The organism is Streptomyces sp. enrichment culture (assembly GCF_964273145.1).
In the GTDB taxonomy this organism is placed as follows: domain Bacteria; phylum Actinomycetota; class Actinomycetes; order Streptomycetales; family Streptomycetaceae; genus Streptomyces.
Genome location: NZ_OZ186873.1, coordinates 4,644,986 through 4,759,085 on the forward strand (window position 1 = coordinate 4,644,986; position 114,100 = coordinate 4,759,085).

104 protein-coding genes, 5 tRNA genes, 1 pseudogene and 1 riboswitch (2 of these 111 cut by a window edge) are annotated in these 114,100 nt (G+C 72.7%); of the genes and pseudogenes, 79 read left to right on the forward strand and 31 right to left on the reverse strand.

The features are described 5' to 3' along the window. From ACSU6Z_RS21050 to ACSU6Z_RS21060, 3 genes are all read left to right on the forward strand, one after another. Positions 1-397 carry the end of a polysaccharide lyase 8 family protein gene (locus ACSU6Z_RS21050; protein ID WP_437047778.1) on the forward strand. The gene continues 1,997 nt to the left of window position 1, outside the view, so the window shows 397 of its 2,394 coding nt (coding positions 1,998-2,394); its start codon lies off the left edge, out of view; its stop codon occupies positions 395-397. Between the two features lie 154 nt (positions 398-551). Next, positions 552-2,135 carry an acyl-CoA carboxylase subunit beta gene (locus ACSU6Z_RS21055; protein WP_437047780.1) on the forward strand — a complete coding sequence of 528 codons (1,584 nt, stop codon included), beginning with the start codon at positions 552-554 and terminating at the stop codon, positions 2,133-2,135. An 18-nt stretch (positions 2,136-2,153) separates the two neighbouring features. Next, a complete protein-coding gene (locus ACSU6Z_RS21060; protein ID WP_437047781.1) occupies positions 2,154-2,351 on the forward strand; it encodes an acyl-CoA carboxylase subunit epsilon in 198 nt (65 codons plus the stop codon). 178 nt (positions 2,352-2,529) lie between these two features. Here ACSU6Z_RS21060 and ACSU6Z_RS21065 read toward each other — a convergent pair whose 3' ends face one another. The 8 genes from ACSU6Z_RS21065 to ACSU6Z_RS21100 all read right to left on the reverse strand — a co-directional run bounded on the left by ACSU6Z_RS21065 (position 2,530) and on the right by ACSU6Z_RS21100 (position 13,060). Beyond that, positions 2,530-3,111: a GTP-binding protein gene (locus ACSU6Z_RS21065; protein ID WP_055515381.1), complete on the reverse strand. Its 582-nt coding sequence runs from the start codon at positions 3,109-3,111 to the stop codon at positions 2,530-2,532. Continuing rightward, the gene (locus ACSU6Z_RS21070) at positions 3,092-3,664 is read right to left on the reverse strand and encodes a DUF742 domain-containing protein (RefSeq protein WP_437047783.1); all 573 of its coding nucleotides are present in this window, start codon (positions 3,662-3,664) and stop codon (positions 3,092-3,094) included. The genes ACSU6Z_RS21065 and ACSU6Z_RS21070 overlap by 20 nt, the downstream gene beginning before the upstream one ends. A 94-nt stretch (positions 3,665-3,758) precedes the next feature. Further along, positions 3,759-4,172: a roadblock/LC7 domain-containing protein gene (locus tag ACSU6Z_RS21075; RefSeq protein WP_004983065.1), complete on the reverse strand. Its 414-nt coding sequence runs from the start codon at positions 4,170-4,172 to the stop codon at positions 3,759-3,761. 10 nt (positions 4,173-4,182) lie between these two features. Continuing rightward, the gene (locus tag ACSU6Z_RS21080; RefSeq protein WP_437047785.1) at positions 4,183-7,524 is read right to left on the reverse strand and encodes a nitrate- and nitrite sensing domain-containing protein; all 3,342 of its coding nucleotides are present in this window, start codon (positions 7,522-7,524) and stop codon (positions 4,183-4,185) included. 394 nt (positions 7,525-7,918) lie between these two features. Beyond that, a complete protein-coding gene (locus ACSU6Z_RS21085) occupies positions 7,919-8,494 on the reverse strand; it encodes a GTP-binding protein (protein WP_437047786.1) in 576 nt (191 codons plus the stop codon). After that, positions 8,475-8,873: a DUF742 domain-containing protein gene (locus tag ACSU6Z_RS21090; protein WP_437047788.1), complete on the reverse strand. Its 399-nt coding sequence runs from the start codon at positions 8,871-8,873 to the stop codon at positions 8,475-8,477. The genes ACSU6Z_RS21085 and ACSU6Z_RS21090 overlap by 20 nt, the downstream gene beginning before the upstream one ends. 110 nt (positions 8,874-8,983) lie before the next feature. Continuing rightward, entirely contained in the window at positions 8,984-9,397 is a 414-nt protein-coding gene (locus ACSU6Z_RS21095) for a roadblock/LC7 domain-containing protein (protein WP_358781032.1), read from the reverse strand. A gap of 9 nt (positions 9,398-9,406) precedes the next feature. After that, positions 9,407-13,060 (reverse strand): nitrate- and nitrite sensing domain-containing protein, encoded by a 3,654-nt coding sequence (locus tag ACSU6Z_RS21100; RefSeq protein WP_437047789.1) that lies wholly within the window; start codon positions 13,058-13,060, stop codon positions 9,407-9,409. A gap of 606 nt (positions 13,061-13,666) precedes the next feature. Here ACSU6Z_RS21100 and ACSU6Z_RS21105 point away from each other — a divergent pair. The 10 genes from ACSU6Z_RS21105 (at position 13,667) to ACSU6Z_RS21150 (ending at position 18,582) form a co-directional block, all read left to right on the forward strand. Further along, on the forward strand, positions 13,667-13,855 hold the full coding sequence (locus ACSU6Z_RS21105; protein ID WP_437047791.1) for a hypothetical protein: 189 nt from the start codon (positions 13,667-13,669) through the stop codon (positions 13,853-13,855). 225 nt (positions 13,856-14,080) lie between these two features. Beyond that, a complete protein-coding gene (locus tag ACSU6Z_RS21110; protein ID WP_437047793.1) occupies positions 14,081-14,866 on the forward strand; it encodes a fumarylacetoacetate hydrolase family protein in 786 nt (261 codons plus the stop codon). Then, positions 14,859-16,343 (forward strand): glutamate--tRNA ligase, encoded by a 1,485-nt coding sequence (gene gltX, locus ACSU6Z_RS21115; RefSeq protein ID WP_437047794.1) that lies wholly within the window; start codon positions 14,859-14,861, stop codon positions 16,341-16,343. The genes ACSU6Z_RS21110 and gltX overlap by 8 nt, the downstream gene beginning before the upstream one ends. A gap of 185 nt (positions 16,344-16,528) precedes the next feature. Beyond that, the gene (locus tag ACSU6Z_RS21120; RefSeq protein WP_437047795.1) at positions 16,529-17,212 is read left to right on the forward strand and encodes a DUF4241 domain-containing protein; all 684 of its coding nucleotides are present in this window, start codon (positions 16,529-16,531) and stop codon (positions 17,210-17,212) included. A gap of 69 nt (positions 17,213-17,281) precedes the next feature. Then, the gene (locus ACSU6Z_RS21125; protein WP_437047797.1) at positions 17,282-18,013 is read left to right on the forward strand and encodes an HAD family hydrolase; all 732 of its coding nucleotides are present in this window, start codon (positions 17,282-17,284) and stop codon (positions 18,011-18,013) included. A gap of 90 nt (positions 18,014-18,103) precedes the next feature. After that, positions 18,104-18,175: transfer RNA gene (locus ACSU6Z_RS21130), tRNA-Gln, on the forward strand. A 39-nt stretch (positions 18,176-18,214) separates the two neighbouring features. Beyond that, positions 18,215-18,287, forward strand: a tRNA-Glu gene (locus ACSU6Z_RS21135). Between the two features lie 29 nt (positions 18,288-18,316). Next, positions 18,317-18,389 (forward strand) — tRNA-Glu (locus ACSU6Z_RS21140). Between the two features lie 20 nt (positions 18,390-18,409). After that, positions 18,410-18,481 (forward strand) — tRNA-Gln (locus tag ACSU6Z_RS21145). 28 nt (positions 18,482-18,509) lie between these two features. Beyond that, positions 18,510-18,582: transfer RNA gene (locus ACSU6Z_RS21150), tRNA-Glu, on the forward strand. 168 nt (positions 18,583-18,750) lie between these two features. Here ACSU6Z_RS21150 and ndgR read toward each other — a convergent pair. Next, positions 18,751-19,467, reverse strand: coding sequence for an IclR family transcriptional regulator NdgR (gene ndgR / locus ACSU6Z_RS21155; protein WP_437015956.1), 717 nt, complete (start codon positions 19,465-19,467; stop codon positions 18,751-18,753). A 196-nt stretch (positions 19,468-19,663) separates the two neighbouring features. Here ndgR and leuC point away from each other — a divergent pair, with 196 nt between their 5' ends. The 4 genes from leuC (at position 19,664) to ACSU6Z_RS21175 (ending at position 22,965) form a co-directional block, all read left to right on the forward strand. Next, entirely contained in the window at positions 19,664-21,094 is a 1,431-nt protein-coding gene (gene leuC / locus ACSU6Z_RS21160) for a 3-isopropylmalate dehydratase large subunit (protein ID WP_437047799.1), read from the forward strand. Between the two features lie 6 nt (positions 21,095-21,100). After that, positions 21,101-21,694 (forward strand): 3-isopropylmalate dehydratase small subunit, encoded by a 594-nt coding sequence (leuD, locus tag ACSU6Z_RS21165; protein WP_437047801.1) that lies wholly within the window; start codon positions 21,101-21,103, stop codon positions 21,692-21,694. A gap of 265 nt (positions 21,695-21,959) precedes the next feature. Then, on the forward strand, positions 21,960-22,190 hold the full coding sequence (locus tag ACSU6Z_RS21170) for a hypothetical protein (protein ID WP_437047803.1): 231 nt from the start codon (positions 21,960-21,962) through the stop codon (positions 22,188-22,190). A 136-nt stretch (positions 22,191-22,326) separates the two neighbouring features. Beyond that, positions 22,327-22,965: an HU family DNA-binding protein gene (locus ACSU6Z_RS21175; RefSeq protein ID WP_437047805.1), complete on the forward strand. Its 639-nt coding sequence runs from the start codon at positions 22,327-22,329 to the stop codon at positions 22,963-22,965. Between the two features lie 90 nt (positions 22,966-23,055). On the opposite strand, the gene ACSU6Z_RS21180 is transcribed toward ACSU6Z_RS21175, so the two are convergent. Both ACSU6Z_RS21180 and cofC read right to left on the reverse strand, forming a co-directional pair. Further along, positions 23,056-23,259 (reverse strand): hypothetical protein, encoded by a 204-nt coding sequence (locus ACSU6Z_RS21180; RefSeq protein ID WP_028425256.1) that lies wholly within the window; start codon positions 23,257-23,259, stop codon positions 23,056-23,058. Between the two features lie 9 nt (positions 23,260-23,268). Beyond that, positions 23,269-23,919, reverse strand: a complete 651-nt coding sequence (gene cofC / locus ACSU6Z_RS21185) for a 2-phospho-L-lactate guanylyltransferase (protein ID WP_437047806.1) — start codon at positions 23,917-23,919, stop codon at positions 23,269-23,271. 153 nt (positions 23,920-24,072) lie between these two features. Between cofC and ACSU6Z_RS21190 the strand changes: the two genes are divergently transcribed. The 3 genes from ACSU6Z_RS21190 to ACSU6Z_RS21200 all read left to right on the forward strand — a co-directional run bounded on the left by ACSU6Z_RS21190 (position 24,073) and on the right by ACSU6Z_RS21200 (position 27,081). Then, positions 24,073-24,846, forward strand: coding sequence for a lysophospholipid acyltransferase family protein (locus ACSU6Z_RS21190; RefSeq protein ID WP_437047808.1), 774 nt, complete (start codon positions 24,073-24,075; stop codon positions 24,844-24,846). Then, entirely contained in the window at positions 24,843-25,853 is a 1,011-nt protein-coding gene (locus ACSU6Z_RS21195) for an NAD(P)H-dependent glycerol-3-phosphate dehydrogenase (protein ID WP_437047810.1), read from the forward strand. The genes ACSU6Z_RS21190 and ACSU6Z_RS21195 overlap by 4 nt, the downstream gene beginning before the upstream one ends. Before the next feature lie 70 nt (positions 25,854-25,923). Then, positions 25,924-27,081 (forward strand): D-alanine--D-alanine ligase family protein, encoded by a 1,158-nt coding sequence (locus ACSU6Z_RS21200; protein WP_437047811.1) that lies wholly within the window; start codon positions 25,924-25,926, stop codon positions 27,079-27,081. A 24-nt stretch (positions 27,082-27,105) separates the two neighbouring features. On the opposite strand, the gene ACSU6Z_RS21205 is transcribed toward ACSU6Z_RS21200, so the two are convergent. Beyond that, positions 27,106-27,597, reverse strand: coding sequence for a DUF3515 domain-containing protein (locus ACSU6Z_RS21205; RefSeq protein WP_437047812.1), 492 nt, complete (start codon positions 27,595-27,597; stop codon positions 27,106-27,108). 20 nt (positions 27,598-27,617) lie between these two features. Then, on the reverse strand, positions 27,618-27,851 hold the full coding sequence (locus ACSU6Z_RS21210) for an Lrp/AsnC family transcriptional regulator (RefSeq protein WP_403294595.1): 234 nt from the start codon (positions 27,849-27,851) through the stop codon (positions 27,618-27,620). Between the two features lie 242 nt (positions 27,852-28,093). On the opposite strand from ACSU6Z_RS21210, the gene ACSU6Z_RS21215 reads away from it, so the two are divergent. Next, a complete protein-coding gene (locus ACSU6Z_RS21215; protein WP_437047814.1) occupies positions 28,094-29,062 on the forward strand; it encodes a thiamine-phosphate kinase in 969 nt (322 codons plus the stop codon). Further along, positions 29,059-29,871, forward strand: coding sequence for a bifunctional hydroxymethylpyrimidine kinase/phosphomethylpyrimidine kinase (gene thiD, locus ACSU6Z_RS21220; RefSeq protein ID WP_437047816.1), 813 nt, complete (start codon positions 29,059-29,061; stop codon positions 29,869-29,871). The genes ACSU6Z_RS21215 and thiD overlap by 4 nt, the downstream gene beginning before the upstream one ends. Here the strand turns inward: thiD and ACSU6Z_RS21225 are convergent. Both ACSU6Z_RS21225 and rpmB read right to left on the reverse strand, forming a co-directional pair. Beyond that, positions 29,840-30,325: a hypothetical protein gene (locus ACSU6Z_RS21225; protein ID WP_437047817.1), complete on the reverse strand. Its 486-nt coding sequence runs from the start codon at positions 30,323-30,325 to the stop codon at positions 29,840-29,842. The genes thiD and ACSU6Z_RS21225 overlap by 32 nt on opposite strands. A 146-nt stretch (positions 30,326-30,471) precedes the next feature. Continuing rightward, positions 30,472-30,657 carry a 50S ribosomal protein L28 gene (gene rpmB, locus ACSU6Z_RS21230; RefSeq protein ID WP_003993230.1) on the reverse strand — a complete coding sequence of 62 codons (186 nt, stop codon included), beginning with the start codon at positions 30,655-30,657 and terminating at the stop codon, positions 30,472-30,474. Between the two features lie 269 nt (positions 30,658-30,926). Between rpmB and ACSU6Z_RS21235 the strand changes: the two genes are divergently transcribed. The 9 genes from ACSU6Z_RS21235 (at position 30,927) to mutM (ending at position 40,391) form a co-directional block, all read left to right on the forward strand. Beyond that, on the forward strand, positions 30,927-32,708 hold the full coding sequence (locus tag ACSU6Z_RS21235) for a DAK2 domain-containing protein (protein ID WP_437047819.1): 1,782 nt from the start codon (positions 30,927-30,929) through the stop codon (positions 32,706-32,708). A gap of 157 nt (positions 32,709-32,865) precedes the next feature. Next, positions 32,866-35,106, forward strand: a complete 2,241-nt coding sequence (gene recG / locus ACSU6Z_RS21240) for an ATP-dependent DNA helicase RecG (protein ID WP_437047820.1) — start codon at positions 32,866-32,868, stop codon at positions 35,104-35,106. A gap of 75 nt (positions 35,107-35,181) precedes the next feature. Further along, positions 35,182-35,769, forward strand: a complete 588-nt coding sequence (rsmD, locus tag ACSU6Z_RS21245) for a 16S rRNA (guanine(966)-N(2))-methyltransferase RsmD (RefSeq protein WP_437047822.1) — start codon at positions 35,182-35,184, stop codon at positions 35,767-35,769. Between the two features lie 26 nt (positions 35,770-35,795). Beyond that, positions 35,796-36,275, forward strand: coding sequence for a pantetheine-phosphate adenylyltransferase (coaD, locus tag ACSU6Z_RS21250; protein WP_437023013.1), 480 nt, complete (start codon positions 35,796-35,798; stop codon positions 36,273-36,275). Between the two features lie 175 nt (positions 36,276-36,450). Next, on the forward strand, positions 36,451-37,557 hold the full coding sequence (locus tag ACSU6Z_RS21255; protein ID WP_437047823.1) for an ATP synthase F0 subunit B: 1,107 nt from the start codon (positions 36,451-36,453) through the stop codon (positions 37,555-37,557). 129 nt (positions 37,558-37,686) lie between these two features. After that, a complete protein-coding gene (locus tag ACSU6Z_RS21260; protein ID WP_437015922.1) occupies positions 37,687-38,331 on the forward strand; it encodes a YceD family protein in 645 nt (214 codons plus the stop codon). Between the two features lie 2 nt (positions 38,332-38,333). After that, positions 38,334-38,507: a 50S ribosomal protein L32 gene (rpmF, locus tag ACSU6Z_RS21265; RefSeq protein WP_007493396.1), complete on the forward strand. Its 174-nt coding sequence runs from the start codon at positions 38,334-38,336 to the stop codon at positions 38,505-38,507. A gap of 7 nt (positions 38,508-38,514) precedes the next feature. Then, positions 38,515-39,360 carry a ribonuclease III gene (gene rnc, locus ACSU6Z_RS21270; protein ID WP_437047825.1) on the forward strand — a complete coding sequence of 282 codons (846 nt, stop codon included), beginning with the start codon at positions 38,515-38,517 and terminating at the stop codon, positions 39,358-39,360. Positions 39,361-39,530: 170 nt separating this feature from the next. Then, the gene (gene mutM / locus ACSU6Z_RS21275; protein WP_437047826.1) at positions 39,531-40,391 is read left to right on the forward strand and encodes a bifunctional DNA-formamidopyrimidine glycosylase/DNA-(apurinic or apyrimidinic site) lyase; all 861 of its coding nucleotides are present in this window, start codon (positions 39,531-39,533) and stop codon (positions 40,389-40,391) included. A 100-nt stretch (positions 40,392-40,491) separates the two neighbouring features. On the opposite strand, the gene ACSU6Z_RS21280 is transcribed toward mutM, so the two are convergent. Continuing rightward, on the reverse strand, positions 40,492-41,724 hold the full coding sequence (locus ACSU6Z_RS21280) for a CAP domain-containing protein (RefSeq protein ID WP_437047828.1): 1,233 nt from the start codon (positions 41,722-41,724) through the stop codon (positions 40,492-40,494). A 173-nt stretch (positions 41,725-41,897) separates the two neighbouring features. Between ACSU6Z_RS21280 and ACSU6Z_RS21285 the strand changes: the two genes are divergently transcribed. The 9 genes and pseudogenes from ACSU6Z_RS21285 to ACSU6Z_RS21325 all read left to right on the forward strand — a co-directional run bounded on the left by ACSU6Z_RS21285 (position 41,898) and on the right by ACSU6Z_RS21325 (position 51,362). Next, positions 41,898-42,179, forward strand: coding sequence for an acylphosphatase (locus ACSU6Z_RS21285; protein ID WP_437047830.1), 282 nt, complete (start codon positions 41,898-41,900; stop codon positions 42,177-42,179). A 377-nt stretch (positions 42,180-42,556) separates the two neighbouring features. After that, complete coding sequence (locus tag ACSU6Z_RS21290) at positions 42,557-42,760, forward strand: hypothetical protein (protein WP_003993245.1); 204 nt, start codon at positions 42,557-42,559, stop codon at positions 42,758-42,760. Between the two features lie 232 nt (positions 42,761-42,992). After that, entirely contained in the window at positions 42,993-46,562 is a 3,570-nt protein-coding gene (gene smc, locus ACSU6Z_RS21295) for a chromosome segregation protein SMC (protein ID WP_437047832.1), read from the forward strand. A 250-nt stretch (positions 46,563-46,812) separates the two neighbouring features. Then, on the forward strand, positions 46,813-48,231 hold the full coding sequence (locus ACSU6Z_RS21300) for a sugar porter family MFS transporter (RefSeq protein ID WP_437047834.1): 1,419 nt from the start codon (positions 46,813-46,815) through the stop codon (positions 48,229-48,231). A gap of 310 nt (positions 48,232-48,541) precedes the next feature. Then, a pseudogene (locus ACSU6Z_RS21305) lies at positions 48,542-49,032 on the forward strand (Tn3 family transposase); the annotation flags it as partial. 84 nt (positions 49,033-49,116) lie between these two features. Continuing rightward, positions 49,117-49,518 carry a DUF6153 family protein gene (locus ACSU6Z_RS21310; RefSeq protein ID WP_437047835.1) on the forward strand — a complete coding sequence of 134 codons (402 nt, stop codon included), beginning with the start codon at positions 49,117-49,119 and terminating at the stop codon, positions 49,516-49,518. A gap of 122 nt (positions 49,519-49,640) precedes the next feature. After that, positions 49,641-50,264 carry a DUF305 domain-containing protein gene (locus tag ACSU6Z_RS21315; RefSeq protein WP_437047837.1) on the forward strand — a complete coding sequence of 208 codons (624 nt, stop codon included), beginning with the start codon at positions 49,641-49,643 and terminating at the stop codon, positions 50,262-50,264. Positions 50,265-50,590: 326 nt separating this feature from the next. After that, on the forward strand, positions 50,591-50,788 hold the full coding sequence (locus ACSU6Z_RS21320) for a hypothetical protein (RefSeq protein WP_437047838.1): 198 nt from the start codon (positions 50,591-50,593) through the stop codon (positions 50,786-50,788). Between the two features lie 70 nt (positions 50,789-50,858). Then, positions 50,859-51,362 carry a DUF4396 domain-containing protein gene (locus tag ACSU6Z_RS21325; protein ID WP_437047839.1) on the forward strand — a complete coding sequence of 168 codons (504 nt, stop codon included), beginning with the start codon at positions 50,859-50,861 and terminating at the stop codon, positions 51,360-51,362. A gap of 536 nt (positions 51,363-51,898) precedes the next feature. Here ACSU6Z_RS21325 and ACSU6Z_RS21330 read toward each other — a convergent pair. Continuing rightward, entirely contained in the window at positions 51,899-53,368 is a 1,470-nt protein-coding gene (locus tag ACSU6Z_RS21330; RefSeq protein WP_437047841.1) for a cytosine permease, read from the reverse strand. 494 nt (positions 53,369-53,862) lie between these two features. Here ACSU6Z_RS21330 and ftsY point away from each other — a divergent pair, with 494 nt between their 5' ends. Next, positions 53,863-55,080: a signal recognition particle-docking protein FtsY gene (gene ftsY / locus ACSU6Z_RS21335; RefSeq protein ID WP_437047843.1), complete on the forward strand. Its 1,218-nt coding sequence runs from the start codon at positions 53,863-53,865 to the stop codon at positions 55,078-55,080. Positions 55,081-55,447: 367 nt separating this feature from the next. On the opposite strand, the gene ACSU6Z_RS21340 is transcribed toward ftsY, so the two are convergent. Beyond that, positions 55,448-56,113, reverse strand: coding sequence for a bifunctional DNA primase/polymerase (locus tag ACSU6Z_RS21340; protein ID WP_437047844.1), 666 nt, complete (start codon positions 56,111-56,113; stop codon positions 55,448-55,450). A 443-nt stretch (positions 56,114-56,556) separates the two neighbouring features. Between ACSU6Z_RS21340 and nsdA the strand changes: the two genes are divergently transcribed. The 6 genes from nsdA (at position 56,557) to ftsH (ending at position 66,292) form a co-directional block, all read left to right on the forward strand. Then, entirely contained in the window at positions 56,557-58,068 is a 1,512-nt protein-coding gene (nsdA, locus tag ACSU6Z_RS21345; protein WP_437047846.1) for a transcriptional repressor NsdA, read from the forward strand. Between the two features lie 331 nt (positions 58,069-58,399). Then, entirely contained in the window at positions 58,400-59,743 is a 1,344-nt protein-coding gene (locus ACSU6Z_RS21350; protein ID WP_437047847.1) for an ammonium transporter, read from the forward strand. Beyond that, positions 59,740-60,078, forward strand: coding sequence for a P-II family nitrogen regulator (locus ACSU6Z_RS21355; RefSeq protein WP_015036464.1), 339 nt, complete (start codon positions 59,740-59,742; stop codon positions 60,076-60,078). The genes ACSU6Z_RS21350 and ACSU6Z_RS21355 overlap by 4 nt, the downstream gene beginning before the upstream one ends. A 26-nt stretch (positions 60,079-60,104) precedes the next feature. After that, complete coding sequence (locus tag ACSU6Z_RS21360; RefSeq protein WP_437047848.1) at positions 60,105-62,585, forward strand: [protein-PII] uridylyltransferase; 2,481 nt, start codon at positions 60,105-60,107, stop codon at positions 62,583-62,585. 94 nt (positions 62,586-62,679) lie between these two features. After that, positions 62,680-64,236 carry a signal recognition particle protein gene (gene ffh, locus ACSU6Z_RS21365; protein WP_437047849.1) on the forward strand — a complete coding sequence of 519 codons (1,557 nt, stop codon included), beginning with the start codon at positions 62,680-62,682 and terminating at the stop codon, positions 64,234-64,236. Positions 64,237-64,348: 112 nt separating this feature from the next. Beyond that, positions 64,349-66,292, forward strand: a complete 1,944-nt coding sequence (ftsH, locus tag ACSU6Z_RS21370) for an ATP-dependent zinc metalloprotease FtsH (RefSeq protein WP_437047851.1) — start codon at positions 64,349-64,351, stop codon at positions 66,290-66,292. A 27-nt stretch (positions 66,293-66,319) separates the two neighbouring features. Here the strand turns inward: ftsH and ACSU6Z_RS21375 are convergent, their stop codons facing one another. Beyond that, positions 66,320-67,195: an SAM-dependent methyltransferase gene (locus ACSU6Z_RS21375; RefSeq protein WP_437047853.1), complete on the reverse strand. Its 876-nt coding sequence runs from the start codon at positions 67,193-67,195 to the stop codon at positions 66,320-66,322. Between the two features lie 887 nt (positions 67,196-68,082). Here ACSU6Z_RS21375 and ACSU6Z_RS21380 point away from each other — a divergent pair. The 17 genes from ACSU6Z_RS21380 to ACSU6Z_RS21460 all read left to right on the forward strand — a co-directional run bounded on the left by ACSU6Z_RS21380 (position 68,083) and on the right by ACSU6Z_RS21460 (position 81,023). After that, positions 68,083-68,679, forward strand: coding sequence for a hypothetical protein (locus ACSU6Z_RS21380; RefSeq protein WP_358781004.1), 597 nt, complete (start codon positions 68,083-68,085; stop codon positions 68,677-68,679). 219 nt (positions 68,680-68,898) lie between these two features. Continuing rightward, the gene (gene rpsP, locus ACSU6Z_RS21385; protein ID WP_437047855.1) at positions 68,899-69,327 is read left to right on the forward strand and encodes a 30S ribosomal protein S16; all 429 of its coding nucleotides are present in this window, start codon (positions 68,899-68,901) and stop codon (positions 69,325-69,327) included. A gap of 2 nt (positions 69,328-69,329) precedes the next feature. Further along, the gene (locus ACSU6Z_RS21390; protein WP_437047856.1) at positions 69,330-69,569 is read left to right on the forward strand and encodes an RNA-binding protein; all 240 of its coding nucleotides are present in this window, start codon (positions 69,330-69,332) and stop codon (positions 69,567-69,569) included. An 81-nt stretch (positions 69,570-69,650) separates the two neighbouring features. After that, complete coding sequence (gene rimM / locus ACSU6Z_RS21395) at positions 69,651-70,196, forward strand: ribosome maturation factor RimM (protein WP_437047858.1); 546 nt, start codon at positions 69,651-69,653, stop codon at positions 70,194-70,196. Further along, a complete protein-coding gene (gene trmD, locus ACSU6Z_RS21400) occupies positions 70,193-71,026 on the forward strand; it encodes a tRNA (guanosine(37)-N1)-methyltransferase TrmD (protein WP_437047860.1) in 834 nt (277 codons plus the stop codon). Before rimM ends, trmD begins: the two co-directional genes overlap by 4 nt. A gap of 134 nt (positions 71,027-71,160) precedes the next feature. Further along, a complete protein-coding gene (rplS, locus tag ACSU6Z_RS21405; RefSeq protein ID WP_437047862.1) occupies positions 71,161-71,511 on the forward strand; it encodes a 50S ribosomal protein L19 in 351 nt (116 codons plus the stop codon). 45 nt (positions 71,512-71,556) lie between these two features. Next, positions 71,557-72,282 carry a signal peptidase I gene (lepB, locus tag ACSU6Z_RS21410; protein ID WP_437047863.1) on the forward strand — a complete coding sequence of 242 codons (726 nt, stop codon included), beginning with the start codon at positions 71,557-71,559 and terminating at the stop codon, positions 72,280-72,282. Further along, positions 72,275-73,369 carry a signal peptidase I gene (lepB, locus tag ACSU6Z_RS21415; protein ID WP_437047865.1) on the forward strand — a complete coding sequence of 365 codons (1,095 nt, stop codon included), beginning with the start codon at positions 72,275-72,277 and terminating at the stop codon, positions 73,367-73,369. The genes lepB (ACSU6Z_RS21410) and lepB (ACSU6Z_RS21415) overlap by 8 nt, the downstream gene beginning before the upstream one ends. Beyond that, on the forward strand, positions 73,302-74,234 hold the full coding sequence (gene lepB / locus ACSU6Z_RS21420) for a signal peptidase I (protein ID WP_437047867.1): 933 nt from the start codon (positions 73,302-73,304) through the stop codon (positions 74,232-74,234). The genes lepB (ACSU6Z_RS21415) and lepB (ACSU6Z_RS21420) overlap by 68 nt, the downstream gene beginning before the upstream one ends. Positions 74,235-74,338: 104 nt before the next feature. Continuing rightward, the gene (gene lepB / locus ACSU6Z_RS21425; protein ID WP_437047869.1) at positions 74,339-75,115 is read left to right on the forward strand and encodes a signal peptidase I; all 777 of its coding nucleotides are present in this window, start codon (positions 74,339-74,341) and stop codon (positions 75,113-75,115) included. Then, entirely contained in the window at positions 75,105-75,629 is a 525-nt protein-coding gene (locus ACSU6Z_RS21430; RefSeq protein ID WP_437047870.1) for an NUDIX hydrolase, read from the forward strand. Before lepB (ACSU6Z_RS21425) ends, ACSU6Z_RS21430 begins: the two co-directional genes overlap by 11 nt. A 56-nt stretch (positions 75,630-75,685) precedes the next feature. Beyond that, a complete protein-coding gene (locus ACSU6Z_RS21435) occupies positions 75,686-75,994 on the forward strand; it encodes a DUF2469 domain-containing protein (protein WP_018544766.1) in 309 nt (102 codons plus the stop codon). 118 nt (positions 75,995-76,112) lie between these two features. Then, positions 76,113-76,475, forward strand: a complete 363-nt coding sequence (locus ACSU6Z_RS21440) for a YraN family protein (RefSeq protein WP_437047871.1) — start codon at positions 76,113-76,115, stop codon at positions 76,473-76,475. Then, on the forward strand, positions 76,475-78,088 hold the full coding sequence (locus ACSU6Z_RS21445; RefSeq protein WP_437047872.1) for a YifB family Mg chelatase-like AAA ATPase: 1,614 nt from the start codon (positions 76,475-76,477) through the stop codon (positions 78,086-78,088). The genes ACSU6Z_RS21440 and ACSU6Z_RS21445 overlap by 1 nt, the downstream gene beginning before the upstream one ends. After that, positions 78,085-79,245 carry a DNA-processing protein DprA gene (gene dprA / locus ACSU6Z_RS21450; protein ID WP_437047874.1) on the forward strand — a complete coding sequence of 387 codons (1,161 nt, stop codon included), beginning with the start codon at positions 78,085-78,087 and terminating at the stop codon, positions 79,243-79,245. The genes ACSU6Z_RS21445 and dprA overlap by 4 nt, the downstream gene beginning before the upstream one ends. Positions 79,246-79,517: 272 nt before the next feature. Next, the gene (gene whiG / locus ACSU6Z_RS21455; RefSeq protein WP_437047876.1) at positions 79,518-80,360 is read left to right on the forward strand and encodes an RNA polymerase sigma factor WhiG; all 843 of its coding nucleotides are present in this window, start codon (positions 79,518-79,520) and stop codon (positions 80,358-80,360) included. A gap of 105 nt (positions 80,361-80,465) precedes the next feature. After that, positions 80,466-81,023: a TetR/AcrR family transcriptional regulator gene (locus ACSU6Z_RS21460; RefSeq protein WP_437023008.1), complete on the forward strand. Its 558-nt coding sequence runs from the start codon at positions 80,466-80,468 to the stop codon at positions 81,021-81,023. 362 nt (positions 81,024-81,385) lie between these two features. Here the strand turns inward: ACSU6Z_RS21460 and ACSU6Z_RS21465 are convergent, their stop codons facing one another. After that, positions 81,386-81,982, reverse strand: a complete 597-nt coding sequence (locus tag ACSU6Z_RS21465; protein WP_437047878.1) for a murein hydrolase activator EnvC family protein — start codon at positions 81,980-81,982, stop codon at positions 81,386-81,388. A gap of 282 nt (positions 81,983-82,264) precedes the next feature. Between ACSU6Z_RS21465 and rpsB the strand changes: the two genes are divergently transcribed. The 5 genes from rpsB to ACSU6Z_RS21490 all read left to right on the forward strand — a co-directional run bounded on the left by rpsB (position 82,265) and on the right by ACSU6Z_RS21490 (position 87,082). Next, positions 82,265-83,128 (forward strand): 30S ribosomal protein S2, encoded by an 864-nt coding sequence (gene rpsB / locus ACSU6Z_RS21470; protein WP_358781019.1) that lies wholly within the window; start codon positions 82,265-82,267, stop codon positions 83,126-83,128. Between the two features lie 193 nt (positions 83,129-83,321). Continuing rightward, positions 83,322-84,158, forward strand: a complete 837-nt coding sequence (gene tsf / locus ACSU6Z_RS21475; RefSeq protein ID WP_437015856.1) for a translation elongation factor Ts — start codon at positions 83,322-83,324, stop codon at positions 84,156-84,158. 196 nt (positions 84,159-84,354) lie between these two features. Then, a complete protein-coding gene (gene pyrH / locus ACSU6Z_RS21480; protein ID WP_437047879.1) occupies positions 84,355-85,113 on the forward strand; it encodes a UMP kinase in 759 nt (252 codons plus the stop codon). A gap of 194 nt (positions 85,114-85,307) precedes the next feature. Further along, positions 85,308-85,865, forward strand: coding sequence for a ribosome recycling factor (gene frr, locus ACSU6Z_RS21485; RefSeq protein WP_044388432.1), 558 nt, complete (start codon positions 85,308-85,310; stop codon positions 85,863-85,865). Beyond that, entirely contained in the window at positions 85,865-87,082 is a 1,218-nt protein-coding gene (locus tag ACSU6Z_RS21490) for a phosphatidate cytidylyltransferase (RefSeq protein WP_437047881.1), read from the forward strand. The genes frr and ACSU6Z_RS21490 overlap by 1 nt, the downstream gene beginning before the upstream one ends. Positions 87,083-87,336: 254 nt before the next feature. On the opposite strand, the gene ACSU6Z_RS21495 is transcribed toward ACSU6Z_RS21490, so the two are convergent. From ACSU6Z_RS21495 to ACSU6Z_RS21510, 4 genes are read right to left on the reverse strand one after another with little or no spacing between them, the layout of a single operon-like run. Beyond that, a complete protein-coding gene (locus ACSU6Z_RS21495) occupies positions 87,337-88,095 on the reverse strand; it encodes an iron ABC transporter ATP-binding protein (protein ID WP_437047883.1) in 759 nt (252 codons plus the stop codon). Next, positions 88,092-89,126: an iron chelate uptake ABC transporter family permease subunit gene (locus ACSU6Z_RS21500; protein WP_437047885.1), complete on the reverse strand. Its 1,035-nt coding sequence runs from the start codon at positions 89,124-89,126 to the stop codon at positions 88,092-88,094. Before ACSU6Z_RS21500 ends, ACSU6Z_RS21495 begins: the two co-directional genes overlap by 4 nt. Next, positions 89,119-90,093, reverse strand: coding sequence for an ABC transporter permease (locus ACSU6Z_RS21505; RefSeq protein ID WP_437047887.1), 975 nt, complete (start codon positions 90,091-90,093; stop codon positions 89,119-89,121). The genes ACSU6Z_RS21500 and ACSU6Z_RS21505 overlap by 8 nt, the downstream gene beginning before the upstream one ends. Before the next feature lie 39 nt (positions 90,094-90,132). Continuing rightward, positions 90,133-91,137, reverse strand: a complete 1,005-nt coding sequence (locus tag ACSU6Z_RS21510; RefSeq protein WP_437047888.1) for a siderophore ABC transporter substrate-binding protein — start codon at positions 91,135-91,137, stop codon at positions 90,133-90,135. Positions 91,138-91,571: 434 nt separating this feature from the next. Between ACSU6Z_RS21510 and rlmN the strand changes: the two genes are divergently transcribed. The 5 genes from rlmN to ACSU6Z_RS21535 all read left to right on the forward strand — a co-directional run bounded on the left by rlmN (position 91,572) and on the right by ACSU6Z_RS21535 (position 97,487). Continuing rightward, positions 91,572-92,678, forward strand: coding sequence for a 23S rRNA (adenine(2503)-C(2))-methyltransferase RlmN (gene rlmN / locus ACSU6Z_RS21515; RefSeq protein ID WP_437047890.1), 1,107 nt, complete (start codon positions 91,572-91,574; stop codon positions 92,676-92,678). A gap of 24 nt (positions 92,679-92,702) precedes the next feature. Further along, positions 92,703-92,808, forward strand: a riboswitch (TPP riboswitch). A 79-nt stretch (positions 92,809-92,887) separates the two neighbouring features. Further along, on the forward strand, positions 92,888-93,967 hold the full coding sequence (locus ACSU6Z_RS21520) for a thiamine ABC transporter substrate-binding protein (protein ID WP_437047891.1): 1,080 nt from the start codon (positions 92,888-92,890) through the stop codon (positions 93,965-93,967). Further along, entirely contained in the window at positions 93,943-95,616 is a 1,674-nt protein-coding gene (locus ACSU6Z_RS21525; protein ID WP_437047892.1) for an ABC transporter permease, read from the forward strand. The genes ACSU6Z_RS21520 and ACSU6Z_RS21525 overlap by 25 nt, the downstream gene beginning before the upstream one ends. Further along, positions 95,613-96,635, forward strand: a complete 1,023-nt coding sequence (locus tag ACSU6Z_RS21530; RefSeq protein ID WP_437047894.1) for an ABC transporter ATP-binding protein — start codon at positions 95,613-95,615, stop codon at positions 96,633-96,635. The genes ACSU6Z_RS21525 and ACSU6Z_RS21530 overlap by 4 nt, the downstream gene beginning before the upstream one ends. A gap of 24 nt (positions 96,636-96,659) precedes the next feature. Next, complete coding sequence (locus ACSU6Z_RS21535; protein ID WP_437047896.1) at positions 96,660-97,487, forward strand: maleylpyruvate isomerase family mycothiol-dependent enzyme; 828 nt, start codon at positions 96,660-96,662, stop codon at positions 97,485-97,487. Between the two features lie 52 nt (positions 97,488-97,539). On the opposite strand, the gene ACSU6Z_RS21540 is transcribed toward ACSU6Z_RS21535, so the two are convergent. The 6 genes from ACSU6Z_RS21540 to ACSU6Z_RS21565 all read right to left on the reverse strand — a co-directional run bounded on the left by ACSU6Z_RS21540 (position 97,540) and on the right by ACSU6Z_RS21565 (position 103,566). After that, positions 97,540-98,277, reverse strand: coding sequence for an LAETG motif-containing sortase-dependent surface protein (locus ACSU6Z_RS21540; RefSeq protein ID WP_437047898.1), 738 nt, complete (start codon positions 98,275-98,277; stop codon positions 97,540-97,542). Positions 98,278-98,609: 332 nt separating this feature from the next. Next, positions 98,610-99,026, reverse strand: coding sequence for a VOC family protein (locus tag ACSU6Z_RS21545; RefSeq protein ID WP_437047900.1), 417 nt, complete (start codon positions 99,024-99,026; stop codon positions 98,610-98,612). Between the two features lie 131 nt (positions 99,027-99,157). Continuing rightward, positions 99,158-100,693, reverse strand: a complete 1,536-nt coding sequence (locus ACSU6Z_RS21550; protein ID WP_437047901.1) for a hypothetical protein — start codon at positions 100,691-100,693, stop codon at positions 99,158-99,160. Beyond that, the gene (locus ACSU6Z_RS21555) at positions 100,675-101,424 is read right to left on the reverse strand and encodes an ABC transporter ATP-binding protein (RefSeq protein ID WP_437047903.1); all 750 of its coding nucleotides are present in this window, start codon (positions 101,422-101,424) and stop codon (positions 100,675-100,677) included. The genes ACSU6Z_RS21550 and ACSU6Z_RS21555 overlap by 19 nt, the downstream gene beginning before the upstream one ends. Positions 101,425-101,638: 214 nt before the next feature. Beyond that, positions 101,639-103,012 (reverse strand): aspartate aminotransferase family protein, encoded by a 1,374-nt coding sequence (locus ACSU6Z_RS21560; protein WP_437047905.1) that lies wholly within the window; start codon positions 103,010-103,012, stop codon positions 101,639-101,641. A 2-nt stretch (positions 103,013-103,014) separates the two neighbouring features. Next, the gene (locus ACSU6Z_RS21565) at positions 103,015-103,566 is read right to left on the reverse strand and encodes an Lrp/AsnC family transcriptional regulator (protein WP_437047907.1); all 552 of its coding nucleotides are present in this window, start codon (positions 103,564-103,566) and stop codon (positions 103,015-103,017) included. Positions 103,567-103,732: 166 nt separating this feature from the next. On the opposite strand from ACSU6Z_RS21565, the gene ACSU6Z_RS21570 reads away from it, so the two are divergent. The 4 genes from ACSU6Z_RS21570 to ACSU6Z_RS21585 all read left to right on the forward strand — a co-directional run bounded on the left by ACSU6Z_RS21570 (position 103,733) and on the right by ACSU6Z_RS21585 (position 108,122). Next, complete coding sequence (locus ACSU6Z_RS21570) at positions 103,733-105,181, forward strand: gamma-aminobutyraldehyde dehydrogenase (protein ID WP_437047908.1); 1,449 nt, start codon at positions 103,733-103,735, stop codon at positions 105,179-105,181. A gap of 351 nt (positions 105,182-105,532) precedes the next feature. Next, positions 105,533-106,501, forward strand: coding sequence for a hypothetical protein (locus ACSU6Z_RS21575; RefSeq protein WP_437047910.1), 969 nt, complete (start codon positions 105,533-105,535; stop codon positions 106,499-106,501). A gap of 39 nt (positions 106,502-106,540) precedes the next feature. Continuing rightward, the gene (locus ACSU6Z_RS21580; RefSeq protein WP_437047912.1) at positions 106,541-107,239 is read left to right on the forward strand and encodes a hypothetical protein; all 699 of its coding nucleotides are present in this window, start codon (positions 106,541-106,543) and stop codon (positions 107,237-107,239) included. Further along, positions 107,199-108,122 (forward strand): inositol monophosphatase family protein, encoded by a 924-nt coding sequence (locus tag ACSU6Z_RS21585; RefSeq protein WP_437047914.1) that lies wholly within the window; start codon positions 107,199-107,201, stop codon positions 108,120-108,122. The genes ACSU6Z_RS21580 and ACSU6Z_RS21585 overlap by 41 nt, the downstream gene beginning before the upstream one ends. A 94-nt stretch (positions 108,123-108,216) precedes the next feature. On the opposite strand, the gene ACSU6Z_RS21590 is transcribed toward ACSU6Z_RS21585, so the two are convergent. After that, complete coding sequence (locus tag ACSU6Z_RS21590) at positions 108,217-109,533, reverse strand: SLC13 family permease (protein ID WP_437047915.1); 1,317 nt, start codon at positions 109,531-109,533, stop codon at positions 108,217-108,219. A 135-nt stretch (positions 109,534-109,668) separates the two neighbouring features. Here ACSU6Z_RS21590 and ACSU6Z_RS21595 point away from each other — a divergent pair, with 135 nt between their 5' ends. Beyond that, positions 109,669-114,100, forward strand: the 5' portion of a protein-coding gene (locus ACSU6Z_RS21595) for a TIR domain-containing protein (protein WP_437047917.1). It continues 1,499 nt past the right edge of the window; the window shows 4,432 of its 5,931 coding nt (coding positions 1-4,432); its start codon is at positions 109,669-109,671; its stop codon lies off the right edge, out of view.

Below are 114,100 nucleotides of genomic sequence, written 5' to 3' on the forward strand. Positions count from 1 at the left end.
CCTCCTGCCCGGCGCCGGCCGCCGCCGGACCGCCCGCCGCGCCGCCGCCGCGCACCGGCTGTCCGTGCTCGCCAACGACACCGCGTGCCAGGCCGTCGCCGTTCCCTCCCTCGGGGTGACGGCCGCGAACTTCTGGCAGGCTGGCACGGCGGGCCCGCTCACCGCCACGGCGGGCGCGAGCGTGCTGGTCCGCCACCGGGGCCGCACCGCCGCCCTGCGCGTGAGCGAGCCACCGCGCACCGGCCGGCCGCTGGAGATCGTCTGGGACCGTCCCGTGCGCGGGGTGGCGCGGGCCGACGAGACGGTCGAGATCCTCGGCACCGGCCGCCGATTGCGCCTGCGCGTCACTCCGGGGGAGGAATGCGCCACCCACGGATGTGAGGTGACTCTCGGCTGACCGCTTTGTACGGCCCCTACAAGCGGTGGGGCCCCTGAGCAGTCGAAACGGCTGCATGTCGGCGGGGTTCTGTTCAGGGGTACCAGGAAAACCCGTCGGAGACTGTACGGAGTCGACGGCTCGCTTTTCTCGGTCCGCTTCGTATGGTCGCTACATGACCGTTTTGGATGATGCGCCGAGCGAACCGAAGGACGCGCGCGGGCGAGTGGCCGAACTGCACGAGATTCGTGCGCGGGCACTGGCCGGCCCCAGCGAGCGGGCGACGCAGGCGCAGCACGCCAAGGGCAAGCTGACCGCACGCGAGCGCATCGAGCTGCTCCTGGACCCGGGCTCCTTCAACGAGGTCGAGCAGCTGCGCCGCCACCGGGCCACCGGGTTCGGCCTGGAGGCGAAGAAGCCGTACACCGACGGCGTGATCACCGGGTGGGGCACGGTGGAGGGCCGGACGGTCTTCGTCTACGCCCACGACTTCCGCATCTTCGGCGGCGCGCTGGGCGAGGCCCACGCCACGAAGATCCACAAGATCATGGACATGGCCATCGCGGCCGGTGCCCCGCTGGTGTCGCTGAACGACGGCGCCGGCGCCCGCATCCAGGAGGGCGTGGCCGCCCTCGCCGGGTACGGCGGCATCTTCCAGCGCAACACCAAGGCGTCCGGTGTCATCCCGCAGATCAGCGTGATGCTCGGCCCGTGCGCGGGCGGCGCGGCCTACAGCCCCGCCCTGACCGACTTCGTCTTCATGGTCCGCGAGACCTCGCAGATGTTCATCACCGGCCCGGACGTCGTCAAGGCCGTCACCGGCGAGGAGATCACCCAGAACGGGCTCGGCGGCGCGGACGTGCACGCCGAGACGAGCGGCGTGGCCCACTTCGCCTACGACGACGAGGAGACCTGCATCGCCGAGGTGCGCTACCTCCTCTCCCTGCTGCCGCAGAACAACCGGGAGAACCCGCCGCGGGTGGAGTGCGCCGACCCGGTCGACCGCCGTTCGGACGCCCTGCTCGACCTGGTCCCGGCCGACGGCAACCGGCCCTACGACATGGCCAAGGTGATCGAGGAGATCGTCGACGACGGCGAGTACCTGGAGGTCCACGAGCGCTGGGCGCGCAACATCATCTGCGCCCTGGCCCGCCTGGACGGCCAGGTGGTCGGCATCGTCGCCAACCAGCCCCAGGTGCTGGCCGGCGTCCTGGACATCGAGGCCAGCGAGAAGGCCGCCCGCTTCGTGCAGATGTGCGACGCGTTCAACATCCCCATCGTCACCTTCCTCGACGTCCCGGGCTTCCTGCCCGGTGTCGACCAGGAGCACGGCGGCATCATCCGCCACGGCGCGAAGCTGCTGTACGCCTACTGCAACGCGACCGTGCCGCGCATCTCCCTGATCCTCAGGAAGGCGTACGGCGGCGCCTACATCGTCATGGACTCCCAGTCCATCGGCGCCGACCTCACCTACGCCTGGCCGACCAACGAGATCGCCGTGATGGGCGCCGAGGGCGCCGCCAACGTCATCTTCCGCCGGCAGATCGCCGAGGCCGACGACCCCGAGGCCATGCGCCAGAAGATGGTCAAGGAGTACAAGGCCGAGCTGATGCACCCGTACTACGCGGCCGAACGCGGCCTGGTGGACGACGTCATCGACCCCGCCGGGACCCGCGAGGTGCTCGTCAGGTCCCTGGCCATGCTCCAGACCAAGCACGCCGACCTGCCGTCCCGCAAGCACGGCAACCCGCCGCAGTGACCCCGAGGAGCCTGTCGCATGTCCACACCTGACATCCGTGTCGAGAAGGGCCACGCCGAGCCCGAGGAGGTCGCCGCCATCACGGCCGTCCTGATGGCCCGCGCGGCGGCCCGCCCCGCCGAGATCGCCGCGCCGGCCCGCGGCGGCCGCGTGCGCGCCGGCTGGCGCCGCCTGGAGCGCGAGCCGGGCTTCCGCGTCCCGCACAGCTGGCGCTGACCGGTACGGAAAAAGGGCCCCTCCCCACAGGAGGGGCCCTTTTCCCGTACCGGTGCGGTCACAGGCCCCGAGGCGCGCGGCGCCCGGCCACCCGCGCCCCGCACCCGGCACACGACACGGCAACGGCCCCCGACGGCCACTGGGCCGTCGGGGGCCGTTGCGCAACCATGCCGCGGGGCTACCGCAGCCGTGCCATCAGCGCGTGTTCCACGAGCGTGATCAGCGCGCTCTTGGCGTCCGCGCGGTGGCGGGCGTCGGTGGTGATGATCGGGGTGTCGGGGCCGATCTGCAGCGCCTCGCGCACCTCGTCCGGCGTGTACGGCTGCTGGCCGTCGAAGCCGTTGAGGGCGATCACGAACGGCAGTCCGCTGTTCTCGAAGTAGTCGACGGCGGGGAAGCAGTCGGCGAGCCTCCTCGTGTCGACCAGGACCACCGCGCCGATGGCGCCGCGCACGAGGTCGTCCCACATGAACCAGAAGCGGTCCTGACCGGGCGTACCGAACAGGTACAGGATCAGGTCCTGGTCGAGCGTGATGCGGCCGAAGTCCATGGCGACCGTCGTGGTCGTCTTGTCCCCGGTGTGGGTGAGGTCGTCGATGCCCGCCGAAGCAGACGTCATGACGGCCTCCGTGCGCAGCGGGTTGATCTCCGAGACGGCGCCGACGAACGTGGTCTTGCCCACGCCGAAGCCGCCCGCCACCACGATCTTCGCGGAGGTGGTGGAGCGGGAAGGACCGCCGCTAGAGCTTGCGAAGTCCACTGAGCACCCTTTCGAGCAGTGTCACGTCTGGCTGGCCGCCGGCGTTCTCGTCGCCGCCGGGCTGATGGATGGCGACCAGTCCCGCCTCCGCCAAGTCGGCGACGAGGATCCTGGCCACGCCGAGGGGGATGGTCAGCAACGCCGAGATCTCGGCGACCGACTTGATCTCTCGGCAGAGGTTGCAGATCCGCTGATGCTCGGGCAACTGGCCCTGCATCTGGTGCGGCTGCGCGGTGGTGTGCACCAGCGCCTCGATGGCGAGCTGGTAGCGGGGCCTGGTACGGCCGCCCGTCATGGCGTACGGACGCACCAGGGGGTTGTTCGACGTCCCGGAGGGCGCCGGCTCAGGGGTGCGGCGCGGAGGCTGCACGGGATGGATGCGCGGAGCCTGCGGCTGGTCGTACGGCGACGGGCCGGGGACCGGCGGGACGTACGGCTGGCCGTGGCTCGGTGCGGAGGGGAAGTTGTACCGGTTCTGGGAACCATCGACCGGACCCTGTGCAGGGTCGTACGACCAGTTGCCCGACGACGAACCGCCTGGGGGTGTTGCCACTTTCTCCTCCTCCGACTGTGCCTGGCACCCATCATTGTGGAGCCGCGTCCCGAAACCTTACGGCCCCGGGACGCCAAAACGCACCGTCTGTCCTTTAGTTGAGAAGGCTCCCTTGGAGCTCCGCGCGGAGATCCGGGGTCAGGACCGTGCCGGCGCGGTCCACGAGCAGGGCCATCTCGTACCCAATGAGGCCGATGTCCGCCTCCGGGTGCGCGAGAACCGCGAGCGAAGAACCGTCGGAGATGGACATGATGAAGAGAAATCCTCGCTCCATCTCCACAACCGTCTGGTTCACACTGCCGCCCTCGAAGATGCGCGAGGCACCGGCGGTCAGCGAGGTCAGACCGGAGGCGACGGCCGCGAGCTGGTCGGCGCGGTCGCGCGGGAAGCCTTCGGACATCGCCAGAAGGAGTCCGTCGGCGGAGACCACCACCGTGTGGGACACCCCCGGGGTGTTGTCCACGAAGTTGGTGATCAACCAGTTCAGGTTCTGTGCCGCCTGGCTCATCGGGCTCACACTAACGCTCCTGGTTGTAGGTGCTGTCAGGACCGAAGCCCTGGCCGTTCGTTTCACTGCCTGCGCTGCGGCCTCGTTGGACGCCGCGCCGCAGGTTGCTCAGCCTGCCCCGGACGTCCTCCGGGGCGCGGGAGACCTGTGGGCCGCCCTGGGTGGTGGATTCGGCGGAGCCGTCGACCAGGTTGGCCTTGGGAATCCGCCGCGGCAGGCCGGAGGAGGTCACTCCGCCCGCCTTGGGCTTCCGGAGCTGAGCGGCCTGGTGCCAGCGTTCGTCGTTGACCGAACGCCAGGAGCCGTCGTTCTCCGGGGCGGAAGCCGGCGCTTCCTGCTGCACGGGCTGCGCGCCACCCGCGTCGCCCTCGCCGGAACCGCGGCGGGGAAGCCCGGCGTCGGTCATCTCGTGGGCGGCGGAGGGAGCCGTTCCCGGATGGCCGAAGCCTACGTGGTCCGCCTCGCCGGCGTCAGCGGCCTGCGCGGATTCCGCTTCGGGGGCATTCGCAGGGTACTGGTTCGGGTAGCCGTTCCGGTAGGCGTCCTGCTGCGGCCAGTCGTCCTGGTGACGCCGCTGCGCGAAGGCCGGGAAGCCCTCCGGCGCACCGGTGCCGGCCGCCGCGGGGTCCTCCTGGGGCGGTTCCGTGTACGCGGGCTCGGGGTAGCCGCCGTTCGGCCGGAAGCCGTCGCCCTGCGGCAGACCGCCACCCTGCGCGAAGTGCTGGTCGCCGTAGGTCTGGTGCTGTCCGGTGTCGTAGCCCGCCTGCTGGTCGCCGTAGGTCTGGTGCTGTCCGGTGTCGTAGCCCGCCTGCTGGTCGCCGTAGGTCTGGTGCTGTCCGGTGTCGTAGCCCGCCTGCTGGTCGCCGTAGGTCTGGTGCTGCCCCGTGTCGTAGCCCGCCTGCTGCTGCGGGTGGCCGTCCTGGCCGTCGCCGTAGCCGAGCTGCGGGTGCTGACCGGTGAACTGGTCGGCGTACGGGGTCTCCTGGGCGTCCTGCGCCGCCTGCGGGGCGTGCCGGCCGTGCGACTGGGACTCCAGGGCCGCACGGCGCTCCTCGCGCATCAGGGAGCGGCCGACGGGGTTCAGCCCGCGCGGGTCGTCGGAGGCCTCGGAGTAGCGGCTGTCGTCGAAGCCGAGCTCCGCGGCCGTGCGCACCGGCTGCTGGTGGGCATCGGCACCCGGGACGTTCTGCTCCGGGATGATCTGCGAGACGGTGAACTCGTCGCGCTCGGCCTGCTGCTCGCCGCCACCGCCGTGCGTGATGGCGTCCGGCAGCATGACCAGCGAGGTGGTGCCGGCCTGCTCGCCCGAGGGGCGGAGCTGGACGCGGATGCCGTGCCGGTCGGACAGCCGGCCGACCACGAACAGGCCCATGCGCTGCGAGATCGTGGCGTCCACGGTGGGCGGGTTGGCCAGCTTGTGGTTGATGTCCGCGAAGTCCTCGGCGGTCAGGCCGATGCCCTTGTCGTGGATCTCGACCATCACGCGGCCGTCCGGCAGCCGGGTCGCGGTGACGCGGACCTTGGTCTGCGGGGAGGAGAACGTGGTGGCGTTCTCCAGCAGCTCGGCGAGCAGGTGCACGAGGTCGGTCACGGCCTGGCCGTGGATCTCGCAGTCGGGAACACCGGCCAGCTCGATGCGCTCGTACTGCTCCACCTCGGAGGAGGCGGCGCGCAGCACGTCGACCAGCGGGACCGGCTGGTCCCAGCGGCGGCCGGGCTCCTCGCCGGCGAGGACCAGGAGGTTCTCGCCGTTGCGGCGCATACGGGTCGCCAGGTGGTCCAGCTTGAAGAGGTTCTCCAGCTGGTCCGGGTCGGCCTCGTTGTTCTCCAGGTCGGTGATCAGGCTCAGCTGGCCCTCGATCAGCGACTGGTTGCGGCGCGAGAGGTTGGTGAAGATCGCGTTGATGTTGCCCCGCAGCAGCGCCTGCTCGGAGGCGAGCCGGACCGCCTCGCGGTGGACCTGGTCGAAGGCACGGGCGACTTCGCCGATCTCGTCGGTCGAGGTGATCGGGATCGGGGTGACGCGGGTGTCGACACGGCCGGGGTCGGTGCGGGAGAGCTGGTCGACCAGCATCGGCAGGCGCTGCTCGGCGATACCGAAGGCGGCGCTGCGCAGCTGGCGCATCGAACGGCTCATCTGGCGGGCCACCATGCCGGCCAGGATGAACGCGGCGAGCAGGGCGATCACGACGACCGCACCGGTGATGAACGCGTCGCGCTGGGCGTCGTCGGCGATGCCGGCGGCCTCGGCCACCGCGGCATCGGTCATGTCCGTCTCGATCGTGCGGTACGCGTCGAACTTGAGGGTGTTGACCGCCCACCAGTTCTCAGGGGTGATGCCCTGCCGGGCCAGGGCGGCGCGGGCGCTGCTCTGCGTGGACGACAGCTGGGCCAGCTCCGAGACCATCGTCGTCGGGTTCGACGGCGGGGGCACGTAGTCCGGGTCCTTGGCCTTGGCCTCCTTGGCCATGGCCGCGGCCTCCGCCCTGACCTTCGCCTCGGCCTCGTCGAGCTTCTCGGCGTCCCCCTCGAGGCCGCCGCCGAGGTACTCCTCCATGGCGATGCGCTCGAGGTAGGCGTACGACGACAGCGCGACGCGCTGGCTGGCCAGGTGGCTGGGCTCGGGGCCCGGCTTGACCAGCAGCTGCATGCCGATGGACCGCTCCAGCGACAGCGCCGCCTTGGTCAGCCCCATCGCGTAGACGGCACGGCCGTAGGAGGTGATGTTGCCGGTGCCCAGACCGAGCTCGTTGGCGAACTCCATCAGCGGGTGGGCGACCTGGGTGTAGCCCTCCTGGGTCTCCACGCCCTTGAGCTTGGAGGTGTAGGCGGCGGCGCGCAGCGTCTGGAGCTTGGGCTCCTGCTCGTGGAACAGCTTCAGGCGCCGCTCCAGGCCCGGCTTCTGCGGCATCTCCTGCGCCGCCCGGTCGAAGGCGTCGGCCGCCTTGTCGGTGGCCTTGCGCACCTTCACGACGGTCTGGTCGTCCTGGCCCTTGCCCTGGAGCAGCGGCGCCGCCGAGACGTCCCGCTCGTTGTAGAGGGCGTCGGCGTACGCCAGCGAGGCCTGCACCAGACGCGCGGTCTTCTCGGCGTCCTCGGCCTCCTGCCAGGTGTCGATCGAGCTCTTCACCTGGAAGCCGCCCATGACCAGGCCGACCAGCACGGGTATGAGGAGGATCGCGTTGAGCCGGGTCGTCACCCGCCAGTTGCGCGGGGAGAAACGGCCGCCGCTCGGGGCGGGCGCGGCCGTCGGTTCCGGACCGGGCACGGGGGCGGGCGCCGCTGTGCGCGGCGGCGGGGTGAAGTTGCCCCGAGCCGCCGACGGCTCGGAACTGTTCTTGCTTCGCCTCACTCGACCAACAACCTCTCGGCGGTCGGCACCAACGTGTGCCGCAGTGTTTCAGAGCCCGGTACGCCATCGAGTACGCAGTACGACTGGGTACGTCTTTGACCAGGGGGCAGTTCAGGCATTCCAGCACGACGACCTGCGCTCTTCCAAACAGTGGAACCAGGGGATCCCACACGAGGCAACCGCCCGATAAAACGGTCATAAAGAGCGAGCCCCGTCAAAAGACGGGGCATTCGTGAGCACAGTGAGACCGGATGTGCGCGACGCGTGGTTGTACCACCCGATTCCTCTGCCGAAACGTTATGAACATCGAAGCCGACCGTGTCAAAGGCCACAGCCGGTCCCGCGCCGCCTCACGGCGTCCCGCAACTGTCGCGGTCCGCCGCCGATTTGGCCGCTACCGCAGCCGTGCCATCAGCGCGTGTTCCACGAGCGTGATCAGCGCGCTCTTGGCGTCCGCGCGGTGGCGGGCGTCGGTGGTGATGATCGGGGTGTCGGGGCCGATCTGCAGCGCCTCGCGCACCTCGTCCGGCGTGTGCGCCTGCCGGCCGTCGAAGCCGTTGAGGGCGATCACGAACGGCAGTCCGCTGTTCTCGAAGTAGTCGACGGCGGGGAAGCAGTCGGCGAGCCTCCTCGTGTCGACCAGGACCACCGCGCCGATGGCGCCGCGCACGAGGTCGTCCCACATGAACCAGAAGCGGTCCTGACCGGGCGTACCGAACAGGTACAGGATCAGGTCCTGGTCGAGCGTGATGCGGCCGAAGTCCATGGCGACCGTCGTGGTCGTCTTGTCCCCGGTGTGGGTGAGGTCGTCGATGCCCGCCGAAGCAGACGTCATGACGGCCTCCGTGCGCAGCGGATCGATCTCGGAGACGGCGCCGACGAACGTGGTCTTGCCCACGCCGAAGCCGCCCGCCACCACGATCTTCGCGGAGGTGGTCGACCGGCCTCCGTCAGAGCTTGCGAAGTCCACTGAGCACCCTTTCGAGCAGTGTCACGTCCGGCGCTCCGCCGGCGTTCTCGTCGCCACCGGGCTGATGGATGGCGACCAGTCCCGCCTCCGCCAGGTCGGCGACGAGGATCCTGGCCACGCCCAGCGGCATGTTCAGCAGCGCCGACACCTCGGCGACCGACTTCACCTCGCGGCACAGGTGGCAGATGCGCTGGTGCTCCGGAAGGAGCCCCACGAGCACGGCCGGGTCGGCCGTCGTGCTGATCAGCGCCTCGATGGCGAGCTGGTACCGCGGCCTGGTGCGGCCGCCGGTCATCGCGTACGGACGGACCAGCGGCTGGTCGCCCTCGTCCTCGTACGGCTCCGCGTACGGATCATGAGAGGCGGTGGGCGGGTTCATGGATCCTCCGGGCAGGACAGCAAGTCGGTCAGTCAAGCCGTCTGACGGGGCCGGTGGGGGGATTGTGGCGGCCGGACGGTGATTTGGTGAGGTGGGTGGTGCCGGGCCGATCAGTGAAGCAGACTGCCTTGCAGTTCGGCGCGCAGGTCGGGCGTGAGTACCGCCCCCGCGCGGTCGACGAGGAGGGCCATCTCGTAGCCGACGAGGCCGATGTCGCACTCCGAGTGGGCGAGCACGGCCAGGGACGAGCCGTCCGAGACGGACATCAGGAAGAGGAACCCGCGTTCCATCTCCACGACCGTCTGCGCCACCGTGCCGCCCTCGAAGATCCGGGACGCCCCGGCGGTCAGCGAGGTCAGGCCGGAGGCGACGGCCGCGAGCTGGTCGGCGCGGTCGCGCGGGAACCCCTCGGACATCGCCAGGAGGAGTCCGTCGGCGGAGACCACGACGGTGTGGGACACCCCCGGGGTGTTGTCCACGAAATTCGTGATCAACCAGTTCAGGTTCTGTGCCGCCTGGCTCATCGGGCTCAACTAACGCTCCTGCTGGTGAGTGGGCCGCGGGAAGCTGCCGGTCTGGGCGGCTCCCGCCTGTCGGCCCTGTGCGATACCCCGACGGAGATTGGTCAGCCGGCCACGCACGTCGTCGGGCGCGCGCGAGATCTGCGGACCGCTCTGGGTCTGCTGCTGCTGAGCCGTGCCGGGCACGAGGTTGGCCCGGGGCACGCGGCGCGGCAGGCCTGAGGTGGTGACACCGCCCGCGGCCGGCTGCCGGACCCGCTCGGCCTGCCGGACGAGCTCGTCGTTCGGCGAGCTGCGCCAGGCTGTGGCGGCGGGACGCCGGGCTGCGGGGGAGGCCTCCTGCGCCTCCTGCGCCTCCTGCGGCGGCTCGGCCGCCGGGCCGCCCTCCTGCGCACGCTGCTCGCCGCGGAACCAGTCGGTCTCCAGCGTGTCGTACAGCGGCGTACGGCCGCCGGTACCGGTGCCGGTGCCGGACGTCGAAGGCAGCGCCTCGGACTCCTGGCGGGCGGGACGCGCCTGGGCAGTGGGGAAGCCGGACTGCGCGTGCGCGCCGCCGTCCTGCGGCTGCTCGAACCGGCCCGCCGTCCCGGACGGGTTGGCGCGCTCCGGCAGGGCGTGCCGGCCCGTGGAGCCGTTGTCGTACGCCCGCGGGGCGGCGAACCCGTCCGCGGACGCGGGATCGTCCTGTCCCGCGGACGTGCCGAAGAGGTCCGTGCGGGCGGACGGCCCGGTGTGCTGCGGATCGCCGGCACCGGGAGCCGGGGCGCCGAAGTCCCGGCGGGCGAACTCGGCGGTCGATCCGGGGCCCTGGCGGTCGCCGGTCGCCGGGAACGCCGGCATCTGCGCCGTGGAGCCGGGGTCCTGACGGTCGTCGGCGCGCGGTGCGCGGGACGCCGGGGAGACGTCCGGCTCCTCGTGGCCGCGCGGGGTGTCCAGCGAGGCGCGCGGCGCCGGAGGCTTGGCGTCGCCGTCACCCCAGCTGGGCACGCGGGGCTGCGGACCGCCACCGGGAAGCTCGGCCCGCGGGCCACCGCGCGGCGGCAGCTGCGGCCGGCGGCCCCGCTCGGCGTCGCCGCCGGACTCGCCCTTGCCGCGCCGCCGCGTCGGGCCGGTGCCCGGCCGGGGCTGGTCGAGGCCGGCGGAGGAGCCGCGACCGCCGAAGGCGTCCGGGCGCTGCGGCGCGTTCAGTCCCGCGGCCTGCAGGCCCTGCGGGGCACCCGGGGCCTGGCCGGCACCGGCATCGGCAGCTCCGGCCGGGCCCGGGCGGCCCTGCTGCGGCGCCGGAGCCTGCCGGCCCCGCGGTCCGCCCGGCTGCCCCGGACGGCCGTCGCGCCCGGTCAGCGCGGTGCGCGCACCGGGGCCGCCGCCGAGGGCACCGCCCCCGGGAGCGCCGGGCCCGCGGCCACCGCCCTGGGCGGCCGCCGCCCGCCGGGCCGCCGCCGCGCCGGCCGCGGCCTGCGCGACGGCCGAACCGCCGCTCGCGCCGGGCTGGCCCTGCTTGGGCTGGGGCTTCCTGCCGCCCTGGGCGACGTCGACGGGCAGCATGACCAGCGCGGTCGTACCACCGGAGTCGGAGGGGCGCAGCTGGATGCGGATGCCGTGCCGCTGCGACAGCCGGCCGACCACGAACAGACCCATGCGGCGGGAGACGGAGACGTCCACCGTCGGGGGGGAGGCGAGCCGCTCGTTGATCGCCGCCAGGTCCTCCGGCGACAGACCGATGCCGGTGTCGTGGATCTCCACCAGGACGCGGCCGTCGGGCAGCGCGTGACCGGTGACCTTGACCTTGGTCTGCGGCGAGGAGAACGAGGTCGCGTTCTCCAGCAGCTCGGCGAGCAGGTGCACGAGGTCGTTGACGACCCGGCCGGCCACCTCGGTGGTGGGCACGGACGACAGCTCGATGCGTTCGTACTGCTCCACCTCGGAGGCGGCGGCGCGCAACACGTCGACCAGCGGGACCGGGCGGGTCCAGCGGCGGCCCGGCTCCTCGCCGGCGAGGACGAGGAGGTTCTCGCCGTTGCGGCGCATGCGCGTCGCGAGGTGGTCGAGCTTGAACAGCGAGGAGAGCTGGTCCGGGTCGGCCTCGCGGGACTCCAGTTCGGAGATGAGCGACAGCTGGCGCTGGATCAGGCCCTGGGAGCGGCGCGAGAGGTTGGTGAACATCGCGTTGACGTTGCCCCGCAGCAGGGCCTGTTCGGCGGCGAGGCGGACCGCCTCGCGGTGCACGTCGTCGAAGGCCGCGGCCACCCGGCCGATCTCGTCCCGGGAGTGCAGGCCGACCGACTCCACGGAGGTGTCCACGTCCTGCGGGTCGGACTCCGAGAGCTGCTTGACCAGCTCGGGCAGGCGGTCCTGGGCGACGCGGGTCGCGGTGTCCTCCAGCCGGCGCAGCGAGCGGATCATGCTGCGGGCCATGACGAAGGCGCCGACCATCGACACACCGAGCACGAGCAGGATCAGCGCACCGGAGATGATCGCCTCGCGCTCCGACTCGCTGTGCAGCTCGCGCGCCTTCTGCTCCATGTCCTCCAGCAGCGAGTGCTCGATGTTCTTCATCTGCTGGATCTTGGTGGAGCTGTCGTCCAGCCAGTCCTGGTAGGACCGCTTCTCGATCCTCTCGATGGCGCCGTCGGTGCTCAGCACGCGGCCCGCGTACTTGTCGGAGGCCTCGATCGTCGGGTTGCCCTGGTCGATGGGCTTGAGGAGGTCCTCGGCACCGTCGCCGTAGATGCTGGTGAAGCTGCGCAGCTCGGAACGCTGGCTCTGCAGCGCGGCCTCGGCGTAGAGCCGGTCGTTCTCGGAGAGGTCGCCGGCCTCGCTGGTGCTCGCGGGCAGTGCCGCGGCGATGACCGCGCGCTGCACTGAGGCGTACTCCTTGGCGGTCGAGAACGCCGCCAGGGCGCGCGTGCGCTGGATCATCTCCGGGTTGCTGGTCGCCTCCGCCATGTCCTGCGAGAGGTCGAGCAGGTTGGTGATCAGGCGGTGGTAGGCGTCGACGGTCCGGGTCGAGTTCTCCCTGGACTCGTAGGCGGTGCTGCGGATCTTGTTGAGGTCGTTCAGGTCGCTCGCGAGACCGACGAGGCTGTCCCGGACGCCGTGGAGGGTGCCGTCCTTGCTGGCGCTGTCGATCTCCTCGGAGCTCTCGAGGAAGTTCTTCAGCGCCCGGTCGGTCTTCTCCCGGTCGCCCTTGACGGACAGGGCGCTGGCCTTGGAGCCGTGGGCCAGCGGACCGGCGGACTGGTCGCGCTCCTCCTGGAGCGCGGCGGCCAGCTCGGTGGCCTGCTTCGTCATCTCCGTCAGCAGCTTCATGTTGTCGAGCTGCTGCATGTCCTCCAGGGACTGGCTGATGCGCATGGCGCCCAGCGAGGTGGCCGCGACCACCGGGAGCGCCAGCAGCGACACCAGACGCGTGGAGATGCGCCAGTTGCGCAGGGCCATGCGCGAGCCGGGGCCCACGGGTTCCTTCGGCGGCTTGACCGCCGGCGAGGGGCTCGCCGGCCCGGAGGGGAACGACGCGCCGGGGCGCCCGGAACGCCCGCCGCCGGACGCGGCCGGGCCCTGCTTCTGGGCGTGCTGGGGCGAGGAGCCGACGGCCATGGGACCAGTCCCGCCGTGCGGCTCCGGGTCCGCCGAAGCGCTGCCATCCCTCTTGAAACGTCCCTGCACTAGCGTCGCAACCTCTGGACCAGGCGCCCTGCCGCGTGAACGGCCGGGCACGGTGTCGGCGTCATGGGGGCGCCCTGAATACGCCCCCGTGGTGTGGTCGTGAGTGACCGGCGCTGGTTCCCCCTTCTCGCCCGCCGCTCGGCGCTTGACTGCGCTCCCTGTGCGCCGGCTCGATCCTGCGGCGGTCCGTGGAATTCCAGCACAGTGCCGGATCTCCAACAAGGCCCATGGGACGGGCCACGGCCTAGGTGACGGCTTGTGAGTGACGGATCACCGCGCGTAGAAAGTGATCTTTGCTGAAACGGGCTTATGCGGGCAATCCGCCCGACTTCAAAGGGTGTCCCAGTCGCCATGATCAGGAGCGGAATGATGGCTTCAGGTATCCGATGTCCGTTTCGTTGCGGTGGAATGCGGGTCTGGATTGACCGAATTGCCCATGCTTAAGTGAGGAAACTCACATGCTGATCGCGAGGCCTCCCCGTCTTGGGGTGGGAATCGCATGTTTAGCCTGGCGCTTTACAGAGATGGCAAAACCGACAACTCGCGCCCGCGCGGGGGTCCCAGGACCCTCCCGGCGCCCGGACACGACAAGGATCTCGTACAACCGTGAAGACGACGATGATGTTCCACAAGATCGCCAACCCGCGGCGCACCACGCTGGCGCACCTGAAGGACGCCGGCTCGCTGCAGACGCCGGAACGGCCGGAGCACCCCGTCGAGCTCCCCGCCCGGACCGCCAACCCCAAGCGGACCGTGCTGAACGAGATCCCGGCCCAGGCCACGGCGGCCGAATAGCGGGCACCGTGCGGTACGCACCGCACCGCACGGACGGAGCACCCCGGCCGCCGGCCCCCAGCCGGCGGCCGGACGCGTACCCGGGGACGTCCGCGCGGCGCGTCCGGCGACGGCCCGCCCGGAACGCGCGGGGCGCCCGCCGGGAATGCGCGAGGCGCCCGGCTCCCGCCGCGTTAGCCTGGAGCGTCAGACTTCAGCCAGCTCAGTCAAGGGGCCAAGCAACCCGTGCGCATCGCCAGGTTCTCCATCGACGGGAACGTAGCCTTCGGCGCGGTCGAAGGCGACCAGCCGGAGGAGCTCGTCCTCGACATCATCAAGGGCATCCCGTTCGCGGACTTCGAGCTCTCCGGCACCAAGGTGCCGCTGAGCAAGGTACGGCTGCTGCCGCCGGTGCTCCCCAACAAGATCGTGGCCTTCGGCCGCAACTACGCCGAGCACGCGCGCGAACTCGGCAACGAGGTGCCCGACGCCCCGTTCGCCTTCTTCAAGCCGTCCACCTCCGTCATCGGCCCCGGCGACGAGATCCAGTACCCCTCCTTCTCGCAGGAACTGCACCACGAGGCCGAGCTCGCCGTCGTCATCGGCCGCATGTGCCGCGAGGTCCCGCGCGAGCGCGTCCAGGACGTGATCCTCGGCTACACCTGCGCCATCGACGTCACCGCCCGCGACGTGCAGAAGCGTGAGAAGCAGTGGGCCCGGGCCAAGGGCTTCGACACCTCCTGCCCGCTGGGTCCCTGGGTGGAGACGGACCTGGACCTCGCCGCCGCGTCCGACCTGACCATCCAGCTCACGGTCAACGGACAGCAGCGCCAGCTCGGCCGCACCAGCGAGATGATCCACCCGATCGAGGACCTGATCGTCAACATCTCCGAGGCCATGACGCTGCTGCCCGGCGACGTGATCCTCACCGGCACCCCCGCGGGCGTCGGCCCCCTCAACGTCGGCGACGAGGTCGCCGTCACCATCGAAGGCATCGGCACTCTCACCAACAAGGTTGTCAAGCGTGGCTAGCGCACCCGGCTCTCCCGTACGCGTCCGTTTCTGTCCCTCGCCCACCGGTAACCCCCACGTGGGCCTGGTCCGCACCGCCCTGTTCAACTGGGCGTTCGCCCGGCACCACGGCGGCACCCTGGTCTTCCGCATCGAGGACACCGACGCGGCCCGCGACTCCGAGGAGTCGTACCAGCAGCTCCTCGACGCGATGCGCTGGCTGGGCTTCGACTGGGACGAGGGCCCCGAGGTCGGCGGCCCGCACGCGCCGTACCGCCAGTCGCAGCGCATGGACCTCTACAGGGACGTCGCGCGCAAGCTCCTGGAGGGCGGCTACGCCTACCACTGCTACTGCTCCCAGGAGGAGCTGGACACCCGCCGCGAGGCCGCCCGCGCCGCGGGCCGGCCCTCCGGCTACGACGGCCACTGCCGCGAGCTGAGCGACGCCCAGGTCGAGGAGTACAAGGCCCAGGGCCGCGAGCCGATCGTCCGCTTCCGCATGCCCGACGAGACGATCACCTTCACGGACCTGGTCCGCGGCGAGCTGACCTTCACCCCGGAGAACGTCCCGGACTACGGCATCGTCCGCGCCAACGGCGCCCCCCTCTACACGCTCGTCAACCCGGTCGACGACGCCCTGATGGAGATCACCCACGTCCTGCGCGGCGAGGACCTGCTCTCCTCCACCCCGCGCCAGATCGCCCTCTACAAGGCGCTGATCGAACTGGGCATCGCCAAGGAGATCCCGCACTTCGGCCACCTGCCGTACGTGATGGGCGAGGGCAACAAGAAGCTCTCCAAGCGCGACCCGCAGTCCTCCCTCAACCTCTACCGGGAGCGCGGCTTCCTCCCCGAGGGACTGCTCAACTACCTCTCCCTGCTCGGCTGGTCCCTCTCGGCCGACCAGGACCTCTTCACGATCGACGAGATGGTCGCGGCCTTCGACGTCCGCGACGTGAACCCCAACCCGGCCCGCTTCGACCTCAAGAAGTGCGAGGCGATCAACGGCGACCACATCCGCATGCTGGAGGCGAAGGACTTCGCCGAGCGCTGCCGCCCGTGGCTGAAGGCCCCCTTCGCCCCCTGGGCCCCGGAGGACTTCGACGAGGCCAAGTGGCAGGCGATCGCGCCGCACGCGCAGACCCGCCTGAAGGTCCTGTCCGAGATCACCGACAACGTCGACTTCCTCTTCCTGCCCGAGCCGGTCTTCGACGAGGCCAGCTGGAACAAGGCCATGAAGGAGGGCTCGGACGCCCTGCTGCGCACGGCCCGCGAGAAGCTGGACGCGGCCGACTGGACCTCCCCCGAGTCCCTGAAGGAGGCCGTCCTGGCGGCCGGCGAGGCCCACGGCCTCAAGCTCGGCAAGGCCCAGGCCCCGGTCCGCGTCGCCGTCACCGGCCGCACGGTCGGCCTGCCGCTCTTCGAGTCCCTGGAGATCCTCGGCAAGGAGAAGTCGCTGGCCCGCATCGACGCGGCGCTGGCGAAGCTGACCGCGTAGGACGGCCCACGCGCCCGTCAGGGGCGGCACCCGCGGTCACCGGGTGCCGCCCCTTCGCCGTTCCCGCCCCGGACCCGCTGTCGTGCCGGGCGTTACTGTTCCGGCACCGCGGCGCCGCACGCCGCCTCCGGGCCGTGCGACCCCGCCGGTTCCCGGTGAACACCCCGCTTCGGAAAGGCGCCCTCATGCCGATGTCCGCCCGTGACTACACCTGGCTGTTCACGCCGGGCAGCACCTTCGCGTACGAGTCGGGGACCGCGGGCGTGATCCACGTCGCCGACGGGGGCGAGCTGTGGCTGCCCACCGGGCGGGTCGTGGCCTGCGACCCGTTCGTCTGCCTCGGCCGGGGCGAGAGCGAGCCCTTCACGGTCGCCGTCGAGCCCGGCCGCTACCGCGTCGAGGCGGCCGTGGCGACCCTCACCCGGCCCGGCGAGCCCCCGTCCGGCGACCCCCACCTGCGGGTCGCCGCCGCCCGCCTCGTCATCCGCGACGAACCCGCCACCGCCTGGGAGCTCGCCCTGCTCCCCGGCCAGGACCCGGCCGAACTCGGCGACGAGGAGTTCTACGGCTACGGCGTCGACGCCGGCACCGGCTGCTTCCACGACGCGGCGGCCGAGGCGTCCTTCCCCGAGTGCGAGGACGACGAGGGGCCCCTGTGGGACGCCTTCGAGAACAGCGACTGGGCGCCCGGCCCCCACCTGGTCACCGCTCCGGGGACCGGGCACGCCCTCGCCGCGTTCGGCTCCGGCTGGGGCGACGGCGTCTACCCGACCTGGATCGGCCGTACCGCGGCCGGCGAGGTCGCCTGCTTCGTCACGGACTTCTTCGTCGCCCCGGACCCGGACGGGTCCGCCGCGGCCACCGCCTGACCGGCCCCGCCCGCCGGAGGTTGCCGCGATCCCGCCCGCTCCCGCGCGTCCGGCGCTACCGTCGGTGGCATGGCGATACGAGCCGTCGTCTGGGACGTCGACGACACCCTCTTCGACTACACCACCGCGGACCGCGAGGGGCTGCGCGCCCACCTCGTGGCCGAGGGCCTGCTCGAGCGGTACGGATCCGCCGAGCGGGCCCTGGCGCTGTGGCGGGAGATCACGCAGGCCCAGTGGGCGCGGTTCGAGACCGGCGAGGTCGACTACATCACACAGCGCCGCGACCGCACCCGGATCTTCCTCGGCCGCGATCTGAGCGACACCGAGGCCGACGCCTGGTTCGACCGCTACCTGGCGCACTACGAGGCCGCCTGGGCCCTCTTCCCGGACGTCCTGCCCGTCCTGGACGCCCTGGCCGCCAGCCACCGCCACGCGGTGCTGTCCAATTCCAGCCTCACCGTCCAGGACCGCAAGCTGCGCGTCCTGGGCGTCCGCGACCGCTTCGAGACCCTCCTGTGCGCCGCCGAGCTCGGCGTCTCCAAGCCCGAGGCCGCCGCCTTCCTGGCCGCCTGCGACGCCCTGGGCCTCGCCCCGCACGAGGTCGCCTACGTCGGCGACCACCCGGAGATCGACGGCCGGGGCGCCGCCGACGCCGGGCTGCTGTCGGTGTGGATCGACCGCGGCGGCACCCGCGCGACCCTCGACCCGCCCACCGGACCGAGGCGCATCGCGTCCCTCGCCGAACTGCCCGGCCTCCTCGGTCCGGATACTCGTTTTGGAGCCCCGTCCTCCTTCGGGTAATGTTCTTCCTGCGCCGCGGGGAACGGACCGAAAGGCCGGAGCCCCGAAGCGCAAGCTAGAACAAGATCCCCTCTGGGGCTTGCGTTCCAGTGGCCTATGGTGTAATTGGCAGCACGACTGATTCTGGTTCAGTTAGTCTTGGTTCGAGTCCAGGTAGGCCAGCTCGCAGAGCTCATCTGCACCCGCGGATCCCATCCGCAAGCCCCCGTTGTGTAGCGGCCTAGCACGCTGCCCTCTCAAGGCAGTAGCGCCGGTTCGAATCCGGTCGGGGGTACTGGTTCCGATTACATCGGAATCGCTAGGGCCCCCGTTGTGTAGCGGCCTAGCACGCCGCCCTCTCAAGGCGGTAGCGCCGGTTCGAATCCGGTCGGGGGTACTGACTGGTCTAAACCACATTGGTCTATGGTGTAATTGGCAGCACGACTGATTCTGGTTCAGTTAGTCTTGGTTCGAGTCCAGGTAGACCAGCTCGGACCTGCGGAAACGCAGAGTCCACGCCCCCGTTGTGTAGCGGCCTAGCACGCCGCCCTCTCAAGGCGGTAGCGCCGGTTCGAATCCGGTCGGGGGTACGCACAGGATGGCCCCCCGCTTCGGCGGGGGGCCATCGGCGTTCTCGCCTCCGCTCGTTGCCGGACCGTCCGGCGTGTTCAACTCCCCGTACGGGGGGTTCCTTTGGATCAGGTGCCGGGAGGGCCTGCCGCGGCGTTGAGGCCGGCCCTCCCGGCGGCGGGCCAGGCTCACCCCGAGCGGCGCAGCGCCTCCGACAGGCGGCCGGCGGCGTCTATGACCGCCTGGGCGTGCATCCGGCCGGGGTGACGGGTCAGGCGCTCGATGGGGCCGGAGACCGAGACGGCGGCCACCACGCGGTTGGAGGGGCCGCGCACGGGCGCGGAGACGGACGCCACGCCCGGTTCGCGCTCGCCGATCGACTGGGCCCAGCCCCGGCGCCGTACGCCCGACAGGGCCGTCGCCGTGAAGCGGGCGCCCTGCAGACCGCGGTGCAGGCGCTCCGGCTCCTCCCAGGCCAGCAGGATCTGCGCCGAGGAGCCGGCCTTCATCGTCAGGGTGGAGCCGACCGGGACCGTGTCCCTGAGGCCCGACAGGCGCTCCGCCGCGGCGACACAGATACGCATGTCCCCCTGGCGGCGGTAGAGCTGCGCGCTCTCGCCGGTGACGTCCCGGAGATGCGTGAGCACCGGGCCCGCGGTCGCCAGGAGGCGGTCCTCGCCCGCCGCCGCGGCCAGCTCCGCCAGGCGCGGGCCGAGGACGAAGCGGCCCTGCATGTCGCGGGCCACCATGCGGTGGTGTTCCAGGGCCACGGCCAGGCGGTGGGCCGTGGGTCGTGCCAGTCCGGTCGCTCCGACCAGACCCGCAAGGGTGGCCGGACCGGACTCCAGAGCGCTCAGGACGAGTGCCGCCTTGTCCAGAACGCCGACGCCGCTACTGTTGTCCATGCAACGATACTTGCGTCTCACTCTGTGAAACGCAAGTTCAATTTTCCGTGGAACGCGCCACCCTGGAGAGCACGACGTCACAGCGGCCCGCGGACACGAGGGCCTGGTGGCGGATGCCCGGAAACAGGGGTGCGGGCACCGCCTCCTCAAGATCTCTAGTTGGGTCGGCCGTTCCGTGCCGACCGGAGGGAAAGCGATGGGTAGGACACTCGCGGAGAAGGTCTGGGACGACCATGTCGTCCGGCGCGCCGAGGGCGAGCCCGACCTCCTCTACATCGATCTGCACCTGCTGCACGAGGTGACCAGCCCGCAGGCCTTCGACGGCCTCCGCAAGAGCGGCCGCAAGGTGCGCCGCCTCGACCTGACCATCGCCACCGAGGACCACAACACCCCGACCCTCGACATCGACAAGCCCATCGCCGACCCGGTCTCCAGGGTCCAGCTGGAGACGCTGCGCAAGAACTGCGCCGAGTTCGGCGTCCGGCTGCACCCGCTGGGCGACGTCGAGCAGGGTGTCGTCCACGTCGTCGGCCCGCAGCTGGGCCTGACCCAGCCCGGCACCACCGTGGTCTGCGGCGACTCGCACACCTCCACGCACGGCGCCTTCGGAGCGCTGGCGTTCGGCATCGGCACCTCCCAGGTCGAGCACGTGCTGGCCACCCAGACGCTGCCGATGGCCCGCCCGAAGACCATGGCGATCACCGTCGAGGGCGAGCTGCCCGAGGGCGTCACCGCCAAGGACCTGATCCTGGCGATCATCGCGAGGATCGGTACCGGCGGCGGCCAGGGCTACATCCTGGAGTACCGCGGCGAGGCCATCGAGAAGCTCTCGATGGAAGCCCGCATGACCATCTGCAACATGTCGATCGAGGCGGGCGCCCGCGCGGGCATGATCGCCCCCGACGAGACCACCTTCGCCTACCTCAAGGGCCGCCCCCACGCCCCCGAGGGCGCCGACTGGGACGCGGCGGTGGAGTACTGGAAGACGCTGCGCACCGACGACGACGCCGAGTTCGACGCCGAGGTCGTCATCGACGCCGCCGAGCTGTCGCCGTTCGTCACCTGGGGCACCAACCCGGGCCAGGGCGCTCCGCTGTCCGCGGCCGTCCCCGACCCGGCCTCGTACGAAGACGCTTCGGAGCGCCTCGCCGCCGAAAAGGCCCTGGAGTACATGGGGTTGGAGGCCGGGCAGCCGCTGCGCTCCATCGAGGTGGACACCGTCTTCGTAGGTTCCTGCACCAACGGCCGCATCGAGGACCTGCGCGCCGCCGCCGAGATCCTCAGGGGCCGCAAAGTCGCCGACGGCGTACGGATGCTGGTCGTCCCCGGCTCCGCGCGGGTCGGGCTCCAGGCCGTCTCCGAGGGGCTGGACGTGGTCTTCAAGGAGGCCGGCGCCGAGTGGCGGCACGCGGGCTGCTCGATGTGCCTGGGCATGAACCCCGACCAGCTCGCCCCCGGCGAGCGCTCCGCGTCCACCTCCAACCGCAATTTCGAGGGACGGCAGGGCAAGGGCGGCCGTACGCACCTGGTGTCGCCGCAGGTCGCGGCGGCCACCGCGGTCCTCGGCCACCTCGCCTCCCCGGCCGACCTGGCCGCCGCCGACGCCCCCACGCCCGCTGGAGTCTGATCAGTCATGGAAGCCTTCACCACCCACACCGGCCGGGCCGTCCCGCTGCGCCGCAGCAACGTCGACACCGACCAGATCATCCCCGCCCACTGGCTCAAGAAGGTCACGCGCGACGGGTTCGAGGACGGGCTGTTCGAGGCCTGGCGCAAGGACCCCGAGTTCGTGCTCAACCGCCCCGAGCGACAGGGTGCCACGGTGCTGGTCGCCGGCCCCGACTTCGGCACCGGCTCCTCCCGCGAGCACGCCGTGTGGGCGCTGCAGAACTACGGTTTCAAGGCCGTGATCTCCTCCCGCTTCGCCGACATCTTCCGCGGCAACTCGTTGAAGAACGGCCTGCTCACGGTGGTCCTGGACCAGAAGGTCGTCGACCGGCTGTGGGAGCTCACCGAAGCCGACCCCACCGCCGAGGTCACGGTCGACCTGGTCGGGCGCGAGGTGCGCGCCGAGGGCGTCACCGCCTCCTTCGAGCTGGACGAGAACTCCCGCTGGCGACTGCTGAACGGCCTCGACGACATCTCGATCACCCTGCAGAACGAGGCGGAGATCGCCGCGTACGAGGAGAAGCGCCCGGCGTTCAAGCCGCGGACGCTCCAGGTCTGACCCCGGCCGAGCGCAAGGCCGACTTTCGGCCATCCCAAAGCCCACCCTGTACCCCCGATCGGGCCGATCGGGGGTACAGCCGTATCCGGGCCCGGACGGTCCCGCGCGTCACCACCCGGATCCTCAACGCCCCACGTTAGAAGGGGGATTGCCGGGGTACGCGAGGCGCGTGACCGCGGCTTCGACGGTGGCGCACAAGGCCGTCCGAGGCGGCAGTTGCCCCCCTGCGCAGGCGACAACTCGCCCCAGATGGCACAATCTGTGCATGGAACACGACGGCCAACTCGAGCTCTATACGGCGGTCGCGGTCCAGCTCAAGGAAGCGCACGCCAGGGTGCGCGCACTGCAAGTCCCGGAGGGCGTACGGGTGGCGCTGACCCGGAAGCTGCTGGTCATTACGGCCGCGGCCAAACACGATCTCGCCGGTGCGGCAAGGCGCCTGGAGCGGTTCAGCGCGGATCTCGACGAGGGGCGATTCCCCGAAGGGGAACGCTGAACGGGCCGGGACAGTCGAGTCGGTTGCGGCACAAGGGTGATAAGCCCGTTTCGTGTTTGATTTGCGGTATATATCTGCCTAACGTGCGAAAAAGCTGGAACACTTTCGTTCCGGCGATGTCTCCGAAGGGGAAGACGTGAACAAGGCGCAGCTCGTAGAAGCGATTGCCGACAAGATGGGCGGTCGCCAGCAGGCCGCCGATGCCGTCGACGCGGTACTGGACGCCATCGTCCGTGCGGTGGTCGCGGGTGACCGGGTCTCGGTCACCGGCTTCGGTTCCTTCGAGAAGGTCGACCGTCCGGCCCGCTACGCCCGTAACCCCCAGACGGGCGAGCGGGTTCGGGTCAAGAAGACCTCCGTCCCCCGTTTCCGCGCGGGTCAGGGCTTCAAGGACCTGGTCAGCGGCTCGAAGAAGCTCCCGAAGAACGACATCGCGGTCAAGAAGGCCCCCAAGGGCAGCCTGTCCGGCCCGCCGCCCACGATCGCCAAGGCCGCGGGCAAGAAGGCCGCCGCCAAGAAGACCACAGGCGCGGCGAAGAAGACGACCGCCAAGAAGACCACCGGGGCGGCGACCAAGGCCACCGCGGCGAAGAAGACCACCGGGGCGGCGACGAAGACGGCGGCCAAGAAGGCCCCCGCCGCCAAGACCGCCGCGGCGAAGAAGACCACCGCCAAGAAGGCGCCGGCGAAGAAGGCGCCCGCCACGAAGGCGGCCGCCAAGAAGACGACCTCGCGCAAGACGACCGCCAAGAAGACCACCGCCCGCAAGAAGTAGCGGGCGGCAGGAGACAAGGGCACTCACGCGCCGGGCCGGACTCCCTCACGGAGTCCGGCCCGCGGCCTGTGCGGGACCGGGCCCGGGGACTCAGAACGTCTGCAAGGTCACCAGCGTGATCCGCCGCCCCTCACCCTCGCCCTCGGTCTCGATGCGCACCCGCTGGCCGGGGCGCAGCAGTCTCAGGCCTCCCGCGTCGAACGCCGCCGCGTCGAAGGGGACGGGCGTGCCGTCGTCGAGCAGCACCTGCCCGCTGCGGCTTTCCGGGTCGTAGGTGTATGCGGTCGCCTGCATGGCGGCAGCCTACTGCCCCGGCACCGGATCCCGCCCCGGCAGCAGTGCCGCCGCCGCGGCCGTGCGCGGGCCCACGCCCAGCGCCAGCGCCGCCCGCAGATCGTCGCCGGTGTCGACGTCCTGCCGTACGGAATCCACCGCCGCCAGGCGGAGTTCCACCGCCCCGGACGCGTGGTGGCGGGCGCGGGAATCGGGGCCGAAAGCGGGCCGCAACGCCTGTCCCGGGGCGGCGGCCAGCAGCGTCGTGCCGATTGCGGCGGCATCGGCGAGAAAAGCGCGCGGGAATTGCGCGGCGGCTTCCAGGACACGGGCCAATTCGGCGGGGCGCAAGGCCGGAAGATCGGCATTGAGGGCGGCCACCGGACGGCCGGGACGCGAGGCCCGTACGACCGCCGCCGCGTGGGCCAGGGCGGCGTTCAGGCCTTCGCGGGGTCCGTCGGGGACGATGCCGGCGCCCAGCGCGGCCAGTTCCCGGCCGGCCCGCGCGTCGTCCGTGACGACTGCCACATCCGCCACCGCCGGGCAGGCCAGCGCCGCCGCCACCGTGTCCTGCGCGAAGGCGAGCGCGAGGTGGGGCCGCACCCCGTCGTCGGCGGTGTCCGACAGCCTGCTCTTGGCCCGGGCCAAGGGCTTCACGGGCACGACCAAGGTCCACTGCACGAGCGTTCCGTCCCTCTCTTGTCGTGGTCATTGTCCCCCGTCGACCCGGCCGTCCCCAGGGCGGGGCGTACGGTGTTCTCGACAGACCGGCGGCCTGGGGCGACACTTGTGCGGCCCCTTGGCCGCGCCCAGGCCCTAGAGGAAGGTGTCCGCGTGCCCCGCCGCAGAATCGGCTTCTGGTACCGCTTCGCCGCGGTGATCTGCAAACCGCCGCTGGTGGTGCTGCTCAAGCGGGACTGGCGCGGAATGGAGCACATTCCGGCCGAGGGTGGATTCATCACGGTCGTGAATCACAATTCACACATCGATCCCCTCGCATACGCGCATTTCCAGTACAACACCGGGCGTGTGCCGCGATTCCTGGCGAAGAGCGGTCTTTTCAAGAAAGGATTCGTCGGCGCCGCGATGCGCGGCACCGGACAGATCCCCGTATACCGCGAGAGCACGGACGCGCTGAGCGCCTTCCGGGCCGCGATCGACGCCGTGGAGCGCGGCGAGTGCGTCGCCTTCTACCCCGAGGGCACCCTCACCCGCGACCCGGACGGCTGGCCCATGACCGGCAAGACCGGTGCCGCGCGCGTCGCCCTGCAGACCCGGTGCCCGGTGATCCCCGTCGCCCAGTGGGGCTGCAACGAGGTGCTGCCGCCCTACGCCAAGAAGCCGCGCCTCTTCCCGCGCAAGACCCACCACGTCCTCGCCGGACCGCCGGTGGACCTCTCCCGCTTCCACGGCAAGGAGATGTCCGCCGACGTCCTGAAGGAGGCGACGGAGGTCATCATGGCGGCCATCACCCGCCAGCTGGAGGAGATCCGCGGGCAGAAGGCGCCCGACACCCCCTACGACCCGCGCCGCGAGCGGATCGAGCAGCGGCGCCGGACGCAGGCGCAGAGGCAGCGGGACAAGCAGGTGGAAGGGCAGGGAACGTGAGCGGACCCCTCAAGGCGGTCGTCTTCGGCGCCGGGTCGTGGGGCACGGCCTTCGGCATGGTGCTCGCCGACGCGGGGTGCGAGGTCACCCTGTGGGCGCGCCGCCCGGACGTCGCGGACGCCGTCAACTCCACCCGGACCAACCCCGACTACCTCCCCGGTGTCGAACTCCCGGAGAACCTCAGGGCCACCATGGACCCGGCCGAGGCCGCCGCCGGCGCCGACTACACGGTCCTGTCCGTCCCCTCCCAGACGCTGCGCGGCAACCTCGCCGCGTGGGCGCCGCTGCTCGCGCCCGACACCGTCCTCGTGTCCCTGATGAAGGGCATCGAACTCGGTTCCGCGATGCGGATGAGCGAGGTCGTCGAGGACGTCGCCAAGGTCGGCCGGGACCGGATCGCCGTGGTCACCGGCCCCAACCTCGCCCGGGAGATCGCCGCCCGCATGCCGGCCGCCGCCGTGGTCGCCTGCACCGACGAAACCGTCGCCCGGCGGCTCCAGACCGCCTGCCACACGCCCTACTTCCGGCCGTACACCAACACCGACGTCGTCGGCTGCGAACTCGGCGGCGCGGTCAAGAACGTGATCGGGCTGGCCGTCGGCATCGCCGACGGCATGGGACTGGGCGACAACGCCAAGGGATCGCTCATCACCCGCGGCCTCGCCGAGACCACCCGCCTCGGGGTCGCGCTCGGCGCCGACCCGCTCACCTTCTCCGGGCTGGCCGGCCTCGGGGACCTGGTGGCGACCTGCTCCTCGCCGCTGTCCCGCAACCACACCTTCGGCACCAACCTCGGCAAGGGCATGAGCCTCGAGGAGACCATCGCGGTCACCAGGCAGACCGCCGAGGGCGTCAAGTCCTGCGAGTCGGTGCTGGATCTGGCCCGGCGCCACGGCGTCGACATGCCGATCACCGAGACGGTCGTCGGCATCGTGCACGAGGGCAAGCCGCCGGCGGTCGCGCTGAAGGAGCTGATGTCGCGCAGCGCGAAGCCCGAGCGACGCTGAGCGACGGCCGCGCCACGCGACCCCGCCGACGCTGTGCCCTGCCCCTACGGGCGGGTACTCTCGTCGCGATATGAGCACCGAGAACCTCCCCCAGAGCCCCGGGCAGCCGACGCGCAAGCCGCGTGTGGCCGTCGTGTTCGGCGGGCGCAGCTCCGAGCACGGGATCTCCACGGTCACCGCCGGAGCCGTCCTGAAGGCCATCGACCGGACCAAGTACGACGTCCTGCCGATCGGCATCACCCGGGACGGCCGCTGGGCGCTCGCCGCCGACGAACCGGAGCGCATGGCGATCACCGAGCGGCGCACGCCCAGCGTCGAGGAGCTCGCCGAGTCGGCCGAGGGCAGCGTGGTGCTCTCCGTCGACCCCGGCAGCCGCGAAGTCGTCTACAGCGAACCCGGCGCGGTGCCCAAGGCCCTGGGCGAGGTCGACGTGGTCTTCCCGGTGCTGCACGGCCCGTACGGTGAGGACGGCACCCTGCAGGGCCTGCTGGAGCTGTCCGGCGTGCCGTACGTGGGCTCCGGTGTGCTCGCCTCGGCCGTCGGCCAGGACAAGGAGTACATGAAGCGGGTGTTCACCTCCTTCGGGCTCACGGTGGGCCCGTACGTGGTGATCCGGCCGCGCGAGTGGGAGCGGGACGTCCGCGCCGCCCGCAAGAAGATCGTCGACTTCGCCGGCGAGCACGGCTGGCCGCTGTTCGTGAAGCCCGCCCGCGCGGGCTCCTCCATCGGCATCACCAAGGTGGACGACCTGTCCGCCCTCGACGAGGCGGTCGAGGAGGCCCGGCGGCACGACCCGAAGATCATCGTGGAGGCGGCGCTCACCGGCCGCGAGATCGAGTGCGGGGTGCTGGAGTTCGAGGACGGCCCGCGGGCCTCCGTACCCGCCGAGATCCCGCCGCCCGAGACGCACGCGTACTACGACTTCGAGGCCAAGTACATCGACTCCACGCCCGGCATCGTGCCCGCGCCGCTGACCGATGAGGAGACGGCCGAGGTGCAGCGGCTGGCGGTGGCGGCGTTCGAGGCGGCCTCCTGCGAGGGGCTGGTGCGCGCGGACTTCTTCCTCACCGGGGACGGGGAGTTCGTCATCAACGAGATCAACACGATGCCCGGCTTCACGCCGATCTCGATGTACCCGCAGATGTGGCAGGCCAGCGGGATCGGCTACCCGGAGCTGGTGGACCGCCTGGTGCAGGCGGCGCTGCGCCGCTCCACGGGACTGCGCTGAGGGCCGCACCGGCCGGATGACGGATCAGTCGGCGATCCCCTCGGGGATCGCCTTCTTCACGGCGGGGGCCAGGTCGACCAGCGGTGCCAGGCCGTCCCGCGTGCGCTCCTTCGGGATCGTCACCTCTACATAGGCCCTGCGCAGCGTGGTGGTGAGCCGGACCGACCCGTCGTTCCGCTTCTGCAGCAGCCACCCCACGCCTTCCACCTCGACGCCGTCGGCCTCCGGGTCGTCCATCGCGGCGGGCCGCGGCACACCGCAGCGCAGTATGATCACCGGGTTTCCCCAACCCGCCGTCAGGGCGGACCGGGGCTTCGGGTCCTCACGGTCCAGACCGTCCACCTTCGACGGCAGTTCCCCGTCCAGGTTCCGGCAGAGCTTCACCGCGTCCGTGCCGGGGCTGGGGACCGCCGCCGAGGCGCTGCCGTTCCCCGGGGAGCAGCCCGCCCCGGCCAGGAGCAGGGCGAGCGCGGACGGAACGAGGACGAAGCGGTGCCGGTGCGGGAAGGAGTTCACCGGCACAGGGTAGACGGGGGCTAGAGATGGACGACGGGGCAGGTCAGGGTGCGGGTGATGCCGTCCACCTGCTGAACCTTGGCGACCACCATGCGGCCGAGGTCGTCGACCGTGTCGGCCTGGGCGCGCACGATGACGTCGTACGGACCCGTCACGTCCTCGGCCTGGATCACACCGGGGATCTCGCTGATGGTCTCGGCGACGGTCGACGCCTTGCCGACCTCCGTCTGGATCAGGATGTACGCCTGTACCACGGAACCTCCAGGGCGGCCACGAGGATCATGTGGGGGAAAGGAACGCCACGGTATCGCGTCGCCACTCCCCGCGGGGAGACCTGCGGGGGCCTCGGCACGCGCGCCGGGGTGCGGGGAGGATACGAGTTGACGGTTCCGGGGGAGACGGCTTCGACCGGTCCTTCGGCCGGCACTTCGACCGTAGCGAGGACAGAGATGACGCGCGACCGGGCCCGGACAGGGACAGAAGGGGAGCAAGGGCAATGAAGGGCACTGTTGGTGAGCTCGGGGAGTTCGGGCTCATCAGGGAGCTCACCTCCCGTCTCACCACCACCCCGGCGGTCCGCATCGGCCCCGGCGACGACGCCGCGGTGGTCGCCGCGCCCGACCGCCGGGTCGTGGCCAGCACCGACGTCCTGGTGGAGGGCCGGCACTTCCGCCGCGACTGGTCCACCGCCTACGACGTGGGCCGCAAGGCGGCGGCGCAGAACCTCGCCGACATCGCCGCGATGGGCGCCGTCCCCACCGCGCTGCTGCTCGGCCTGGTGGTGCCCGCCGAACTGCCGGTGACCTGGCCGACCGAGCTGATGGACGGGCTGCGCGACGAGTGCCAGGTCGCGGGCGCCGCCGTGGTCGGCGGCGACGTGGTGCGCGGCGACGCCGTCACCGTGTCCATCACCGCCCTCGGTGACCTGCGGGGTCAGGAGCCGGTGACGCGGGGCGGTGCCCAGCCCGGCGACCTCGTCGCGGTGACCGGCTGGCTGGGCTGGTCCGCGGCCGGGTACGCCGTGCTGTCCCGCGGGTTCCGCTCGCCGCGGGCCTTCGTTGAGGCCCACCGCCGCCCGGAGCCGCCGTACCACGCGGGCCCGGCCGCCGCCGCGCTCGGCGCCACCGCGATGTGCGACGTCAGCGACGGGCTGATCGCCGACCTCGGGCACATCGCCGAGGCGAGCAAGGTGCGCATCGACATCCGTTCCGGGCAGATCGACATCCCGACCCAGATGCACGACATCGGGCAGGCCGTCGGCGTCGATCCGATGCAGTGGGTGCTGACCGGGGGCGAGGACCACGCGATCGTGGCGACCTTCCCGCCGGACGTGAAGCTGCCGGCCCGCTGGAAGGTCATCGGCGAGGTCCTCAATCCCTCGGCGCTGCCCCAGGTGACCGTCGACGGGGCATCCTGGACGAGCAAGGGCGGCTGGGACCACTTCGGAGAGGACATCGAGTCATGAGCGCGCTGCCCAGGGTGCTGACGGTCGCGGGGTCCGACTCCGGCGGCGGCGCGGGCGTCCAGGCCGATCTGAAGACGATGCTCGCGCTCGGCGTGCACGGCATGAGCGTGATCACCGCGGTGACCGCGCAGAACTCCCTCGGCGTGCAGGGCGCCTGGGAGCTGCCGGTGGACGCGGTGCGGGCGCAGTACCGCAGCGTCGTCGACGACATCGGCGTCCAGGCGGTCAAGACCGGCATGCTGGCCTCGGCGGAACTGGTCGAGACGGTCGCCGAGTTGATCGCCGGCACCCACGCGCCCGCGGTCGTCGACCCGGTCGGCGTCTCCAAACACGGGGACCCGCTGCTGGCCGCCTCCGCCCTGGACTCCGTACGCACCAAGCTGCTGCCGGTGGCGACCGTCGCCACGCCCAACCTCGACGAGGTGGCGCAACTGACCGGCGTGCGCGTCGCGTCGGAGCCCGACCTGCGCCGGGCCGCCGCGGCCGTGCTGGAGTACGGACCGCGCTGGGTGCTGGTCAAGGGCGGCCACCTGCCCGGGGACGCCGTGGACCTGCTCACGGACGGCTCCGAGGAGCACTGGCTGCGGGCGCCCCGCCACGACAACCGGCACACCCACGGCACGGGCTGCACCCTCGCCTCGGCGATCGCCTCCCAACTGGCCAAGGGGCAGCCGGTGCCGGAGGCGGTGGCGGCGGCCAAGGAGTACGTCACCGGGGCGGTCGCGGCCGGGTTCCCGCTCGGCGGGGGCATCGGGCCCGTGGACCACGGGTGGGCCTTCAGGGCGGACGGGGCGGGGCCGGGGGCCTGATGCCGGTGGCGCCGTACCCGGCGTCGCCGAGCAGCACCGCGCGGCCGTGGGCGAGGCGGTCGGCGCGGATCTGCGCGATGGCGTCGAAGCGCAGGCCTCCGGTCCCCTCCAGGGCCTTGGGGACGGCCGGCGCCTCCCAGCCCATGCCCGCGAACCGGCCGGTGAGGATCCGCTTCCCGGCGGTGACGTCCCGGCGGCCGTACGCCGGGGGCTCGGACCGGAGGACCGGCAGGGCACACAGCTCCGGTACGAGCTCGGGGCCGCCGCCGAGCGTGGGATCCGCCTCGCTCCGGTCCCGCGCGGCGGCCGGCCGCGGCTCCGTGAGCCGCGCCACCCGCGGGTGCGTGCCCGGCAGGTCGGGCGGGGCCGGGTCGCGCCGCGGCGCGGGCGCCTCCCGGAGCGGGGCGCCGTCGGCGGTACGGAGGCCCGAAGGGCCCGGGACGCCGAAGCGCACGGGCCGAATTCCGGCAGGTGCGGGCCGGGCACGGCTCGGAGCGGCTGTTCCCGGTGCTCTGCCGGGCACGCAAAAAGCCGGCCCACCTTTCGGTGGACCGGCTCAGTGCAAGCGAACCAGCAGTGGCCGCGCGCTCTTGCTGAGCGTCAGCGCGAGACCTTGCCGGCCTTGATGCACGAGGTGCAAGCGTTCACGCGCTTCGGCGTCCCGCCGACCACGGTACGCACACGCTGGATGTTGGGGTTCCAGCGGCGGGACGTACGGCGGTGCGAGTGCGAGATGTTGTTGCCGAAGCCCGGCCCCTTGCCGCAGACGTCGCAGTTGGCAGCCACGGGTCACTCCAAAGACTTCAGATGCACTTACGGTTAATCCCGGCATGCCGGGATCGAGATCCTGGGCTCTTGCGAGAGTTCCGAGATCTGAGTGGCGCTGCCAGGGGAACTAGCCCGATCGGATCGGGCAACCGGAGCAGCATACAACGGCTGCTCCCGTACAACGAAACTACCATGGCAGCTCAGGAGCCGGTTCCCGGCCCTCTTCCGGCGGGTACCGCCCCGGGGTCTACGCTGCGTGCCACATTCAGCAGCTCAGGGAGGCGCAGGTGGCGCAGGTGCCGCGGAGGTTCTTCGACGCTCTGGCGGTGCGCACCTGGTGCGGTCTGGCGCTGCGCGCGCTGGGGGGCGCGCGTGAGGAGATCGACGCGATCAACGTCTATCCCGTCGCGGACGGGGACACCGGCACCAACCTGTACCTGACCGTCGAGTCGGCCGCCGCCGCGGTGGAGGCGGTCTTCGCGGCGCACGAGGTGGGCACCGGCGCCACGGCCGCCGGCGAGGCGCCCGCGTCCGGCGGGCCGTCGCTGGCCGAGGCCGTGCGGGCCATGGCCCACGGGGCGCTGATCGGCGCGCGCGGCAACTCCGGCACGATCCTGGCGCAGCTGCTGCGCGGCATGGCCCAGGTCCTCGCCGGCCGGGGTGAGGGGGTTCACACCGACGGGCCCGGTCTGCGGCTCGCCCTGCGGCACGCGGCCGACTCCGCCCGGCAGGCCGTGGCCCACCCGGTCGAGGGCACCGTCCTGACGGTCGCCTCCGCCGCCGCCGACGCGGCCGAGGGGACGGAGGGCGACTGCGGCGCCGTGGCCCGCGCTGCGTACGAGGGCGCCCGGACGGCGCTCGCCGCGACGCCCGGCCGGCTGCCGGCGCTGCGGCGCGCGGGAGTGGTCGACGCCGGCGGGTGCGGGCTGGTGTGGGTGCTCGCCGCACTGGTGGAGGCCCTGACGGGGGAGGCGCCGGCCGCCGGCGCGCCCGCGGCGAGGACGGCGCTCCCCCTCGGCCCCGGCGGCGCCCGCGCGCGCGGGGAGCACGCCGGCCGGGACGCCCCCGCAGGCCCCCGCGGAGACGTCCTCGGGGCCGGCTCGGAAGAGGACGGCCCGCCCGGTGCGTGCGACCGGCCCGGCGGTGGCCCCTCCTTCGAGGTGATCTACCTCCTGGAGGCCGGCGACGCCGCCGTCGCACGGCTGCGGGAGCGGCTCGACGCCCTCGGGGACTCCCTCGTGGTGGTCGGCGGCGACGGACTGTGGAATGTCCACGTGCACGTCGACGACGCCGGCGCCGCCGTCGAGGCGGGCGTCGAGGCCGGGCGGCCGTACCGCATCCGGATCACCCACTTCGGTCAGGGCGACGCGCGCGCCGCCGGAGACGGGCACCCGGCCTGCGAACCGGCCCAGCGCGCCGTGGTGGCCGTGGTGCCCGGCGAGGGACTGGCCGGACTGTACTCCCAGGCCGGTGCCACCACCGTCCTGGCCCGCCCCGGGGAGCCGCCGGCGAGCGGGGAGCTGGTGGCGGCGGTACGGCGGGCCCACGCACGCGAGGTCGTGCTGCTGCCCAACGACGCCGAACTGCGCCACACCGCCGCCGCGGCGGCCGAGCAGGCCCGCGCGGCGGGCGTCCGCGTGGCCCTCATCCCGACCCGTTCCGCGGTCCAGGGCATCGCGGCGCTCGCCGTGCACGAGCCCGGCCGCCGCTTCGACGAGGACGTCGTGGCGATGACCTCGGCGGCGGGCGCCACCCGCTACGCCGAGGTCACCGTCGCCGAACGCGAGGCCTGGACCACGGCCGGCATCTGCCAGGCCGGGGACGTGCTCGGCCTGATCGACGGGGACGTCGCCGTGATCGGGCCGGACGTCACCGCCACCGCCCGGACCGTCCTCGACCGCATGCTCGCCGCCGGGGGCGAAATGGTCACCCTGGTCCTCGGCGACGAGGCCCCCGAGGCGGTCGCCGAGCACCTCGAAGCGCGCGTCCGGGAGGCGTACCTCGCCGTCGACACGGTGGTGTACCGGGGCGGCAGGCAGGGGGCGCTGCTGCTCATCGGGGTGGAGTAGCCCCGGCCCGCCCGCCCCGCTCCTGTTCCCTCCTCGTCCCCGCTCCCTCCCCTCCCGGTCCCGGTCCCGGCCGCGCCGCCACGCGCTCCGCCCGAGCCGTCCGCCCCGCCGGGCACTGCCGGGCACCTGCGCGGCGTTGTCAGTGGCGTGGTGTGCAATGGATCTCGTGCCCGCACTGCGAGAACCACTGCAACAGCCCCTGAAGTCGGTGCTCGGCCCCGCCACCGCGAAGGTGATGGCCGAGCATCTCGGCCTGCACACCGTCGGCGACCTCCTCCACCACTACCCGCGCCGCTACGAGGAGCGCGGACAGCTCACCCACCTCGCCGACCTCCCCATGGACGAGCACGTCACGGTGGTCGCCCAGGTCGCCGACGCCCGCCTGCACACCTTCGCCTCGCCGAGGGCCCCGCGCGGCAAGGGGCAGCGGCTGGAGGTGACCATCACGGACGGCAGCGGCCGGCTCCAGCTGGTCTTCTTCGGCAACGGTGTGCACAAACCCCACAAGGAACTCCTGCCGGGCACCCGCGCGATGTTCGCCGGCAAGGTGTCGGTCTTCAACCGGCGTCTTCAACTGGCCCATCCGGCCTACGAGTTGCTGCGCAGTGACGACGTGGACGGCGCGACGGAGTCGGTCGAGAGCTGGGCCGGTGCCCTCATCCCCATCTACCCGGCCACCGCCAAACTGGAGTCCTGGAAGATCGGCAAGGCGGTCCAGACGGTGCTGCCCAGCGCCCGGGAGGCCGTCGACCCCCTCCCCGAGTCCCTGCGCGAGGGCCGCGGCCTGGTCCCCCTCCCCGAGGCCCTGCTCAAGATCCACCGCCCGCACACCAAGGCGGACATCGCCGACGCCCGCGCCCGGCTGAAGTGGGACGAGGCCTTCGTCCTCCAGGTCGCCCTCGCCCGCCGCCGTCACGCCGACGCCCAGCTTCCCGCCGTCGCCCGCAGACCCGCGCCCGACGGCCTGCTCGCGGCCTTCGACGCCCGCCTCCCCTTCACCCTCACCGAGGGCCAGCAGAAGGTCTCCCGGGAGATCTTCGCGGACCTGGCGACCGAGCACCCGATGCACCGGCTGCTCCAGGGCGAGGTCGGCAGCGGCAAGACCCTGGTGGCCCTGCGCGCCATGCTCGCCGTCGTCGACGCGGGCGGGCAGGCGGCGATGCTGGCGCCCACCGAGGTGCTCGCCCAGCAGCACCACCGCTCGGTCGTCGAGATGATGGGGGAGCTCGCCGAGGGCGGCATGCTCGGCGGGGCGGAGCACGGCACCAAGGTGGTGCTGCTGACCGGCTCCATGGGCGCCGCCGCCCGCCGACAGGCCCTGCTCGACCTGGCCACCGGCGAGGCCGGCATCGTCATCGGCACCCACGCGCTCATCGAGGACAAGGTGCAGTTCCACGACCTCGGCCTCGTCGTCGTCGACGAACAGCACCGCTTCGGCGTGGAGCAGCGCGACGCCCTGCGCGGCAAGGGGAAGCAGCCGCCGCACCTGCTCGTCATGACCGCCACGCCCATCCCGCGCACGGTCGCCATGACCGTCTTCGGCGACCTGGAGACCTCCGTCCTCGACCAGCTCCCGGCGGGCCGCTCGCCCATCGCGAGCCATGTCGTCCCGGCCGCGGACAAGCCGCACTTCCTGGCGCGGGCCTGGGAGCGGGTGCGCGAGGAGGTGGCGGGCGGCCACCAGGCGTACGTCGTCTGCCCGCGCATCGGGGACGACGCCGAGGAGGCCGCCGGCGCCAAGGGGGCCGGCGGGAAGGACCCTTCCGAGGGCGAGGCCGGCAAGCGTCCGCCGCTCGCCGTCCTGGAAGTCGCCGAAGAGCTCGCCCGGGGCCCCCTCAAGGGCCTGCGGGTGGAGGTCCTGCACGGCCGCATGCAGCCCGACGACAAGGACGCGGTCATGCGCCGCTTCGCCGCGGGGGAGGTCGACGTGCTGGTGGCCACCACCGTCATCGAGGTCGGCGTCAACGTCCCCAACGCCACCGTGATGGTGGTCATGGACGCCGACCGCTTCGGCGTCTCCCAGCTCCACCAGCTCCGGGGCCGCGTCGGCCGCGGCGCGGCGCCCGGCCTGTGCCTGCTGGTCACCGAGATGCCCGAGGCCAGCGCCGCCCGGCAGCGGCTGAACGCGGTCGCCGCCACCCTCGACGGCTTCGAGCTGTCCCGCATCGACCTGGAACAGCGCCGCGAGGGCGACGTACTCGGCCAGGCCCAGTCCGGCGCCCGCTCCTCCCTGCGCGTCCTCGCCGTCATCGAGGACGAGGAGGTCATCGCCGAGGCACGCAGGGAGGCCGCGGCGATCGTGGCGGCCGACCCCGGCCTGGAGCACCTGCCGGGACTGCGCACCGCCCTGGACGCCCTGCTGGACGCCGAGAGGGAGCAGTACCTGGAGAAGGGCTGAGGGCGGCGCCGCGGCCCGGTGCCGCCCCCACCTGCCAGACTGGACCCCTGACCGCACTACTCACAAGGACCCCAGATGACCCGCGTGATCGCCGGCGTGGCCGGCGGACGTCGCCTGGCCGTTCCGCCCGGGAGCGGCACCCGCCCCACCTCCGACCGCGCGCGTGAGGGCCTCTTCTCCACCTGGCAGTCCCTGCTCGGCGGCCCCCTGGACGGCGAGCGGGTCCTCGACCTGTACGCGGGTTCCGGCGCCGTCGGCCTGGAGGCGCTGTCCCGGGGCGCGGGTCACACCCTGCTCGTCGAGGCCGACGCCCGCGCCGCCCGCACGGTCCGGGAGAACGTGAAGGCCCTCGGACTGCCCGGCGCCGAGGTCAGGCAGGGCAAAGCGGAGCAAATCATCCGCACGGTGCCCCCGGCCCGGCCGTACGACCTGGTCTTCCTGGACCCGCCGTACGCCGTCTCGGACGACGATCTCCGGGAGATTCTGCTCACACTCCGCACGGAGGGCTGGCTCGCGGCAGAAGCCCTCGTCACTGTGGAGCGCGGCACCAGGGGCGGTGAATTCCGGTGGCCGGACGGCTTCGAGGCGCTCCGGTCCCGTCGCTACGGCGAGGGAACGTTTTGGTACGGTCGCGCCGCCTCTACGTGCGAAGACGCACGATGACCGGACCGGAGAGCGAGGGATCACAAGTGCGCCGCGCCGTCTGTCCCGGGTCGTTCGACCCGATCACCAACGGACACCTCGACATCATCGCCCGCGCGTCCAGGCTGTACGACGAGGTCTACGTCGCGGTGATGATCAACAAGTCCAAGAAGGGGCTCTTCGCGATCGAGGAGCGGATCGACCTCATCCGCCAGGTCACGGCCGAGTACGGCAACGTCCGTGTCGAGTCCTTCCACGGCCTGCTCGTCGACTTCTGCAAGCAGCGCGACATCCCCGCCATCGTCAAGGGCCTGCGCGCGGTCAGCGACTTCGACTACGAACTGCAGATGGCCCAGATGAACAACGGCCTCTCGGGCGTGGAGACCCTCTTCATCCCCACCAACCCCACCTACAGCTTCCTGTCGTCCTCCCTGGTCAAGGAGGTCGCCACCTGGGGCGGCGACGTCTCCCACCTGGTGCCCGAGGCGGTCCTCGGGGCACTGACCGAGCGCCTGCGCAAGGACTGAGCGCGACCGGGCCGGGTGCCGTCGCCCACCCGCGGGCCCGCCGCGGGGCCGTCGTGCGCCCGTCGTGCGCCCGCCATCGGCCTGACCATCCGTCACCCGGTGTCCCCCGGCCGCCCCGGGGCCGTACAGTCGTCCCGTCCGTCTCCAACACAGCTGTAGAGAGTGGCGAGCACAGGTGGACGTGCAGAAGAAGCTCGACGAGATCGTCACCATGGTCTCCGGGGCCCGGGGCATGCCCATGTCGGCCTCGTGCGTGGTCAACCGCGCCGAACTGCTCTCGATGCTGGAAGAGGTGCGCGCGGCTCTGCCCGACTCCCTCGCCCAGGCGCAGGAGCTGATCGGCGACCGCGAGCAGCTGGTCGCGCAGGCCCGCCAGGAGGCCGAGCGGATCATCGAGAGCGCACACGCCGAACGCGGCTCCCTGATCTCCGGCACCGAGATCGCCCGCCGCTCCCAGGCCGAGGCCGACCGGATCCTCGCCGAGGCCCGCCAGGAGGCCGAGGAGATCCGCGCCGAGGCCGACGAGTACGTCGACTCCAAGCTCGCCAACTTCGAGGTCGTCCTCACCAAGACCCTCGGCTCCGTCGGCCGCGGCCGGGAGAAGCTGCTCGGCACCGGACCCGGCCTCGACCAGAACGGCTACGAGGACGAGGACGCCCCCGAGCGCAGCCACGACCCGGAGACCCTGCGCCGCGACGCCGACGCCTACGTCGACGCCAAGCTGGGCGCCTTCGAGGCCGTCCTCGCCAAGACGCTGGAGGCGGTCGGCCGCGGCCGGGAGAAGCTGCACGGCCGCATCGCCAGCGACGACCTCGGTGCCCTCGCCGACGACACCACCACCGTCCAGCACTCCAGCGACGCCGACTACCTCGCCGACCTGGCGGCCCTCGCCGCCGGGCCCGCCGCCCCGCCCCAGCCCCCGGCGGCACCTCCGGTGGTGCCGGCCCAGCCCTCGTACGGCACCCAGGAGGCCTACGCCTACCAGCAGCCGCCCCAGGCCGACCCGTACGGCTACCAGCAGCAGTACGGGGGGCAGGACCCCTACGGCTACCAGCAGGCCGACCCGTACGCCACCTCCGCCGGCTACGCCCCGGCGGAGGGCTACGAGGCCCAGCACGGCGCCCAGGAGGGCCCTCGGGGAGCACACCAGGGGGACCCCGGAGCGGGCCACCAGGGAAGCCACCAGGGATACGCCCTGGACGAGACCAGCCTCTTCGACACGAGCATGATCAGTGCAGAGCAGCTGCGCCAGTACGAGGAGCGGTACGGACAAGGGCGCTGACCGCGGATTGGGCTGGGAGCGAAAGGTCCAGTATCCTGGCTCTTCGGTCGCGTATACGTCCGCGATCAGCGCTGCCCGGGGACACCGCAGGGCGGCGTCCCCCGAGCTCGACGAAGACCGAAAGCAGGAATGGCCCTGAACGCCCGCCTCGACCACCGCAACCCTCTCGTGTTCGACACTCACGAGCTGGGGCGGCGGCCCGGTGCGCTGCAGCGCCTGACCCGCACGGTCGACGCTCCCCGGGACCTCGGTATCCAGGGAGTCGTCGGGGTGCCGGAAGGCGCCCCGGTGGAGCTCGAACTCCGCCTCGAGTCGGTCATGGAGGGTGTGCTCGTCACAGGCACCGCCCGTGCAACGGCCGAGGGAGAGTGCGTAAGGTGTCTGGAGCCGGTCGAGCTGGAGCTCGAAGCGGACTTCCAGGAGATGTTCTCGTACCCTGACGCCGACGACCGGGGCCGCCCCGTTGCGGAACCCGGCGACGACGCCGAGGACGACGAGGACAGGCTCTTTGTCGAGGACGGTCTGATCGACCTCGAAACCGTGCTGCGTGATGCGGTGGTGCTCGCACTGCCGATGCAGCCGGTGTGCCGGGAAGACTGCCCCGGTCTGTGCGCCGAGTGCGGGGCACGGCTGGCGGACGACCCGGACCACCACCATGACGCCGTCGACATCCGGTGGGCGGCACTGCAGGGACTCGCCGATTCACTCGAACCCGGCGATAAGGACGACAAGAGCGGCGCCGAAGCGGGCGTCGACGAGAAGCAGGAGAAGTAGCCGTGGCTGTTCCGAAGCGGAAGATGTCGCGCAGCAACACGCGCCACCGCCGGTCGCAGTGGAAGGCTGCGGTCCCCACCCTGGTTGCGTGCGAGCGCTGCCACGAGCCCAAGCTGCAGCACATCGCGTGCCCGTCGTGCGGCACCTACAACAAGCGCCAGGTCCTCGAGGTCTGAGCGGCTGGTGAGAGGCACTGTGTCCACTGCCAAGAAGGCGGAAGACGCCGAAGCCGGCAGTTCCCGCCGACGCGGGAGCGGCCCGGGGGACAACCAGGCCTCGTCCCACACGCTTCTGGAAGGGCGGCTCGGCTACCAGGTCGAGTCCGCCCTTCTGGTGCGAGCACTGACCCACCGTTCCTACGCGTACGAGAACGGCGGTCTGCCGACGAACGAGCGGCTGGAGTTCCTCGGGGACTCCGTCCTCGGCCTCGTCGTCACCGACACGCTGTACCGCACCCACCCCGACCTGCCCGAAGGCCAGCTGGCCAAGTTGCGGGCCGCGGTGGTCAACTCGCGCGCGCTGGCAGAGGTGGGACGTTCGCTCGACCTCGGCTCCTTCATCCGGCTCGGCCGCGGTGAAGAGGGCACGGGCGGCCGGGACAAGGCGTCCATCCTCGCCGACACCCTCGAAGCGGTGATCGGCGCGGTCTACCTCGACCAAGGCCTCGACGCGGCGTCCGAACTGGTGCACCGCCTGTTCGACCCCCTGATCGAGAAGTCCTCCAACCTCGGAGCCGGCCTGGACTGGAAGACCAGCCTCCAGGAGCTCACCGCGACCGAAGGACTCGGCGTGCCCGAGTACCTGGTCACGGAGACCGGCCCCGATCACGAGAAGACCTTCACTGCTGCCGCCCGCGTCGGAGGCGTCTCGTACGGCACCGGCACCGGCCGCAGCAAGAAGGAGGCGGAGCAGCAGGCCGCCGAGTCCGCGTGGCGGTCCATCCGGGCCGCGGCGGACGAACGCGGCGGGGCGACGGCCGCCGAAGCCGTCGTCCAGGACGGCGCCGACACCTCGGTGGCCTCCGCCTGACGTCGAGCCCTGACCGAGCGCCCGTCCCCTCCCCGGGGGGCGGGCGCTCGGTCCTTGCGGCGGCCCGGCTCCCGCCGCGAGCCTCAAGACGATCCGGCAGCGGTGGGCCCGGGCCGTGCGCCGGACCGGACAGGTATGTTCGGGCCACATACGTATGGACAGGGGAGCACATGCCCGAGTTGCCCGAGGTCGAGGTCGTCCGGCGCGGCCTGGAGCGGTGGGTCGCCCACCGCCCCGTCGCCGACGCCGAGGTGCTGCACCCGCGCGCGATACGCCGCCACGCCGCCGGCGCCGACGACTTCGCCCACCGCCTGAAGGGCCACCGCATCGGCACCCCCAGCCGCCGCGGCAAGTACCTGTGGCTGCCCCTGGAGGACACCGGCCAGGCGATCCTCGCCCACCTCGGCATGAGCGGCCAGCTGCTGGTCCAGCCGCACACGGCGCCGGACGAGAAGCACCTGCGCGTCCGCGTCCGCTTCGCCGACGGCCTGGGCACCGAACTGCGCTTCGTCGACCAGCGCACCTTCGGTGGCCTGTCGCTGCACGACACCACCCCCGACGGGCTGCCCGACGTCATCGGGCACATCGCCCGCGATCCGCTGGACCCGCTCTTCGACGACGAGGCCTTCCACCGGGCGCTGCGCCGCAAGCGCACCACGATCAAACGGGCCCTGCTCGACCAGACCCTGATCAGCGGCGTCGGCAACATCTACGCCGACGAGGCCCTGTGGCGCTCCCGCCTCCACTACGAACGCCCGACGGCCGGCCTCACCCGCCCCCGCACGCTCCAGCTCCTCGGCCACATCCGGGACGTCATGAACGCGGCCCTCGCGGTCGGCGGCACCAGCTTCGACAGCCTGTACGTCAACGTCAACGGCGAGTCCGGCTACTTCGACCGCTCGCTCGACGCGTACGGCCGCGAGGGCCTGCCCTGCCGCCGCTGCGCCACCCCGATGCGACGGCGCCCCTGGATGAACCGCTCCAGCTACTACTGCCCGAAGTGCCAGCGGGCGCCCCGCGTCACGCCGTAAGGCGCCACCGGCCCGGCGCCGGCCCCCGATCCGGCCGAAGCGCGGGGGAAGCGCGGGGGAAGCGCGGGGAAGGGACACCGGACGCGGGGCTCGCGCGGCCTCAGTAGCCGAAGTCCTGCGTCCACCACGGGCCGCCCGACCCGAAGTGCACACCGACCCCCAGCGTCGCGAAGTCGCAGTTCAGGATGTTGGCACGGTGGCCGGAGCTGTTCATCCAGGACTCCATGACGGCCTGCGCGTCGGCCTGGCCCCGGGCTATGTTCTCGCCGCCGAGATTGCTTATCCCGGCCCTCTCGGCCCGGTCCCAGGGGGTCGCGCCACCGGGGTCGGTGTGGTCGAAGAAGCCCTGTTCGGCCATGGCGTCGCTGAAGTCCCCGGCCAGGTCGGCGAGGGCGCTGTTCGCCGCGAGGGGGCTGCAGCCCACCTTGGCCCGCTCCTGGTTGACGAGCCGGAGCACCTCCGCCTCGGCGGCGGCTTCCCGGGACACCGTCACGGGGGCGCTGGACCGCTCCGGCTCCCGTGTGGCCGTGCGGGCGGGCGCCGGGTCCGTCTTCCCGCCGGCGGAGGCCGTCGGCTTCCGGGGGGCCGCCGGTTCGTCCGGCTCCGCCGACTCCTTCGCCGCCTGCGACCCGTCCGGCCCGGCGGACCGCGTCGGCGTCCCGGACGGCGCCGCGGAGGGGGTGGAGGAGGGCGAGGCGGACGGGGTGGAGGAGGGCGTGGCGGACGGGGACGCGGCGGGCGAGGAAGGGGAACCGGAGCCACCGGTGCCGGGGCTCGTGGCCGTGCCGCCCCCGCCCTCGGCACTGCCCAAGGTGCCGCCCTGCTCGGCGGGGGTGTTGGCCGGGATGCCGGCGGACCGCGCCTTGTCGGCGGTGCCGCCGCCGAGCCGGTAGTTGTCGAGCCCGGGCACCGCGCCCGAGGTGACGGCGACCGCGCCGATGGCGACGGCGGCGGAGACGCCGAGCAGGCCCGTGCGGACCGGCGCCGCGCCCTTCCTCCGGCGCCGGAGGGTCCCCGCACGCCGTGTGCCGGGGTCGGGCGTGAAACCACCGGAACCGTCGGGGCCGTCGCCCGGGTGCGGGACGGGACCGGTGCCGGCCCGTCCGGAGCCGCCGGCGAGCGCGCCGTCCTCCGCGTCGTCCGTCCCGAAGAGGTACGCGTCGCTCCTCGCGCGGACCTCGGCGTACGCGTCGGGGTCCGGACGGGGCGCGGTCCCCGTGGCGGGGCGGTCCGCCGGAGTCGAGTTCAGCGGGTCGTACCCCTGTGCGGAGGGGCCGTCGGTGTGCCCGGCCCCCGCGGCGCGGCCGGCGGCGGAGCGTCGATGGCGTCCCATGTCCTGGCCTTCCCTCGTCCTCGCGGTCGACTCATCCTCGCGATCACTGTGTGATCACTGTGAAACTCACACGAACGGGTGAGTTTCGTATGAGATGCATCGGGTCGGGACGGTACCGCATGACGCGTGGGGACGATGTGCCCGCGGAGAGATCGGCCGGTTAGGTTGCACCCATGAGCGAGGATGTACGGCTGGTCGCCTGGGTGCGAGGACACGTCCAAGGTGTGGGTTTCCGCTGGTTCACGCGGGCGCGGGCCCTGGAGCTCGGCGGCCTGAGTGGTTTTGCTCTCAATTTGGACGACGGGCGGGTCCAGGTGGTCGCGGAGGGCCCCCGGGAGCGCTGCGAAGTCCTCCTGGACTGGCTCCGCGGTGACGACACGCCCGGGCGCGTGGACGGCGTCACGGAGATGTGGGACACACCCCGCGGCGGCTACGACGGCTTCGCCGTCCGCTGATCCCGGCCCGGGACGTCCCGCGGGCGGCCACCGGGTCCGCCCCCGGCGGCCGCCCGGCAGGAGAACGAGCAGGTGACCGCGGAGAAGGGCTTGCCTCCGCGGGCCGCGCGCGACAAGATGATCGCCACGCCCTGAGGGCCCCGCAGGAGTCGCAGCGCCGCCGTTCCCGGCCGCGCGCCCCCGGTTGCCCGCCCCTACAGGGCGTGATCGTGTTGACCGTCAAACTTTTTGGTGAGACGCTGAAAGCCCGCGCACCTTAGCTGTTTGGCATGGCTGAACGGCAGCACAACTCCAGACCTGCCAAGCATCACGGGTGCAAAAAACCCTCACGACCCACACCGCTTCGGTCGGTCACTCAGTGTGGAGGACCATCCATCATGGCAAAGGCGCTTCTCGGTTACGTCGGCGGCTCCGACCCTCGACTCCTCGCCGAGATGCGACGGCTCCAGCAGCGCGTCCAGGACCTGGAATCCGAGCTCGTACGGATCCAGGCGGAGAACGAGGCGCTGACGGCTGCCGCTTCTCACGACAGGATCATGGAGAGCGTTGACGCACACCAGGCGGAGCCTGCGCTGACCTGATCACTGCCTGCTCACGACAGCACAAGCAGTGGTTGGGCTGCCCGTATCAACCGCTCGGTTGTCAGATTTGCAAGGGACGCCTCGGCGTCCCTTCTTTCTTGCCCCCGCGTCCCTGCCCCGCGCATCCTTTCAGTGTCTTAACGTCTGATGTGCCCTGCGCCTCCATCCGTGAAACCGCGGGAGGCCGCCGGTTCGCGAAGCGGGACGACCCCGGAGGGTAGAGTCCGACGGCGTGCACCTGAAGGCCCTGACCCTGCGCGGGTTCAAGTCGTTCGCCTCGGCGACCACGCTCCGCTTCGAACCGGGGATCACGTGTGTCGTCGGACCGAACGGCTCGGGCAAGTCCAACGTCGTGGACGCGCTCAGCTGGGTCATGGGGGAGCAGGGCGCCAAATCGCTGCGCGGCGGCAAGATGGAGGACGTCATCTTCGCCGGCACCACCGGCCGCCCGCCGCTCGGCCGCGCCGAGGTGTCGCTGACCATCGACAACTCCGACGGGGCGCTGCCCATCGAGTACTCCGAGGTCACCCTCACGCGGATCATGTTCCGCAACGGCGGCAGCGAGTACCAGATCAACGGCGACACCTGCCGCCTCCTCGACGTCCAGGAGCTTCTCTCCGACTCGGGCATCGGCCGCGAGATGCACGTCATCGTCGGCCAGGGCCAGCTCGACTCCGTCCTGCACGGCGACCCCATGGCCCGCCGCGCCTTCATCGAGGAGGCCGCCGGCGTCCTCAAGCACCGCAAGCGCAAGGAGAAGGCGCTGCGCAAGCTGGACGCGATGCAGGCCAACCTCGCGCGCGTGCAGGACCTGACGGAGGAGCTGCGCCGACAGCTCAAGCCGCTCGGCCGCCAGGCGGCGGTGGCGCGCAGGGCCGCCGTCATCCAGGCCGAACTGCGCGACGCCCGGCTGCGCCTGCTCGCCGACGACCTCGTACGGCTGAGGGAGGCCCTCCAGGCCGAGATCGCCGACGAGGCGGCCCTCAAGGAGCGCAAGGAGGCCGCCGAGCAGGACCTGAACCGGGCCCTGCGGCGCGAGGCCCGGCTGGAGGACGAGGTCCGCCGGCTCACCCCGCGCCTGAAACGCGCCGAGCGGACCTGGTACGAGCTGTCCCAGCTGGCCGAGCGGGTGCGCGGCACCGCCTCGCTGGCCGACGCGCGCGTGCGCAGCGCCACGTCGGCGCCGGCGGAGGAGCGGCACGGCCGGGACCCGGAGGACCTGGAGCGCGAGGCCGCCCGCGTCCGTGAGCAGGAGGCCGAACTCGAAGCCGCCCTGGAGGCCGCCCGGCACGCCCTGGACGACACGGTCGCCCACCGCGCCGAGCTGGAACGGGAACTGGCCCGGGAGGAGCAGCGGCTGAAGGACGCCGCCCGCGCCCTCGCCGACCGCCGCGAGGGCCTCGTCCGGCTGAAGGGCCGGCTCGGCGCCGCCCGCTCGCGCGCCGCCGCCGCCCAGGCCGAGATAGAACGCCTGGGCGCCGCCCGGGACGAGGCCCGGGAACGGGCGGTGACCGCCCAGGAGGAGTACGAGGAGCTCAAGGCCGAGGTCGACGGTCTCGACGCCGGCGACGCCGCACTCGCCGAACGGTACGAGACGGCCAGGCGCGAGCTGGCCGCGGCGGAGGCCGGGCTGGCCGCGGCCCGCGAGGCGGCCGGTGCCGCCGAGCGCCGGCGCGCCGCCACCCGGGCCCGGCACGACGCCCTCGCCCTGGGCCTGCGCCGCAAGGACGGCACCGGTGCGCTGCTCGCCGCGCGGGACCGCCTCACCGGCCTGCTGGGCCCGGCCGCCGAGCTGCTCACCGTGTCCCCCGGCTACGAGGTTCCGCTCGCCGCCGCCCTCGGCGCCGCCGCCGACGCGCTCGCGGTGGCCACCCCGGCCGCCGCCGCCGACGCCCTGCGCCTGCTGCGCGCTCAGGACGCGGGCCGGGCCACCCTGCTGGTCGCCGGTGCCCCCGGCGACGTACCGGAGGACGACGTACCGGACGGCACGGAGGCCGGCGGGCCGCCGTACGCCGCCGGTCTCGTGCGCGGGCCGGACGCGCTCATGCCCGCCGTGCGGCGGCTGCTGCGCGGGATCGTCGTCGTCGGCACCCTGGAGGAGGCCGAGGACCTCGTGCGCGCGCGGCCCGGCCTGACCGCCGTCACCGCCGAGGGCGACCTGCTGGGCGCGCACGTCGCGCAGGGCGGGTCCGCCGGAGCGCCCAGCCTCATCGAGGTGCAGGCGTCCGTGGACGAGGCCGCCGCCGAGCTCGAAGGGCTGGCCGTCCGGTGCGAGGAGCTCGCCGAGGCGCAGCGCGCGGCCGAGGAGCGGCGCCGGGAGTGCGCCGCGCTCGTCGAGGAGCTGGGGGAGCGGCGCCGGGCCGCCGACCGGGAGAAGTCGGCCGTGGCCCAGCGGCTGGGGCGCCTCGCCGGGCAGGCGCGGGGCGCCGCCGGCGAGGCGGAGCGGTCGGACGCCGCCGCGCGGCGGGCCCAGGAGGCGCTCGAGGAAGCGCTCGCCCAGGTGGAGGAGCTCGCCGGGCGGCTCGCCGTCGCCGAGGAGGCACCCCTCGAGGAAGAGCCCGACACCGCGCGGCGCGACCGGCTCGCCGCCGACGGGGCCAACGCCCGCCAGACCGAGATGGAGGCCCGTCTCCAGGTCCGTACGCACGAGGAACGGGTCAAGGCGCTGGCCGGACGGGCGGATTCGCTGGACCGGGCCGCCCGCGTGGAACGCGAGGCACGCGCGCGTGCCGAACGGCGGCGGGCCCGGTTGCGCCGCGAGGCCGCCGTCGCCGCGGCGGTCGCCTCCGGTGCCCGGCAGCTGCTGGCGCACATCGAGGTCTCCCTCGCCCGCGCCGACCGGGAGCGGACCGCCGCCGAGGCCGCCAAGGCGCGCTGCGAGCGGGAGCTGGCCGCCGCGCGCGCCGAGGGCCGGGACCTCAAGGCGGAGCTCGACAAGCTGACGGATTCGGTCCATCGGGGAGAGGTGCTCGGCGCCGAGAAACGGCTGCGGATCGAGCAACTGGAGACCAAGGCGCTGGAGGAACTCGGCGTGGAGCCGGCGGGGCTCGTCGCCGAGTACGGGCCGGACCGGCCGGTGCCGCCCCCGCCCCCCGCCGAAGGCGAGGAGCTGCCGCAGGACCCGGAGCATCCGCGCAACCGGCCCCGGCCCTTCGTGCGCGCCGAGCAGGAGAAGCGGCTGAAGGCGGCCGAACGCGCCCACCAACGGCTCGGCAAGGTCAATCCGCTGGCCCTGGAGGAGTTCGCGGCGCTGGAGGAGCGGCACCGGTTCCTCGGTGAGCAGCTCCAGGACCTGAGGAAGACCCGCGCCGACCTGCTCCAGGTCGTCAGGGAGGTCGACGAGCGGGTCGAGCAGGTCTTCGGCGAGGCGTTCCGGGACACCGCCCGCGAGTTCGAGGGTGTGTTCGGCCGCCTCTTCCCGGGCGGTGAGGGGCGCCTGGTGCTGACCGACCCCGGCGACATGCTCGCCACGGGCGTGGACGTCGAGGCGCGTCCGCCGGGCAAGAGGGTCAAGCGGTTGTCGCTGCTGTCCGGCGGGGAGCGGTCGCTGACCGCCGTCGCGCTGCTCGTGTCGATCTTCAAGGCGCGGCCGAGCCCGTTCTACGTCATGGACGAGGTCGAGGCGGCTCTCGACGACACCAACCTGCAGCGGCTGATCGGGATCATGCGGGAGCTGCGGGAGACCTCGCAGCTGATCGTCATCACGCACCAGAAGCGGACGATGGAGGTCGCCGACGCGTTGTATGGCGTGTCCATGCAGGGCGACGGTGTGTCGAAAGTCATCTCGCAGCGGCTCCGCTGAGGCTCCGGCCGGACCCACCGTAGGTCTAGACCTGTCGTGACCTGCGTGTCTGGAAACCTCCCCCCTGAGAGGTTCAACTCTTTAATGCAAGGTCAACAGCCGTGGCTGAAAACTCACAGTCGTTGGCCTATTGACTTCGAAACTTGAAGGCATAGTCTCTGCAACGTTGCTTTTACCTTCAGGTACCTTCAGGTCACCTCGAAGGGCTTTACCCACCCCGGCAGCGTTGCCGGTGGCCCGAGGAGTACACGTGACCAGCACAGTGCAGGCACCCAAGACAGGAGCCAGGACGGCTCATCCCGAACATCTCGGGCACGTCATCTTCATCGCGGCGGCGGCCGCGATGGGCGGCTTCCTCTTCGGCTACGACAGCTCCGTCATCAACGGTGCCGTCGAGGCCATCCGGGACCGTTACGACGTCGGCTCCGCGGCGCTGGCCCAGGTCGTCGCCATCGCGCTGATCGGCAGCGCCATCGGCGCGGCGACCGCCGGCCGCATCGCCGACCGCATCGGCCGCATCCGCTGCATGCAGATCGCCGCGGCCCTCTTCATCGTCAGCGCCGTCGGCTCCGCCCTGCCGTTCGCGCTGTGGGATCTCGCCTTCTGGCGCGTCATCGGCGGTTTCGCCATCGGCATGGCCTCCGTGATCGGCCCCGCCTACATCGCCGAGGTCGCCCCGCCCGCCTACCGCGGCCGGCTCGGCTCCTTCCAGCAGGCCGCGATCGTCATCGGCATCGCCGTGTCGCAGCTGGTCAACTGGGGCCTGCTGAACGCCGCCGGCGGCGACCAGCGCGGTGAGCTGCTGGGCCTGGAGGCCTGGCAGGTCATGCTCGGTGTCATGGTCATCCCGGCCGTCCTCTACGGCCTGCTGTCCTTCGCCATACCCGAGTCGCCGCGCTTCCTGATCTCCGTCGGCAAGCACGACCGCGCCCGCGCGATCCTCGTCGAGGTCGAGGGCAAGGACGTGGACCTGGACGCCCGCGTCGCCGAGATCGAGACCGGCATGAAGCGCGAGGAGAAGTCCTCCTTCAAGGACCTGCTGGGCGGCTCCTTCTTCTTCAAGCCGATCGTCTGGATCGGTATCGGCCTGTCGGTCTTCCAGCAGTTCGTCGGCATCAACGTCGCGTTCTACTACTCCTCGACGCTGTGGCAGTCGGTCGGCGTCGACCCGTCGGCCTCGTTCCTCTACTCGTTCACGACGTCGATCATCAACATCGTCGGCACCGTGATCGCGATGATCTTCGTGGACCGCATCGGCCGCAGGCCGCTCGCCATCATCGGCTCGGTCGGCATGGTGATCGGCCTGGCGCTGGAAGCCTGGGCCTTCTCCTTCGACCTGGTCGGCGGCAAGCTGCCGGAGACCCAGGGCTGGGTCGCCCTGATCGCCGCCCACATGTTCGTCCTCTTCTTCGCCCTGTCGTGGGGCGTGGTCGTCTGGGTCATGCTCGGCGAGATGTTCCCCAACAAGATCCGTGCCGCCGCCCTGGGCGTCGCCGCCGCCGCGCAGTGGATCGCCAACTGGGCCATCACCGCGAGCTTCCCGTCGCTGGCCGAGTGGAACCTCTCCTTCACCTACGTGATCTACACGGTCTTCGCCGCGCTCTCCATCCCGTTCGTCCTGAAGTTCGTGAAGGAGACGAAGGGCAAGGCTCTGGAGGAGATGGGCTGACCGGCCCGTCCGGCAGACCCGAAAGACCCGAGGAGAAGGGCCAAGTCCCCGCTGCCCCTCTCCTCGTACCCGAGGCGCACTGCCCCGGCTCCCCGACCGCGAGGTCGGTGGCGCCGGGGCAGTGCGCTTTTCCCCGGCGTCGGCGCGTCCGCGTCGGCCGGTCGCCCTCCGGGACGGGTGCCGGCACAGGCCGGGCCTTCCCCGGCGCCCGGCCGGACGCCGCCCCGCGCGCTGCCGCCCCGGCCGGCGAGCCGCTCCCGCCACCGTTCCCCGCCGCTCCGCCCGCGGACCGCCGGGCCTCCCCGGCCTCGGGGAACAGGGGCGCCCAACTCCGCCGGGGCAGGCGTTCGCGGAGTACGGGCGGATCGCCAGGACCGAGCACCTGCCGCGCGTGGTCGCCCCGGCGAGGACACCTACCGCAGGCAGATGAACCGGCAGCTCACCGTGCAGGAGTCCGCCACAGGCCGGCCCGGGACGTGTGCCGCGGCAAACGCGGCACCATCCACCAGGTGTACCGCGAGGGCATGGAGGGCCGGCTCGGCGCGCTCGGCCCGGTCCTCAACGCCATCGTGCTGTGGACGACGGGTTACATCGACGCCGCCGTCGCCCAGCCGAAGGCCGAAGGCCACGGACTCCGCGAGGAGGGCATCGCCCGGCTCTCCCCGCTCAAGCACCGCGACCCGAACCTGCTCGGCCGCTACAGCCTCGCCGCCTCGCCCCCCGGCGGCCGGCGCTCTGCGCCCGCTGCGCGACCCGGACACGATCGAGTCGGACGAGGACGACGACGGCGGACAGAGCTGAAGCGCCGGTCGTGCCGGGCGGCAGGGCGTCTGCCGAGCACCCGGTATGCGGCCGGGCCGCGGGGCCGGGCCGTACGATGAAACGGTGACCGCGCGCAGTTTCTCAGGCAGCCGCCCCGCCGGGCGGCTGTTCGCGCTGCTGGTCCTGGCGGTGCTGGCCGGAGTGCTGGGCATGCATGCCCTGTCCCCCAGCCCCGTGACGGCGGCCCACCCCGGCGGCGGCCACGCCACGGTCATGGCCCACGCGGACAGCGGCTCTGCCGTGGTCGGGGAGTGCTCGCACGCGGCTGGTGGAGCGGGCCATCTCGGTCACGCCGACGGCACGTGCGCGGCCACCGGTATCGGCTCCCCCTACACCCCGCCCGCGCTGAGCGCCGCGTTCACCGATCTGCCCGCCGCTGCCACCCGGCACGGCGGAACACCGGCGTCGTCCGTGAGCGGCCGGGCGCCGCCGGACCTTTCCGAACTGCAACTCCTGCGGATATAGAGCGGCCCGCACGGCACCTCTGCCCCGGTCCTGCCGGGAACCGGTGCCGATACTCCAGCGCACCCTCTTCTCCCGCATCCGCGCATGCCCCCAGGGCCTGCGTTCGAAGGAGTCGCACCACCATGAACAGCAAGCGTTCCCTCGTCCGTCGCACCGCCGCTTCCGCCGCCGCCGGCGCGGCCGCGCTCGTCCTGGCCGCGTGCGGCGGCAGCGGCGACAGCCCGGCCGGGCACGACGGCCACAGCACGAAGTCCCCCTCCGCCTCCGCTTCGGCCTCGCAGGGGCAGCACAACGCGGCCGACGTCGCCTTCGCCAAGGGGATGATCCCCCACCACCGCCAGGCGGTCGAGATGGCCGACCTCGCCCTCTCCCGGGCCGAGTCGGCCGAGGTGAAGACGCTCGCCGCGGACATCAAGAAGGCCCAGGACCCGGAGATCGAGACACTGTCCGGGTGGCTGGCGTCCTGGGGCGAGGAAATGCCCGCCGAGGGCGCCATGGACCACTCGATGCACGGCGGCGGGATGATGACCGCCGAGGAGATGCGGCAGCTCAAGGAGGCCTCCGGCAAGGCGTTCGACACCGCCTTCCTGGAGATGATGATCAAGCACCACGAAGGCGCGGTCGAGATGGCCAGGACCGAGCAGGCCGACGGCGCCTATGCGCCGGCCAAGGAGATGGCCGGGCAGATCGTCACGTCGCAGAGTGCGGAGATCGAGCGGATGAACAAGCTGCTCGGCAAGAACTGATCCGGCCCGGCAGCCCGGGGGCGGGCGCCCGCAGGTGCCCGCCCCCGGGCGCACCCACCGTCGTTCTCCTCCCTTGACGACAGCTTGGACCCGGCGTGATCACCCTCCGCCCGCATACGGCGGCGCCGCACTCGCACCGCATCCCTCCCGGCGGCGGCCGGCCTGCTGCTCGCCGCCCGCTCCACCTCCGCCACCGGTGAGCAGTCCGCAGAACCGGACCCGGGGACCGGCCATCTGCACGGGCTGGGCGTCGACCCGGCCGACAACGTGTCTACGCCGCCGGCCACCACGGCATCTTCCACCTCGGCGACGGCACGGCCCACCGCGTGGCCGGCCGCTATCAGGACACGATGGGCTTCACCGTCACAGGCCCCTGCGCCTTCCTGGCCGGCGGCCACCCCTCACCGGCAGGCCCGGACGCCGCCTCGCCGCACCTGGGCTCGGTCCGCAGCACCGACGCCGGCCGCGCCTGGTCCGTCCTCCATCAGCCGTCCGCCGCGACGACCAAGCCGGACCACCTTTAGGAATACCCCCAGGGGGTATATTGTTCGTGAAGTGGAACCAGATGGCACGTCACACCGGACGGGACAGGGGATGAAGGCCATGGACCACGGCACCGACCACGCACCCGCCACGCACGACCACACCGGCCACGGACACGCAGGTGCGTCGTGGCCGACCGCTGCCAAGGCAACCCTGCACTGCCTCACCGGCTGCGCCATCGGCGAGATCCTCGGCATGGTCATCGGCACCGCCCTGCTGTGGGGCAACGTGCCCACCATGATCCTGGCGATCACCCTGGCGTTCATCTTCGGCTACTCGTTCACGCTCTTCGCGGTCCGCCGGGCCGGCCTGGACTTCAAGAGCGCGATCAAGGTCGCCCTCGCGGCAGACACCGTCTCGATCGCGGTCATGGAGTTCGTCGACAACGCGATCATCGCCCTGACCCCCGGAGCGATGGACGCCCATCTCTCCGACGGTCTCTTCTGGTCGGCCCTGCTGGGGGGATTCGCCGTCGCCTTCCTGGTCACCACGCCGGTGAACAAGTGGATGATCGGTCGCGGCAAAGGCCACGCGGTCGTCCACGCCTACCACTGAGTCGAACCGGTGTGGGCCGCGAGACGGCCCGCACCGACACCTTCCTCCGCACCGCCGAACCGGAGCCGGCCGAACGGGCCGCGCTCGACCAGGGGCGACCGTACTGCGAAGCCAGGGCTACACCCTGCGCGTGACCGCCGTCCCCGTCGTGCACTTGCCAGCTCCTCGCCCGCTGCCGGCCGCTCGGCGACGGCCACGGCATCCCGGCTGTGCCGGCCCAGCGCAAGGGCCCGCCGTGAGTACGAGAACCGCGCCGGCACCCCCGCGCCCCAACCAGGATCGTTCCCGGCGCCAACCGCTGTGCCGATGGTCCCCGAGGCCGTCCCCGCTCCCGCGGACCGTCGGGCTTCCCGCTCCCGCGGACCGCCCGGACCGGCCTTTCCCGAACGCGGCCCGGCGGCGGCACGTACGGTCGGCCGCCGAAGGCGCATAGCGGTGGCCGGAGGTGCGAACGGCGACGTCCCCCCTTTCGCCCGGCCGGGCGAAAGGGGGGACGCGCAGACGTGGAGACGCGGCGCGGAGCCGGAATCCGAGGGTCAGACGGCGACCGAGTCCGGCTGTGCGGCCCGTTCGGCGGGGTCCGCCTGCCCGGCGCGCCGCGCCGGCGCGACCACCGCCGGCTTCGGCAGGGCCAGGTACAGCAGGCCGGAGATCACGACCGTGGCCACCCAGCCCAGGCCGTACTCGCCGATGACGTTGTTCGTGGCGAGCGGGCCGGTGAACCAGTCGGAGGTGCTGAACATCAGGCCCGCGATCAGGCCCACCGCCCAGGCGGCCACCGCGGCGGGGGAGAACCCGCCCCGGTACCAGTAGGCGCTGGTGCGCCCGGTGTCGGCCATGGCCTCGCCGTCGTACTCCTTGCGGCGCAGCATGTCCGCGCCGAAGACGCCGACCCAGGCGGAGAAGGCGACCGCCAGCAGCGACAGGAAGGCGATGAAGGAGCCCATGAAGCTGGTCGCCACCAGCATCAGCACGCCACCGAAGACCAGCGAGATCACGGCGTTGACGGAGACGGCCCAGTGCCGCGGGACCTTGATGCCCAGGGTCTGCGCGGTGAAGCCCGCCGAGTACATCGACATCGAGTTGATCAGCAGCATGCCGATCAGCGCGATCAGCAGGTACGGCACCGCGATCCACGTCGGCAGGATCTCGCCGAGGAAGGAGACCGGGTCGGAGGCCGAGGCCAGGTCCGGGGTGGAGACCGCCATGACCACGCCCATGAGGACCATGGGCAGGACGACGATGCCGGCACCGCCGACGGTGACGCCCACGATGCCCTTGGCGGAGGCGGTGCGCGGCAGGTAGCGGGTGAAGTCGGGGGCGGACGGGATCCAGCTGACGCCGCCCGCCGCGATCAGGCCCACGCCGGTGACCACCGCGGCCACCGAGCCGGCGGGCCGGTCGAAGACCCGCGCCCAGTCCGTGTCGACCACCAGGTACACCAGCACCAGCACCGAGAAGACACCGAACAGGTACGTCGCGTACTTGTTGCACTTCTGGACCGCGTTGATGCCGAGCCCGGAGATCGCGAAGGTCGCGACGACGAAGGCGAGCAGCATCACCATGTCCAGGACGCTGTTGGCCCGTATGCCGAACAGGATGTCCAGCACGGAGAGCATCGCGTAGGCGCCGGTGACCGCGTTGATCGTCTCCCAGCCCCAGCGGGCGACCCAGATCAGCGAACCGGGCAGCAGATTGCCGCGCTGCCCGAACACCGCCCGGGACAGTGCCATGCCGGGTGCGCCGCCGCGCTTGCCGGCGATGCCGATCAATCCGACCAGCCCGTACGACACGATCGGGGCGGCCACGGCGACCACCAGGGCCTGCCAGAGGTTGAGGTGGTAGGCCACGACGAGGCTCGCGCCCATCGTGAGCAGCAGGACGCTGATGTTGGCGCCCACCCAGGTGGGGAACAGCTCGCGCGTCCTCGCGGTGCGCTCGTGGTCGGGCACCTGCTCGATGCCGCGGGTCTCCAGGGCGCCTTCGGTCTCGGCGATTTTGCTCATGAAAGTCGGGTTTCCGTGCCTCGGTCGTGGGGGCGTGCCCGGGGCCGCGTGGGTCCGATCCCCGGGCTGAGGGGGGAGAGGAGGAAAAGGGGGAGAAAGAAGGGAGGAAGGGGTCGTCCGGACTCTACGCGCGTTGACGCGTCGTCTTCCATCGTACTTTGCTCCGACTCCTTACTCACAGGGCCCTTTGTCCTTGGGAGGAAGATACAAAACGCCCCTCCTCGCGCCCGTGTGAGCGGACGCGCCCGGAGCGGATGTGACGACGTGGCACGTCCCGGCACGAGCCGTGCCACCCCCGCGTACGCCTTGGCGCACCCGTTCCGTCGTCCCGCCGACGGGCTCGGCCGTCAGCCGATACCGGACGGGCCGTGACCCCGCCTCCAGGGCTCTGCGCCGGCGACGAGCCGGGGCGCGGGCCGACCCGGTCCGGGGGCGCGCGGACCCCCGCGGACAAAGGGGGGCGGGGGCGAGGGGTCGCGCATACTGGAGCCGTTATGGAAATCGTCATCCTTGCTGTAGTCATCGCCGTGGTCGTGCTCGGCGCGCTCAGCGGGCTGGTGGTGGGCAGTCGCCGCAGGAAGCGGCAACTGCCCCAGCCGCCGCCCGCCGCGCCCGACATCACCGCCCCCCCGGCCGAGCCGCACGTCGGTGAAGAGGCCGAGACGCCGCGCGACGAACCGCGCCGGACGGTCGAGGAGGTGGATCTCCCGGACGGTGGCACCGGTCCCGTCGTCGTCGGGGAACCGCCCGCCGTCGAAGGGCTCGAAGCGCCTCCGATCGAGGTTCCCGAGCCCACCGCCGGCCGTCTGGTCCGGCTCCGCGCCCGACTCTCCCGCTCCCAGAACGCCCTGGGCAAGGGCCTGCTCACGCTGCTGTCCCGCGAGCACCTCGACGAGGACACCTGGGAGGAGATCGAGGACACGCTGCTCACCGCCGACGTCGGTGTGCAGCCCACCCAGGAGCTGGTGGAGCGGCTGCGCGAGCGCGTGAAGGTGCTCGGCACCCGCACGCCCCAGGAACTGCGCGCCCTGCTGCGCGAGGAGCTGCTCACGCTGGTCGGCCCCGACATGGACCGCACGGTCAGGACCGAGCCGGAGGGCCGCAAGCCGGGCATCGTGATGGTCGTCGGCGTCAACGGCACCGGCAAGACCACCACCACCGGCAAGCTCGCCCGTGTCCTGGTGGCCGACGGCAACTCCGTCGTCCTCGGCGCGGCCGACACCTTCCGTGCCGCCGCCGCCGACCAGCTCCAGACCTGGGGTGAGCGGGTGGGCGCCCACACCGTGCGCGGCCCCGAAGCCGGCGACCCGGCCTCCGTCGCCTTCGACGCGGTCAAGGAGGGCAAGGAGATCGGCGCCGACGTCGTCCTCATCGACACCGCCGGCCGCCTGCACACCAAGACCGGCCTCATGGACGAGCTGGGCAAGGTCAAGCGCGTGGTGGAGAAGCACGCCCCGCTGGACGAGGTGCTGCTCGTGCTCGACGCCACCACCGGCCAGAACGGCCTGGTCCAGGCCCGTGTCTTCGCCGAGGTCGTCGACATCACCGGCATCGTGCTCACCAAGCTGGACGGCACCGCCAAGGGCGGCATCGTGGTCGCCGTGCAGCGCGAGCTGGGCGTGCCGGTCAAGCTCATCGGCCTCGGCGAGGGCGCGGACGACCTCGCGCCGTTCGAGCCGGAGGCGTTCGTGGACGCGCTGATCGGTGACTGAGACGCGGTTACCCAACGCTTCGGACGCAGGTGCCGGAACCGGCGGCTGCCCGAGAAGGAGCGCCCGCCCCGGCATCCGCCGGGAGCGGGCGCTTCGCCGTACGGGCGCGTACGGAACGCGGCGGCCGGCGCCGGACGCGGGCGTTTCGCCGTACGGGGCGCGTGCCCGTTTCGCCGGGGGCTGCCGTTCGGCCCATGCCGCGAACGCGGAGTCCGGTAGGCACCGGCTGCCTCGCTGTCGTCACTCGCCGGCGCTCCGTGCGCCCGTGCCGATCCGCTCCTCCGCCTCACGGCCGCGCGCACCGGACCCCGTCACCGGCGCCGGCCGGTGACGCCACCTCTCCGCGGTCCGATCCCGGCGACGGGCTTCAGGTCCGCGACCGGTGTGCCAGGTACGCCAGCGTCCCCAGCAACAGCCGCGCCGCCGGCGGCCTGGTCGCCGAGTCGAGGGCGGGCGGGCGCAGCCAGCGCACCGGGCCGAGCCCGCCACGGTCGGAAGGCGGGGCCGTGATGTACGTACCGGGACCGAGGCCGCGCAGATCGAGGGCGGAGGGGGTGTCCCAGCCCATGCGGTAGAGCAGCCGGGGCAGCTCGGCGGCGCCGCCCGGCGCGACGAAGAAGTGGGCGCGGCCCTGCGGGGTCGCCGTGACCGGGCCGAGCGGCAGGCCCATGCGCTCCAGCCGGGTCAGGGCCCGGCGTCCGGCGGGCTCCGCCACCTCGATCACGTCGAAGGCCCGGCCGACCGGCAGCATCACCGAGGCGCCGGGGACCTCGGCCCACGCCTCGGTCACCTCGTCCAGCGTGGAGCCGGCGGGGATCTCCGCCGCGAAACCCAGCGGGTGCGCGCCCGGGGCGCGGCAGTCGCGACGGCCGCAGGAGCAGGCGCCCGCGGCGGCCCGCGCACCCGGTACGACGTCCCAGCCCCACAGTCCGGTGAACTCGGCCACGATCGTGCACTCCGACGAGCGGCCACGGCGGCGCGAACCGGGCCGGATGTCGCGGATGCCCCGACCGCTGCCGATGGTGAACCCCATACCCCCTCCAACGGTCCGGCGCACCGACGGTTACGCAGCGGACACACGAAGTGACTCTCTGCCTTCACATCCCCGGCGCCGCGCGATCCAGACAGCGCCTTGTGGCACTCGGGGTGGTGAGTTCGGCTGCGTGCGCTCCGGTGTACACCGCTGCACCCACTCCTGTTCAGCCGCTGTCAAGTGAATCGCGCGGAGGTCACCACTCATTCATTCGATGGGGTGGCGAATGGTGGCGTTTCCGTGAAGCCCGTCCCGGGCGGGTGATCGTAGGATTACTTTGTGTGCACGGAGCCTGGAGGCACATGCACACGTGGGTATGCCGGAGGCAAGGCGGCTCTCCGCCCGAAGGGCGACAAGCGTCGGACGAACGGCTGTGACCACGGCGTTCCGGCAGGGCTTCGGCGCACTCGGCGACAAGTGGTCTCAGGGATGGGGGCGTTTCAGTGGGCGGCAACGGCGGAAGCGGGACGAGCGCTGGACACGCTGCGCACACCGGGCCCGCCGTGAGCCCCGAGAAACGCCCCAACGAGCTGCTCGCGTCGTGGTTCGTGCGCAGCGGCTGGTCCAAGGGGGAGCTCGCCCGCCAGGTCAACCGCCGCGCCCGCCAGCTGGGCGCCCACCACGTCTCCACGGACACCTCGCGCGTGCGGCGCTGGCTCGACGGGGAGAACCCGCGCGAACCGATCCCGCGCATCCTGTCCGAGCTGTTCTCCGAACGCTTCGGCGTCGTCGTCTCCATCGAGGACCTGGGCCTGCGCACCTCCCGCCCGCTCCCCTCCGCGACCGGTGTCGACCTGCCCTGGACGGGTCCGCAGACCGTGGCCCTGCTCAGCGAGTTCTCGCGCAGCGACCTGATGCTGGCGCGGCGCGGCTTCCTCGGGACCTCGCTGACCCTCTGCGCGGGCCCGTCCCTCATCGAACCCATGCAGCGCTGGCTGGTTTCCGCGTCCCCGGCCGCCCGGCCGGACCCCGAGCCGGTGCCCGCGACGCGCGTGCGGGGACGCCTGTCCAAGCCCGAGCTGGACCTGCTGGAGACGACCACCGTCATGTTCCGCCGCTGGGACGCCCAGTGCGGCGGCGGTCTGCGCCGCAAGGCGGTCGTGGGCCAGCTGCACGAGGTGACCGACCTGCTCCAGGAGTCCCAGCCCGAGTCCGTGCGCCGGAGGCTGTTCAAGGTGGCCGCCGAATTGGCCGAGCTCGCCGGCTGGATGTCGTACGACGTCGGGCTCCAGCCCACCGCGCAGAAGTACTTCGTCCTCGCCCTGCACGCCGCCAAGGAGGCGGGCGACCGGCCGCTCGGCTCGTACATCCTCTCCAGCATGAGCCGGCAGATGATCCACCTGGGCCGGCCGGACGACGCGCTGGAGCTGATCCACCTCGCGCAGTACGGCAGCCGGGACTGCGCCGGCCCGCGCACCCAGTCCATGCTGTATGCGATGGAGGCCCGCGCCTACGCCAACATGGGCCAGCCCGGCAAGTGCAAGCGGGCGGTCCGCATGGCCGAGGACACCTTCGCCGACGCCGACGAGTGGGACGAGCCGGACCCCGACTGGATCCGCTTCTTCTCCGAGGCCGAGCTGCACGGCGAGAACTCCCACTCCTTCCGTGACCTCGCCTACGCCGCCGGCCGCGACCCCGCCTACGCCTCCCTGGCCGAGCCGCTGATGCGGCGGGCCGTGGAGCTGTTCGAGAAGGACGGCGAACACCAGCGGTCGTACGCGCTGAACCTGATCGGCATGGCCACCGTGCACCTGCTGCGGCGCGAACCCGAGGAGAGCACCGCCTACGCCAGGGAGGCCATGCGGATCGCGGCCAAGGTCCGCTCCGAACGCGTCAACACCCGTATCCGCAAGACGATCGACACGGCCGCACGCGACTTCGGCGACCTCGCAGAAGTCGGCGACCTCACCGAACGGCTCGCCGTCGAACTCCCGGAGACCGCCGTGGCGGTCTGACACCTCGTGGCGTCAGCGCCCCGCAAGCCCCGGCCGCGGCCGGCCTTCCCGAACCGCCCGACTCGGCTCCCCCCACGCCAGGTCAGCGGAAGGCCACCGCGGCCGGTTCCCTCGGTCGCGCCACGATAACGGCCGCACGGCCGGACATCTCGCAGTTCATCGACGCGTAACACGCACGGCGCCTTCGTCACGGCGGCGAAACAACGAGGGGCCCCCATCGAAACCGCGCTGCGCCAGTCTCGTGGCGCAGAACCGGCCCACCCCTCACACCGCTCCGGCATCCGCTCCGGCTTCGCCCGCACGGGGCCGCACCAACGACGAGGAGACGCCGATGGCACCAGCCATCACGCTCGCCGCAGAGACGGAGCTCTCTGCCGCCAACACAGGCTTCATGCTCATCTGCACCGCCCTGGTGATGCTCATGACCCCGGCACTGGCCTTCTTCTACGGAGGCATGGTCCGCGTCAAGAGCACCCTGAACATGCTGATGATGAGCTTCATCAGCCTCGGGATCGTCACCGTCCTGTGGGTGCTGTACGGCTTCTCCCTCGCCTTCGGCACGGACTCCGGCAGCCTCGTCGGCTGGAACTCCGACTGGGTCGGCCTCGGCGGCATCGGCCTGACCGAGCTGTGGGACGGCTACACCGTCCCCGTCTTCGTCTTCTGCGCCTTCCAGCTGATGTTCGCGATCCTCACCCCCGCCCTGATCAGCGGCGCCCTCGCCGACCGGGTGAAGTTCACCGCGTGGGCGCTGTTCGTCGCCCTGTGGGCCACGGTCGTCTACTTCCCGGTCGCCCACTGGGTGTGGGGCGCCGGCGGCTGGGCCTTCGAGCTGGGCGTCATCGACTTCGCCGGCGGTACGGCGGTCCACATCAACGCCGGTGCGGCGGCGCTCGGCGTGATCCTCGTCATCGGCAGGCGGATCGGCTTCAAGAAGGACCCCATGCGCCCGCACAGCCTGCCGCTGGTCATGCTCGGCGCGGGCCTGCTGTGGTTCGGCTGGTTCGGCTTCAACGCCGGCTCCTGGCTGGGCAACGACGACGGCGTCGGCGCGCTGATGTTCCTCAACACCCAGGTCGCCACCGGCGCCGCCATGCTGGCCTGGCTCGCCTACGAGAAGATCCGCCACGGCGCGTTCACCACGCTGGGCGCCGCCTCCGGCGCGGTCGCGGGCCTGGTCGCCATCACCCCGGCCGGCGGCGCGGTCTCCCCGCTCGGCGCGATCGCCGTCGGTGCCGTCGCCGGACTGCTGTGCGCCATGGCCGTCGGCCTGAAGTACAAGCTGAACTACGACGACTCCCTCGACGTCATCGGCGTCCACCTGGTCGGCGGCATCGCCGGCTCCCTGCTGGTCGGATTCTTCGCCACCGGCAAGGGCCAGTCCGACGTCGCGGGCCTGTTCTACGGCGGCGGCCTGGAGCAGTTCTGGAAGCAGTGCGCCGGAGTCTTCGCCGTCCTCGCCTACTCCCTGGCCGTCTCAGCGCTCCTGGCCTTCGCCCTCGACAGGACGATCGGCATGCGGGTGTCGGAGGACGACGAAGTGGCCGGCATCGACCAGGCCGAACACGCCGAGACCGCATACGACTTCAGCGGGGCCGGCGGCGGTGCCGCCCGTACGGCCGCCGCGCCGGTCCCGGTTGCCGTCCCGGCCGAGAACAAGAAGGTGGACGCATGAAGCTCATCACCGCCGTCGTCAAGCCGCACCGGCTCGACGAGATCAAGGAGGCCCTCCAGGCCTTCGGAGTGCACGGCCTGACGGTCACCGAGGCCAGCGGCTACGGCCGCCAGCGCGGCCACACCGAGGTCTACCGGGGCGCCGAGTACACCGTCGACCTCGTGCCCAAGATCCGCATCGAGGTGCTGGTCGAGGACGAGGACGCCGAACAGCTCATCGACGTGGTGGTCAAGGCGGCCCGCACCGGCAAGATCGGAGACGGCAAGGTCTGGTCCGTCCCGGTCGAGACGGCCGTCCGGGTCCGCACCGGCGAGCGCGGCCCGGACGCCCTCTGACACGGCAGCAGAACAGGAGCCACCGGGTGACGAGCACGGACGTGACGAAAGAAGCAGAGGACTCGGGACCCGGCGGCTACGCGGCGGCCCGGCTGCGCCTCCTCACCGAGGGGGCGCGGTCCGGGCCGCCGCGCCGCAGTGCCCTCGCCGGTCTGACGGACGACTGGCTGGCCGGCCTCTTCGACGCGGGAGCGGCGGAGCCGAGGGGCGTGGCACTGGTCGCCGTCGGCGGCTACGGCCGCGGCGAGCTGTCCCCGCGCAGCGACCTGGACCTGCTCCTGCTGCACGACGGCGGCGACCCGAAGGCGGTCTCCGCCCTCGCCGACCGCCTCTGGTACCCCGTGTGGGACCTCGGCATCGCCCTCGACCACTCCGTCCGCACCCCCGCCGAGGCCCGCCGGACGGCCGGCGAGGACCTCAAGGTCCAGCTCGGCCTGCTCGACGCCCGCCACCTCGCCGGCGACCCCGCCCTCACCGCGGGACTGCGCACGGCGGTGCTGGCCGACTGGCGCGACCAGGCCCCCAAGCGCCTTCCCGAACTCCGGGAGCTGTGCGCCGAACGGGCCGCGCGCCAGGGCGAGCTGCAGTTCCTGCTGGAGCCGGACCTGAAGGAGGCGCGGGGCGGGCTGCGCGACGCCACCGCCCTGCGCGCCGTCGCCGCCTCCTGGCTCGCCGACGCCCCGCGCGAGGGCCTCGCCGACGCCCGGCGCCGCCTGCTCGACGTACGCGACGCGCTCCATCTGGCCACGGGCCGGGCCACCGACCGGCTCGCGCTCCAGGAACAGGATCAGGTGGCGGCCGAGCTCGGCCTCCTCGACGCCGACACCCTGCTGCGGCAGGTGTACGAGGCGGCACGCGTCATCGCCTACGCCGGTGATGTCACCTGGCGGGAAGTGGGGCGCGTGCTGCGGTCGCGTGCGGCGCGTCCGCGTCTGCGCCAACTGGCCAGGGAGCGGGGCGACTTCCTCAGAAGGGCGGTGGCGGGCGACGGGAAACCGGCCACCGAACGGTCCCCGCTGGCGGAGGGCGTGGTCGAGCAGGACGGCGAGGTGGTGCTCGCCCGCACCGCCCGCCCCGAACGCGACCCCGTGCTCCCGCTGCGCGCCGCGGCCGCCGCCGCGCAGGCCGGACTCCCGCTCTCCCCGCACGCCGTACGGCGCCTCGCGGCCACCGCGCGCCCCCTGCCCACGCCCTGGCCCGCCGAGGCGCGCGAGCAGTTCGTCACCCTGCTCGGCTCCGGCCGCCCCACCGTCGAGGTGTGGGAAGCGCTGGAGGCGGAAGGGCTGATCACCCGCCTCCTGCCCGACTGGGAACGGATCCGCTGCCGCCCCCAGCGCAACGCCGTGCACCTGTGGACCGTCGACCGGCACCTCATCGAGACCGCCGTCCGCGCCTGCGCGTTCACGCGCCGTGTCAGCCGTCCCGACCTGCTGCTCGTCGCCGCGCTGCTGCACGACATCGGCAAGGGCTGGCCCGGCGACCACTGCGTGGCCGGCGAGACCATCGCCCGCGACGTGGCCGCCCGCATCGGCTTCGACCGCGCGGACACCGCCGTCGTCGCCACCCTCGTACGCCACCACCTGCTGCTCGTCGAGACGGCCACCCGGCGCGACCTGGACGACCCGGACACCGTCCGCGCGGTCGCCGACGCGGTCGGCGCCCAGGGCACCCTGGAACTGCTGCACGCCCTCACCGAGGCCGACGCCCTGGCCACCGGCCCGGCGGCCTGGTCGTCCTGGCGCGGCTCCCTCGTCACCGAGCTGGTCGGACGGGTCTCGGCCGCCCTGTCCGGGAACGCCCCCGCCGATCCCGAGGACGCCGCCCCCACCGCGGAACAGGAACGGCTCGCCGTCGAGGCCTTCCGCACGGGCGGCCCCGTACTGGCGGTGCGGGCCCAGGCCGAGCCGCCCGCCGAGGAGGCGGCCGGGGAGCCCGCGCCGCTCGGGGTCGAGCTGCTGATCGCCGTACCCGACCAGCCGGGCGTGCTGCCCGCCGTCTCCGGTGTCCTGGCCGTGCACCGGCTGACCGTCCGCACCGCCGAGCTGCGCTCCCTGCCGCTGCCGGACGGCGTCGGCGGTTCGGTCCTCCTCCTGGACTGGCGGGTCGCCGCCGAGTACGGCTCCCTGCCGCAGGCCGCCCGGCTGCGCGCGGACCTGGTGCGCGCCCTGGACGGCTCCCTGGACATCGCCGCCCGCCTCGCCGAACGGGACGCCGCCTACCCCCGGCGCCGGGGCGTGGCCGCGCCGCCGCCGCGGGTGACGGTCGCGTCGGCCGCCTCGCGCCTGGCCACGGTGATCGAGGTGCGCGCGCAGGACGCGCCGGGACTGCTGTTCCGGATCGGGCGGGCGCTGGAGGAGGCGGGGGTGCGGGTGCGCAGCGCGCACGTGTCGACGCTGGGGTCCAACGCCGTGGACGCCTTCTACGTCACCACCGGCGAGGGCGCGCCGCTGCCGGGGGAGGAGGCCGCGTCCCTGGCCCGCCGCCTGGAGGAGACGCTGCGGGCGTGAGGAGTCCGGCACGACCGTGACCCGGTGGTGTGGAGCCGGGATACCCTGGAGGGCGATTCACCAGCCGTCACCGACCCCGAGGACCGCGAGCGCCGTGTTCGACACTCTCTCCGATCGCCTGTCAGCGACTTTCAAGAGCCTGCGTGGCAAGGGGCGGCTGTCCGAAGCGGACATCGACGCCACCGCGCGCGAGATCCGCATCGCGCTCCTCGAGGCGGACGTGGCCCTGCCGGTCGTCCGGACGTTCATCAAGAACGTCAAGGAACGGGCCCTGGGTGCCGAGGTCTCCAAGGCGCTGAACCCGGCCCAGCAGGTCCTCAAGATCGTCAACGACGAGCTCGTCACCATCCTCGGCGGGGAGACCCGGCGCCTGCGCTTCGCCAAGCAGCCGCCCACCGTGATCATGCTCGCCGGCCTCCAGGGCGCCGGTAAGACCACCCTCGCGGGCAAGCTGGGCCGGTGGCTCAAGGAGCAGGGCCACTCGCCGCTGCTGGTCGCCTGCGACCTCCAGCGCCCCAACGCCGTGAATCAGCTCAGCGTGGTCGCCGAGCGCGCCGGCGTCGCCGTCTACGCGCCCGAGCCGGGCAACGGCGTCGGCGACCCGGTCAAGGTCGCCAAGGACTCCGTCGAGTTCGCGAAGGCCAAGGTCCACGACATCGTCATCGTCGACACCGCCGGCCGCCTGGGCATCGACCAGGAGATGATGCAGCAGGCCGCGGAGATCCGGGACGCGGTCCGGCCGGACGAGATCCTCTTCGTCGTCGACGCGATGATCGGCCAGGACGCGGTCAACACCGCCGAGGCCTTCCGCGACGGCGTCGGCTTCGACGGCGTGGTGCTCTCCAAGCTCGACGGCGACGCCCGCGGTGGCGCCGCCCTGTCGATCCGGCAGATCACCGGCAAGCCGATCATGTTCGCGTCGAACGGCGAGAAGCTCGACGACTTCGACGCCTTCCACCCGGACCGCATGGCCTCCCGCATCCTCGACATGGGTGACCTGCTCACCCTGATCGAGCAGGCGGAGAAGACGTTCAGCCAGGAAGAGGCCGCCAAGATGGCCTCCAAGCTGGCGTCCAAGAAGGGCCAGGACTTCACCCTGGACGACTTCCTGGCCCAGATGGAGCAGGTCCGGAAGATGGGCAGCATCAGCAAGCTGCTCGGCATGCTCCCCGGCATGGGCCAGATCAAGGACCAGATCAACAACATCGACGAGCGGGACGTCGACCGCACGGCCGCCATCATCAAGTCGATGACCCCGGCCGAGCGCCAGGACCCGACGATCATCAACGGCTCGCGCCGCGCCCGCATCGCCAAGGGCTCCGGCGTCGAGGTCAGCGCGGTGAAGAACCTGGTCGAGCGGTTCTTCGAGGCCCGCAAGATGATGTCCCGCATGGCCCAGGGTGGAATGCCCGGCATGCCTGGTATGCCCGGCATTCCGGGCATGGGGGGCGGGCCCGGCCGGGCGAAGAAGCAGCAGAAGAAGGCCAAGGGCAAGCAGCGCTCCGGGAACCCGATGAAGCGCAAGCAGCAGGAGCAGGAGGCCGCCGCCCGCCGCGCCGCCGCCGCGCAGAACGGCGGTGCCCTCGGGCTGCCCCAGCAGGGCCCCCAGGACTTCGAGCTGCCGGACGAGTTCAAGAAGTTCATGGGCTGACGGACCGGCCCGCGCGTACGGCACCGGGGGCACCCCTCGCATCGGGGCGCCCCCGGTGCCGTATGACGTATCCACGCGTGCCCGCGCGGCGTTCCTGTCGTAGCGTCCGGATATGGCCGACACCTCCCCGCCGCGCAACGCCCCGGAACCGCCCTGGCGGACCGAGGGCACGCCCGAGGAGCCGCAGAAGCCGCCGCCCGGCGGGCGGCGCGTGCGCCGCGGCTGGTGGAGCCTGGTCGCCGCCGCGCTGGTCGTCTACCTCGTCACCAACCTCGTGCTGTCCTTCCTCGACGGGGGCGACGAGCCGACGATCTCCTACACCGAGTTCAGCAGGCAGGTCGACGCCGGCAACGTCAGCAAGATCTACAGCAAGGGCGACGCCATCCAGGGCCAGCTCAGGAAGGCCCGGGACGATCCCGATGGCGACGGCACCTACACCATGTTCCGGACCCAGCGCCCGGCCTTCGCCGACGACCGGCTCTGGGAGGACCTGACCCGGCACCGCGTCACCGTCACCGCCGAACCGGTCGTGCAGCAGCGCGGCTTCCTCGCCAACCTGCTGATCTCGCTGGCGCCGATGCTGCTGCTGGTCGTCCTGTGGATCGTCATCGCCCGGCGGATGCGCGGGGCGATGGGGGGCGCCGGCGGCATGCTCGGCCGCAAGGCGCCGCCCAAACCGGTGGAGCTGGAGCCGGGCCGCGGGCGCACCACGTTCGCGGACGTGGCCGGCATCGACGAGGTGGAGGGCGAGCTCAACGACGTCGTCGACTTCCTGAGGAACCCCGACGCCTACCGCCGCATGGGAGCCAAGATGCCCCGTGGCGTCCTGCTGTCCGGCCCGCCCGGTACCGGCAAGACCCTCCTGGCGCGCGCGGTGGCCGGTGAGGCGGAGGTGCCGTTCTTCTCGGCGTCCGCCTCCGAGTTCATCGAGATGATCGTGGGCGTCGGGGCCTCCCGGGTGCGGGAGCTGTTCGCGGAAGCGCGCAAGGTGGCGCCGTCGATCATCTTCATCGACGAGATCGACACCATCGGCCGGGCCCGCGGCGGCGGCTCCGGCATGGGCGGCCACGACGAGCGCGAGCAGACGCTGAACCAGATCCTCACCGAGATGGACGGCTTCTCCGGCGCCGAGGGCGTCATCGTCATCGCCGCCACCAACCGCGCCGACATCCTCGACCCCGCCCTGACCCGCCCCGGCCGCTTCGACCGGGTCGTCAGCGTCTCCCCGCCGGACCGGGGCGGCCGGGAGGCGATCCTGCGCATCCACACCCGTGACATCCCGCTCGCCCCCGACGTCGACCTCGCACAGGTCGCCCGCACCACCCCCGGCATGACCGGCGCCGAGCTCGCCAACCTCGCCAACGAGGCCGCCCTCCTCGCCGTCAAGCGCAAGCAGCGGCACGTGACGCAGGCGGAGCTGTCCGACGCCTTGGAGAAGGTCCAGCTGGGCGCCGAACGCGCGCTGGTCATGCCCGAGGAGGAACGCCGGCGCACCGCCTACCACGAGAGCGGCCACGCCCTGCTCGGCATGCTCCAGCCGGGCGCCGACCCCGTCCGCAAGATCACCATCGTCCCGCGCGGGCGCGCGCTCGGCGTGACCCTGTCGACGCCGGACTCGGACAAGTACGCGTACACCGAGGAGTACCTGCGCGGACGCGTCATCGGGGCGCTCGGCGGCATGGCGGCCGAGCACGTCGTCTACGGCGTCGTCACCACAGGCTCCGAGAACGACCTGGAACAGGTCACCCGGATCGTCCGCGGCATGGTCGCCCGCTGGGGCATGAGCGAACGCGTCGGCCGCCTCTCCGCCCTCCCGAACGACGCCCAGCAGACCTACGGGCTCGCCGCCGCCCCGCAGACCCTCGACGCGATCGACGGCGAGATGCGGCGGATCGTCGACGAGTGCTACGAGGAGGCCTGCCGCAAGCTGCGCGACCACCGCGGGCAGCTGGACGCGCTGGCCCGGGCGCTGCTCGCGAACGAGACGCTGGACGAGGCGGAGGCCTACCGGATCGCCGGGATCACGCGCCTGCGCAAGGACGCTCCGGGGACCTGACGGTCCCGCGCCGCGTCCCGGCGTTCGTCACGGCACGCGGGCGATCAGGTACCGGAACACGTTCGGCATCCACACCGTCCCGTCCTCGCGCCGGTACGCGTGCAGCGCCTCCGCCAGCTCCTTGTCCACCTGCTCCTGGTCGGTCGCGGTGACCGCCGCGTCGAACAGCCCCGTCGACAGCAGGCCCCGCACCGCGCTGGCGACGTCGGCGTACCCGAAGGGGCAGGCCACCCGTCCCGAGCCGTCCGGCCTGAGGCCCGCGCGCTGGGCGACCTCCTCCAGGTCGTCGCGCAGCGCCGGCCGCCAGCTGCGCGCGCTGCGCAGCGGATCGGCCAGCTTGGTGGCCACCCGTAGCACGGACGATGTGGTGCAGCGCTCCGGCGGACCCCAGCCGGCCAGCACCACCGGCGCCCCCCGCTCGGCGAGCGGCGTCGCCTGCGCGAGCAGTTCTCCCAGCCCCTCCGAGTCGCCGGCCAGGCACCCGATGGGCTCGAAGGCGGTCACCAGGGTGTACGCGGTACGGCCGGCGTCGTCCGGGTCGTCCACGTCCCGGGGCGAGCCCTGGACGATCCGGGTGTCCGCACGCGCGCGCGTGTGCTCCGTCCCCGCCGTCCCGGGCAGCAGCCGCTCCCGGGCGAGGGCCAGCCGTTCCGGTGCGCGGGAGTCGACGCCGGTGACCGCGGCGCCCCGGGAGGCGGCCAGCAGCAGCGCCAGTCCGGAACCGCAGCCCAGCCCCAGCAGCCGGGTGCCGGCTCCCACGTCCAGTCGCTCGTAGACGGCCTCGTAGAGCGGTACGAGCATCCGCTCCTGGATCTCGGACCAGTCACGCGCGCGTGCCCGCAGGTCCACGCCGGGCGCCACCCCCGCGTGAGATGGGTGCCGCCGCACGAGCGTAGGTGTCATAGGAAAGCGCCCCAATCGCCGAGAGTTCTCGCAAGTTGCCGCTGTGCCCTGTTGTCGGTGGCCCCCGTGCAGTGCGCCCGCACTCCCCGTATGCCAGGAAACTCCGGGCTCGCCGTCACGTCCAGTGGTCGAGGGGGCCGGTTTGCGTAATCGGCGGGTGCGTGGCGAGATTTCACCTTCCCGCAACCTGGGCCCGCGCCGGCGCGCTCCGGCCGGGGCGCCCGTTCCCGCGCCCAGGACCGACCACCCCCCGCGCCGGCGCCGGCAACCGGACGCCGGGGCCGGACCGGCCGGCGGCGGCCCGGCACGCGGCACCACGGCGATCCGGCCGTACGGGTGCGGGCCGGGGGAGCGAACGCGGCGGGAAACGGACGCCCGCGTCGAGGCGGTGGGCGCCTCCGGCGGGACGCGTGCGCCGGTTTCGCGGCCGACGTCCCCGGTCCCGCCGTGAGGGGCGGCGAGGCGGTTCCGGCCAAGGTCCGCGAACCCGGCCGACCGGCAGCGGGCCGCGGGCGACGGCCGGCCGGGCCCGCGGTGACCGCACGGCGTCCGGCCGTCGGGGGCGGGCCGGTGCCGGACGCCGACGCCCCGCCCGGTAACGTCGCCGTCGGCGCGCGCGTCAGCCGGGACGGTGTCCTCCGGCGCACACGCGACCGAAACGCTCCTTGCGCGCCGGCGCATCGCGCACGTCCCGGCGCGTGGACACGCGCTGCACGCGGGCGCGTACGGCGGGCTACGCACCACCTTGGTACGAGCTGTGCGGCTTCTCCGCAGATCGGCGCACCCGCCCTCGTCGGCGCGCATCGGTGGCAACTGACGGGTACGAGCAAAATATTTGAGATGCCCCGGAATAGGAACACAGCGGTACCCAGGCTCGTTGCCGTTACGTGAGCACGACACCACCTGTTCTCGCCGCAGAGCTGGCGCAGGCGTGGGCCGACATTCAGCGGCACCACCCCGAGCTGCCCGATCTTGCCGCGCCCGAGTCCCTGATCGGAGAGTCGTCGTCCGCCTGCGGGCACACGCTCTCCTTCGAACGACTGCTCCATGAGGCAGTCCACGGCATCGCCGCGGCGCGCGGCGTACGCGACACCTCCCGCGCCGGCCGGTACCACAACCGCAGATTCCTCGCGATCGCCGAGGAGCTGGGCCTGGACCACCCCGAGGAGCCGCACCCGAGCAGCGGTTTCTCGCTGGTCACGCTCACCCCCGAGGCGAAGCGCCGCTACCGTCCGACCATCGAGCGCCTCCAGCGCGCCCTGAAGGCCCACTCCGCGGCGACCGCGGCCGACTCCGCCCGCACCTTCCGCGGCCCGGCCGCCCGCCACGGCTCCTCCGGCGGCGGCGTGCGCGTGAAGGCGGTCTGTGACTGCGGCCGCAACGTACGGGTCGTCCCGTCCGTGCTGGCCCAGGCCCCGATCGTGTGCGGCGGCTGCGGGAAGCCGTTCCGGATCCCGGAGGTCGTGGGCGCGGCGGCGGGCTGAGGGCGGAGCTGCGCGCGGCGGCCGCGTCCGTGCCTCCGGTCCGGTGCCCCCGGGCCGGAGGCGGTCCGCCAGGTGTGGCAGAATGGCTAGCTGTACTCGACAGCCGCATAGGACCCCTCTCTCCTCCGGCTGACGCGTCCATCGGGCACTCGGGTACCGCAACCCCACGCGGCTCTCTCGCCGTGCCCAACCACGTCAATTCCAGGAGAACCCACTCCCGTGGCAGTCAAGATCAAGCTGAAGCGTCTGGGCAAGATCCGTTCGCCTCACTACCGCATCGTCGTCGCCGACTCCCGTACCCGCCGTGACGGCCGGGCCATCGAGGAGATCGGCAAGTACCACCCGACGTACAACCCGTCGGTGATGGAGGTCGACAGCGAGCGCGTGGCGTACTGGCTCTCCGTCGGCGCCCAGCCCACCGAGCCCGTGCTCGCCATCCTGAAGAAGACCGGCGACTGGCAGAAGTTCAAGGGCGAGCCCGCCCCGGCTCCGCTGCTGCAGCCGGCCGAGAAGCCGGCGCGCCCGTCGTTCGAGGCGATCGGCGGCGAGGACGAGGGCAAGGGCGAGGCCATCACCCCGAAGAAGAAGGCCGAGAAGAAGGACGAGGCTGCGACCGAGTCTTCTTCGGCTGAGTCGACCGAGGCCTGAGCATGCTCGAGGAGGCTCTCGAGCACCTCGTGAGGGGCATCGTCGACAACCCTGACGATGTGCAGGTCGCCTCGCGCAACCTGCGCCGTGGACGTGTGCTCGAGGTCCGGGTCCACCCGGACGACCTCGGAAAGGTGATCGGCCGCAACGGCCGCACCGCACGCGCTCTGCGCACCGTCGTGGGCGCCATCGGCGGCCGCGGCGTCCGCGTCGACCTGGTCGACGCGGACAACGTCCGCTGACGCTTATCGCAACCGGCTCGGGCCGGGGAGGGCCACAGGGCCGTCCCCGGCCCGTAGTCGTATGACAGGAGATTCACACAAGTGCAGCTGGTAGTCGCTCGCATCGGCCGCGCCCACGGCATCAAGGGCGAGGTCACCGTCGAGGTCCGTACCGACGAGCCGGAACTGCGGCTCGCCCCCGGCGCCGTCCTGGCCACCGACCCCGCCTCGGCCGGGCCGCTGACCATCGAGACGGGCCGCGTCCACAGCGGCCGCCTCCTGCTGCGCTTCGAGGGCGTGCGCGACCGCAACGCCGCCGAGGCCCTGCGCAACACCCTCCTGATCGCCGAGGTGGACCCCGAGGAACTGCCCGAGGAGGAGGACGAGTACTACGACCACCAGCTGATCGACCTCGACGTCGTCACCGAGGACGGGACGGAGGTCGGCCGGATCACCGAGATCTCCCACCTGCCCTCCCAGGACCTGTTCGTGGTGGAGCGCCCCGACGGCAGCGAGGTCTTCGTGCCGTTCGTGGCGGAGATCGTCACCGAGATCGACCTCGAGGAACAGCGGGCCGTCATCACCCCGCCGCCGGGCCTCATCGACGACCGGGCCGAGATCGCCTCGTCGAGGGACGAGAACGCATGAGGCTCGACGTCGTCACGATCTTCCCCGAGTACCTGGAACCGCTGAACGTCTCCCTCGTCGGCAAGGCCCGCGCGCGCGGGCAGTTGAACGTGCACGTCCACGACCTGCGCGCGTGGACGTACGACCGGCACAACACCGTCGACGACACCCCTTACGGCGGCGGCCCCGGAATGGTGATGAAGACCGGGCCGTGGGGCGACGCGCTGGACACCGTCCTGGCCGACGGTTACGAGACGGGCGCGGCCGAACCCGCCCTCGTCGTGCCCACCCCCAGCGGCCGTCCCTTCACCCAGGAACTCGCCGTCCACCTCTCCGAGCGCCCCTGGCTGATCTTCACGCCTGCCCGCTACGAGGGCATCGACCGGCGCGTCGTCGACGAGTACGCCACCCGCATGCCCGTCTACGAGGTCTCCATCGGCGACTACGTCCTCGCCGGCGGCGAGGCGGCCGTCCTCGTCGTCACCGAGGCGGTGGCGCGGCTGCTGCCGGGCGTCCTGGGCAACGCCGAGTCCCACCGCGACGACTCCTTCGCCCCCGGCGCCATGGCCAACCTCCTCGAGGGACCCGTCTACACCAAGCCGCCCCTGTGGCGCGGCCGGGACATCCCCGAGGTGCTGCTCAGCGGCCACCACGGGAGGATCGCCCGCTGGCGCCGCGACGAGGCCCTCAAGCGCACCACGGCCCACCGGCCCGACCTGATCGAGCGCTGCGACCCGAAGACCTTCGACAAGAAGGACCGCGAGATGCTCTCCATCCTGGGCTGGGAACCGGACCCGGCGGGGGAGCCGTACGGGCGATTTTGGCGCAGGACTCCGGGCGTGGAAGAATAGGCCGCTGCTGTGCGTCCGTCCGGCGTGCGCCCCTGCCACAGGGGGAGACGACGCCCGCTCCGACCCGCACGGCCCCGATCCGAACCACCTAGTCCCGTTGATGACCTGTGGCATCAGCGAAGAAAGCAGACGAAATGTCTCACCTGCTCGACTCCGTCGACGCCGCGTCGCTGCGCAGCGACATCCCGGACTTCCGCCCGGGTGACACCGTCAACGTCCACGTCCGCGTCATCGAGGGCAACCGCTCCCGTGTGCAGCAGTTCAAGGGCGTAGTCATCCGCCGCCAGGGTTCCGGCGTGCGCGAGACCTTCACGGTCCGCAAGGTCTCCTTCTCCGTCGGCGTCGAGCGCACCTTCCCGGTGCACACCCCGATCGTGGAGAAGATCGAGCTCGTCACCCGCGGTGACGTGCGTCGCGCCAAGCTGTACTACCTGCGCGAGCTGCGCGGCAAGGCGGCGAAGATCAAGGAGAAGCGCGAGAGCTGAGCGCGCTCGGGGGTTCACAGCGGGGCCGGATAGCATCGGGCCCCGATGGACACCGAAGCACAGCCGACGGAGCGCGACCGCTCCCCCCGCCCTTCCGACGCCGAGGACCCCTCGGAACCGGAGGAGCGGGGGGGACGGTCGCGTTTCGCGTTGACGGACCGCGTCACGGAATGGGTCCCCGGCGGCTGGATCACCGTGACCCTGCTGGTCCTGCTGCTCTGCCTGCTGCTGGTCTTCACCTACGTCCTGCAGCCGTTCCGGATCCCCAGCGGATCCATGGAGCGCGGGCTGCGGATCGGCGACCGCGTGCTCGTCAACAAGCTGGCCTACCGTTTCGGGGACCGGCCGGGGCGGGGCGACGTCGTCGTGTTCGACGGGACCGGGTACTTCGGGCGCGGCGACTACATCAAACGCGTTGTCGGGGTGGGCGGGGACCGCGTGGTCTGCTGCGACGGCGAGGGGAGGATCGAGGTGAACGGACAGCCGGTCGACGAGTCGGAGTTCCTGTACCCCGGGGACAGCCCCTCCACGGTCCGCTTCGACGTCGTCGTGCCCGACGGCAGGCTGTTCGTCCTCGGTGACCACCGCAGCGACTCCAGCGACTCCCGGGACCACCTGGGGTCGCCGGGCGGCGGCATGATCCCCGTGGACGAGGTGATCGGCCGCGCCGACTGGATCGTCTGGCCCCTCGGCCACGCCACCCACCTGGACCGTCCCGGTGGCTACGCGCGCGTGCCCGCCGGGCGGGAGGGGGCGGGCGGCCATGGGTAACCGCGGCAGACCCCGGCGTGACGCCTCCGGCGGCCCGGCGGGCGACCCGCCGCCCGCCGGCAGGCGGCCCGGCGGCCGGACCCGCGCCGAGCGGCGCAGGCTCCAGCGCAAGGTCAAACGGCGCCGCAGACGCAGCGCGGTGAAGGAGGTGCCCCTCCTCGTCGGCGTCGCCGTCCTCATCGCCCTGGTGCTGAAGACCTTCCTCGTCCAGGCCTTCGTGATCCCCTCGGGCTCCATGGAGCAGACCATCCGGATCGGGGACCGGGTCCTGGTAGACAAGCTCACCCCCTGGTTCGGTTCCGAACCGCGGCGCGGGGACGTCGTCGTCTTCCGCGACCCCGGCGGCTGGCTCCAGGGCGGGCAGACCGCGCAGAAGGACGCCCCGGCCGTCGTCAAGCAGGTCAAGGAAGGCCTCACCTCCATCGGCCTGCTGCCCTCCGACGACGAGAAGGACCTCATCAAGCGGGTGGTCGGCGTGGGCGGCGACCGTGTCCGGTGCTGCGACGCGCAAGGGCGGATCACCGTCAACGGCGTCCCCCTGGACGAGGGTTACCTCCACCCCGGAGACGTCCCCTCCACCATCCGGTTCGACGTCACGGTCCCCGAGGGGCGGTTGTGGGTGATGGGCGACCACCGGTCCAACTCGGCCGACTCCCGCGCCCACCAGGACCGCGAGTACGGCGGTACGGTCTCCGAGGACCAAGTGGTCGGGCGGGCCGTGGTCATCGCCTGGCCGTTCGGCCACTGGAGCACCCTGGGGGAGCCGGAGACGTACGCGGCCGTGTCCGACGCGGCCTCGGGGTCGACCGCCGCGCCACGCCTGTCGCATAGGGTTGCCCCCGACGATCCGAACGGAACGATCCAGCTCCCGAGCCCTGCGGAACTCCCGCTCGTTATGGGAGTGGTGGGCCTGCGCCGCGCATGGGGCAGGCGGCGGCAGAGAGTGAGGAGTTGGCGTGGGGGATACGGCGGTCGGCGCACGGTCCGGACACGACGGCGAGGAGCATCGCGGACGTCCGGTGGAAGCGGCCGGCCCGGCCGCGGACACCACCGCGACCTCCGGGAGCGGCTCCGGGACGACGACTGAGGACGGCAGGGTGACGGGCGAACAGACCGGCGGAAACGAGGACCGGGGGCCGGGCGGAGCGCGGCCCCCCGAAGGGGCCAGGCAACAGCGTTCCTTCTGGAAGGAGCTGCCGATCCTGATCGGCGTCGCGCTCGTGCTGGCGCTGCTGATCAAGACGTTCCTGGTGCAGGCGTTCTCGATCCCCTCCGACTCGATGCAGAACACCCTCCAGCAGGGCGACCGGGTCCTGGTCGACAAGCTCACCCCCTGGTTCGGTTCCGAACCCGAGCGCGGCGAGGTCGTGGTCTTCCACGACCCCGACGACTGGCTGGCGGGCGAGCCGACCGCCGACCCCAACCCCCTGCAGAGCTTCCTCAGCTGGATCGGCCTGATGCCGTCCGTCGAGGAGAAGGACCTGATCAAGCGAGTGATCGGCGTCGGCGGCGACACGGTCGAGTGCAAGGGCGCCGGCCCGGTCAGGGTCAACGGCAAGGCACTGGACGACCAGGACTTCGTCTACCCCGGCAACACGTCCTGCAGCGTCGACGACAACGGCGGCCAGTTCAAGGTCGAGGTCCCCAAGGGATACATCTGGGTCATGGGCGACCACCGCCAGAACTCGCGTGACTCCCGCTACAACCGGTCCGACAGGCACAACGGCATGGTTCCGGTGGACGAGGTCGTCGGCCGCGCCATCGTGATCGCCTGGCCGGTCAACCGCTGGTCCACCCTGCCGGTGCCGGACACCTTCGACCAGCCCGGCCTGAACGCCGCGCCCGCGATGGCCGGCGCCCTGTCGGTCGCGCCGCAGGGCCTCGCCCTCGCCGGCGTCGTACCGGTCGCGCTGTGGCGCCGCCGGCGGACCGCCCCTGCCGGGACCCGTTGAGGGCCTGCCCGGAGACCCTCCGGGCAGGGCGGGCCGTACGCTGGCGAGCCCCGATCACCGGGAAGGGCTGACCTGCCGGGTACCGCCGGGTAGGGTGCGGATCCATGGGCGGCGAGAGCATGACACGCACGGCACCGCGCGGCGGTGGTGCCACCACGGGCCCGGCGGGCAGCAGGGCCGGGCAGCGGTTGTCCGGGCTGGCCGTGGCGCTGGGTCTGGTGCTGTTCCTCGGCGGCTTCGCCTGGGGAGCGGTGGTCTACCGGCCGTACACCGTGCCGACCGGTTCGATGTCGCCGACCATCGACGCCGGTGACCGGGTCCTGGCGCAGCGCATCGGAGGGGAGGACGTCCGCCGCGGTGACGTCGTCGTCTTCAGGGACGCCACCTGGGCCGACGCCCCCGTGGTCAAGCGTGTGGTCGCCGTCGGCGGCGACACCGTCGCCTGCTGCCGGGACGGCAGGCTGACGGTCGACGGAAAGAAGATCGACGAGCCCTACCTGCCCGAGGGAACCGCGGCCGAGGACGGCTCCTTCCCGGCCGTGACCGTCCCGAGGGGACGGCTGTTCCTGCTCGGTGACGAGCGCGGCACCTCCCTGGACTCCACCGCCCACCTGACCGAGACGGCCCGCGGCACCGTCGCGAGCGACGCCGTCGAGGCGCGGGTCGACGCCGTCGCCTGGCCCATGGACGGCATGCTCCGGCCCGCGACCGGCTTCGAGGTGCTCGGCCCCCTCTCCTCGCCCGGCCCGATCCGGACGGTCCTGGCGCTGGTGGTCGCCGGCGTGGTGCTGATCTTCGGCGGCGCGGCCTACGGACCGCTCGCCCAGCGGGCCGCCGCCTCGCGCGCCCGGCCCGGGACGGAGGCGACCGGTGCCCGCTGAGGCGACGCGGGCGGGGTGGGGCGCGTGCGAGGGCGGGCTGCGCAGGGTCGCCCGGGTGGTGCTGCTCGACCCGCGGGACCGCATCCTGCTGCTGCACGGTCACGAGCCGGACGATCCGGCCGACGACTGGTGGTTCACGCCCGGCGGCGGCGTGGAGGGCGACGAGACCCGGGAACAGGCGGCCCTGCGGGAACTGGCCGAGGAGACCGGAATCACCGAGGTCGAGCTCGGCCCGGTGCTGTGGCGGCGCCGGTGCTCCTTCCCCTTCGCGGGCCGCCGCTGGAACCAGGACGAGTGGTACTACCTGGCCCGTACGGCCCAGACGGCGACCGCGGCCGCGGGCCTGACCGAGCTGGAACGGCGCAGCGTCGCGGGAACGCGCTGGTGGACGTACCGGGAACTGGCCCGGGCACATGAGACGGTGTATCCGAACAGACTTGCCGAGCTGCTGCGCACGCTGCTCGACGAAGGTCCCCCGGCCCGGCCCGTGACCCTTGACCCGGAAATCGTCTAGGGGCTCACGGGACTGGCGCACAATGGTGGGATCGCACGGCTGAAGGGGAACATGCCATGAGCGCCGAGGACCTCGAGAAGTACGAGACCGAGATGGAGCTCAAGCTCTACCGGGAGTACCGCGATGTCGTCGGTCTGTTCAAATACGTGATCGAGACCGAGCGGCGTTTCTATCTGACCAACGATTACGAGATGCAGGTCCACTCGGTCCAGGGCGAGGTGTTCTTTGAGGTCACCATGGCGGACGCGTGGGTGTGGGACATGTACCGGCCGGCGCGGTTCGTGAAGCAGGTACGTGTACTGACGTTCAAGGACGTGAACATCGAGGAGCTCAACAAGAGCGACTTGGAGCTGCCGAGCGGGTGACACCGGGCGGCCCGTCACCCGTGGGGGTGAGCGAGTTCTCCACAACCGCCGGGCCGTCCACCGAGATCCGACAGCTCGTCGCCCCGCCCGCATCGTAGGCACCGGAGGTGGTGCCGAGATGAACGCACGAGGAGCGCTGGGCAGGTACGGCGAGGACCTGGCCGCACGGCGGCTGTCCGAGGCCGGGATGACGGTCCTGGAGCGCAACTGGCGCTGCGGCCGGGCCGGCGAGATCGACATCGTGGCCCGGGACGGGGACGTCCTGGTCTTCTGTGAGGTGAAGACCCGCCGAGGCGGCCGCTTCGAGCATCCGATGGCCGCCGTGACCCCGGTGAAGGCCGAGCGGCTGCGGCGGCTCGCCGAGCGCTGGATCCAGACCCATGGCGGAGCGCCGCCCGGCGGCGCCCGGATCGACCTGATCGGCGTGGTGCTGCCGGAGCGCGGAGCCCCGGTCGTCGAGCACGTGCGGGGGGTGGCGTGATGGGGTTCGCGCGGACGTGCTCGGTGGCCCTGATCGGGGTCGAGGGCGTGGTCGTCGAGGTCCAGGCCGACCTCGAACCGGGCGTCGCGGCGTTCACGCTGGTGGGACTGCCCGACAAGAGCCTGTCGGAGAGCCGGGACCGGGTGCGGGCCGCCGTGGTCAATTCCGGGGCCGAATGGCCCCAGAAGAAGCTCACGGTGGGCCTCAGCCCGGCGTCGGTGCCCAAGGCGGGCAGCGGCTTCGACATCGCCGTCGCCTGCGCCGTCCTCGGCGCCGCCGAGCGGATCGACCCCCGCGTGCTCACCGACATCGTGATGATCGGCGAGCTGGGCCTGGACGGGCGGGTCAGGCCGGTCCGGGGCATCCTGCCGGCGGTGCTGGCCGCGGCGGACGCCGGTTTCGAACAGGTGGTCGTGCCGGAGTGTGCCGCCGCGGAGGCGTCCTTGGTGCCCGGGGTGTCGGTGCTGGGGGTGCGCACCCTCCGCCAGCTGATCGCCGTCCTCGCGGACGAGCCCGTGCCCGACGAGGAGCCGGGCGAACGGGGCCGCCCCGATCCCCTGGCGGCCGGCCTGCGCGTGCCCGGCGCGGGCATCCACCTCGTCGGAGCGGCGCAGTCCGACCACGGCCACGACCTCGCCGACGTCGTCGGCCAGACCTCGGCGCGCACGGCGGTGGAGGTCGCCGCGGCCGGCGGGCACCACCTCTTCCTGGAGGGCCCCCCGGGCGCCGGGAAGACGATGCTCGCCGAGCGGCTCCCCGCGCTCCTGCCCCCGCTCGGCCGGGAGGAGTCGCTGGAGGTCACGGCGGTGCACTCGGTCGCGGGCCTGCTGCCGCCGGGCAAACCGCTGATCGACGCGGCCCCGTACTGCGCCCCGCACCACTCGGCCACGATGCAGGCACTGGTCGGCGGCGGCCCCGGAGTCGCCCGGCCCGGTGCCGTGTCCCTCGCTCACCGAGGCATTCTGTTTTTGGATGAAACGCCGGAGTTCAGCAGCCACGCCCTGGACGCACTGCGGCAGCCCCTGGAGGCCGGGCACGTCGTCATCGCGCGCAGCGCGGGCGTCGTGCGGTTCCCCGCGAAGTTCCTCATGGTGCTCGCCGCCAACCCCTGCCCCTGCGGGCGCTTCTCGCGGACGGACACCCTGTGCGAGTGCCCGCCCTCGGCGATCCGCCGCTACCAGGCCAGGCTCTCCGGCCCGCTGCTGGACCGGGTCGACCTGCGCGTCGAGGTCGACCGCGTCACCCGCACCGAACTGGCGGCGCGCGGCACCTCCGGCGAATCCACCGCGACCGTCGCCGCACGCGTCCGGGCGGCCCGGGAACGGGCCGGCGCACGCCTGGCCGGCACGCCCTGGCGCAGCAACAGCGAGGTCCCCGGGCGCGAGCTGCGCCACCGCTGGCCGGCCGCGCCGGGGGCGATGGACGAGGCGGAGCGGAGCCTGGAGCGGGGCGTCCTGACCGCCCGCGGCCTCGACCGGGTGCTCCGCGTCGCCTGGACCGTCGCCGACCTGGCCGGCCACGACCGGCCCGGTGCCATGGACGTGGCCCTGGCGCTCCAGCTGCGGACCGGCGTGCCCCGAGGCGTGCCCATGGCCATCGGGGCACCGGCGTGACCGCCGGGGGCGGCGTGGACCCCGAGCTGCTCGACCGCGTCTTCCTCACCCGGGTCCTCGAGCCCGGTGACGAGACCGGCGGGCGGTGGGTGCGGGAGCGCGGCGTGCGGGAGGTGGCCCGGCGGTTGCGAGCGGACGGGGCGGCCCTGCCGGGCGTGAGCGCGAAGCGCTGGGCGGGGCTGCGGGCGCGGGCCGAGCGGGCCGATCCGGGCGGCGACCTGGCCGCCGCCCGGGCGGCGGGCGTGCGGTTCGTGTGTCCCGGCACCGTCGAATGGCCGGGACAGCTCGACGACCTCGGGGACGCCCGGCCCCTGGGGCTGTGGGTGCGCGGACGGCCCGACCTGCGGATGTGGGCGCTGCGGTCGGTGGCCGTCGTCGGCGCCCGCGCCTGTACCGCCTACGGCACCCACATGGCGGCCACGCTCGCCGCCGGCCTCGCCGAACGGGGCTGGGTCGTGGTCTCCGGCGGCGCCTACGGAGTCGACGGAGCCGCCCACCGAGGGGCCCTCGGCGCGGGAGGCGCCACCGTCGCCGTACTCGCCTGCGGCGTCGACCGGCCCTACCCACGCGGACACGCCGGGCTGATCGGCAGGATCGCGGACCAGGGGCTGGTGGTGGGGGAGCTGCCGCCGGGTGAGCATCCGACCCCGAGCAGGTTCGTCCTGCGCAACCGGGTGATCGCCGCGCTCACCCGCGGCACCGTGGTCGTCGAGGCCGCGCACCGCAGCGGCTCGCTGGCCACGGCACGGGCGGCCCAGCGCCTGGGCCGGCACACCATGGGCGTGCCCGGCCCGGCCACCAGCGGGCTCTCCGCGGGCGTGCACGAACTGCTGCGCGGGGGCGCCACCCTCGTCACCGACGCCGCGGACGTCGTCGAGCTGGTCGGGGCGATGGGCGAGCTGGCCCCGGAGCGACGCGGCCCGGTGCTCCCCGCCGACCTGCTGCCCGTGCCCGCCCGTCAGGTCCTGGCCGCCCTGCCGGCGCGCCGGACGGCGGCGCCGTCCGAGATCGCGAGGGGCGCCCGGACGACGGAGGACGACGCGATCGCGAGACTGTACGAGCTTCGAGCACTCGGTTACGTCGAACGACACGTCGACGGCTGGAGGTTGACACGCCAGGCCGTGATGTCCAGTCGAGCCGGTCGGCCGCCATGCTGACCGAGCGTGTTCGGCCGTCCGAGGGAACACCGAGAGCCTTGGGAATCACCGCAGTTGAGGCAGGTGTGTGATCACGCAGAGCGATCATCATGCCTCCGGTGCGGTGTCCCGCGGAACGTATCGGCGTACAATTCCCCCTCCGCCCTTCGCGCACCGCGACGCCTCAGTCACGCTACGCTCACGAGAACCCTCCCACACGGATCGGCAAGCGGGCCCGGGACGACAGGTCACCGAGGCACCTCACTTCACGGCAGAACGGCACAAGGCGACGAATGCCCCAGCACACCTCCGGGTCCGACCGGGCGGCGATCCCCCCAGCCGCCCGGGACGGTGGCAGCGTGCGGCCGCCCGCCCCCTCGACGCTCGACGAGCTGTGGCGGTCGTACAAGGCGACAGGGGACGAGCGGCTGCGGGAGCAGCTGATCCTGCACTACTCGCCCCTCGTGAAATACGTGGCGGGCCGGGTCAGCGTCGGGCTGCCGCCCAATGTCGAGCAGGCGGATTTCGTCTCCTCCGGGGTGTTCGGGCTGATCGACGCGATCGAGAAATTCGACATCGACCGCGAGATCAAGTTCGAGACGTACGCGATCACGCGCATCCGGGGCGCGATGATCGACGAACTGCGGGCGCTGGACTGGATCCCGCGCTCCGTGCGGCAGAAGGCGCGGAACGTCGAGCGGGCCTACGCCACGCTGGAGGCGCGGCTGCGGCGGACCCCGACGGAGGGCGAGGTGGCCGCCGAGATGGGCATCGCCGTCGAGGAACTCCACACCGTGTTCAGCCAGTTGTCGCTGGCCAACGTGGTGGCGCTGGAGGAGTTGCTGCACGTCGGGGGCGAGGGCGGCGGCCGGCTGAGCCTGATGGACACCCTGGAGGACACCGCCGCCGACAACCCGGTGGAGGTGGCCGAGGACCGGGAGCTGCGGCAGTGGCTGGCGCGGGCCATCAACACGCTGCCCGACCGGGAGAAGACCGTGGTCACGCTGTACTACTACGAAGGGCTCACCCTCGCCGAGATCGGAAACGTGCTGGGCGTGACCGAGAGCCGGGTGAGCCAGATCCACACCAAGTCGGTGCTGCAGCTGCGGGCGAAGCTGGCCGGATTCGGACGCTGACCCGCCCGCGGGCGCGGCACGGCAGCCGTGTGGGGAGGGAGCGCCTCCCGCCCGCGGCGGCGCGTCCGTAAAGTGGACGGCGTGCCAAGGATTCGAGCGGCCTCCGTGGCCGAGCACCGGTCGATGCAGCGTGCCGCCCTGCTGGACGCGGCACGCTCCCTGCTGTCCGAGGGCGGGACGGAGGCGCTGACCTTCCCGGCCCTCGCGGAGCGCACGGGGCTGGCCCGGTCGTCCGTGTACGAGTACTTCCGGTCGCGTGCGGCGGTCGTCGAGGAGCTGTGCGCGGTCGACTTCCCCCTCTGGGCGGCGGAGGTGGAGGCGGCGATGGCCGCGGTCGACGGGCCGGAGGCCAAGGTCGAGGCGTATGTGCGCAAGCAGCTCGACCTCGTCGGCGACCGGCGGCACCGGGCCGTGGTGGCGATCTCGGCGAGCGAACTGGACGCCGGGGCCAGGGAGAAGATCCGGGCGGCACACGGCGGTCTGGTCGCGATGATCGTCGAGGCGCTGGGGGAGATGGGGCACGCGCAGCCCCGGCTGGCGGCGATGCTGCTGCAAGGGGTCGTCGACGCGGCGGTGCGGCGCATCGAACTGGGGGCCGCGGAGGACCCGGAGTCGGTGACGGACGCGGCGGTCTCGATGGCACTGCGGGGCGTACGGGGCTGACGGGGCGGCGCCGGGTGGCGCCGTCTTCGCCACCGGCGCGACGTGCCCGCCTGCATGGCGTGCCCGCCTCCGCGCGCCCCACCGGTCTCGCGCAGGGGGCGTGCCCGGCCGCCGGATGCGCCGGTGTGCCTGCCGGCGGCTGCGCGGGGCGGGCCGCTGCCCGGCCCAGCCGAAGGGGGTGCGGCCCCGGCCGCACGGCGCGGGGTGGTAGCCCCCCGCCCCCGCCCCCGCCCTCCCCTCCCCTCCCCCGGTCACCGTGACGGACGAAGCGTGCCCGGCAGCGCCACGGCCGGTGGAGCCCCGGCGCGGTCCCGCTCGCACCTGCTCCGGCCGCCCTGGACCGGGCCGGAAGGCGGCGGCCGTCACGGCGGCTGGGGCACGCCCAGCACCGGCAGCAGGCGCGACGGGCCCGTCCGCAGCAGCCACGGCGGCAGCAGCGCCAGGGGGTTCAGGTAGGTCCCGGCGCCGCGCAGGCCCCAGTGCAGGCACGGCGCCGCGCAGTGGGACCCCGTCGGCTCCACCGCGCCGATCACCTCGCCCGCCGCCACCTCCTCGCCCTCGCGCACCGACGCCCGGACCGGTTCGTACGTCGTCCGCAGGGGCGGGTCGCCCGTGCCCGCGAGTTCCAGCGAGACGACGCCCTTCCCGGCCACCCGGCCCGCGAAGGACACCCGGCCCGGAGCCACCGCACGCACCGGGGCGCCCGGTGGCGCGGCGAGGTCCACGCCGCGGTGACCGGGGGCGTACGGGCCGGGCGGAGGTGCCCAGCCGCGCAGGATCGGGGGGCGGGTGCCGACCGGCCAGGTGCGGCCCACGGCCGGTACCGCCGGGCCGCCGGGCCGCCCGCCGGCCGTGACCGCCGCCGCCGGAGCCGGGCCCGGCGGCGGGGCGGGAACCGGCAGCAGCGCCGCCAGGAGGACCGGCCACGTCCACGGGTGCACACATCGCCTCAGTCGCATGCGGGAACCCTGCCGCACCGCCGCCGACGACGGCCGGGACCTGTGGACTACTCGCCGGTTGTGGACGGCGGCGTCACCCGGTGCCCCGCGGGTCCCGTACACTTCTGGTGGCGATCCGGGCCACCGGGTCGACTTCGCACGCCCCGGTATCGGGGCCGGCACGCGTCGGTCCCCCGGTATCAAGCGCCCCTCGGTCCTTCGCGGCACGGCGCACCGCGGGCGTCAGGCGCGGGAGCCGTCCGGCACCCGCGGCACAACCGAGAACTCAAGGAGAGTACGGCCATGGCCGTCGTCACGATGCGGGAGCTGCTGGAGAGCGGCGTCCACTTCGGTCACCAGACCCGCCGTTGGAACCCGAAGATGAAGCGCTTCATCTTCACCGAGCGCAACGGCATCTACATCATCGACCTGCTCCAGTCGCTGTCGTACATCGACCGCGCCTACGAGTTCGTCAAGGAGACCGTCGCCCACGGCGGCACGGTCATGTTCGTCGGCACGAAGAAGCAGGCGCAGGAGGCCATCGCCGAGCAGGCCACCCGCGTCGGCATGCCCTACGTCAACCAGCGCTGGCTGGGCGGCATGCTCACCAACTTCTCGACCGTCTACAAGCGCCTGCAGCGCCTGAAGGAGCTGGAGCAGATCGACTTCGAGGACGTCGCGTCCTCCGGTCTGACCAAGAAGGAGCTCCTGGTCCTCTCGCGCGAGAAGGCCAAGCTGGAGAAGACCCTCGGCGGTATCCGCGAGATGCAGAAGGTGCCCAGCGCCGTCTGGATCGTGGACACCAAGAAGGAGCACATCGCCGTCGGCGAGGCCCGGAAGCTCAACATCCCGGTCGTCGCGATCCTCGACACCAACTGCGACCCCGACGAGGTCGACTACAAGATCCCGGGCAACGACGACGCGATCCGCTCCGTCACCCTGCTCACCCGTGTGATCGCCGACGCCGTCGCCGAGGGCCTGATGGCCCGCTCCGGCGTCGCCGAGGCCGGCAAGGGCGACAAGGCCGCGGGCGAGCCGCTCGCCGAGTGGGAGCGTGACCTGCTCGAGGGCGAGAAGAAGGACGCCGAGGCCGAGAAGCCGGCCGAGGCCGCTCCCGCCGAGGCCCCGGCCGCGGAGGCTCCGGCTGCCGAGGCCGAGCAGGCCTGACCGACCCGTCAGCGTCAGTGGTGACGGCGGGAGCGGTGACATGATTCCCCCTCGTCCCGGGGACGGGGGAGATGCCCTCACCGCTCCCGCCGTTCACCCTTAGGTCGGCGGAAGGACAGCGCGGTCCGGCTCCATGGGTCGCGCAACCCGCAGATCTTCGATCTTCCAGACTTCGAGAAAGATTCACAGACTCATGGCGAACTACACCGCCGCCGACGTCAAGAAGCTTCGTGAGCTCACCGGCGCCGGCATGATGGACTGCAAGAAGGCGCTGGACGAGGCCGAGGGCAACGTCGAGAAGGCCGTCGAGGCGCTCCGCATCAAGGGCCAGAAGGGCGTCGCCAAGCGCGAGGGCCGTTCCGCCGAGAACGGTGCCGTCGTCTCGATCATCGCCGACGACAACTCCTCCGGTGTCCTGGTCGAGCTGAAGTGCGAGACGGACTTCGTCGCCAAGGGTGACAAGTTCCAGGCCGTGGCCCAGGCCATCGCCGAGCACGTCGCCAAGACCTCCCCGGCCGACATCGAGGCGCTGCTCGGTTCCGAGATCGAGCCCGGCAAGACCGTCCAGGCGTTCGTGGACGAGGCCAACGCCAACCTCGGCGAGAAGATCGTCCTGGACCGCTTCGCGCAGTTCGCCGACGGCTTCGTGACCGCGTACATGCACCGCACGATGCCCGACCTGCCCCCGCAGATCGGTGTCCTCGTCGAGCTGGACAAGCCGAACGCCGAGGTCGCCAAGGGCGTCGCCCAGCACATCGCCGCCTTCGCGCCGAAGTACCTCTCCAAGGAGGACGTCCCGGCCGAGGTCGTCGAGGCCGAGCGCCGCATCGCCGAGGAGACCACCCGCGCCGAGGGCAAGCCCGAGGCCGCCCTGCCGAAGATCGTCGAGGGTCGCCTCAACGGCTTCTTCAAGGACGCCACGCTGCTCGGCCAGCCGTACGCGCTGGACAACAAGAAGTCCGTCCAGAAGGTCCTGGACGAGGCCGGTGTCACCCTGAAGCGCTTCGCGCGCATCAAGGTCGGCATCTGAGTCCGCACCGCGACGGACGCGCGACCCCGGTAGGGTCGACAGCGGTCGTCTGCGCGTTCGCGTAGGCCGATCCGCACACGCGGGCAGCGGACGACAGCAGATCTGACGAGGAGGCCATTGCCGCGCATGGGATGTGAACCACCCACCGGCAATGGCCTTCTTCGCATGTGCAACACGTAACAGAGGCGGGATCTCCATGACCACCAAGGCCGACAAGAGCGATGACGGCAAAGTACGCGGCCGGTTTCTGCTGAAGCTGTCCGGAGAGGCCTTCTCCGGCGGCGGCGGCCTGGGCGTCGACCCCGACGTGGTGCACGCCATCGCCCGCGAGATCGCGGCCGTCGTGCGGGACGGCGCGCAGATCGCGATCGTCATCGGCGGCGGCAACTTCTTCCGCGGCGCGGAGCTCCAGGTACGTGGCATGGACCGCGCCCGCTCCGACTACATGGGCATGCTCGGCACCGTCATGAACTGCCTCGCCCTGCAGGACTTCCTGGAGAAGGAAGGCGTCGACTGCCGCGTGCAGACCGCCATCACCATGGGCCAGGTCGCCGAGCCGTACATTCCGCTGCGCGCCGTGCGCCACCTGGAGAAGGGCCGCGTCGTCATCTTCGGCGCGGGCATGGGCATGCCGTACTTCTCCACCGACACCACCGCCGCCCAGCGCGCCCTGGAGATCGACGCCGAGGCGCTGCTGATGGGCAAGAACGGCGTCGACGGGGTCTACGACTCCGACCCGAAGGCCAACCCCGACGCGGTCAAGTTCGACGCGCTCGGCTACGGCGAGGTCATCACCCGCGACCTGAAGGTCGCCGACGCCACCGCCATCACCCTCTGCCGCGACAACAAGCTCCCCATCGTGGTCTTCGAGCTCTTGAAGGAGGGCAATATCGCCCGCGCCGTCAAGGGTGAGAAGATCGGCACGCTGGTGGGTGACGAGGGCAGCCGGGACTGACCTCGGACCCGCCCCCGGCCGGGGCCGCGCCTGTCCGCACCACCTGTACGGGGGACGGACGGGACGGAGCCGGGCCGGGGGATGGACAATGTCCTGCCGGTCGGGAACCGTGCAGGAAGAAGACGCGACGCAGCCGGCCGCCGCCCCCGCAAGGAACCGCAGCCGGGCCTACTCAAGACACGCAGGAGCAAGTGGTGATCGAAGAGACCCTCCTCGAGGCCGAGGAGAAGATGGAGAAGGCCGTCGTGGTCGCCAAGGAGGACTTCGCCGCGATCCGCACGGGCCGTGCGCACCCGGCGATGTTCAACAAGATCGTGGCCGACTACTACGGCGCGCCGACGCCGATCAACCAGCTGGCCTCGTTCTCCGTGCCCGAGCCGCGCATGGCCGTGGTGACGCCGTTCGACAAGAGCGCCCTGCGCAACATCGAGCAGGCGATCCGCGACTCCGACCTGGGCGTCAACCCGAGCAACGACGGCAACATCATCCGCGTGGTGTTCCCCGAGCTGACCGAGGAGCGCCGCCGCGAGTACATCAAGGTCGCCAAGGGCAAGGGCGAGGACGCCAAGGTCTCGATCCGTTCCGTGCGCCGCAAGGCCAAGGACGCCATCGACAAGCTGGTCAAGGACGGTGAGGTCGGCGAGGACGAGGGCCGCCGTGCGGAGAAGGAGCTCGACGACACCACCGCCAAGTACGTCGCCCAGGTGGACGAGCTCCTGAAGCACAAGGAAGCGGAGCTGCTCGAGGTCTGATGAACGACTCTTCCTGGGGGGCGCCGCCGCAAGCCGGGTACTGGGGGCCCACCGATCAGGGGCACGCCCAGGGGGCAGCCCCGGCGGGTCCCGCGTACGATGCGCACCAAGCGCAGCAGACTCGCCCCATGCCCATCGTGCCCGACGTACCCGAACACGGCGGAGACCAGGATGACGACCGGGGGGCCGCTCGGCTGAGCGGCCCCTCGTTCCGCGACGGGCCGCCGCCGGGGCCGTACGGGTCGCCGCGGCCGGGACCCTACGGGCCGCCGCGGCCGGACCCGTACGGCACGCCGCAGTCGTGGCCCCACCACACGCCGCAGGCACCGCCCTCGGGGGCCGTGCCGCAGAATCCGGAGCCCATGCCCGACGCCCCGCAGCCGGCACCCGCGCCGCAGAAGAAGAGCGCGGGACGCGACCTGAGCGCCGCGATAGGGGTCGCGGTCGGGCTCGGAGCGGTGATCGTCGCGTCCCTGTTCATCGTCAAGGCCGTCTTCGTCGGCGTGATCGCGGTCGCCGTCGTGGTCGGCCTGTGGGAGCTGACCAAACGGCTGGACGAGCGCAAGGGCATCAGGGTGCCCCTGGTGCCGCTCGCCGTCGGCGGTGCGGCCATGGTCGTCGCCGGATACCTGCGCGGTCCCGAGGCCGCCTGGGTGGCGATGTCGCTGACCGCGCTGGCGGTGCTGGTCTGGCGCATGACGGAACCGCCCGAGAACTATCTGAAGGACGTCACGGCGGGCGTGTTCGCCGCCTTCTACGTGCCGTTCCTGGCCACGTTCGTCGCCCTGATGCTGACGGCGGACGACGGCCCGTTCCGCGTCCTGACGTTCCTGCTGCTGACGGTCGTCAGCGACACCGGCGCGTACGCCGTCGGCTGGCGCTTCGGCCGCAAGAAGCTCGCACCCCGCATCAGCCCCGGCAAGACCCGTGAGGGCCTGTTCGGGGCCGTCACGTTCGCGATGGCCGCGGGCGCGCTGTGCATGCAGTTCCTGATCGACGACGGCTCCTGGTGGCAGGGTCTGCTGCTCGGCCTCGCGGTCGCGGCCAGCGCCACGCTCGGCGACCTCGGCGAGTCGATGATCAAGCGGGACCTGGGCATCAAGGACATGGGCTCGCTGCTGCCGGGCCACGGCGGCATCATGGACCGCCTGGACTCGCTGCTGCCGACGGCTCCGGTGGTGTGGTTGCTGCTGGTGGTGTTCGTGGGTACGAGCTGACCTGCGTCTTCCCCGGTGCGGGGCCCGTCGTCCACAGGACGGCGGGCCCCGCTTCGCATGTCCGGCGACACCGGAGAAACCACGCCCGGGCCCGGAGAATTCGGATCCGACATCGAGACGATCTCGCTCATGACGCGATCATTTCGCAGGGCTCACCCGGCAAACCCCTCCGGTCACGGCACCGGTCACCGCAAGTGCCGTCGCCGTGCCGGTCGGTCGCTCCCGCACGGCGGGGAACCCCGACGCATCGCCCGTCAGCGGTGGTGGACGGCCAGGGGACGGCCGTCCACCTCGTGGACCTGGACCGGGGTGTCGAAGATCCGGGTGAGCAGATCGGGGTCCATCAGCTCGGCCGGGGTGCCGTGGGCGGCGATTGCGCCCTCCCGCAGTGCGATGATGTGGTCGGAATAGCCGGCCGCGATGTTGATGTCGTGCACCACCAGGACCACGGTCTTGTCCAACTCGTCCGCCGCGGAGCGCAGTTGCTCCATCATCTGGACCGCATGCCTGATGTCGAGGTTGTTCAGCGGCTCGTCGAGCAGCACGTAGCGGGTGTCCTGGGCCAGCACCATGGCGACATAGGCCCGCTGCCGCTGGCCGCCGGAGAGCTGGTCGAGGTGGCGGCCGGCCAGGTCACCCAGGTCGAGGAAGTCCAGGGCCCGGTCGATGTGCTCGTGGTCCGCGGCGGTGAGCCGCCCCCGGCTGTGCGGGAACCTGCCGAAGGCCACGAGTTCCCGCACGGTGACCCGGGCGGTGAAGTGGTTGTCCTGGCGCAGGACGGCCAGCCGCCGGGCGGTCTCGGCCGACGGCGCGCGGTGGACGTCCGTGCCGTCCAGGAGCACCGTGCCGGCGGTGGGCTCCGCCAGCCTGCCGAGCAGGGTGAGCAGCGTCGACTTGCCCGCGCCGTTCGGCCCGATCAGCGAGGTGATGCCGCCCTCCTCGATGCGGCCGCTCACCGGGCCGAGGACGGTGTGGCCGCCGTAGGACTTGACCAGATCGTGGAACTCGATCACAGGGTGCCCTTCTTGAGCAGGTAGGCCAGGAAGACCGCGCCGCCGAGGAACTCGATGACGGTGGTGAGCATGCCGGACGCGTACACGATGTGCTCCATCGTGAACTGGCCGACGAGCAGGGTGAACAGGCCCGCCAGGAAGGCCATCGGCAGGACGACGGCATGCCGGTGGGTTCCCGCGAGCTGACGGGCCAGGAGCGCCGCGATGAAACCGAAGAAGGTCATCGGGCCGGCCAACGCCGTCGACATCGCGACCATCAGCGAGACCACGATCAGCGCGCCGGTCAGCTCCCCGCGGTGGTTCAGGCCCAGTCCGGTGGCCGCGTCCCGGCCCAGTAGCAGGACGTCGAGCCGGTACCGCCGCCGCCACAGACAGAGGCCGGCCGCGGCGCACACGGCGAAGGCGAACGGCAGGTGCGTCGCCTCCACCGATCCCAGGCGGCCGAACAGCCGCGCGGAGAGCACGTCGTAGTCCGCGGGCGCCAGCATCCTCTGGAGGAACAGCGACAGGCTCTGGAAGGCGACGCCCAGCACCACACCGGCCAGCAGCAGCACGTGGAGGCTGCCGGTGGGGCCGCTGAACAGCCAGCGGAACAGCACCGTGGTGAAGGCGACCATCAGCGCCGTCTGCACGACCAGCTTGGCGAGCCCGTCGGTCGCGGCCAGCGCGGTGCCGCCGAAGAGGAACACCGTCAGCGTCTGCATCAGGGTGTAGACGGCGTCGAAGCCCATCAGGGACGGGGTGAGGAGCCGGTTGTGGGTGGCGGTCTGGAACACGACGGTTCCCACGCCCTGGGCGAAGGCCGCCACCACCATCGCGCCGAGCAGGGTCAGGCGCCGCTCGATCGCGAACTCGAACGATCCCTTGACGAACAGGAACAGGAAGCAGAGCGCGGCCACCACGACGGCGCCACCGACGGCGATCAGGCGTACGCGCGGGCTCGGGCCGCGCCGCCCTTCCTTCGAGGTGCCCGGCGGCCGCGGGAGACGGCCGGGGGCGGCCGGCGCCCGGACGGTTGCGGATTCAGGCATGGACGGCTTCCCCTCGTGCGTGCCGGAGCAGGACCAGGCACAGGAAGACGGTGGCCCCGACGGCCCCGAGGATCACCGAGGCGGGAATCTCCAGCGGGGCGACGACGGTGCGGCCGATCAGGTCGCACACCGTCAGCAGGGCGACACCGCCGAGCACCGCCCAGGGCAGGTTGGAGCGCACGTCGTCGCCGCGCACCATGGAGACCAGGTTGGGCACCACCAGTCCGAGGAACGGCAGGAAGCCGACCACGACGGAGGTCACACCGGTGGCCAGCGCCACCATCACCAGGCCCAGGCCCAGGACCCGGCGGTAGGACAGGCCCAGGCTCACCGCCATGTCCCGGCCCAGTCCGGCGATGGTGATCCGGTCGGCCACCGCGTACAGCGCGACGACCAGGACGCCGACCACCCACAACGGCTCGTAGGTGCCCTTGACCACCGAACTGAAGCCGCCGGAGCGCCAGGCGGACAGCGTCTGCATGAGGTCGGTGGAGGCGGCGACGTAGGTGGTGACCGCGCCGACCACGGCGCCCAGCATGATGCCGACGATCGGCACGATCACCTGGGAGTGCAGCGCGAGCCTGCGCAGCAGGCCCAGGAAGAGCACGGACCCGGCGAAGGCGAAGGCCGAGGCACACGCCATCTTCGCCAGGACCGGAGCACCCGGTGCCACCAGGGTGAGCAGGAGCACGCCCAGCGCGGACCACTCGGTCGTGCCGGTGGTGGTCGGTTCGACGAAACGATTCTGCACCAGCATCTGCATGATCACCCCGGAGACCGCCATGGCGGCCGCGGCCAGGACGAGGGCCAGCGTGCGGGGCACCCTGGAGATCAGGAACATCCGCCGTGCCTCGGGGTCGTGCAGCAGGGAGTGCAGGTCGATGTCGTAACCGCCGGTCATCAGCGACACCACCATCAGCCCCAGGACGGCCAGTACGGCACAGGGCAGAGCGAGACGGCGCAGCATGCGCACCTCCGCTGGGTCTGTGAAGGGAAGGGTCCGGGACTACTCGGCGGCCTTGGCGAAGGCTTCGGCGATCAGCTCGAAGCTCGCCGTGTAGGCCTGGGCGCCTTCGGTCACGTAGAAGTCGGCGGGCAGGTAGACGATCTGGTCCCGGGACGCGAACGTGGTCTTCTTCCAGGCGTCCTGGCCCTTCACCAGGCTCTTCGCGGGGGTGGGCGCCTCGCCCTCGCCCTTGAAGACGCCGGTGTCGCGGTCCATCACGATCATCCAGTCGGGGTTCAGCTTGGCGACGGTCTCGGGCGCCAGTCCGGAATCGTTGTGGACCGAGGTCTCCTCCTGGCCCTCGGCGGAGAGCACGTTCCTCAGGTTCAGCGGCTCGGCCAGCCGGCCGATGCGGCTCGCGCCGTTGTCGATCTTTCCGCCGCTGGCGACGGCCAGGAAGACGGTCTCGCCGTCCGTCGCCTCGATCGCGGCCTTCTCGGCCGACTCCAGCTCGTCGACGATCTTCGCGGCCTGCTCCTCCTCGCCGAAGAGCTCGCCCAGCTGCTCGGTCTGCGTCTTCAGCGAGGCGACGTACCCGCCCTCGGCCTCGTCCGAGGGGGAGATGTCGACGGTCGGCGCGATCTTCTCCAGCTCGTCCTGCTGCTCGGCGAAGCGGTAACCACCGATGATCAGGTCGGGTTCGGCGGCGTTCAGCTCCTCCAGCTTCGGTTCGCGGTGCGAGCCGACGTCCGCGATGGAGTCGTCGTTCCGCCAGTCGTCGTACCCGGTGGCGGGGAGCAGTTCCTTGGGCGCTGCGACCGGCTTGATGCCCAGGGCCTTGAGGGTGGCGAAGGAGGTGTTGTCCAGTGCGGCGACCCGCTCGGGGTTCTTCGGGAACCGCTTCTCGCCGAGGTTGGTGGTCAGGGTGACCTGCTCCGCGCCCGCGGCGCCGGCCGTCCGACCGGAATCCGTACCGGAGGAACAGGCTGCCAGCAGGGCCACGGAGCCGAGGGCGGCGCCGAGGGCGATCAGCGGACGGGCAGGGCGGGGCCGGAACGCGTACATGATCTGCTTTCTGGATCGGATGCCGACGAGCGGCAGGGGGGCTCGGCACGGACCTGCGGACGGCCGGGCACGGCGGGGCCGGCCGCGGTGAACCGGTGACCCGCATCGGTAAGGCTACCCTTGCCTAAGTGGTGCTCCGTACCTTCTGGCCGGGAATGACATGATCTTGCTGTGGCCGGTGTGAACACCGCGCCGGGGCACTCCCGGGCGGTTCCGCCCATCAGGAGGGGCCCGCGGCGGTTCGACGGGTTCACCACCTCGCCGCGATGCGCAGGAGCGGAATCCGTTGTGCGGAGGCCGGCCCCGAGCCCGCCGCTTCAGGACCGCACGCCCCCGGCCGGGGCGGCCGAAGGTGACGGTGGGCACCCGGGGCGACCGTTCCCGCTCCGCTCCGGCCCGGGCTCCCCGAGTCGATCTGCGACACTGGAACCACCATGCCCAAGCCCGGAGAACTCACTTTCGTCGCCCCGCGCGGAGCCAAGAAGCCGCCGCGGCACCTTGCCGACCTCACGCCCGCCGAGCGCAAGGAGGCCGTCGCCGCGATCGGCGAGAAGCCGTTTCGCGCCAAGCAGCTCTCGCAGCACTACTTCGCGCGGTACGCGCACGACCCGGAGCAGTGGACCGACATCCCGGCCGGCTCCCGCGGCAAGCTCCAGGAGGCGCTGCTGCCGGAGCTGATGACCGTGGTGCGGCACCTGTCGACCGACCAGGGCACCACGCGGAAGACGCTGTGGCGCCTGTTCGACGGGACGCTCGTGGAGTCGGTCCTCATGCGGTACCCGGACCGGGTGACCATGTGCATCAGCTCACAGGCCGGGTGCGGCATGAACTGCCCGTTCTGCGCCACCGGGCAGGCCGGTCTGGACCGGAACCTGTCCACCGCGGAGATCGTGCACCAGATCGTGGACGGCATGCGGTCCCTGCGCGACGGCGAGGTGCCGGGCGGCCCGGCCCGGCTGTCCAACATCGTCTTCATGGGCATGGGCGAGCCGCTCGCCAACTACAACCGGGTCGTCGGGGCCATCCGCCGGCTCACCGATCCCGAGCCGGACGGGCTCGGGCTGTCGCAGCGCGGGATCACCGTCTCGACGGTGGGCCTGGTCCCGGCCATCCACCGCTTCGCCGACGAGGGCTTCAAGTGCCGCCTGGCGATCTCGCTGCACGCGCCCGACGACGAGCTGCGCGACACCCTCGTCCCCGTGAACACGCGGTGGAAGGTGCGCGAGGTGCTGGACGCCGGGTTCGAGTACGCCGCGAAGTCCGGGCGGCGGCTGTCCATCGAGTACGCGCTGATCCGGGACATCAACGACCAGGCGTGGCGCGGCGACCGGCTCGGACGGCTGCTCAAGGGCAGGCCCGTGCACGTCAACCTCATCCCGCTCAACCCGACGCCGGGCTCCAAGTGGACCGCCTCGCGGCCCGAGGACGAGAAGGCGTTCGTGGAGGCGATCGCCGCCCACGGTGTGCCGGTGACCATCCGGGACACCCGTGGACAGGAGATCGACGGGGCGTGCGGGCAGCTCGCCGCGAGCGAACGGTAATCTGACCACCGTAAGAAAATATTCATATTCCGACAGGGGAGCGCCACAGCGCTGAGAGTGCGGCACCGGCCGCAGACCCTCCGAACCTGGCCCAGGTCATTCTGGGTAGGGAGATCGGTCATCACTCGAGCTGTTGCGCCCCGCCCGGCACTCCTCCCGAGGAGTCCGGGCGGGGCCGCGTCTCTTCCTGGTCACCCAGGAGGACATCAGTGAGCATCACCAAGAAGGCCACGATCCTGGTCGTCGGACTCGGCCTGGTCACGCTGTCCGCGTGCGGGTCGTCCGAAGGCGGCGGGGAATCCGGCGGCTCCAGGACCGTGACCCTGGTCAGCCACGACTCGTGGGCCGCGTCGAAGAGCGTCATCGCCGCCTTCGAGAAGAGCTCCGGCTACAAGGTCAGGGTCCTGGAGGACGGCGACGCCGGGCAGGCCGTCAACAAGGCGATCCTGACCAAGGACAACCCGCAGGGCGACGTCTTCTTCGGCGTCGACAACACCCTGCTGTCGCGCGCGCTCGACAACGGGCTGTTCCAGCCGTACGAGCCGAAGGACGCGGACCGGGTGAAGCCGGAGTACCGGGCCGGCCGGGACGAGCACCGGGTCACGCCCGTCGACACCGGCGACATCTGCGTCAACTACGACAAGGAGTGGTTCAGCGAGCACGAGCTGACCCCGCCCTCCTCCTTCGACGACCTGGTCAAGCCGCAGTACAAGAACCTCCTGGTCACCGAGAACGCCGCCACCTCCTCGCCCGGCCTCGGCTTCCTCCTCGGCACCGCCGCCGAGTACGGAAAGGAGGGCTGGCAGGACTACTGGAAGAAGCTGAAGGCCAACGGCGTGAAGGTCGTCGACGGCTGGGAGCAGGCCTACAACGAGGAGTTCTCCGGTTCCGCCGGCGGCAGGAAGGCCAAGGCGGACCGGCCGCTGGTCGTGTCGTACGCCTCCTCGCCGCCCGCCGAGGTGATCTACGCCGATCCCCGGCCGGACACCGCCCCCACGGGCATCGCCCCCGACACCTGCTTCCGCCAGGTGGAGTACGCGGGGCTGCTGAGCAACGCGAAGAACCCCGAGGGCGGCAAGGCACTCCTGGACTTCCTGATCGGCAAGCGGTTCCAGGAGGACATGCCGCTGAACATGTTCGTCCACCCGGTGCGGGACGACGCGAAGGTGCCGCGGGAGTTCACGGAGTACGGGCCGCAGGCCGAGGACCCGCGGACCCTGGACCCGGACGAGATCGCCGACCACCGCGACGAGTGGGTCAAGACGTGGACCTCGCTCGTACTGAAGTAGCCGGGCGCGGCGGGCGCCGGGGGAGCGCGGCGCGGCTCGGGCTCATGGCCGTGCCCGTCGCGTTCTTCGCCGTCTTCTTCGCCTACCCGGTCCTCGCGATCGTCGGGCGCGGGCTGAGGGACGGCGACGGCTGGCACCTCGGGCGGGTAGGGGAGGTGCTGGCACAGTCCGGCGTCCGGCACGTGCTGTGGTTCACCACCTGGCAGGCCCTGGCCTCCACCGCGCTGACGCTGCTGGTCGCGCTGCCCGGCGCGTACGTCTTCGCCCGCCTGGACTTCCCCGGCAAACAGGTGCTGCGGGCCGTGGTGACCGTCCCGTTCGTGCTGCCGACGGTCGTCGTCGGGGCCGCCTTCCTCGCGCTGGTCGGACGGGGCGGGCCGCTGGACGAGTGGTGGGGCGTACGGCTGGACACCACCGTGTGGGCGATCCTGCTCGCGCACGTCTTCTTCAACTACGCCGTCGTGGTCCGCACCGTCGGCGGGCTGTGGGCGCAGCTCGATCCGCGGCAGGAGGAGGCCGCGCGGATGCTGGGCGCCTCGCGCCCGGCCGCCTGGCGGACGGTCACCCTGCCCGCGCTGGCACCGGCCGTGGCCGCCGCCGCGCTGATGGTGTTCCTGTTCACCTTCACCTCCTTCGGCGTCGTCCAGATCCTCGGCGGGCCCGCCTTCGCCACCCTGGAGGTGGAGATCTACCGGCAGACCGCGGACGTCTTCGACCTGTCCACGGCCGCCGTGCTGACCATGGTCCAGTTCATCGCGGTCGGCGCGATCCTCGCCGTGCACGCCTGGTCCGTACGGCGGCGGGAGAGCGCGCTGCGGCTGGTGGACGCCTCGGTGACCGCGCGCCGGCCGCGCGGGGCGGGGCAGTGGGCGCTGCTGGCCGGTGTCCTGGCGACCGTCGCCGTGCTGCTGGTGCTGCCGCTCGCCGTGCTGGTCGAGCGGTCGCTGGACGCGCCCGGTCTCGGTTACTACCGGGCCCTGACGGGCGCGGACAGCGGCATCTTCCTGGTCCCGCCGATCGAGGCGGTCGGCGCCTCCCTCCGGTACGCCCTCGCCGCCACCGCCATCGCCGTGGTGATCGGCGGCCTCGCCGCGACCGCGCTCACCCGGCGGGACGCGGGCCGCCTCGTGCGCGGGTTCGACGCGCTGCTGATGCTGCCGCTCGGGGTGTCCGCGGTGACGGTCGGCTTCGGGTTCCTGATCGCGTTGGACGAACCCCCGCTGGACCTGAGGAGTTCGTGGATCCTGGTGCCGCTCGCGCAGGCGCTGGTCGGCGTCCCCTTCGTCGTACGGACCATGCTGCCGGTGCTGCGGGCGGTGGACGCCCGGCTGCGGGAGGCCGCCGCGGTGCTGGGCGCGTCGCCCTGGCGGGTGTGGCGCGAGGTCGATCTGCCGCTGGTGCGGCGGGCGCTGCTGGTCGCGGCCGGCTTCGCGTTCGCGGTGTCGCTGGGCGAGTTCGGGGCGACCGTCTTCATCGCGCGGCCCGACAACCCGACGCTGCCGGTCGCGGTGGCGCGGCTGCTGGGGAGGCCGGGCGAGATGAACTACGGGCAGGCGATGGCCCTGTCGACGATTCTGATGGTGGTGTGCGCGGTGGCGCTGCTGGTGCTGGAGCGGCTGCGGACCGACCGGACCGGGGAGTTCCAGTGACGCTGCTCAGCCTTCGGGGCGCGACCGTCCGCTTCGGCGGGCGGACCGTGCTGGACGCCGTCGACCTCGATGTCGCGGAGCACGAGACGGTGTGCGTGCTCGGGCCCAGCGGCAGCGGCAAGTCGACGCTGCTGCGGGCCGTCGCCGGACTCCAGCCGCTGGACGGCGGGGCGGTGCTGCTCGGCGGGCGGGACCAGGCGGGTGTGCCCGCACACCGCCGCGAGGTGGGGCTGATGTTCCAGGACCACCAGCTCTTCCCGCAGCGGGACGTGGGCGGCAACGTCGCGTTCGGGCTGCGCATGCACGGCGTGCCGCGCGCCGAACAGCAGGACCGAGTAAGGGAGTTGCTGGAACTGGTCGGATTGCCGGGCGCCGCCCGCCGGGCGGTGGCCGCGTTGTCCGGCGGGGAGCAGCAGCGGGTGGCGCTGGCCCGGGCGCTGGCGCCCCGGCCGCGGCTGCTGATGCTGGACGAGCCGCTCGGGCAGCTCGACCGCTCCCTGCGGGAACGGCTCGTCGTCGAACTGCGGGAGCTGTTCGCCCGGCTGGGCACCACGGTGCTCGCGGTGACGCACGACCAGGGCGAGGCGTTCGCGCTCGCCGACCGGGTCGTGGTGATGCGGGACGGGCGGATCGCCCAGTCGGGGACGCCGCTTCAGGTGTGGCAGCGGCCCGCGGACGCGTTCGTGGCCCGCTTCCTCGGCTTCGAGAACGTCGTCGCGGCGACCGTCGCCGGGCAGGCCGCGGACACGGCCTGGGGCAAGGTGCCGGTGCCGCGGGACGCCCCGCAGGGGGAGCGCACACTGCTCGTGCGACCGGCCGGCGTACGCCTGGTGCCCGCCGGGGAGGGGCTGCGCTGCACGGTCGTCGCCCGCACGTTCAAGGGCACCCATGTCGCCGTGCGCCTCCAGCCGCAGGACGCGCCGCGCCTGGAGGCGGCGTGCGCGCTGCGGGCGGCGCCGGAGGTCGGGGACGAGGTCGGGGTGGGGTTCGACCCGGACGAAACCGTGGTGCTCGGCTGACCGGCCCGTCGTAGGGTGCGGGGCATGACACTCCTCGCACACGACCGGTACTGCGACGAAATAGCCCGCCAGGTACGGCAGTTCAGGAATCTGATCACCTCCGGTGCCGACCTGGCCGCGACCGTGCCGACCTGCCCGGACTGGACCCTGGAAGAGCTGGTACGGCATGTCGGCGGCGCCCTGCGCTGGGTGGAGCTGCTGGTGCGGACCCGGGCACAGGAGGAGATCCCCGTGGAGCGGGTGCCCGAGAGCGGCGGGCCGCGGACCCGGGGGGACGCCGGGGCACTGGACGCGTGGTTGGCCGAGTCCGGCGAGGCGGTCGTCGCCGCGCTGCGCCGGGCCGGGCCCGACGCGAAGGTGTGGTCGTGGGCGGGGATCCCCACCGCGGGGTTCTGGGCCCGCCGGATGACCCACGAGCTCGTCGTCCACCGGGCGGACGCCGTGCTGGCGGCCGGTCCTCCCGAAGCGGGGCTTCCCGAGGCGGGACTTCCCTTCGAGGTCGGGCCCGAGGTGGCCGCCGACGCGCTCGACGAGTGGCTGGAGACCGTGCGGTTCGTGCAGCGGGTCCGGCCGGACGGCCCGGCGGGACAACTGCGCGGAGCGGGGCGCAGCCTCCACCTCCACGCCACCGACACCGCTCCCGAGCTGGACGCCGAGTGGCTGGTCGAGCTGACCGGGGACGGCGTCGACTGGCGCCGCGGCCACGAGAAGGCGGACGTCGCGCTCCGCGGGCCGCTGACCGTCCTCCTGCTCGCCTTCTACCGTCGGCTGCCCCTGGACACGCCGGGGCTGGAGGTCCTCGGCGAGCGGGAGCTGCTGGAGTTCTGGCTGGAGCGGGCCAGCTTCGGATGAGGGAGCCGGCCCGTCCCCGGTCCGGGGCGGGCCGGCTGCCCGGCGCGGTGCGTCAGCGGTCGTTCTTCGCCCCGCGGCGGCGCAGGCCGAGGAAGACCGCAGCGCCGCCGATCACGACCAGGGAGGCCGCGATCCCGGCGATCAGCCCGGTGTCGGAGCCGGCCCCGGTCTCGGCGAGGCGGGACTCACCGGCCGGCGAGGGCGCGTTGCTCACGGCGCCGGCCGGAGCGGTGCTCGGGCTCGCCGGGGCCGACGAGGCCGGGGCCGACGAGACCGGCGGCCGGGGCGAGGCCGGCGGGGCCGGGGCCGAGGAGGTCTGCGACGGCGTGGGCGTGGGTGTCGGAGTGGGCGCCGGCGGCTCCTCCGTCGCGCAGGCGGTGGCCGGGGTCACGAGGTTCGGCTCGATGTCCTCGTCGACGTAGCCCGCGGCCTTGACGTGGACGCGGTACTCGGCGTTCGGCTTCCAGTCCTCGGTGAAGGTGATCGTGGTGCCTTCGCGCGAGCCCTTGACGACCTGCTCGCCGACCTTCTTCACGTCGGTGCCGTCGTTGTGGAGGAAGACGGTGACGGTGGCCGGGACGCCGGAGGGGTCGACGTCGGTGACGGTGATGACGCCCTTGCCGCCGTCGCACTTCGCGGCGGCGGAGAACTCGCTGATGTCGCAGGCGAGCGCGGTGCCGGCGGCGCCGACGGCGAGGGCGGCCGAGGCGGCGGCCACACCGAGGGAACGCGCGGGACGCAGGGCGGCACGGCGGGACGCCGTGCGGCTGAGGAGGGACGGGACTGCCACGGTGGTCCTTACGGGATGCGTGGATGAGGGGGGTGGGCGGGGCACGGGACATCGCCGGAGCGACTCGGCCCCCAGCAGACCCACAGGTCTACGAGTGCTGCACCAGTAGTGTCAACGCATCTGTGAATCAAGGGAGTTGGCTTTGCCCTTTCATTAACCGCCAAGGCGTTCCGGTGCCTCGGGCGCCCCGGAGGCGGTTCGCGCCCGGCCGGTGACCGGCGGCGTGCACGACGGGGCCCCGGCCCCCGCCGGACAGCCGGGGAAGACGGTGCCCGCGGGCGGCGCGGGGCGGCCGGCCGGTGCCGGACGCACCCGCCGACCGCGCCGGTCCGTCAGCCCTGGGCCGCCGCCGGGTCCATCCACACGACCTCCCAGGTGTGGCCGTCGAGGTCGTCGAAGGCGCGGCCGTACATGAAGCCGAGGTTCTGGGTCCGGCCCGTGGCCGTGCCGCCCAGGGAGATCGCGCGGTCGACCAGCTCGTCGACCTTCTCGCGGCTCTCGGCGCTCAGAGCGATCAGCACCTCGCTGGTCCTGGTCGCGTCGGCGATCTCCTTGTCGGTGAAGGTCGCGTAGAACGGCTTGGTGAGCAGCATCGCCACGATGGCGTCGCCGATCACGACGGAGGCCGCGTTCTCGTCGCTGAACCGGGGGTTGATCGTGTAACCGAGCTCCGTGAAGAACTTCTTCGAGGCGTCGAGGTCGTTCACGGGCAGGTTCACGAAGATCATCTGCTGGTACGCGGTGGTCATCTGGGTCTCTCCCCGTCAAGTGGTCCATGGGGTCCGTGCTGTTCGAAGGGGTAGACCCGGGGCAGCGGCGGAACTCATCGGCGTCCGGGGAACTCCCGCGGTTCCCTCCCGGGGCTGCCGCGCGGCCGGCGTCAGCGGGCCGGCGGCAGCGCCGCCAGCTTCGCCACGGCCAGGGTCAGCGGGCCGAACAGCGCCAGCAGCGCGACGGCGCGCAGGGCGGCGGCGGCGCGCAGCACCGTGCCGGAGGCGCCCAGGCGCAGCAGCGCGGCCGTGGTGCCGGCGCGGGCCTGCCTGGTCTCGACGGCCGCGGTGAGCAGCGTGGCCACGGCGCAGCCGGCCACCACCAGGGCACCGAGGGTGGGCAGCGGCCCGAAGGGCGGTCCGCCGTTCGCGGACAGGGCCGTCGCCGCGTGCGCCGCCGACGCCACCGCGCAGACCACGCCGAGGGGGCGGCCGATGCGGGACGCCTCCTCCATCAGCGTCCGGCCGGCCAGCAGGCGCAGGGCCCCGGGGCGGAACGCCTGCACCAGGCGGCCGCACAGGTGGGTGAGGCCGGGGCCGGCCAGGGCGAGACCGAGGGCGGTCAGGACCCAGCCGGTCAGGACGCCGGCGGCCGGGGTGCCCGGGGCGGCGTCGGCGCGGCCCGCGTAGGTCTCCACGGCCAGGCCGGCGGTGAGCACGGCGATGCCCCAGGGGAGGGTGGCGGTCGCCCGGTGGGGGGCCGCGGTGCCGGGGGCGTGCGGGTCACCGTCCGCCGGGTGCGGGGCGGCGGGTGCCGGGGCGGTGGCAGCCGTCTCGTGCGGGTCACCGCCCACCGCGTGCGGGGCGGCGGGTGCCGGGGCGGTGGCGTCCGCCGTGCGGTCCGGTTCCGCGCACGGGGCACTTCCCGTCCGTGCGGCGGATGCCGCTGCGCGCGCGCCGGCCGCCGTCGCTTCGCGGGCGGTGGGGGCCGCCGCCCCCCGTGACGCGGCAGCCGCCGCCTCCGGAACCGGCTTTGCCGTTCGTTCCGGGGGGACGGCTGCGGTCCGGCGGTCCGCCGCCCCGCCCGTCCCGCGGCGGGCGCCGAAACGCCCGTACGCCCCGAAGGTCTCGCGCGCCGCACCGACCCCGTACGCGCCGAAGCGACCGTACCGGCGGGCCGGGCCCGGGCCGGGGCGGGCCTCCCGGGGGCGCAGCGCCAGCGCGACCGTCGCCGACGCGGTCGCCGGGACCAGTGTCAGCAGGGTCAGGACGGCGGGCAGGGGCAGGGGCTGCCCGGCGGCGAGGGCGTCGCCTGCGGCACCGTCGAGGGGGCGGCCGGTGAGGTCGCCGCGCAGGTGGAGGAAGGACAGCAGCGCCAGCACCGAGCCCAGGGCACAGGACAGGGCCGTGGCCGTCGCCGAGAGGACCGCCAGGCGGCCGGGCCCCAGTCCGGCCGCCGACAGGCCGGGGCGGGGGCGGGTGCCGGGGTCGGTACGGGCCACGGCGAGGGCGAAGTACACCGTGGCGGCCAGGGGCGCCGCGCACCAGGCGAGGCGGGTGAGGGCGGCGGGGGAGGCCGGACGGCTCAACGCGTGGCCGAGGGCGCACAGCAGCAGGAAGCCCGTGCCCGCCGACGCCGCCGCCACCAGCAGGCTGCGCAGCCGGGCGGCGAGGCGGGCGCCGCGGCTCAGGCGGAGAGCGAGCACGCGGCCCGGCCTTCCGGCGCGGCGGGCTGGGGGACGGGCGGCAGGTGCACGGTGTCCACCCGCCGCCCGTCGAGCAGCGACACCGTGCGGTCGGCGAGGGCCGCGGTCTCGGAGTCGTGCGTGGCGAGGACGACCGTGATGCCGTGCGATCGGGCCGCCGTGGTCAGGGTGCGCAGGACCTGGACGCGGTCCGCGCGGTGCAGGGGCGCTGCCGGTTCGTCGGCGAAGAGGACCGCGGGCGCGGTGGCGAGGGCGCGGGCGATGCACACGCGCTGCCGCTCGGCCTGCCGGAGCGCGCGCGGGCGGCTGCGGGCCCGGTCGCCGACGTCGAGGCGGTCCAGCCACTCCAGGGCGGCGCTCCTGGCGCGGCGCCGGGCGGTGCCGCGCAGCATCAGCGGCAGGGCAGCGTTCTCCCACACGGTCAGTTCGGGGACGAGCGCGGGCACCGGGTCGATCCAGCCGAAGCGGTCGCGGCGCAGCCGTTCCCGGCGCAGCGGGCCCAGGGTGTGCAGGGCCGCGCCGTCGAACCAGACCTCGCCGCGCTGCGGCCGCACCAGGCCGGACAGGCAGTGCAGGAGCGTGGTCTTGCCGCTGCCGCGCGGACCGCTCACCGCGAGGATCTCGCCCTCCCGGACGCCGAGCGAGACCCCGCCGAGCGCGGGGGAGCCGTCGTGGTGCTGGAAGTGCAGGGCGCATGCCCGGAGCACGTCGTTGTCCGGCGGGGCCACCATGGGCGTACACCTCGGTTCGGATCGAGAAATGCCGTGTGCTGTCGCGAAATCCCCCGTGCGGGGGAACGACGGCAGGGCCGATCGGTCACAGGGCACGCTAGGCAGGACACGCGGGGAGGCCGGACAGCACGCGGCCCCGGGCCTCCGTTTCTCACTCGAACGGGTGGCGCCGGGGCCGTTGACGGCCACCCTTGAGGGTGGTCGGGAAGCGCGATCAGAGCTTCGTCCACGCCTCCGTCAGGGTGGCGCGCAGGATCTGCTCGATCTCGTCGAACGTCCTCTGGTCGGAGATCAGCGGCGGGGCGAGCTGGACGACGGGGTCACCGCGGTCGTCGGCGCGGCAGTACAGGCCGTTGTCGAAGAGCGCCTTGGAGAGGAAGCCGTACAGGACGCGCTCGGTCTCCTCCTCGTCGAAGGACGCCTTGGTGTTCTTGTCCTTCACCAGCTCGATGCCGTAGAAGTAGCCGTTTCCGCGGACGTCGCCGACGATCGGCAGGTCGTGCAGCTTCTCCAGCGTGGAGCGGAAGGCCGCCTCGTTGTCCAGGACGTGCTGGTTGAGGTTCTCGCGCTCGAACAGGTCGAGGTTGGCGAGGGCCACGGCCGCCGACACCGGGTGGCCGCCGAAGGTGTAGCCGTGCAGGAAGGTGTTGTCGCCCTTGTAGAACGGCTCGGCCAGGCGGTCGGAGATCACGCAGGCGCCGATCGGGGAGTAGCCCGAGGTCATGCCCTTGGCGCAGGTGATCATGTCCGGGACGTAACCGAACTTGTCGCAGGCGAACGTGGTGCCCAGGCGGCCGAAGGCGCAGATGACCTCGTCCGAGACGAGCAGCACGTCGTACCGGTCGCAGATCTCGCGCACGCGCTGGAAGTAGCCGGGCGGCGGCGGGAAGCAGCCACCGGCGTTCTGCACCGGCTCCAGGAAGACGGCCGCGACCGTGTCCGGGCCCTCGAAGAGGATCTGCTGCTCGATCTGGTCGGCGGCCCAGCGGCCGAAGGCCTCCGGGTCGTCGCCGAAGAGCGGGGCGCGGTAGATGTTGGTGTTCGGGACCTTGTGCGCGCCCGGCACCAGCGGCTCGAAGGGGGCCTTCAGGCCCGGCAGGCCGGTGATGGACAGCGCGCCCTGCGGGGTGCCGTGGTAGGCGACCGCGCGGGAGATCACCTTGTGCTTGGTGGGCTTGCCGACCAGCTTGAAGTACTGCTTGGCCAGCTTCCAGGCGGTCTCGACCGCCTCGCCGCCGCCGGTGGTGAAGAAGACCTTGTTCAGGTCGCCGGGGGCCTCGCCGGCCAGGCGCTCGGCGAGTTCGACGGCCTTGGGGTGGGCGTAGGACCAGACCGGGAAGAAGGCGAGCTCCTGCGCCTGCTTCAGCGCGGTCTCGGCCAGCTCGGTGCGGCCGTGGCCCGCCTGGACCACGAACAGGCCGGCGAGACCGTCGAGGTAGCGCTTGCCCTTGTCGTCGTAGATGTAGGTGCCCTCGCCCCGGACGATGGTGGGGACGGGGGAGTTCTCGTACGAGGACATGCGGGTGAAGTGCATCCACAGGTGGTCGTACGCGGACTTGCTGAGGTCCTTGGGACGGGCGGTGCTCACGGCTATCGGGTTCCCCACATGTAGGTCTGCTTCTTGAGCCTGAGGTAGACGAAGCTCTCGGTGGAGCGCACTCCGGGGACGGCCCGGATGCGGCGGTTGATGACCTCCAGCAGGTGGTCGTCGTCCTCGCAGACGATCTCCACCATCAGGTCGAAGGACCCCGCGGTCATCACCACGTACTCGCACTCGGGCATGGCGGTCAGCGCGTCGGCCACGGACTCCACGTCGCCCTCGACGTTGATCCCGACCATCGCCTGCCGGCGGAAGCCCACGGTCAGCGGGTCCGTCACGGCGACGATCTGCATGACGCCCTGGTCGAGGAGCTTCTGGACGCGCTGGCGCACGGCCGCCTCGGACAGGCCGACGGCCTTGCCGATGGCGGCGTAGGGACGCCGGCCGTCCTGCTGGAGCTGCTCGATGATGGCGAGGGAGACGGCGTCCAGGTGCGGCGAGCTGCCGTTCCTGGATTCGCGGTGGGTCTCTCGGACGGACTCGCGGGAGTCCCGGGAGTCCCTGGGGTCTGCGCTTCGACTGGCCACGCCCTCACTGTGCACGAGGTCTCGACAGTTTCGCAAGGCGGGATCGATGTATTTCGTTGTTTGAAGAGCCTTGCCTTGCGGATTTCGCAACCCAGAGGCGATCGGGGGTGTTGAAAACGCGGAGTCACGGACTAGGGTGGGTGTCTCAGTGATTGGACACCCCGAACCTGGAGGGCCGGCAGTGAGCACCGAGCTGGGACGGCTGCGCAAGCTCCGCAATTACGTCGACGGCGAGTTCCGGGACGCCGCCGACGGACGGACCACCGAGGTGGTCAACCCCGCCACGGGCGAGGCCTACGCCACCGCGCCCCTGTCCGGGCAGGCGGACGTGGACGCCGCGATGGCCGCCGCCGCCGCGGCCTTCCCGGGCTGGCGCGACACGACCCCGGCCGAGCGGCAGAAGGCCCTCCTGAAGATCGCGGACGCGTTCGAGGAGCGCGCCGAGGAACTGATCGCGGCGGAGGTGGAGAACACGGGCAAGCCCATCGGGCTGACCCGCACCGAGGAGATCCCGCCGATGGTCGACCAGATCCGCTTCTTCGCGGGCGCGGCCCGGATGCTGGAGGGCCGCTCGGCCGGCGAGTACATGGAGGGCCTGACCTCCATGATCCGCCGCGAGCCGGTCGGCGTCTGCGCGCAGGTCGCGCCGTGGAACTACCCGATGATGATGGCCGTGTGGAAGTTCGCCCCGGCGATCGCGGCGGGCAACACCGTCGTGCTCAAGCCGTCGGACACCACGCCCGCCTCCACCGTCCTGATGGCGGAGATCATCGGTTCGATCCTGCCCAAGGGCGTCTTCAACGTCATCTGCGGCGACCGCGACACCGGCCGCCTGATGGTCGAGCACCCGACCCCGGCGATGGCCTCCATCACCGGCTCCGTCCGGGCCGGCATGTCGGTCGCCGAGTCCGCCTCCAAGGACCTCAAGCGCGTCCACCTGGAACTGGGCGGCAAGGCCCCGGTCGTCGTCTTCGAGGACACCGACATCGCCAAGGCCGTCGAGGGCATCTCCACGGCGGGCTTCTTCAACGCGGGCCAGGACTGCACGGCCGCCACCCGCGTCCTCGTCCAGGAGTCCATCCACGACGAGTTCGTGGCCGCGCTGGCGAAGGCCGCCTCCGAGACCAGGACCGGCATGCCCGACGACGAGGACGTCCTGTACGGCCCGCTCAACAACCCCAACCAGCTCGAGCAGGTGGCCGGCTTCATCGAGCGCCTGCCCGCCCACGCCAGGGTCGAGGCGGGCGGCCAGCGGGTCGGCGACAAGGGCTACTTCTACGCCCCGACCGTCGTCTCCGGCCTGAAGCAGGACGACGAGATCATCCAGAACGAGGTCTTCGGCCCCGTCATCACCGTCCAGTCCTTCACCGACGAGGACCAGGCCGTGGAGTACGCCAACGGCGTCGAGTACGCGCTCGCCTCCTCGGTGTGGACCAAGGACCACGGCCGCGCCATGCGGATGTCCAGGAAGCTCGACTTCGGCTGCGTGTGGATCAACACCCACATCCCGCTGGTCGCCGAGATGCCGCACGGCGGTTTCAAGAAGTCCGGTTACGGCAAGGACCTGTCGGCGTACGGCTTCGAGGACTACACCCGCGTCAAGCACGTCATGACGTCGCTGGACGCGTGAGCCCGCGGGGCGGCGCCCCGCACACGGCCCCGGACGGGAACTCCCGTCCGGGGCCGCGGTGTCGCCGCCGGGCGTGCGAGTCCGCGGCCGAGGGGGTGACGGGACGTCATGTCCCGGTCGGCGGGCTCGACGCGGCGTCAGCCGTTTCCCGCCAAAACCCGGCGGCACGCTGCCCGTACGCCCCGGTTCCCGCACCCCTCCCGCAGCTCCCCCTCGGTGTGTCCCCGGCCGCCCACCGGCCGGCGGCGTTCCCGTCGGTGACGCCGACGAACTCCGTGGGACCGGCCGACGCACCGTGGCCCCCGCCCGCCGCACCTCCTACGATGAAGGCCGCCGTCGGGGAGGGGAGACGTGACCCGCAGCAACACACCGCAGCGGTCCGGGCGCCGGCTGGAGGACAGGATCGCGTGGGCGGTCCGCAACGCGGACGGCGTGGTCGCCATAGGGCTGGCCCTGGTCGTGGGTCTGCTCGACCTCCTGGACGACGACCTCGACGACAACGTCGTCTCGGGTGCCACCCTGCTCGTCCTGGCCGCGCTGGTCTACGGATCGCTGACCGAACGCCGGCGCCGGCTGGCGGACATCCGGCAGGCGACCGAGGGGACGGGCCGGGCGATCGAGGACCTGTCCATGGTGCGCAGCCTGTCCGGTCCGGAGATCGCGCTGGCCCACGAGCGGGCCCGCCGGGAGACCTCCCGCTGGGTGTTCAAGGGCGGCACCGGCACCTACCTGCGCGCCGTCACCCTCCCCGAGTGCGTCCTGGAGGCCCAGCGGCAGCGCCGCTCCCTCAGCATGAAGATCGACATCGTCAATCCGGCCGACGACCGGGTCTGCGAGGCCTACGCACGGTTCCGGCGCACCTTCGGCTACCGCAACGAGGCCGACGCGTTCGCGCAGTGGACCACCGAGCGCACCCGCAAGGAGGCGTACGCCACCGTGCTCGCCGCCGCCTGGCACCGGCAGCGGCTGGACACCCTGGAGATCGACGTCCACCTGTCCTCGGTGGCGCCGACCCTGCGCTTCGACCTGTCCGACACCTGCCTGATCATCACCCAGGACGACCCGCGCCGGGTGAGCCTGTACGTGGAACGGGGCCGCCCGCTGTACGACTACTACGTCACCGAGCTGCACCAGAGCCGCGAGCAGGCGGTCAAGCTCGACCTGCGGGAGGCCACCGCGCTGAGCGACGAGCCGACCGTGGACGAGGTCAGACGGCTGATGGACCGGCTGGGCCTGCCGCTGCCGGCGAGTTTCACCGACCGCGATGTCGGCGACATCATCGACAGGGCGCTGCGCGCGGAGGATCCCTACCGCAGGTGAGCGGCGACACCGAGCGACATCTCAGGGGGGAGAGGCGCGATGGACTACTCGGCCCTGGAACGGGCCGCCCTGCGACAGGCCGCCGCCGAGGTGATGCGGCACGCCGCATCGGAACTGGAGCAGGTCGCGTCGGGCCGCCGCGACCTGCGCGCGGTGCGGCATCCCCTCGGATTCGTCTGCCTGCCGATCCTGCGGGACGGCCCGCGAGGCGTCTGCGTCCACGTCTTCGGGGGCGTCGGGCCGGCCGGATCGCCGGAGGCCCGGCCGGGCCCGGCGGCCCCCCAGGTCCACTCGCACAGCTGGGATTTGACCAGCACGGTGCTGTACGGACGGCTGGACAATCGGCGTATGAGGGTCCACGAGGAGACCCTCAGTCCCACCCACCGGGTGTTCGAGGTGCACAGCGACCCCTCGGGCGTGGACGAACTGCGGCCCACCGGACGGCTGGTGGCCTGCCGGCCCGGCACCGAGCAGACGAGCGTGCGCGGCCAGACGTACGACCTGCCGGCGGGTGTCTTCCACACCACCGTGGTGCCCGGCGACCGCCCCACGGCCACGCTGGTGCTGGGACGGACGCTGCCCGGCCGGGCGGACCTCTCCCTGGGCCCGTTGCGGGCACCGGGGCACCGCATGGTCCGCCACAAGTGCGACGCGACCCAGACCGCCCGGATCGCGCGGGCCGCCCTCAGGAGGATCCATGAACCCGAACCCGAACCCGAACCCGGCCCGCCCGCCTGACCCGCCGGCCCGCTACGCCCGTGAGCACCGCACGGCGGTGGACGCCGCCGAGGAGGCCGGGGCGCTGCTGCGGTCCCGGATCCCGGACGGTTTCGCCGCCCGCTCCAAGGGCGGGCACGGCGATGTCGTCACCGACCTGGACCTGATGGCGGAACGCCTGGTGACGGGCCGGATCCGGGAGCGGTTCCCGCACGACCGGATCCTCGCCGAGGAGACCGGGGAACACCGCGGCGAAGGCGGCGGCAGCGGCCGTACCTGGCTGGTGGACCCGCTCGACGGCAGCAACAACGTCGTGATCGGACTGCCCGTGTACGTCGTGGGCATCGCCCTGTGCGTCGGCGAGGCGCCGGTGGTCGGCGTGGTCCACGACCCCGTGACGGGGCGGACCTGGTCGGCGCTGCGCGGCGGCGGCGCGCACGGGCCGCACGGCAGGCTCGCCGGGGGCCGGGGCGGCCGGCCGCTGTCACCGGCGGGGCCGCTGCTGGCCTGGACCCAGGGGCACGGCGTGCGCCGCGACGACCCGGCGGCGCGCGCGCTGCGGCACACCCTGGAGGCCCGGTCCCGGCGCCTGCTCCAGCTGTGGGCGCCGCTGGTGGCCTGGGCCATGCTGGCGCGGGGGGACATCGACGGGTTCGTGGGCTACCGGGCGGAGGGGATCGACCTGCCGGCCGGGGAGCTGCTGGCCCGCGAGGCCGGGGTGGCCGTCCGGCACCTGGACGGCCGTGAGTTCGGCGGCGGCTTCGGCGGGCCGGACACCGAGCGCTCCTTCGTCGCGGGACGGCCCGAGGTGCTGCCGCACCTGATGGGACTGGTGGCGTCCTGCGCCCCCGCGGACCCCGCGCGGCCGGCCCCCTCCCGCGCCGCGCGCCGCTCGTCACCGTGACCGGGGCGGCCGCCGGGGACGTACGCCGCGGCCGCCGGGGCGGCGCGTCACGGTCCGGGGCGCCGGGACGGCGCGTCGTGGTGGCCGGGGCCCGCTACCGGGTCAGCGCCAGTGCCAGCACCGAGGCCGCCACCGCGGTCACCGCCAGCACCGCGCCGGTCCCCAGCAGCCGGGTGACCGGCACCCGCACCCCGTACGCGTGGCACCGCTCGTACCACAGCAGCGTCGCCAGCGACGCCCACGGCGTCACCACCGGGCCCACGTTGGTGCCGATGAGCAGCGCCAGCAACTGGTCGTGGTTGCCGAGCGGCACGGCCGCCTCCCCGGCCAGGTAGACCGGGAGGTTGTTCAGGACGTTCGACAGTCCCGCGCCCACCGCCGCCGCCCGGAACAGGCCCGCCGGGCCGCCGTCCTCGCCGACCGCGGCGGCCAGCAGCTCGTGCAGCCCGTTGGCGTTGACCGTCTCGACCACCAGGAACATGCCGGGCACCATCACCAGCAGCCGCCAGGGCACCAGGGACAGCCGCAGCTCCGACCGGCGGCGCACCGCGAAGGCCGCGACGGCGACGGCCGCCGCCGCCGCGGACGCCATCCACAGCTCCACGTCGGCGACCAGGATCGCGGCCAGGAAACCGGCACAGGCCAGTGCGCAGGCCCGGAACAGCACCGGGTCGGCGGGCCGGTGCACCGGCGGCGGCGTGTAGCGGTCGCGGTTCCCCGCCCGTACGTCCTCGGCGCGGGCCGCGCCGGGCCCACCGCCGACCGGGGCGCCCGTGTCCGCGCGGCCGGGCGCCGGCCGGTCCCGTGCGGCGTCCCGCCCGGGGGCGCCCGGGGCCTCCCCCCGGCGCCCGCGCCGCCAGAAGAACAGCCACAGGCACACCATGGTCACCGCGATCGCCGCCAGCTGCGGTGCCCACATGCGGGCGGCCAGGCCCGCCGGGGTCAGCGCGACGCGGTCCGCGGCCAGCAGGTTCGTCAGGTTGGACACCGGCAGCAGCAGGCTCGCCGTGTTGGCCAGCCACACCGTGGTCATCGCCAGCGGCACCGCCGCGATGCCGACCCGGGAGGCGAGCGCCAGCATCACCGGGGTCAGCAGCACGGCCGTGGTGTCCAGGTTCAGGGCGACGGTGGTGACCGAGGCGAAGGCCACGCAGAGCAGGAACAGGGCCGCGTAACTGCCCCGCCCGGCGCGGGCCACGCGCGCCGCCACCACGTCGAACACCCCCGCCTTGCTGGTCAGTTCGGCCAGCACGATCACCGTGCCGAGGAACGCCAGCAACGGGGCGATCCGGTGCATCGCGTCACCGGCCGGCCCGGTCGGCAACAACCCGGAGGCCAGGCAGAGCAGCCCCGTCACCAGCAGCCCGATCGCCAGCCGGTCCAGCACATGCAGACGCAGAAAGACACGCACGCAGGGAAGGGTCGCACATCCGTGCGCGGCCCGGGAGCGGGTCCGCCACCCCGCCGGCACGCCGGGGGCCTCCCGGCCGGAACGCGGCCGGCAAAACCCGTCTGAACCGAGGGAGGGCAGGGGCATGATGGATCCATGGTGGCTCGTCAGAACACCCCGGGGGACACCGGGCCATGGGACTTCTTCATCAGCTACTCGCCGGCCGACGAACGCTGGGCGTCCTGGATCGCCTGGACCCTGGAGGAGGCCGGCTACCGCACCGTCCTGCAGGCCTGGGACTTCGTGCCGGGCACCAACTTCGTCGACTTCATGGACCGCGGGGTCAGCGAGTCCGCCGCCGTCATCGCCGTCCTGTCCCGCAACTACGAACGCTCCCGGTACGGCCGCATGGAGTGGCAGGCCGCCCTGCGCGCCGACCCCGACGCCCCGGAGCGGCGGTTGCTCACCGTGCGCGTCGAGGACATCCCGGTGGAGGGCCTGCTCGCCACCATCACCTACGTCGACCTGGTCCCGGTCACCGACCCGTCGGCCGCCCGCGACCTGCTCCTGACCCGGGTCCGCCAGGCCCTCGACGGCCGCGCCCGGCCCGCTCTGCGCCCCGGCTACCCGGGCGGCGGCGATCCGCCGGCCCCGCCCGCCGGCCCCCCGGCCCCCGTCGCGCCGGCGCCCGGCCGGCCGCTGGGCCGCCCCGGCTGGGCGGGGCGGCGCAGGCCCGCGGCGGCGCCGGTCTACCCGCGGGTCGCCGGGGACACCGGGGCGCGCGAGGCGGTCACCGTGCTCCACCTGGCCGGGCCCGCCTTCGGCCGCGGCCAGGACCCGGCCGGGTTACAGGCCGCCATCTGGGGCGACCTGGTCGAGCTCACCGACACCGGGGCGCCCGCCCCCGACCTGCTGGTGGTCACCGGCGACCTGACCGCCTCCGGCAGCCCCCGCGAGTTCGAACAGGCCCTGGCCTTCCTCACCGGGCTGCGGGCACTGCTCGGCCTGGAGCCGCACCGGGTGGCCGTCGTCCCCGGCGGACGCGACGTCAACCAGGCCGCCTGCCGGGCCTACTTCAGCACCTGTGAGGCCGACGAGATGCCGCCCCGGCCGCCGTACTGGCCCAAGTGGCGGCACTACGCCCGGCTCTTCCAGGAGCTCTACCAGGGCCTCGACGCGGTCTTCGACAGCGACCAGCCCTGGACCCTGTTCCCCGTCCCCGAACTGCACACCGTCGTCGCGGGCCTGAACTCCTCCATGGCCTACAGCCACCGCCTCGACGACCAGTACGGCATGATCGGCCCCGAGCAGGCCGCCTGGTTCGCGCAGGCGCTGCGCCCGTACGAGACCGAGGGGTGGCTGCGGATCGGCGTCCTGCGCCACCCGCCCGGCGACCCCAGGCACTCCGGGGCCCGCCGCACCGCCGGCGCGCGGGGCACGACCGCCCCGGACGGCTCGGGTCCGCTGCGCGACACCGACGTGCTGGCCCGGCTGACCGCGCCCCGGCTGCACCTGCTGCTGCACGGACCGGACGAGCCCGGCGCGGCCCCCGTCCTGGCCACCGCCTTTGGCGAGGTGCCCGTGCTCGGCGCGGCCGGGCCCGGCCGGCACCGGCTGCTGCGCATCGGCCGCGACGGACTGGCGAGCTGGGACGTCCCCGGCGAGCCGCAGCGCCACCAGGCCGCGTGGCGGCGGGCCCACCGCGCCTTCGGCCCGGTCCCGGACGGGGCGCCGGACGCCGGCGATCCGCACGGCGCCCCGTCCGGCGCGGCGCTCCCGGCCGGGTCCGCCGCACCGGAGCGGGAGCCGGAGCCGGAGCGCGAGCCGCGCGCGGTGCAGTCCCCGGCCGAGGTGCTGCTCGCCCGGGTCGCCGAGGTGTGCCGCACCCGCCACGAGGGCGCCCAGATCCGCCCGGTCGCCGGACCGGTGCCGCAACTGCTGGTCACCTGGACCGAGTCGGGCTTCGTCCGCCAGCAGCGGGTGGCCGTGCACACCGGCACCCCCACGGCCGACGACATCGAGCGGTTCACCGCCCTCGTCCACGCCGCCGACACCGAGACCGAGGCCGAACTCGTCCACGACGGCCCGCCGCCCGCCCACGACCTGCGCGACGCGGCCCGCCGCAGAGGCGTCAGGGTGCGCAGCTTCACCGAGTTCCAGGGCCTGCTCGACCTGCGGGGCTACGTCGCCGCGCAGAACGAGCGGCTGCGCACCGACCCCCGCTACCCCCCGGACATGTACCTGCCGCAGCGGTACCGGGAGGTGGAGCGCCTCGGCGCCGAGGACCGCGACCACCTGGTCGACGGCATGCTCCGGCTGCTCGACTCCGACCAGGGCCGCTTCCTGCTGCTGCTCGGCGACTTCGGGCACGGCAAGACCTTCGCGCTGCGCGAGCTGGCCCGCCGCATCCCGGCCGAACTGCCGCACGTCATCCCGCTGCTGGTGGAGCTGAACGCGCTGGACCGGGCGTACTCCTTCGAGGGACTGGTCGCCGCCCACCTCGCCGCCCACGGCGTCGACAACATCGACCTGCGCGCCTTCCGCTACATGTTCCAGCAGGGCCGGATCGTGCTGCTCTTCGACGGCTTCGACGAACTCGTCAACCAGGTCAGCTACGACCGTGCCGCCGAACGCCTCCAGGTGCTGCTGGACTCCGTCGTGGACAGCGGCAAGATCGTGGTCAGCAGCCGCACCCAGCACTTCCGCTCCCAGGACCAGGTGCTGACCGCGCTCGGCGAACGCGTCGGCCTGCTCCCGCAGCGCCGGGTGCTGTCCGTGCAGGAGTTCACCCCGCAGCAGATCCGCGCCTACCTGGTGAACCGCTACGACGGCGACGAGCGCGCCGCCGACCGCCGGCTGCGGCTGCTGGAGGCCATCCCCGACCTGCCCGCCCTGTGCCGCAACCCCCGGCTGCTCGGCTTCGTCGCCGACCTCGACGACGACCAGCTGCGCGCGGTCGCCGGAGCCGGACGCGCGCTGAGCCCCGCCGGGCTCTACCGGGAGGTCCTCACCGCCTGGCTGCGCTTCGAGGAGCACCGCGGCACCGGCGGCCCCGGCCGGGCGCCCGGGCTCAGCCTCGACCAGCTGTGGAACGCGGTCACCGTGCTCGCCCTGCGCCTGTGGGAGAGCGGCCAGGACGCGCTGCGGCTGGACGAGCTCACCGACGTCGCCGAGACGCTGGCCGGACTCGCCGACACCCGGCTGTCGGTGCCGCAGACCGCGCACGCCATCGGCTCCGGCAGCCTGCTGGTGCGCAGCGACGACGGCGTGTTCCGGTTCATCCACGGCTCGGTGGTGGAGTGGCTGATCGCCCGGGAGTGCGCCCTGAGGCTGGCCGCCGGCGACACCGCGCTGCTGGCCCGGCGCCAGCTGAGCCGGCTGGCCGTGGAGTTCCTGTGCGACCTGGCCGACCACCGCGCCTGCCAGGAGTGGGCCGAGCGGACCCTGAGCGGCGCCGGCGGGGACGAGCACGCCCCGGCCCTCCGGGGCGAGGAGATCGCCCGGGCCAACGCCGTGAAGGTCCTCGCCCGGCTCCGGGTGCCCGCCCACACCGACCTGCGCGGCGCCTCCCTGGCCGGGGAGGACCTGTCCTACCGCGACTTCTCCGGTGTCGACCTGACCCGCGCCGACCTCACCGACGCCCGCCTGGTCGGCGCCAACCTCTCCGGCGCCGTGCTGCGCGGCACCCGGCTGACCGGCGCCCGGCTCGACGGCGCCGACCTGACCGGTGCCGACCTGCGCGGCGCCGACCTGCGGCGGGCCCGGCTGATCCGCACCGACCTGACCGGCGCCCGCGTCGAGGGCGGCCGGTGGCGGCGCGCGGCGCTGATCTCCGCGACCACCGCGGAGGGGCTGCCGGCCGTGCCCGAGCTCGCCACGGCGGCGATCGCCCCGGGGATGAGCGTCGACTCCGGCTTCCGGCCCTCCGCGGTCGGCGTGCCGTACGGGTTCGACACGCGCACCAGCCGCCTGCCCGAACCCATCTCCTACAGCCCCGACGGCGAACTCCTCGCCGTGGGCAGCGAGGACGGCGGCGTCCTGGTCTGCGACGCCGACACCGGCACCCCCCTGCGCACCCTCCAGGGCCACACCGGCCGGGTCTACGCCGTCAAGTTCCGCGAGCGGGTGCTGGCCACCGGCAGCGCCGACGGCACCGTACGGCTGTGGGACCCGGTCTCGGGCCGCTGCCTGCACCGGCTGGAGATCCACCCGGGCGGGGTGTGGCCGGTCGTCCTGAACACCGGCGGCTCCCTGCTGGCCACCGGCGACGCCGACGGCACGGTCACCGTGTGGGACACCGCCACCGGCACCCCCCTGCACCGGCTGCCCGGTCACGCGGTGCCCGTCTACACGGTCGCCTTCGCACCCGACGACGGCCTGCTCGTCACCGGTGACGCGGCCGCCGCCGTACGCCTGTGGGACCTGGCCGACGGGCGGCCGGCCGGGGACCTGCCGGGCCACCGGGGCGCGGTGTTCCGGGCCCGCTTCTCCCCGGACGGCGCCCTGCTGGCCACCGGGGACATGGGCGAGGGACGGGCCGGCACGGTCCGGGTGTGGGACCTGGACGCCCGCCGGGTGCGGCACGGCT

Excerpts from the sequence above, each read along its gene's own strand:
- ACSU6Z_RS21125 (WP_437047797.1), top strand. The coding sequence starts at position 17,282 with ATGGCGATACGAGCCGTCGTCTGGGACGTCGACGACACCCTCTTCGAC.
- tsf (WP_437015856.1), top strand. The coding sequence starts at position 83,322 with ATGGCGAACTACACCGCCGCCGACGTCAAGAAGCTTCGTGAGCTCACC.
- trmD (WP_437047860.1), top strand. The coding sequence starts at position 70,193 with ATGAGGCTCGACGTCGTCACGATCTTCCCCGAGTACCTGGAACCGCTG.
- ACSU6Z_RS21315 (WP_437047837.1), top strand. The coding sequence starts at position 49,641 with ATGAACAGCAAGCGTTCCCTCGTCCGTCGCACCGCCGCTTCCGCCGCC.
- ACSU6Z_RS21340 (WP_437047844.1), bottom strand. The coding sequence starts at position 56,113 with ATGGGGTTCACCATCGGCAGCGGTCGGGGCATCCGCGACATCCGGCCC.
- ACSU6Z_RS21260 (WP_437015922.1), top strand. The coding sequence starts at position 37,687 with ATGGCCCTGAACGCCCGCCTCGACCACCGCAACCCTCTCGTGTTCGAC.
- thiD (WP_437047816.1), top strand. The coding sequence starts at position 29,059 with ATGAGCGCGCTGCCCAGGGTGCTGACGGTCGCGGGGTCCGACTCCGGC.
- ACSU6Z_RS21535 (WP_437047896.1), top strand. The coding sequence starts at position 96,660 with ATGACACTCCTCGCACACGACCGGTACTGCGACGAAATAGCCCGCCAG.
- ACSU6Z_RS21120 (WP_437047795.1), top strand. The coding sequence starts at position 16,529 with ATGCCGATGTCCGCCCGTGACTACACCTGGCTGTTCACGCCGGGCAGC.
- ACSU6Z_RS21180 (WP_028425256.1), bottom strand. The coding sequence starts at position 23,259 with ATGCAGGCGACCGCATACACCTACGACCCGGAAAGCCGCAGCGGGCAG.
- ACSU6Z_RS21510 (WP_437047888.1), bottom strand. The coding sequence starts at position 91,137 with ATGTACGCGTTCCGGCCCCGCCCTGCCCGTCCGCTGATCGCCCTCGGC.
- pyrH (WP_437047879.1), top strand. The coding sequence starts at position 84,355 with ATGACCACCAAGGCCGACAAGAGCGATGACGGCAAAGTACGCGGCCGG.
- ndgR (WP_437015956.1), bottom strand. The coding sequence starts at position 19,467 with ATGGACAACAGTAGCGGCGTCGGCGTTCTGGACAAGGCGGCACTCGTC.
- ACSU6Z_RS21440 (WP_437047871.1), top strand. The coding sequence starts at position 76,113 with ATGAACGCACGAGGAGCGCTGGGCAGGTACGGCGAGGACCTGGCCGCA.
- ACSU6Z_RS21215 (WP_437047814.1), top strand. The coding sequence starts at position 28,094 with ATGAAGGGCACTGTTGGTGAGCTCGGGGAGTTCGGGCTCATCAGGGAG.
- ACSU6Z_RS21200 (WP_437047811.1), top strand. The coding sequence starts at position 25,924 with ATGAGCACCGAGAACCTCCCCCAGAGCCCCGGGCAGCCGACGCGCAAG.
- ACSU6Z_RS21075 (WP_004983065.1), bottom strand. The coding sequence starts at position 4,172 with ATGAGCCAGGCGGCACAGAACCTGAACTGGTTGATCACCAACTTCGTG.
- ftsH (WP_437047851.1), top strand. The coding sequence starts at position 64,349 with ATGGCCGACACCTCCCCGCCGCGCAACGCCCCGGAACCGCCCTGGCGG.
- ACSU6Z_RS21505 (WP_437047887.1), bottom strand. The coding sequence starts at position 90,093 with ATGCTGCGCCGTCTCGCTCTGCCCTGTGCCGTACTGGCCGTCCTGGGG.
- lepB (WP_437047863.1), top strand. The coding sequence starts at position 71,557 with ATGGACACCGAAGCACAGCCGACGGAGCGCGACCGCTCCCCCCGCCCT.
- ACSU6Z_RS21290 (WP_003993245.1), top strand. The coding sequence starts at position 42,557 with ATGGCAAAGGCGCTTCTCGGTTACGTCGGCGGCTCCGACCCTCGACTC.
- ACSU6Z_RS21095 (WP_358781032.1), bottom strand. The coding sequence starts at position 9,397 with ATGAGCCAGGCGGCACAGAACCTGAACTGGTTGATCACGAATTTCGTG.
- ACSU6Z_RS21280 (WP_437047828.1), bottom strand. The coding sequence starts at position 41,724 with ATGGGACGCCATCGACGCTCCGCCGCCGGCCGCGCCGCGGGGGCCGGG.
- rpsB (WP_358781019.1), top strand. The coding sequence starts at position 82,265 with ATGGCCGTCGTCACGATGCGGGAGCTGCTGGAGAGCGGCGTCCACTTC.
- ACSU6Z_RS21375 (WP_437047853.1), bottom strand. The coding sequence starts at position 67,195 with ATGACACCTACGCTCGTGCGGCGGCACCCATCTCACGCGGGGGTGGCG.
- ACSU6Z_RS21330 (WP_437047841.1), bottom strand. The coding sequence starts at position 53,368 with ATGAGCAAAATCGCCGAGACCGAAGGCGCCCTGGAGACCCGCGGCATC.
- rsmD (WP_437047822.1), top strand. The coding sequence starts at position 35,182 with ATGACCCGCGTGATCGCCGGCGTGGCCGGCGGACGTCGCCTGGCCGTT.
- rplS (WP_437047862.1), top strand. The coding sequence starts at position 71,161 with ATGTCTCACCTGCTCGACTCCGTCGACGCCGCGTCGCTGCGCAGCGAC.
- ACSU6Z_RS21500 (WP_437047885.1), bottom strand. The coding sequence starts at position 89,126 with ATGCCTGAATCCGCAACCGTCCGGGCGCCGGCCGCCCCCGGCCGTCTC.
- ACSU6Z_RS21465 (WP_437047878.1), bottom strand. The coding sequence starts at position 81,982 with ATGCGACTGAGGCGATGTGTGCACCCGTGGACGTGGCCGGTCCTCCTG.
- ACSU6Z_RS21390 (WP_437047856.1), top strand. The coding sequence starts at position 69,330 with ATGCTCGAGGAGGCTCTCGAGCACCTCGTGAGGGGCATCGTCGACAAC.
- ACSU6Z_RS21445 (WP_437047872.1), top strand. The coding sequence starts at position 76,475 with ATGGGGTTCGCGCGGACGTGCTCGGTGGCCCTGATCGGGGTCGAGGGC.
- ACSU6Z_RS21545 (WP_437047900.1), bottom strand. The coding sequence starts at position 99,026 with ATGACCACCGCGTACCAGCAGATGATCTTCGTGAACCTGCCCGTGAAC.
- lepB (WP_437047869.1), top strand. The coding sequence starts at position 74,339 with ATGGGCGGCGAGAGCATGACACGCACGGCACCGCGCGGCGGTGGTGCC.
- ACSU6Z_RS21055 (WP_437047780.1), top strand. The coding sequence starts at position 552 with ATGACCGTTTTGGATGATGCGCCGAGCGAACCGAAGGACGCGCGCGGG.
- recG (WP_437047820.1), top strand. The coding sequence starts at position 32,866 with ATGGATCTCGTGCCCGCACTGCGAGAACCACTGCAACAGCCCCTGAAG.
- ACSU6Z_RS21350 (WP_437047847.1), top strand. The coding sequence starts at position 58,400 with ATGGCACCAGCCATCACGCTCGCCGCAGAGACGGAGCTCTCTGCCGCC.
- ftsY (WP_437047843.1), top strand. The coding sequence starts at position 53,863 with ATGGAAATCGTCATCCTTGCTGTAGTCATCGCCGTGGTCGTGCTCGGC.
- ACSU6Z_RS21285 (WP_437047830.1), top strand. The coding sequence starts at position 41,898 with ATGAGCGAGGATGTACGGCTGGTCGCCTGGGTGCGAGGACACGTCCAA.
- whiG (WP_437047876.1), top strand. The coding sequence starts at position 79,518 with ATGCCCCAGCACACCTCCGGGTCCGACCGGGCGGCGATCCCCCCAGCC.
- ACSU6Z_RS21580 (WP_437047912.1), top strand. The coding sequence starts at position 106,541 with ATGGACTACTCGGCCCTGGAACGGGCCGCCCTGCGACAGGCCGCCGCC.
- lepB (WP_437047865.1), top strand. The coding sequence starts at position 72,275 with ATGGGTAACCGCGGCAGACCCCGGCGTGACGCCTCCGGCGGCCCGGCG.
- ACSU6Z_RS21490 (WP_437047881.1), top strand. The coding sequence starts at position 85,865 with ATGAACGACTCTTCCTGGGGGGCGCCGCCGCAAGCCGGGTACTGGGGG.
- ACSU6Z_RS21170 (WP_437047803.1), top strand. The coding sequence starts at position 21,960 with ATGGAACACGACGGCCAACTCGAGCTCTATACGGCGGTCGCGGTCCAG.
- mutM (WP_437047826.1), top strand. The coding sequence starts at position 39,531 with ATGCCCGAGTTGCCCGAGGTCGAGGTCGTCCGGCGCGGCCTGGAGCGG.
- ACSU6Z_RS21585 (WP_437047914.1), top strand. The coding sequence starts at position 107,199 with ATGAACCCGAACCCGAACCCGAACCCGGCCCGCCCGCCTGACCCGCCG.
- ACSU6Z_RS21555 (WP_437047903.1), bottom strand. The coding sequence starts at position 101,424 with ATGGTGGCCCCGCCGGACAACGACGTGCTCCGGGCATGCGCCCTGCAC.
- ACSU6Z_RS21090 (WP_437047788.1), bottom strand. The coding sequence starts at position 8,873 with ATGAACCCGCCCACCGCCTCTCATGATCCGTACGCGGAGCCGTACGAG.
- ACSU6Z_RS21325 (WP_437047839.1), top strand. The coding sequence starts at position 50,859 with ATGAAGGCCATGGACCACGGCACCGACCACGCACCCGCCACGCACGAC.
- ACSU6Z_RS21060 (WP_437047781.1), top strand. The coding sequence starts at position 2,154 with ATGTCCACACCTGACATCCGTGTCGAGAAGGGCCACGCCGAGCCCGAG.
- ACSU6Z_RS21435 (WP_018544766.1), top strand. The coding sequence starts at position 75,686 with ATGAGCGCCGAGGACCTCGAGAAGTACGAGACCGAGATGGAGCTCAAG.
- rlmN (WP_437047890.1), top strand. The coding sequence starts at position 91,572 with ATGCCCAAGCCCGGAGAACTCACTTTCGTCGCCCCGCGCGGAGCCAAG.
- leuC (WP_437047799.1), top strand. The coding sequence starts at position 19,664 with ATGGGTAGGACACTCGCGGAGAAGGTCTGGGACGACCATGTCGTCCGG.
- ACSU6Z_RS21355 (WP_015036464.1), top strand. The coding sequence starts at position 59,740 with ATGAAGCTCATCACCGCCGTCGTCAAGCCGCACCGGCTCGACGAGATC.
- leuD (WP_437047801.1), top strand. The coding sequence starts at position 21,101 with ATGGAAGCCTTCACCACCCACACCGGCCGGGCCGTCCCGCTGCGCCGC.